This is a genomic window from Oscillospiraceae bacterium, from assembly GCA_022483045.1.
Classification (GTDB): Bacteria; Bacillota; Clostridia; order Oscillospirales; family Acutalibacteraceae; genus Caproicibacterium.
On sequence record JAKVOA010000001.1, the window covers coordinates 1,397,843 to 1,513,185 of the forward strand.

Genomic DNA, 115,343 nt, shown 5'->3' on the forward strand with positions numbered 1-115,343 from the left:
GCAGGCTGACCCGCGAATCAAATCCGTGGCGAGTCGCCTCGGGGCCGCTGTGCGCCGCAAAGTGTTTTGCACACGCTGCCGCTTTCAGATAAGGGCCGTCGCCCTGCAGACCGGTCACATAAGCGCAGCCCATGCGCGCTGTAAGGAACGGGTCTTCTCCGTAAGTTTCCTGTCCTCTGCCCCAACGCGGGTCACGAAAAATATTGATATTTGGTGACCAAAAAGTCAGCCCTTTATAGATACCCCGGTCACCGGCAGCAGACTGAAAATTGTATTTTGCTCTGCCCTCATCTGCCGCAGCGGCAGCCATACCGAAAACAGCCGAGTCGTCAAAGGTCGCCGCCATAGCGACTGCCTGCGGAAAAACTGTAGCAGTACCCGCGCGTGCCACTCCATGCAGCGCTTCATTCCACCAGTTACAGGCCGGTATGTGCAGGCGCTCAACAGCGGGGGCGTCATACCGAAGCTGAGAGGCGGCTTCCTGCAGGGTCATCTGTGCAACAAGCTGATGCGCCTGTGTTTGAAATTCATTCCATCTGTCTTTGTAATTCATGATATACTCCTATTGGTATTTCTTGAATGGATTTTGCAGCCCTTTCAATAGCTCCTTTGGTCTTTTTCGGCAGTATACAAGACCCGCAAAAGGAATTAGCTGCCGACAAGTACAGCATCATCATACTCAGAAAATACACAAGAAACAACCGTAAAACATCAAATAAATAATATGTGGGCATAAAAAATCCGCACCAAAAGCTTAAAACAGCTTACAGTGCGGTTTTTTCTGGCTGGGCTGGCGGGATTCGGACCCACGCGTGACGGAGTCAAAGTCCGTTGCCTTACCACTTGGCTACAGCCCAACAAAATAAAATTTATAAAAATTACGGAGCGTGGAAAACTCCATGCCCCGTAATCTTTTTCTGTGGGGTGGAAGATGGGATTCGAACCCACGGTCTCCAGAGCCACAATCTGGCGCTTTAACCAGCTAAGCTACATCCACCATATGGCGCGCCAAAAGGGACTCGAACCCCTGGCCCACTGCTTAGAAGGCAGTTGCTCTATCCAGCTGAGCTATTGGCGCGTATCCCCTTTATGGAGCGAGTGATGGGAATCGAACCCACACTACCAGCTTGGAAGGCTGGAGTTCTACCATTGAACTACACTCGCAATTAGCAACGGTTAGTAGTATATCATGAGAAACCCTATTTGTCAAGGAAAAAGTCTAAAAATAGAAGTTTGCCCGCATACACCGTTATTGAACCGCCGTCTGTGCTTCTCTGCGCGGCAGTACCCGCCCCAAAAGCTGCTGCAACGTGCAGTCCTGCAGGCTGCAGGACTGCAAAATGGGAAAGCCAGGGGCTGAAACAGCTGCGCCGTTCTCGTCAAAGGCCAGCACGCAGTTGTCAGAAGAAATGACACCATCGATAAAGGCAACGTCTGAGTATAAATCAATACAGAAAAGCGGCTCATTCTGTGCCTGACGCCCGCGCAGCGTATAAACACGCGCCTGGCGGCGAGTTTCCTCTGAGCAGCTGTCAGACGCCGCCAAAAACAGGAACGGCGTTTTGACCGGCAGAATCTGTGCGGTCAGTTTTTCTTTATAATCTTCTGTTTGAAACGCATCGTCGTACATATACCAGGCAGAGAAAAAGCAGTCGCTGTTTCTCAGCTTCTTTGCTGTCTCTAAAAAGCGATCATCGCAGTGCAGACACAGCATTGTATTTTTTACATGCAGCAGTTCCTGAATCAGGCTGTCGTCCACCTGGGCATTTTCCACAAACAGCACAAATGCACAGTCCGGGTTTTTTTTCAGCAAAGGTGCAAGGTTCATCAGCGCGTAGTTACCTTCACAAAAAAACATATAGCTGAAAATGCCAAGTTTTTGGCCTTGTGCAACTGTGTTCTCCAGCATTTCCGGCGTGCATTTTCCCGCAGGAGACAAATGAAACAGCAGAGTCCACGGAATATGGTATCCGGCAGTCTGCTCAAGGGCACGCACTGTCTTTGCACCGACGGTCCAGCTGTTGTAAGCAAGGTTGATACCAAATGTTTTCAGCTGCTTTTGGTCTGCATTAACCACCAGGTCATGAATCCACTTATAATAGGAACTATTTTCGTTGTGCAGCATTTCACCGAAAATATCAAAAAAGTAGCGCTGGAATCTGCCCTTTGCAAAGTTGGTGCCCAAATCCACCAGCTGGCGCACGCTGCGCTTTGGGTCGCGCCCAATGTCCCGAAGTCCTTTATCTACAGCAGCGCTGATGAAGGCACGCATCATTGCATCCGATTTCACCTTGCCACCCACTCCCTTTTACGTATAACTATATGTTATTATAGTCATTTTTGTTTTTCACTAAATAGACAAAGCAATTTATCTGTCTAAAAAGCAGACGCTTTTGGGCAGATGTCGCATCTGTACCGCTAACCAGCTCTGCCGGAATTTTTCCGCTGATTTTATGAAAGAATATTTGTCAAATTATATTTTTTCTGCTATTCTAGTATTGTACTGTTTTTTAGACAGAATAGCAAGCTGTAAGTGAAAGCCGCCCCTCTTTTTGGCGGATAAAAAGGAGAACCGCTTTATGGAAAATTATTGTCTGCTGACTGACACTACCGCCGAGCTGACCCCGGCGCTAGCGCAGGAACTGGACGTGGAAGTAATCCCCATGCCGTTGGTTTTAGACGGAGTTTCCTATCAATTCACTACTTTTGATGACAAATTGAGTGTCTCTGATTTCTATAATCAACTGCGCGCGGGCAAATTTGCCCATACTTCCCAGATTAACGAAACAGTTTACCAGGAATTTTTCGAAAAATACCTGAAAAAGGGTATCGACGTACTCTATTTCTGCTTTTCTTCCGGCATGAGCAACACTTACCACATTGCCTGCCAGTGCATTGAAGAACTGAGAAAAAAATATCCAGAGCGGCGCATTGAATGCCTGGACACCCTGTGTGCCTCAGTCGGCGAAGGTCTGCTGGTCTTTAGTGCTGCCAAAATGCGGCTGGCCGGCTCTTCTTTGGACGAAGTGCTGCAGTGGGCCACAGACCACCGCGACAGCGTCTGCCACAGCTTTAAAGTGGACGAGCTGGAACATCTGCGCCGCGGCGGGCGTATTTCCAATACCACGGCTGTCATCGGTTCTGCGCTGCAGATTAAGCCGATATTGGTCGTAGACCACGAGGGCAAGCTGCAGGTAATTGCAAAAGTGCGCGGCCGCAAGCGTGCGCGCGACTACCTGATGAAAATCATTGAGCGCCACCTGCTGCACACTAAGGAAGCTGAAACTGTCTTTATCGGCCACGGCGACTGCCAGGAGGAAGCAGAATCTTTGGCGGAAGACCTGAAAGCAAATCTGCCAAGCATCAAGCGCATTATCATTGTGCCTTTAGGGCCGATTATCGGCGCACATGTGGGCCCCGGCATGATTGACCTCATTTTTTACGGCGACGACCGCATGTGCAGTTTAAAGTAAAAAACGGCTGTCCGTATTTATAAGTCTTGCCGTTTTTGAGAAAATAAATACCGGAATGCGCTATCAATATTCTTAATCTGAAATATCTTTACAGCATACGAACTATCTGCACGGACAAAATTGGCGCAGCAAAAATCAGGGCCGGCACTTAAATGGGTGCCGGCCCTGATTTTATGATAATTCTTTAATCCTCTTTAAAGCAAAGTGCACAGCGAAAGTTCGCCATCCTGCACGGTCAGGCTGACCCCGGCAAGACCGGTATCTGCTGTTTCAATCAGAATGCTCGCTAAACGGTCCTCTACTTTGCGGCGAATCAGGCTGCGCAAATCACGCGCACCGCTCTTGCCGCCGTAGGCATGCTCTGCAAGCCATTCTGTAGCGGCAGTATCAAAGGTAAAGGTAACGCCTTTTTCTTTCAGTGTGCCCACATACTCGTTGAGCATTAGTGCAGCGATCTTGCTGTAATCTTCCTTAGTCAGCTGATGGAATACAATAATCTCATCTACACGGCTCAAAAACTCAGGCCGCAGAAAATCAGAAAGCGCTTTCATAGCGCGCTCTTTGCTGACATCCGCTTCATTACGGTTAAAGCCCAAAGCAGACTCGTGAACGTTGCTGCCGGCGTTGCTGGTCATAATGATAATGGTATTTTCAAAGTTGACATTGCGACCCTGGGCATCGGTAATGTGCCCTTCGTCCAAAATTTGCAGCAGGATATTCATAACATCGGGATGCGCTTTTTCAATTTCATCAAACAGCAGCACACTGTAGGGCTGGCGGCGCACCTTTTCCGTCACCTGGCCAGCTTCATCATAACCGACATAGCCGGGCGGCGAACCGATAATGCGCGAAACGCTGTACTTTTCCATAAATTCGCTCATATCTAGGCGAATCAGCGTCTCTGGCTTATCAAACAGCTCTTTGGCAAGCACTTTTGCAAGTTCGGTCTTTCCGACACCGGTGGGCCCCACAAAAATGAAGGAAGCCGGACGGCGGCGGGGGCTTATCTGGACCCGGCTGCGGCGAATTGCCGCGGAAACAGCCGAAACTGCCTCGTCCTGGCCGATAATTTTCTGTTTTAACGTATCCTCAATATGAGAAAGCTTTTTCAGCTCGCTCTCCTGTACACGGCTGGCCGGAATTCCTGTCCACAGTTCAATAACGTGGGCAAGGTCGCCTTCCTCCACCGGCGCACCAAGCGCCTGCGGTTTAAGCTCCTCCACCCGCTGCTGTGCACGGGAAATATCTGTGCGCACACGCGCCAATTCCTCAAAATCTGTGTTTTCGCCTGCGGCGGTCATGTTTTCTTCCTTGACCTGCAGGTCTTTCAGCTGGCGGTTCAGACGGTCGTACTCCGACATAGACTTATTGCGCAACGCAGCGCAGGCACAGGCCTCGTCCAAAAGGTCAATCGCCTTATCGGGTAGGAAGCGGTCGTTGATATACCGCTCAGAAAGCACCACCGTACGGCGGGCAATCTGGTCAGAAACTCGCACACGGTGAAAGGTTTCATAGTATCCCTTAATACCGAGAATAATCTGCGTTGCATCCGCAATAGAGGGCTCTTCGATGGTAACCGGCTGAAAGCGGCGCTCCAGTGCGGCGTCTTTTTCAATATACTTGCGATACTCCGTAAAAGTAGTGGCACCAATTACCTGAATTTCGCCGCGGGAAAGGGCTGGCTTCATGATATTGGCAGCATTCATACTACCCTCGGCGTCACCAGTGCCCACCAAATTGTGTACCTCATCGATAAACAGAATGATATTGCCGGCCTCACGTACTTCCTGCAGCAGGCCCTTAATACGGCTCTCGAACTGGCCGCGGAACTGGGTGCCCGCAACCAGTGCGGTTAAATCCAGCAGCATAATTTCTTTGTCCTGCAGGCGCACCGGCACCTGCCCCTGGGCAATGCGCAAGGCAAGTCCCTCTGCCACGGCGGTCTTGCCCACGCCGGGCTCGCCGATCAGGCAGGGATTGTTTTTTGTGCGGCGGGAAAGGATCTGCACCACACGGCTGATTTCTTTGTCACGGCCGACAATACGGTCGATCTTTCCCTCTTTTGCGCGCGCGGTCAGGTTGGTGCAGTAGGTATCCAAATGGCGGCGCTTCTTTTTCTTTGGCTCCGGTTTGCTGCTGTTCGCGGCAGGCGCCTGGCCGCCCTGCGGAGCAGACTGGCTGCCGCCGCTGTTGGGGTCATAGATATTTTTCAGGAAATTGGCAGGGAACAGCGCAGCACCGCCAGGCTCAAAGCCATCGCTGTCGCCGTCATCTGCATCGTCACTGTTTTCCTCATTAGAGGCATCCATAAAAGCGTCCAGTTCATTTTCCATCGCTTCCATCTGGTCGCTGGTCAGTCCCATTTTATCCATCAAGTCATTGACCGGCTTAATGCCCAGTTCTCTGGCGCAGGTGAGACAGTATCCCTGCGGATTACTTCCATCAGCGGAAGACGACAGGAACACAACGGCAGGGCGCTTGTGACATCTGGAGCATAACATAGGCAAATCACTTCTCTTTTTCTGATTTTCAAAGTTAAAGTCAGGTTTTTTGTACTTTTCCTATTATAGCTTATAATCACAGCGGAAAGTTAAATAAATTATAAATTCGATGAAATACCCGAAATACGAAAGGCCCGGCAGAAACTCCGCCGGGAAAAATCATGCTTTATTTTTTACGGTCCATCATTTCTTTTACGTCCAGCTGATCCTCAGGGGCAGTGCTGTTCAGGATACGAAAAAACTCGCGGCCGTACATAATCAGCGCAAAGATCATCATACCCGCAGTAATCACCAGCAGCGCGACAATCAGCGGGAAAAAGGCTTTGTCCTGATTGATGATATCCACGACCAAAATAACTGCGAACGCAACGTAAAACATAACGGTTGCCACTTTGCCGTACCACTTGGCGGCACAGGGGCGCTTGGCGTTTTTCAGCAGCACGCCGCCCCCCACAAGCATAATGCCCTCTTTGATGACAAAAATGAGCAGCACCGGCAAAAGCACCGGGTGACGGATTGCCAAACTGATAGCCACAAGTCCCTGTATCACTTTATCTGAAATCGGGTCTAAAAGCTGACCAAGTTCCGTCTGCTGGTGAAAACGACGCGCGATGAAACCGTCCAGTGCATCGGTGAGGCCCGCAATCAGCAGTACAATAATTGCCGGCTTTATCTTGCCGTTCAGGTAATAGCACATAAACGGAATCACCAGGATAATGCGCAGAACCGTCAGTGTATTTGGCACATTGAAATTCTTGTTTTTACTTGGCATTCGCTTGAACATCCTCTCTCAGAATCTTCTCATAGAACGAATAAACCGGGTTACGCACTTTTTCGGGCAGTTTGTTAATAAAGCCCTGTATGCTCTTTTGGGCTTGAGCACCCCAGCCCGAAGACTGGGAAGACGCTGAAGCAGACGAGTTCTGCTTCAGCTGCAGCATTGCGGAGCTGCTGAAACTGGAAAGTTGTACTTTGTCGGGAAATTGCTCTGCCAGCAGCGGCAGTGAGAGGCGCAGCAGTGCGCACACCAGCATTACCAGCAGTACACCCTTTACTGCGCCCAGCACGCCGCCCAAAATATGGTTGAGCGCATGCAGGCCCGGCAAACGGCAGACTCTGTCCAGCAGGCGGCACAAAAGCCCCGCTGCCACCATAATTAGCACAAAAGCCAGTATGGTACACAAAATGTCCCGCATGGATTTGTCCTTTGCGGTCCCTGCCGGCAGTATACTGGAAATCCACTTGCCAAAGCGCGGCGAAAAAATGACCGCGACAATCAGCCCCACCAAACCCGCAACGGTAAGTACAGCGCCCTTGCCAGCGCCTTTTACGATACACACGATAAAAATAACCAGCAGAATAATATCTACAATCGTTCCTGCCATAGCTGCACCTCCTTTCATTTCCTTTAAGGAGTGTTTATTATACTACAATTCCCAATTTCCCGCAAGACAGCTCAGGTTTTCAGCTTTTCCAGCCGAATCTGTGATACTTCCAAAACATAGACTTGGTTTGTGTCACGCAGAGCCACCGCACGCGCATTGCTGCCCGCACTGCAGGAACCGCCAGCTTTTCCATCTGCAGTACTGTAGGCCGTAACCTTGCTGCCGCATAGTGCCGCCATAGTAGAACCAGAGCAGGTCACGCTGGTTGGCACGCCGCTCAGCTGTGCCGAAGCTTTTTGTTTGCCGCTGGTGTCAACGGAAAGCAGAGTTCCTTCTGTTGCATTGTGAAACTTGGAAATACCGAGGACCGCGCCGCTGCTCTGCAGGTTCCACGCAGAAAGCTCACCATCGCCGTAAGTACAGGCATTTGCTTTTTTGCCATCGGCTGTCAATGCCACTGCCTGGGTATCGCCCACGGCCAGCACGCCGCCGTTTTCTGTATAAGTAACATCTAAAAAGGCGGTGTCACTGTAGGTTGCAACCGGTTTTACCGCCTGGTTTGAATTGAAATCGAGTTCATAAATTGCGCCGGTCAGAGCCCCGCCGCTTGCACCTACCGCAGTCACAACTGCCCGGGTCCCGCTGCTGTTGAGTGCCACCGCTGTGGGAGCGTACTCGGAAAATGAGTAGGAAAAAGCGACTTGATTGTCCGGCAGATAAACTGTCAACTCGCCGCAGTAGCCGTCTTCCTGTGTCAGTAAAGCAAAGCGGCCATTTGTGCACACTGCGCCGCCCAGCAGTTTGTTGTCCGTAGAGGAAGAAACCAGGGTTTTTAGCTGATTCCCAAGCTGATAGCCTGTGCCGCCCAGATTATAGACCAGCACACGGTTTCCATTGACTTTTAAAACCGGCTCTGAAAAACTATGTTTGCGCGAAAAGAGCTGCTTTCCAGAAGTATTGTAGGCACGGGTAGCGGTATCACTGGTGTAAAAAATGTCTTTCCCGGAAGAAATGAAATTGCGCGTCTGCACATTTTCTGTATCAAAATGTACAGGGTAGCCGTCGCCGCCGCCAATACCCAGCATCTGTGTCTGCACCCATTCCGAGATATTCTCAGGCCGCAGGCTGTCGCGGTTGACCCACAGCGCCAGCACCACCGCGCAGACAAGCAGAATAGCAATAGCCGTATAAATACCGTGTGGCTTCTTCTTTTGTATTTTGCGTTTTTTCGCCGTACTGCCAAGCGGCGGCAGTTCGCCCGGCAGATATTCATGCTCATACCGGGTACGGTTTGCTTTTTTACGCATGCAGATCTGCCTCCTCATAATCGACGCGGTTTAAGTACAGGCCCTGCGGCGGCGCTGTAGGACCGGCTTTGCTGCGGTCGCGCGCGGCAAAGATACTGGGAATATCCTGCGGAGTAATTTTTCCCTGTGCCACATACAAAAGGGTGCCCGTCAAAATGCGCACCATATTATACAGGAAGCCGTCCGCCGCAACGAAGAAATATACAAAGTCACCCTCGCGCCGCACTTCTGCCTGCGTGATTGTACGGGTGAAACTGCCGATTTCACGTTTGTCCTGCGTACAGAAAGAGGTGAAATCGTGGCTGCCAAGGTACTGCTGGGCCGCCTGCTGCAGCAGGCTTTCATCCAGCGGATACCAGTAATGCAGCGCACGCCCGCGCAAAAACGGATTGCGCACCGGGGCGTTCCAAATCTTATAAACGTACTGCTTACCTTTACAGGAATAGCGCGCGTGAAACGCCGCTGGCACTTCACGGCAGCCGGTCACTGCCACATCTGCCGGCAGAAAATGATTGACTGCCTGTACCAGCCGCCCGCAGGGAATCTGCCGCTCCGTATGCAGCGATACGCAGAACATGTGCGCATGCACGCCGGCATCTGTGCGCGAGCAGCCCTTTAAATCCGGCGTTTCGTGCAGCACAGACGCGATCGCTTCCTGTAAAACCTGCTGTACCGTAACTGCATTCGGCTGAATCTGCCAGCCGTGATAGCCGGCGCCGTCAAAGCAGAGCGTAAAAAGAAGATTGCGCAAAGGGGGCTTCCTTTCTATCAAAATCTGTTTCCGTTTCAGCTGATTGAAGCCGGCACCATGACATTCAGTACAATGACCGCCGCCAGCAGCACCGCCCCAAAGGCCAGCGCCGCAAAGTCGGTTTTCTGCAGGTGCAGAATTTTCATTTTGGTCCTGCCCTCACCACCGTGGTAGCAACGGCACTCCATTGCCATAGCCAGGTCATAGGCGCGCCGGAAAGACGAAACAAACAGCGGAATTAAAACCGGAATCAGCGCCTTAATGCGCTGCATCAGCCCACCGGACTCCATATCGGCACCGCGCGCTTTTTGGGCCGACATGATACGGTCGGTTTCGTCCAGCAGAGTCGGCACAAAGCGCAGGGCAATCGTCATCATCATAGAAATCTCATGTACCTTGACATGCAGCACTTTCAGTGGCGACAAAAGGCGCTCAAGCGCATCTGTCAGCTCGGTCGGTGAGGTTGTAAATGTAAGAATCGAGCTAAACAGAATCAAACTGATAATGCGTACCGAAATAAAGACTGCATTCTTTATACCGTTTGCTGTAATCTGCATGAAGCCAAACTGTACCAGCACCGGCCCGGTACCGTAAAACAGGTTTAATACCGCCGTAAAAATGACAATAAATAAAATGCCTTTGATACTTTTAAAATAAAGCTTTACCGGCACACCGGAAACTGCCATCAGCGCAAACGTGGCCACAACCAAAAGCGCCAGACCGACAAAATTCTGCGCGACAAAAATATAGACAATAAAGGCAATGGTCAGAACGAGTTTTACGCGCGGGTCCAGCCGGTGAATCAGTGATTTGCCGGGGAAAAACTGGCCCAGGGTAACATCTCTGGTCATTGGGCCGCGCCCCCTTTCTGCACCAGCGGCAAAAGCTGCCGCACGGCTTCCTCCATGGTCAGGCAGGTCTTGACAGGGTAGCCGTCATTTTTTAAAATTGACATGATTTTTGTAATCTGCGGCACCTGCAGACCGATTTTCTCCAGCTCTGCATCGTGCGAAAAGACCTTCTGTGTCGTGTCGAGCATCTGCAGGTGAGAGGCATTCATTACCAGCACGCGGTCAGCCACGCGCGCCACATCCTCCATGCTGTGAGAAACCAGCATGACTGTATTGCCACGCTCTTTGTGATAGTCGACAATTTCGCTTAAAAGCACATCGCGCCCGGCAGGGTCCAGACCAGCGGTCGGTTCGTCCAAAATCAGCACATCCGGGTCCATGGCAATGACGCCCGCAATCGCAACCCGGCGTTTTTCTCCGCCGGAAAGCTCAAATGGGCTCTTTTCCAGCAGCTCGTCCCGCAGGCCAACAAACTGCGCCGCTTTGTGCGCGCGCTGTACGATTTCATCTTCTGTAAGGCCCATATTGCGCGGGCCGAATTCAATGTCTTTTAAAACTGTTTCTTCAAACAACTGGTCCTCCGGGTACTGAAAGACCATGCCTACCCGAAAGCGCACAGCGCGTATTTTTTTCGGCTCTGCCCAAATATCTTTACCCGAAAGCAGCACCCGGCCGCTGGTGGGGCGAATCAAGCCGTTCATCATCTGAATCAGCGTGCTTTTGCCAGAGCCGGTATGGCCGATAACGCCGATAAACTCGCCCTGGCCAATTTGAAAATTGACATTCTGTACTGCCTTTTTTTCAAAGGGCGTTCCCACGCTGTACGTGTAGCACAGATCCTGTGCCTCCAGCAAAGGTGTCATTGTGCTTCCCCCTTTCCGGCAAGCAGCGGCTCCAGTGCAGAAACGCACTCGTCAATGCTCAAAACGCATTCTGGCAGCGGGCAACCCGCCCCACGCAGGCGAAAGGCCAATTCTGTAGCCTGCGGAACATCAAGCTTATGGGTTTTCAGCAATTCCACCTGCGAAAAGACCTCTCGCGGGGTCCCCTGGGTCAGGATTCTGCCATTGTCCATTACAACGACTCGGCCCGCCTGCACAGCTTCATCCATATAATGGGTGATTAAAATAATGGTAATTCCCTTTTCTCGGTTCAGCTGCTTTATGGTACGCATAACCTCGGCGCGGCCGCGCGGGTCAAGCATGGCAGTCGGCTCGTCCAGTACAATGCAGGCGGTCCGCATGGCTAAAATGCCCGCAATGGCAACGCGCTGCTTTTGCCCGCCGGAAAGTTTGTAAGGTGCGCTGGTACGGTACTCATACATTTCTACAGTTTTTAGGGCCTCATCAACGCGGCGGCGGATTTCCAGAGGCTCTACGCCCAGGTTTTCCGGACCAAAAGCTACGTCTTCCTCTACAACGGAGGCAACCAGCTGGTTGTCGGGGTTTTGCTGCACCATGCCCACCTGGCGACGAATATCGAGGGTCTTGTCTTCGTCCGCCGTATCCATACCATCGACATACACTTTGCCGGCAGTGGGAATCAGCATTGCATTAAACATTTTAGCCATCGTAGATTTGCCGGAACCATTGTGCCCCAAAAGTGCCACAAACTCGCCGCGGTCAATCGAGAGGGTGATTCCGCTGAGCACGTCGTGCAGTGGTTTGTCCGGCTGCTCAGGGTCCGGCTCATCATAGGTAAAATGCAAATCTTCTGTTTTGATAAATTCCATGGCTGGCTCCTTCATGTGTCGCTCGGCCCAAAAGCCTGAGCGCACGTTTCCCCTAAGGGACGGAATAAAAATAGAATGAAACGAAATAGCCTAAAACTGTGCGATTGCCGTACTGCCGCAGGGCAGCGTAAAGCCCGTATCGCTGACGCGCAGGCCAATTTCATCTGCCTGCACGCTTCCGCCAAAGCGTGGCTGCAACATAACACCCAAAAGGTACTGCATCACTGCCGGGGAAAGCCCTGTTGTGTAGGAATTCAGCAGGAAAAACAGCGGTTTTTCACTAAGAATAGGAATGCACATACTGATAAGGCTGTAAAGCTGCTCTTCCAGCTTCCAAACCTCACCGCCCGGCCCGCGCCCATAAGAGGGCGGGTCCATAATAATGGCATCGTAGTGGTGGCCGCGGCGGTGCTCGCGCTGCACAAATTTGGTGCAGTCATCTACCAACCAGCGAACCGGCCGGTCTGCAAGGGAACTTGCCTGTGCATTTTCCTTTGCCCACTGCACCATGCCCTTGCTTGCATCTACATGGCAGACAGAGGCGCCTGCCTTTAGACAGGCCAGCGTCGCTGCACCGGTATAGCCGAAAAGATTTAAAACCTGAATAGGTCTGCCCGCGTGCTGTATCTGCTGCATAGCATAGTTCCAGTTGACCGCCTGCTCTGGGAAAAGGCCGGTGTGCTTAAAACCCATTGTCTTTAGCCGAAAGGTCATGCCAGACCAGTGAATTTCCCACTCCGGTGGCACTTGTTTGAGCATCTGCCAATGGCCACCGCCGGAAGAGGAACGGATATAGCGTGCATCCGCCTGTTTCCAGCGGGGATCTTTTCGCGGCGTATCCCAAATAATCTGCGGGTCCGGGCGAATCAGCAGCACGCTGCCCCAGCGCTCCAGCCGCTCGCCGCGGGAAGTATCCAAAAGTTCATAGTCCTGCCACTCTGCAGTGCGCATACGGTATCTCCCTCATTCTTCTTTAAAAGATTCTACAGAATTGATTTATGCCAGATGGTCGCGCAGGACATCGGCAACAGACTCTGCCAGTACACGAATCTGCTTTTTGTCCTGTCCCTCTACCATGACGCGCAAGAGCGGCTCTGTGCCAGAGGGACGCACAATAATGCGGCCATTACTGCCAAGCTCTGTGCGCACTTTGTCCACCGCGGCGGCAACCGCCTCGTCCTCTGTAAAGCGCTCTTTGCCCTCTGGCCCGACTTCCACATTGATCAGCACCTGTGGGAAGCGGCTCATCAGCGTTGCCAAAGAACTGAGCTTTGCCTGGCGGCGCTTGACAATCGCCAGCAGCTGCGCGGCAGTCAGTTCCCCATCGCCGGTCGTGGCATAGTCCAAAAAGATAACGTGGCCACTCTGCTCGCCGCCAAAGTTGTAGCCTTCCTGCTGCATTTTTTCCAGCACATAGCGGTCGCCGACCTTGGTGGCCTCAAAGTGCATGCCGTTTTCTTCACAGAAGCGGCTGAAGCCCATGTTGGTCATAATGGTGCCGACGGCGGTATTTTTCGCCAAACGTCCGCGAGACTTCATGTCTGCTGCACAAATGGCCATAACAAAGTCACCATCAACCAAGTTGCCCTTGTCATCCACAGCAAGGCAGCGGTCCGCGTCGCCGTCAAATGCCACGCCGGCGTCCAACCCAGCTTCGCGTACAAAAGCCATCAGGCTCTCCATGTGAGTAGAGCCGCAGTGATCATTGACATTGACGCCGTTCGGCTGGTCAGAAATCATGTGGCACTCCGCACCTAATTTGGTAAACAGCTTTTCCGCTGTGCGGGAAGCCGCACCGTTAGCGCAGTCAATGCCTATGCGCATGCCGCTGAGCGAAATCGGCACGGTTTCGGCAATATGATTAACATAATCTTCTACAGCGTTTGGGGCCGCGGTAACTGTACCGATATCGCCGCCCACCGGGGTAGGCACTTCGTCGGAATTAGAAAAGATAATCGACTCAATGCGATCCTCCAGTGCATCTGGCAGCTTGTAGCCGTCACCTGAAAAGATTTTAATACCATTAAACTGGCAGGGGTTATGGCTTGCGGTCAGCATAACTCCCGCGTCTGCTTTATACTGGCCAACCAAAAAGGCCACAGCCGGGGTCGGGATGACCCCCAGCTGCACAACGTCGGCCCCAACACTGCACAGGCCGGCGGTAATGGCTGCCTCCAGCATATCGGAAGAGATGCGGGTATCCTTGCCGATGAGAATGCGCGGGTGGCGGTTTTCGGAATCTGTCAGCACGGTTGCGGCCGCGCGGCCGATCTGCAGTGCCAATTCACAGGTAAGCTCGCTGTTTGCAATTCCGCGGACACCATCTGTACCAAAAAGTCTTCCCATTGCGTTTTACACTCCCGTTAAAAAAGTTTCATTATTTTCTGTATAAAGATTCTATTATATAATCGGAAAAGCTAATACAAGCGCTGCTGTTCCGGTGAATCCTTGCTTTCCGGCGGTTTCAGGCCCAAGTGCTGGTAAGCCGCCTTAGTGGCAACGCGCCCGCGTGGGGTGCGGGCCAAAAAGCCAATCTGCATTAAGTATGGCTCATAAACGTCCTCCAGAGTAACCGCCTCTTCGCCAATGGCAGCGGCAAGTGTGTCCAAGCCGACCGGCCCGCCATTGTAGTAGCGGATCATCGTGGTCAGCAGGCGGCGGTCGTTGGCGTCTAGCCCAAGTTCATCGACCTCCATGCGGTCAAGCCCCAGTTTGGCGGTATTGTAGTTGATAATACCGTCTTCTGTAGAGACCTGTGCAAAATCGCGCACACGCTTGAGCATTCGGTTGGCAATACGCGGTGTGCCACGGCTGCGGGACGCAATTTCCAAAGCGCCGTCGGCATCAATCGGTATATTTAAAATCTGTGCAGAGCGGGTAACAATCCGCGCAAGTTCCTGCGGTGTATACATTTCCAGCCGCAGCACCACGCCAAAGCGGTCCCGCAGCGGCGCGGAAAGCTGCCCCGCACGGGTGGTAGCGCCAACCAATGTGAATTTTGGCAGCGGCAGATGATAACTTGCCGCCATCTGTCCTTTGCCGGTAATAATGTCGATTGCAAAATCTTCCATAGCCGGGTACAGAATTTCCTCTACCGTGCGCGGCAGCCGGTGCACTTCATCGATAAATAGCACATCGCCGGGGTTCAGGTTTGTCAAGACGGCGGCAAGGTCGCCCGGGCGCTCAATGGCCGGGCCAGAGGTTACACGCAGATTGACCCCGAGTTCATTTGCAATAATGCCGGCAAGCGTGGTTTTGCCAAGGCCCGGCGGGCCATAAAGAAGCACATGATCCAGTGTTTCTTTGCGCTGGCGGGCCGCCTCGATAAATACTGCGAGGTTAGCTTTCACTTTTTCCTGCCCAATATAGTCTTTCAGGTGACGGGGGCGCAGCGGATTTTCTGTTTCTTCGTCTTCGGGTGCATATTCCGGTGCAACCATGCGGTTTTCCAGGTCAAAATCTTCCTCTTTGTACTCCAACTGCCTGCCTCCCTTTCCTATTTTATATTGCTGAAAATAATCTTATACAGAATGTTTTTTCAGCGCATGCTGCCAAAGCTTTTCAGCGCCTGCCGAATCAGTTCCTCTACTGGCAGGCTGCTGTCGAGCTTCGCGACCGCACCGGACGCTTCGCTGACAGAATAGCCCAGCACCGTCAGCGCATTGACTGCGGCCTCGGCATTGCCCGCAGCTGAGGGAACGCCCGTGCTCTGCAGAAAGCCCGGGTCCGCCGCCTGCATGGATTTAACTTTATCTTTCATTTCCAGTACAATGCGCTGGCCAAGCTTCGGTCCAACACCGCTGGCACGGGTAAAGGCTTTGCTGTCGCCGGTCGCGGCCGCGGCAGCTACCTGCTCGGGGGTCAGTACGGAAAGGATCGAAAGCCCCGCCTTTGGCCCGACGCCGCTGATATTGGTCAGCATCTTAAAGCAGTTCAGTTCTGCCTGGGTGGCAAAACCAAACAGCTCCAGTGCATCTTCGCGTACATTTAAATGCGTGTACAGCTTAGTCTCCTGCCCCAAAGGCGGCAGCACTTTTTGTGTATTCATCGTTGTGCGGCACAAAAAGCCCACGCCGCCGCACTCCACTACCGCGACATTCGGCTCTATATGTGTTAAAATACCTTTTAAGCTGTAAAACATTCCACTGCTCCTCTACTGGCGGAATTTTTCCAGAGTCCTGCGCCGCATGGCGCTGACGCTGGCCTGCCCGTGGGTAATGGCCATGGCAAGCGCATCGGCCGTGTCATCTGGCTTTGGAACCTCTTTCAGGCACAGCAGGCGCCGTGTCATCTCCATGACCTGCGGCTTTTTTGCCTTGCCGTACCCCGTGACCGCCTGCTTAATCTGCATAGGGGTATACTCATACACAGGACAGCCCGCCTGCTGACAAACAAGCAAGATCACGCCGCGCGCCTCTGCTACACCGATGCCAGTGGTTTTATTATTGGAAAAATAGAGCTTTTCAATCGCCGCGGCCTGCGGTTTCCACTTTGCCAAGACTGCGCCCAATTCCTCATAGATCTGCTGCAGACGCAGCCCAAATGGTGCACCCGCTGGTGTCATGACTGCACCGGAAGCCAAAGGGATATAGCGCCCTGCAGTGGTGCGTAGCACCCCCCAGCCAACAATGGCATAACCAGGGTCTATTCCCAGTACAATCACAGCAGATACCCCCTTCTTCTGCCAATTTCGCAGAATTCAGTTACATGCCATTATACCACATTTTAATGCAAAAGCAAAACCTAGAGACTGCAGAGAGGGCTTGGTGAGCTTCCGTTAAATTTTCTAAAATTCTTGCTAAAATTTCGCATTTCGTGTATACTTATACCAAGTTTGAAACAGGCTGGCCAACGTGGCCGCCATACGACTGCCGGGCTATCTTTTTGCGCCCGCTGCGAATGAACAGGAGGCTCCCTCAATGCTGGAAAAAGTTGACCTAAAAAAGACAATTTCAAAAGAAAACTATAAAAAGCAAATCAAGCCGCTGCAGGAATCCTTGGCAAGCCTTGACGGCCCCATGAAGGTTTCCGGCCTGCCGGTCATTATCTTATTCGAGGGCTGGGGCGGCGCCGGAAAGGGCAGTGTTATTTCCCGCCTGATTCTAAATTTTGACCCGCGCTGGTTCACCGTGGTAAACACACAGCCGCCCACCGACCTGGAGCGCCGCGAACCCACCATGTGGCGCCACTGGCTCACTCTGCCGGAAGCGGGGCAGATGTCGATTATGGACCGCTCCTGGTACCAGGAAGTCAGCATTCTGCGGCTGGAAGATGAGATTGACGACCTCACCAACCTGCGCCGTATGAACGAAATCAACAGCTTTGAGCGCGGGCTTACCGACAACGGCTACTTGATTATCAAATTCTTTCTGCATATTACACAGAAAGAACAAAAAGCGCGTCTTGAAAAATTGGACAGCGACAAAAATACCGAGTGGCGCGTAACTGCAAACGACTGGCGCCGCTGCCGGCAGTACGACAAATACTGCGATGTTTTTGACCAAATGCTGGAATATACCAACACTCCCTACGCGCCCTGGCACGTAATTTCCGGTATGAATGACGAGGTGCGTACGCTGGAAGTCTTCCGTACTGTCAACGATGCGGTACATACCGCCTTAAAGCTGCGGGAGGAAAAGGCCGCTGCTCCGCAGCTCGCTTCCAGTATTATTCAGCCTGGGCAGTACCATTTTGTACAGATGCCGCAGCTTTCAGAAATTGATCTTTCCAAATCACTGGAAAAAGAAAAGTATAAGAAACAGCTGAAAAAAGAGCAGGCTTGCCTTTCTGAGCTGCACAATAAAATCTACCGCAAAAAAATGCCCGTCATTATTGTGTACGAGGGCTGGGACGCAGCCGGCAAAGGCGGCAATATTAAACGCGTTTCCGAGGCACTGGACCCCCGCGGCTATGAAGTGGTGCCCATCGCCGCCCCAAGCCGCGAAGAAAAGAACCGCCATTATTTATGGCGCTTCTGGCGCAAGCTGCCCCGCGACGGCCACATTGCCATTTTTGACCGCTCCTGGTACGGCCGCGTCATGGTAGAACGCATTGAGGGCTTCTGCTCCGCAGAAGACTGGCAGCGCGCCTATCGCGAAATCAATGAGTTTGAGCGGCAACTGTACGACTGGGGAGCAGTCGTTATCAAATTCTGGCTGCAAATTGACGCGGACGAGCAGCTGCGGCGTTTTGAAGAGCGCAAGAATACCCCCTCTAAGCAATGGAAAATCACCGACGAGGATTGGCGAAACCGTGAAAAATGGCCGCAGTATGAAACCGCGGTCAATGAAATGATGCAGTATACTTCTACCGACTTTGCTCCATGGCACATTGTGGAATCGAACGATAAAAAGTATGCACGCATTAAAGCGCTGAAAATCATCAATCAGTCCATCGAAGATCGCCTGAACGGAAACAAAAAGCGTCAGCACTAAGCACTTTTTCTGCACAGAAGCCCCCTGCAATGACAAGTTGCAGAGGGCTTCCTTTTTTATGATGAGCATTTACGGCAAAGCTGTAAAAATGAATTTATATTTTCTGCCGGTTGTTTATGGTAATGTATTTTCTCAGCCGCCAAATGGAGGCGGAATACTTAAAAGTCACCGGCCGTCCGGGGGCGGCAGCTGCACAGAGCTGTGGGCACGCTCTGCTTTTTTCTGCTGCTGAATATTTGTGTACAGACGCACCGTAGAGGAAACCAACAGAACCCCCAGCGCAATGGCACCTGCAATACCGAACGTGTGCAGGCCCGTGCTCAAAAACATGCTGTTATTGCCGGAAACTGCATACTGCATGGTATTGTAAATGCCGCCGCCCGGCACCATCGGCAGCATAGAGACTAGCAAAAAGCCTGTAACCGGCGTTTTATTGAGCCGCGCCATCACTTCCGAGTATGCCGAAACCGCAACAGACGCCATCATGTACTGAAACAGATCGTGATGCAAAAAACCAAACAGCAGGTAGACACCCCAGCCGATTGCACCGCCCAGAGAAGCCCACACCATGCGCCAGCCTTTCAGATTTACGCACATGCAGTAGGCTACGCAGGCGACAAAGCTGTAAAAGCACGGAAAGAAGAACTGCATTTGTTATACCCCCCACAGTGCTTTGGAAAGGACCATAATAGCACCAACGCCCAGTGCAATAGCCATGGCAACCAACAGACTTTCTACAAAGCGCAGCATTCCCGAAAGGTAATCTGCCGAAAGAATATCACGCATAAAGCTGGTAATTGCAATACCGGGCACCAGATTCATTACGCTGCCGATAATCATGCGGTCTGCGCTGAGATTCGGAAAAAAGTGCGCCGCACCAAGGCAGATGACACCAATGCCTGCGCTCTCTAAAATTGTGGAGAAAAAAGAATTGGCACGGTATTTTACAAAAACGCTCTGCAGCCAGTAAACTAGCAGACCTGTCAGCGCACCCACTGCCGCATCTGCCGCAGTGCCGCCGAAAAACAGCGTAAAAGCAAAGGCAACGCCCGCAAAACCAACTGCCTGCAGGCTGCGCGGGCTGCCGGGAGCACGGTCGATTGCCATAACTTTTTGCTGTAGGTCATCCAGTGGCGGCGCACTGCGGCAGGCCCGCCGACACAAATCATTGATGCGGTCAATTTTGCCAAGGTCAATGCAGCGCCCCTCTACACGGCAGATGCGCGTGATGGGCACGCCGTCCGGCTGACAGATGCTGACATTGATGCAGGTCGTCAATGCAAAAATATGGCTTTCCTCAACCCCATAGGCAGCGAAAAGCCGGTGCATGGATTCCTCAGCACGGTAAATTTCCGCACCGTTTTTTACCAGCAGCCGGCCGATTTCCAAACATACAGAAACCAATTCGTTATAGTCCATTGCTCTATCCTCCGGCCAGTTTTACACGTGAAAGCGCCTGCTAAGCTCTTCGCTGACCTTTTTACCTCGAAAAATCAGCATGGCCGCAAGCATGACCGCGCTGACCCCAACACACAAAAGACTGGGCAGCGGTACCGTAATGCAGCCTGTCAAAAGCAGCACCAGCTGTACCACGCCCATTAGTGCATCGACCATTAAGTACACAATCAGGCTGCCTGCTGCCACATGAAACAGACGACATGTAAATACCAGAACCACCATGACACCCATACTGACAATCGGCAGCACATAGTTGATGCTCCACCCGCGCCAACCGGTAAAATAGTCCCATAAGACACAGAGAACCGCTATCAAAAAGACTTCCCACACCATGGTCTTTGGGATATTGCGCTCTTTATACAAAGCAAGGCCTAAAGTCATCCACATACACGCTACCCCGCCCAAGACAAACAGGCTCCACAGACCGCGGCTGCGAAACAAAAAATTCAGCAGCAAACACACAATGCACGCCGCCACACTGGAAAGTGCCAAGATAGACAACCACAGCCGATGTTCCCGGCGTACATTTGGCAGCTTTGGAAAGCCGCCCGGCTCCGCTTCTCCATGCAGCACTGCATTGCACAGCGGACAATGCTCCCGCTCACCGCGCACGCTGATTCCGCATTTTTCACAGTATTTCATACAGGTCACCTCTCCACAGCATCACTCGTCGCACAGATTTGTATCTATCTCCACCGGAATACCCTCTTTAATAAGGGAGCGAAAGAAACAGCGCTGTACATCTGTATTTGCAAAAGCAGAGGAAAAGCTCAGCGTAATTCTGTTTTCATAGGAAAGACTGCACATCTGCAGCTTTTCGGTACTGACAAATACCGCAAACTGACGGATATACGGCGCAAGTGCCGCCGGCATATGTACCACACCGACATTGGAAACCGCGCTGGTTTCTTTTTGGCTGGCAGAATAGTACCCCAGCCGCATGGCAAAATCCTTGCAGGAAAGCGGGGTAATCCGAGAAAACGGATTTTTGATAAGCCCAATATACTGATTGACACGATACTGCAGTTCTTCGGGGGAAAGGCCGCGCTGAAACTGCCGCTCCAATTCCTGCAGGATATCTTCCATGCTGCCGTTTCGTTTTGAAAAATTGTAGCTTACATCCATAACACTGAAAAAGTTGCGGGCCGAGGCCGAGCGAAAATGATTGCGCAGGTTGACCGGCACTGCCAATACAACCGGCTTTTTTGTTTCATTCACGCTCATCTGGCTGCGGATTGCCTGCATAATCAGCGCACACAAAACCATTGTCATGCTTGCACCGCAGCGGTGGCTGTATGCAAGCAAGTCATTTACCGGCGCTGTACCCACCACAACATTTAAACCCTCTGTCCGTTTGTTGCCGTGCAAATGCGCTGCACGGTGTACCGCCTCTGTTTTCGGCTTTTTCTGGCGGTTCGCATAGCGCTCAAAACTGTCGTCCATGCTTTGGGTCTCGCTTGCGTCATAATCCAGCTCTGGCAGAGAGCCCAGCTCTTTAGGATGCACAAGCTGCAAATAGCGAAAAATCAATACCCGCAAAAAATGCATAGAGCCGGTACCGTCTGAAATTGCATGGAAAACCTCTAAATTCACACGGCAGCCATAGTATGTTACATCAAACAGCAGGGTGTGCACATCGCGGTCGTACAAAACAGAGCATGGCGGCCGGCACTCTTCGTGCGCAGTGGGTCTCATATTTGTCTGCTCCAGATAATACCAAAACATGCCACGCTTCAGAATCGTCTGAAAGCCGGGAAAAAGCTCAATCGTCTGGTCGAGCGCCTGCTGCAGTGCCTGCGGCACGATTGGTTCTTTCAGCTCGCAAACAAAACGAAACACTTTGGGGTCCTTAGTGCTGCTGGTACAGGGAAAAATCTTCGCGGCGGTATCCAGCCGCGCCCACTGAAACTGCGGATGACTCAAGTTTTTCCCTCCCTCTCCCGTTTTACAACTTTTCTATAAAGCAAACTCTGCGCCAAAACACGCACAAGCTGGTCACTCTTTTTCTGTATCATCTAAGAAAGCATTGATATTTTGATAAGCTGCACGCACTGAGGCCGGCAGCCCCGGCAGAGAAAGAAACCCATGCAGGCAGTCTGGCAGGCGGCGAATGCGCACCCAGTTGCCGGCATTTTCTAGGCAGTGGCCATAGGCCTCCCCTTCGTCCCGCAGCGGGTCATATTGTGCCGACAGAAGCAGCGTTTTGGGCTGATGTGAAAAGTCTTTTGCTGTCAGTGGCGCAAAATAGGGATTGTGCAGGTCTTTGTCACTGCTTTTGTATAAATCAACATAATCTTCCACCCGCTGAGAGGTCAGCATATTGTCCCATCCGTTGGTACGAATAGAGGCATACGGCGAAGTTTTTGGGTCGTGGTCATAATTGGTGCTGGGGTACAAAAGGATCTGCCGTGCCGGCACTGTTTTGCCTCGGTCACGCAGAAGCAGCGACAGCGCCGCCGCCAAATTCCCCCCTGCCGAGTCGCCGATCAGTGTAATGCGGCCGGGGTCAACCCCAAACTTATCCGCATACAAAAAGACACTCTGCTCTGCCGCAAGGCAGTCTTTCAGCCCCGCCGGAAAAGGATGCTCCGGCGCCAAACGATAGTCAACGCTGACAACCCGGCAGCCGGTCTGCCGCGCCATAAGGATACAGACATCACTGTAAGAATCGATATCGCCCATGACCCAGCCGCCGCCGTGGATAAACAGCAGCAGGTCTTCCGGCCTTCTTTTTTCGCCGTCTGGCGTAAAAATGCGCACGGGCACCCGGTGGTCACCGCAGAAGATCTGGTTATCCCATGGTTTATATAAAGGTTTGAGCAGCTGCGGATGTGTCGCCCGTGAAAAGCTGCGGGCCAGTTTGTACCCTTTTTTAATATTGACTTTACTGGCATTCCTGGTCAGCGCTGTGATTGCAAAGCGCATGGGCTTAGAAATTGCCATAAGGCTGCCTCCTTTTGCAGGGGTAAGAATTTCCTATATTGACTTGCTTATATAAACACTATTACAGGTGATGTTTCAGCGGCTGGTCAGCCGGGCGGCTGCGCAAAGGTTTTGGCAGATATTTCATCAGATCACGGCGCACCTGACGGTGGGCCTCATCTTTCGGTGCGGGGACACCCTGCTTGGGTGTATGCTGCGGCTTTTTCGACAACGCCGCGCTAGCCGCGGCGACAGATTTAGGCAGTGGCGCCTTGTGGTTTGCTTTCGTCTGCTGCTTCGGCCTTGCCTGCTGTTTTGCTTTTGCCGGGCGCTGGCCGGTGTGCTTTTGCGCATGCTTTTGTGCAGCAGGCGCACCCTGCTTTTCCGTACGGCGTTTTCTGGCGTTTTGAGCAGCTTTGCGGCGCTCGTCCTGCTTTTGCTGGCGCTCTTCTTTTGTCATAGGCACCAGGTCCTGCATCGGATACGGGTGCTCTTTGATTTCTGGCACTGTCTGTTTAATCAGTTTTTCGATATGCACAAAATCCGCTTTTTCGTTAATGCTGCAAAAAGAAATAGCGGTGCCGCTCTGCCCAGCACGGGCAGTACGGCCGATACGGTGCACATACGTTTCGGGTACTTCGGGAATATCAAAATTGATGACATGGGAAATATCCGGAATATCAATACCGCGCGCAGCGATATCCGTTGCCACCAAAACGCGTATCTGCCGGCATTTGAATTTTGTAAGTGCCGCCTGGCGGGCATTCTGGCTTTTATTGCCGTGTATTGCGGCTGCAGCAACACCTGCGCGGGTCAAGTCGCGCACCACACGGTCTGCGCCGTGCTTCGTACGGGTAAATACCAATGCCGAAGAAATGCGCGGGTCTTTCAGTGCCCAAATAAGCAGGCGGCCTTTGTTGTTTTTATCGACATAGCATACTTTTTGGTCGACCGCCTCGGCCGTGGTCGCGGGGGGCGTTACGCTGACTTTCACCGGGTCCTGCAAAATGCTTCTGACCAAAGAGCGAATTTCATTCGGCAGGGTCGCGCTGAACATCAGATTCTGCCGCTTAGATGGCAGCTGTGCAATAACCCGGCGCACATCGTGAATAAAGCCCATATCGAGCATACGGTCCGCTTCATCCAGCACAAAAATCTCCAAATGAGACAGATCAATATAGCCTTGGCCGATCAGGTCATTTAAGCGGCCTGGTGTTGCAACCAAAATTTCCGCGCCGCGCTTCAGCTGCGCAACCTGGCTGTTTTGGCTGACACCGCCGTAAACGACGCAGCAGTTCAGCGGCAGTCCTTTTCCGTACATACGGAAATTATCGTAATTCTGAATGGCAAGTTCCCGGGTAGGGGTTAAAACCAGCGCCCGAATGGTTTTGGGGCTGGCCGGTTTTTGTGCAAGCATCTGCAAAATTGGCAGCGCAAAGGCCGCGGTCTTTCCGGTTCCGGTCTGGGCACAGCCAAATAAATCGCGCCCCTGCAGCACATAGGGAATGGCCTGCTGCTGAATCGGCGTCGGTTCTGTATAGCCGGCATGTTTTAAGTTCTTCTGAATAGCAGGAATCAGTTGCAATGATTGAAAATCCATATTACTCTCTTTTCATCAATAATAAAGCCGCCGAAAAAGCGACCGTGAAAGCTTCTGCGAAAAAGCAAAAAGAAACACCCTGTCTTTTTACAGTTTTCATATTAGTTGAATAGATTATACCATGCTTTTCTGTACAAGACAAACGGAATCTGACGCAAAAAGCGCCGCAGAAGCTTTTCTGCCCCTGCAGCGCCTATACAAAATTTCTTTTTCAGGACAAGGTCTCAATGCCCTGTGCGCTGACTCGCGCATGAATTAGCGGCACTGCGTCCGGTGCCTTTTCGCCAATGGTAAATGCACTGCGCAACAGGATTTCTGCCGCACGGCACTTTGCTTCATCTGCAGCGTACAGCTCAGCCACAGTTTCGCCGCGACAGATTTGGCTGCCGGTCTTTTTGTGTAGGAAAATACCTGCACTGTGATCGATGGACTCGCCTTTCTTTTCACGGCCGGCCCCAAGCTCGACAGCAGCAATGCCACATTTTTCGGTATCCATACGGGTAATCCAGCCATCTTTATCCGCCGTAACCGGATACGCCGCCCCCGCCTTTGGAAAACGGTCGGGATTTTCCAGTACCGAAATGTCGCCTCCCTGCGCCGCGGCCATTTCCTCAAATTTTGCAAAGCCCTCGCCGTTTTGCATTTGCCGCTGTGCCATCTGCCGGCATACGGAAAGTTCGCCCTTACCTGCAAGGAACAGCATATTTGCCGCCAGCTCACAACAGACTTTTGTCAGGTCATCGGGGCCTTTCCCGTGCAGGGTTTGACAGACTTCCTTGATTTCCAGCGCATTTCCGATGCACCGGCCCAGCGGGCGGTCCATATCCGTAATCAGCGCGACCGTCTTGCGACCAACGTGCTCGCCGATTTCGACCATAGCTTGTGCAAGTTTTACAGAATCAGCCTCTGTTTTCATGAAGGCCCCGCTGCCGGTCTTCACGTCAAGTAGGATACGGTCTGCACCTGCGGCAATTTTCTTACTCATTATACTTGAGGCAATCAGCGGAATTGAGCTGACCGTTGCGGTTACGTCCCGCAGGGCATACAGCTTTTTATCGGCGGGGACCAGATTACCAGTCTGTCCTACCACGCAGCAGCCAACTTTCTGCACAATTTCAAAGAAGCGCTTTTGGTCAATTTCGGTAGACAGGCCCGGAATAGACTCCAGTTTATCAATCGTACCACCGGTATGTCCCAAGCCGCGCCCGCTCATTTTTGCGACGCGCACGCCCAAAGAAGCAACGACCGGCGCGACAATCAGTGTTGTCTTGTCGCCTACGCCGCCGGTCGAGTGTTTATCCACTTTCACGCCGTCTATCGCCGACAAATCCACCATATCGCCGGAGTGTGCCATGGCAAGGGTCAGCTGTGCGGTCTCGTGTGCAGTCATGCCGCGCAGATAAATGGCCATTAAAAGCGCACTCGTCTGATAATCCGGTATTTCTCCTTTTACGCAGCCTGTAATAAAATACTGAATTTCTTCCTGCGTCAGCGTGCCGCCATCGCGCTTTTTGGCGATAATATCATACATGCGCATACAGAATTCCTCCCTGCTCAGCCGTGCGCTTCCTGCTTTTTCAGAATCTTTACGATTCGGCTGGTGCCCAAACGGCTGGCGCCCAGCTCGATGAATTTTTCTGCATCTGCAAGGGAAGCAATGCCGCCGGCCGCCTTAATACGCACCTGCGGGCCAACATGCTTTTTAAACAGCGCAACATCGGCAAAGGTAGCGCCACCTGTGGAGAAGCCGGTAGAAGTCTTGATAAAATCGGCACCGGATTCGGTGACAATTTCGCACATCTTGATTTTTTCCTCTTCGGTCAGCAGGCAGGTCTCCACGATTACTTTGAGAATATGGCTGCCGCAGGCTTCTTTCATGCTGCGAATTTCCGAAAGCACCTTGTCATACTGTTTGTCTTTTACCCAGCCAATATTGATAACCATATCGATTTCATCGGCACCGTTTGCCAAAGCATCTTTGGTTTCAAAAACCTTTGCCGCGGTGGTAGAGTATCCGTTTGGAAAACCGATGACCGTGCAGACCGCCATGCGGTTGCCAACATATTCCTTTGCCTTCTTTACAAAGCTTGCCGGAATACAAACGGAAGCCGTGTGGTAATGAATGGCGTCGTCGCAGATTTCCTGAATCTGCGCCCAAGTCGCATCTTGTTTGAGCAGGGTATGGTCAACCATGCTTAAAATTTTCTGTGTATCCATTTTTCTATTTCCTTTCTGCTTTTTTCATGAAAAGCAAAAACGGAGCGGCCGTAAGGGAAACCGCCCCGATTTTTATTTTTAGCGGGTGCCTTTTTCGTAGGGCATGCCGTCCGCTTTTGGTGCAACAGAGCGGCCGACAAACAAAATCAGTACGACAATGCTTAAAATGTACGGCAGCATTGCCAGCACCTCTGTGGGAATCGGCACATTTTTAAGGCCGAGAAACACAGAAAGCGCCTCTGCAAAGCCAAACAACAGGCAGGCACCATAAGCACCTTGCGGTGTCCATTTGCCGAAAATCACGGCAGCCAACGCAATAAAGCCGTGGCCGCTGATGGCAGTCGGGGTAAACTGCTGAATGACGGCCAGTGTCATAGACGCACCGCCCAAACCCGCCAACATACCGGAAATGATGACGCAGATGTAGCGCGTGCGGTCTACGCTGATGCCCATGGTATCAGCCGCCGCGGGGTGCTCACCGACAGAGCGGATGCGCAGCCCCCACTTGGTGCGGTACAGCACAAACCACATCACGAGCATGGCAATGAATGCCAAAACGACCGTGCTGTCTAGATTCAAGTTCTGTGCCACTGTGTTTTTCTGCGCACCGCCCAAAATCTTTGGCAGCTTGTGCGGCACCGGCTGGCTCATAGTCGCGCCGGAAAAACACAGGCGGCACAGGAACAGTGCCAGACCGGGACCAATCAAGTTCAGTGCAATGCCCGAGATTGTTTGGTCTGCTTTAAAGGTGACAGAAGCAACCGCGTGCAGCAGCGCAAAAGCACCGCCGGCAAGACCCGCCGCCAAAAAGCCAATCCAGGCATTTCCGCTAAAGTAGCCGACGGCTGCACCGACAAATGCGCCAATGGTCATCATGCCCTCAATACCCAGGTTGACAACGCCGGAGCGCTCAGAGATAACGCCCGCCAGCGCACCGAAAATTAACGGTGCAGAGTACATCAGGGTAATGCCTATCAGTAAAGAAATATTATTTAGCATGGCGCATCCCTCTCTTCTCCAGCTTTGTTGCCAGCGCCGGCACCACTTTGGTCAGAGCAACAAAGAACACGATCGTGCCGATCATGATATTAATAATTTCGCTGGGGGCACCGATATTCGCCTGAATCGACTGCCCACCATACAGCAGGCCGCCAAAGAGCAGGCCCGCAAAAATGCAGCCGATTGGGGAACTGCCGGCAATAAAGGCAACCGACAGGCCGTTAAATCCGTTGTTTTCAAAGGCGGACAAAATAGAAATGCGGTGTGGGTTGGTGCCGGTAATCGTCAGAGCCGCCGCCAAACCGGAAAGCGCGCCGGCAATCAGCATGGTCAGAATCACATTTTTGTTGACTGAAATGCCTGAAAATTCGGCCGCATCTCGGTTTAAACCCACCGCGCGCAGCTCATAGCCCTGTGAAGAGCGGTACAGCAGGAACCACACAAAAATGGCCGCGGCAATCGCCACCAAAAAGCCGAAATTTACATCAGTTTTCAGCAGGACTTCTTTGAGCAGTTTATTCCTGCTAAGGGCTGCAATGCCCGCATCGCTGGTTTTCCAGTTTGGCAGCAGCATGGTGTAACTGCTGGGATTAACCGGATAGGTCGCTGTGGTATTGGGCTGATGAAACGTGGAGGACTGCACCACAAGGTTGGAAAGGTACAGAGCAATCCAGTTAAACATAATACTAGTCAGCACTTCGTGTATACCGAATTTTGCTTTCAGCAGGCCGACAATGCCGCCCCACAGCGCACCGGCCGCCATGCCGACCACGATAACCAACGGGATTTCCAAAATCGGCGGAAAATTGCACAGGTAGCCAACCATATTGGCCGCCAAAGCACCGACAATATACTGTCCCTCAGAGCCGATGTTAAATAAGCCGACCTTGTAGGCAAAGGCCACGCTCAGGGCTGTTAAAATAAGGGGAGTTGCCTTGATGATAACATTGGATATGTATTTTGGTCTGCCGAAAATGCCGCTAAACAGCGCACCAAACGCCGCCCCCGGGTTGTACCCTGTTACCCCCAGTACGATTGCCGCAACCGCAAAGCCGCAGAGAATCGCGATAATTGTGGAGGTAATCGGTTTTTTCAGAATCTTTACCGTTTTATCCATTCTGTGTACCTCCCGCCATCAGCAAGCCGATCGTTTTCTCGCCCACTTCGCCCTGCTTAAAGGTACCGGCGATTTGTCCTTTATAAAGGACATCAATGGTGTCGGAAACGCTCATGATTTCGTCCAGTTCCAAAGATACCAGCAAAATGGCACGGCCACGGTCGCGCTCGCGAATCAGCGTTTTATGAACATACTCAATCGCGCCGACATCCAGCCCGCGGGTCGGCTGCACCGCAATGAGCAGGCTGGGCTCATTTGCCACCTCGCGTGCGATGATAACTTTTTGCTGGTTGCCGCCGGAAAGGCCGCGCGCCGGCTCCCCTGCACAGTTATCGGGGCGGATATCATAGTCTTTGATGAGTTGATTAGCAAAAGACTGAATCTCGCCGCGGTCGAGCATTCCTTTTTTACAAAAAGGCTCTTCGTGATACTTTTTCTCCAGTATCATGTTTTCCGCAACGGTAAAGTCCATAACCAGACCGCGGCGCTGGCGGTCCTCATGAATGGTAGCGATTTTGTGGTCCACGACATTGCGCGGGGAAGTATTCTGTATCTCTTCCCCATTCATCTTGATGGTGCCGCTTTCGGTTTTGCACAAATTCGTAACGGCATCGATCAGCTCTTTCTGGCCGTTGCCGTCAATGCCCGCTAACCCGACAATCTCGCCCGCGCGCACTTTCAGCGAAAGGTCTCGCACTGCCGGCACACCGCGGTCATCCTTGACGTTTAAGTGGTCGATTTCAAAAACGGTCTTGCCAGGCTTTGCAGGCGTTTTTTGCACTACCAGCTGCACCGTGTGGCCAACCATCTTGGAAGCAAGCTCTTCTTCACCTACATCTGCAACCGGAACCGTATCTACATACTTGCCGCGGCGGATAATGGTGCACATGCTGGAGCTCGCCTTAATCTCTTTCAGCTTATGGGTGATAATAATAATGGTCTTGCCGTCATCAATCAGGTTATGCAGAATATGAATCAGGTCATCAATTTCCTGCGGGGTAAGCACTGCCGTGGGTTCATCCAAAATCAGCAGGTCAGCGCCGCGGTAAAGCGCCTTTAAGATTTCAACGCGCTGCTGCATGCCAACGGAAATGTCCTGAATTTTGGCGTCCGGGTCCACTTCCAACCCATACTTTTTAACCAGTTCTTCCACTTGCCCGCGGGCTTTTTTCATATTCAGCACACCAAAGTGGCTGGTGGTTTCGTTGCCCAAAATAATGTTTTGCGTAACTGTGAAGTTGTCTACCAGCATGAAATGCTGATGCACCATGCCAATGCCGTGGGCGATTGCGACATTTGGGCTGGAGATATTTGCTTTTTTTCCGTTTAAGTAAATTTCCCCTTCATCTGCTTGGTACAGCCCATAAAGCACATTCATCAGTGTGCTTTTGCCTGCGCCGTTTTCACCCAGCAGGGAATGGATCGTACCTTTTTTTACATTTAGGTCTACATGGTCCAGTGCACAGAAGGTACCGAAAAATTTCGTTATGCCGTGCATCTGCACTGCATACTCGCTGCTGACCTCCATTTTGACTTACCTCCGCGTGGTATCGTAAAAATTCTGAAAAAAGCGGGGCGCCCGAAAAGGACGCCTCGCTCTTGAGGAACTCATCAGGAAGCTCCCCTACCCTGCAAGTCCTTTTACTTTACAGAGTCTTCTGGTACTTGGTAAATTCATCCTTAGTCGCCGGCGGCACGATCTTGCCGCTCTTAATGTCCGCTTCTACCTTCATAGCTGCATTGTAAGTGGCGTCGCCCATCAGCTTGTGCTCCGTAGGAATACCGACTGCATCTTCTGTCAAGCCGTAGGTATAGGTCTTTGCACCGATTTTTTCGCCGTTCATCGATTTTTTAGAGACATCCTCAACTGCAGAGTGCACCAGCTTCAGTGCAGAGGTCAGCACATTGCTCGGTGCAAGGTAAGCCTGGTCGCGGTCAACACCGATAGCGTACTTGCCGCTGTCTTTTGCTGCGCTGATGACACCAACACCGACACCGCCGGCTGCATGGAACACAATGTCGCAGCCACTGGAGTACATGCTGTTTGCGATTGCCTTGCCCTTGGAAGAATCCGAGAAGCTCTCTGCATACTGTGCATTGACTGTAATGGTCTTTTTCAGTTCTTTTGCAGCGTATGCGACACCGGCTTTGTAGCCATACTCAAACTGGTCAATGATGTTGCTGCTAATGCCGCCGACAAAACCGACTTTGCCAGTCTTTGTTGTTTTGCCCGCGATGTAGCCGACAATAAAGGAAGGCTCCTGTGCGCGGAACATCACGCCGGTTACGTTCTTCGGCATGGAAGAAGCATCGTAGCCATTGTCGACGATAGCATAGTTGATATCGGGGTTTGCCTTTGCAGCTGTGCCGATTGCCTTTGCCATGGCAAAGCCGACGCCCCAGATAAGCTTTGCATCGTCATCTGCAGCCTTGTCCAAGTTGGTTGCATAGTCGCTTTCCTGCTTGGATTCCATATAGTTGACATCCGCGCCGGTTGCTTTCTTCAGGTTCTGCAGTCCCTCCCAAGATGACTGGTTGAAAGACTGGTCGTTGACTCCGCCGGTATCGGTTACCATGCGGATTTTGTAGCCCTGGCCGCTGGCAGAAGCAGCACTGCCCGCTGCGCTGGTGCCAGAGGTGCTTCCGGAACTGCTTGCAGCACCGCCGCAGGCGGTCGCTGACACAGCGATTGCGCCGGCCAAAACGGCGGCCAGCAGTTTCTTCATCTTTTTCATTTCGATAATCCTCCTGTTTCTAAAAACAGATCCCTAAAATGATTCAAAATCCCATTCCCGCACACCGTGCAGGCGGCAGAGGACGCAGATTTCGTAGCAAAATAAAATACATACCGAAGGCTCAGCGCAGAATCTGATGCAGACGGGAAGTACCCGTGATTTTCTGCGGAACATCGAATGCGTCCAAAATAGTAGCGCCGATATCGGCAAAAGTCGGCAGAGTGCCAAGATTGGTGCCGGCTTTAACGCCCGGCCCGGCAATGACCCACGGCGTGTACTCACGGGAATGGTCCGTGCTGGGGGTGCTGGGGTCGCAGCCGTGATCTGCAGTAAACATCATCAAGTCCTCAGGACCAAGGTGCTCCAAAAGAGCAGGCAGAGCTTTATCTACTGTGGTCAGCGCGCGGGCATAGCCCTCTACATCATTGCGGTGTCCGTACAGCATATCAAAATCCACCAAATTAACAAAGCACAGGCCGTTAAAATCGCGCTCGGTCAACGCAATCGTCTTTTGAATACCCTCGTCGTTGCCCGTCGTGCGGGTAAACTCTGTGACGCCGCGCCCCGCGAAAATATCGTTGATTTTACCTACGGCAATCACATCTTTGCCGGATTCTGAAAGCTGGTCAAGCATGGTCACCGCGGTGGGCTGCAGCGAAAAGTCATGGCGGCGGGTTGTGCGCGTGTAATTGGGCCATGTGCCAACATACGGCCGTGCAATAACCCGGCCGACGCTGTTTTCCCCGGTGAGCAGTTCACGGGCAATTTGACAGTCTTTATACAGTTCCTCTACCGGAATGGTCTCTTCATGCGCTGCAATCTGAAACACGCTGTCGGCAGAAGTATAGACAATCAGCGCGCCTGTTTTCTGCTGCTCTCTGCCGTACTCCTTGATAACTTCCGTACCAGAATAGGGCTTGTTGCACAAGACCCCGCGGCCGGTGCGCCGGCTGAATTCCTGCAGCAGGTCCTGCGGAAAACCGTTGGGGTAAGTCGGCATTGGTGTTTTTGAGTTAATGCCGGCAATTTCCCAGTGGCCGGTAGTGGTGTCTTTTCCTTTGGAAACCTCTGTCATGCGCGCAAAAGCGCCCGCCGGATGCTCTACAGCTGGGCGGCAGGAAACACCATCTATATTGAAAAGGCCAAGTTCCTGCATATTCGGCATGGCAAAACATGGGCTGGAGGACGCTGCTGCCAGCGTATTGCTGCCCGCGTCGCCGTAATCTGCAGCGTCCGGCGCCTCGCCGATGCCTACGCTGTCAAGTACAATTAAAAAGATTCTCTTCAAAGCTGTATTGACGCCTCCCAAAAAATCTGCAGGAACCGCATCAAGCGAGCCTGCACAAAAATAGACGCTATCTAATTGTGTAAATATTAAATAACTACCGTCCATATTATAATACAATCTTTGTGATATTGCTATCCCAAATATGAAAAAAAGAACGTAAAAAGTCGCATTCCAGTTTATTTGGAAAAGAATGTGGTACATAGGAACATCTATATAAATAAATTACCAAAAATTTTTTTGTTTTATTCGTAAAACTCATTTTAAGGCGTTTTTTCTTCTTTTGTGCTGCTGTCCCGTTTTTGCTTTATTTCACTATCTCTTTAGCAAGCTTATTCGTTAAAGTGATGCATTGCAGTGTGATTTTATTTCGGTTTCTTGTGTATTGCACACAAATTTGCTCCGTACATTCTCTTGTTTCACGTGCGGTGCCATTCGTGTTTTTTCATTTCCCCTGTTGATTCTTGTGTAAAAACGCCGCCGCGCATTTCCATTTTTTCGGGTGCCGATACCTAAAGAGAAGCATGAGAAAATCGAGCAAAAGACAGCTTTTCTGCTCCCTGCGCAGGCAGGGAGCAGACTGCACAAGTGGTCAGACAACTTGCGGTACAAAAAAGCAGTATCAAAACAGGTGATTTTGACAGCAGGTAACGCGCAAAGTCCCCCTCTCTGATACCCTTTGCCGCATAAAGGCACTCATACATTTTTCATGAAGTGGAATTTTTATCCGCAAAAAAGCGGCGAAACCGTATGGAAAAATACGCTTCCGCTGCTTTTATTTTCTGCAGAATATACTGAATGATTATCTGACGTGTTGTTTTACATTCCTTTGGATTTATCGCTGCAGGCTTTCATAGCGTCCATGACACAGCCGCGCAGGCCCTTTTCCTCCAATACGCGCACAGCCGCTATGGTTGTGCCTGCCGGAGAGCAAACCATATCTTTCAGCTCGCCTGGGTGCTTGCCGGTTTCCAGTACCATTTTGGCGCTGCCAAGCACCGACTGCGCAGCAAAGGTATATGCCTGTTTGCGCGGCATGCCGTCGGCAACTGCCGCGTCCGCCATGGCCTCAATAAACAGAAAGACATACGCTGGGGAACTGCCGCTGACCGCGGTAACCGCATCCATCAAGTTTTCGGGAACGACTTCGGCTTTGCCAAAACTGCGCAGCACCCGCAGTGCACGCTCCAAAAGTGCAGGAGTTATTTCTTCGTTGGGGCACACCGCTGTAATCCCCTCGCCCACCATGGCCGGTGTATTTGGCATAGTGCGGATAATCGGCACCTGGCCGCCAAACTGCTCGCCAAGCCATGCAAGTGTTTTGCCCGGTGCAATGGTGATAATCAACTGGTTGGAAATGCTGCCGCGGATTTGGGCAATCACAGTTTCATAGAACTGCGGTTTTACCGCCAAGACCAAAACATCAGAGGCTTCTGCTACTGCCTGATTATTCTGTGTCGTGGAAATGCCGTACTGCGCTTTTGCCTTTTCCAGTGTTTCCGCTGTGCGGGCAGAGGCGGTAATCTCCACCGGTTTGCAAAGGCCGTTCTTTAAAATACCAGCAATCATGGCTTTTGCCATATTGCCACAGCCGATAAATCCAATTTTCATAACGGATGGCTCCTTTTCATTTTTTAATTCATGACTGTTTCTATTGTAAAAGGATTTTTGCAAAAGAGCAAGGCTTTCCTTGCAACAGATTCTCTTTCTGAATTTCCAGCTGATCTATGGTATAATAGAAATAAAAATCTGCGGGCCGCACAAAGAGGAGGGAAAAAGCGTTTGTATAAAATTTTGATTGTAGAGGACGACAGCATTATTGCCAGCGCGATCGCCAAGCATCTCGCCGCATGGGGACTGCAGGCCGTTTTGATTAAGGACTTTCAGCATGTAACCGAAACATTTGCCAAAGAGGACCCTCAGCTTGTTTTAATGGACATTACTCTTCCCTTTTTTAATGGCTACCATTGGTGCGAAGAGATCCGCCGCATTTCTAAAGTGCCGATTATCTTTCTCTCTTCAGCATCTGACAATATGAATATCGTCATGGCGATGAACATGGGCGGCGATGATTTTATAGCTAAGCCCTTTGATATCAATGTATTGACAGCAAAAATACAAGCGGTGCTGCGGCGCACCTATGACTTTGGCGCACCGGCAAATTTAATTGAACATGCGGGCGCTATTTTAAACCTCTCGGACGCGACCTTTTCTTTTTCGGACCAAAAGCTCTCGCTGAGCAAAAATGAGCTGAAAATTCTACAGGCACTGATGGAAAACAAGGGCCATGTCGTGCGGCGTGAGGACCTGATGACTCGCCTGTGGGAAACCGACAGCTATGTGGATGAAAACACCCTGACGGTCAACATCAACCGTCTGCGGCGCAAGTTGGAGGAACTGGGACTTTCCGATTTCATTGTGACAAAGAAAGGGCTCGGCTATATGGTGAAAGCATGAAACTCTTTTTTTCTTATCTGCAAATGCACCACAAGTCTCTTTTATTTATCGGCGCCTCTGCGCTTATTTTTCTAATGATTTTTTCGCTGTACGACCTGCCGTTTACAGCAGTGGGCTATGCGGCAGCGCTGTCTGTCTGCTGCGGGGCTGTGATTGGTCTGCTCGATTTTTTGAACTTTCGCAAAAAGCATTTCTGGCTGCAAAAGCTGCAGAAACAGATTATGTTTGGTCTGGATATTCTGCCGCAGCCGCGCACGCTGGTGGAAAAAGACTACCAGGAACTGCTGCAGGCCCTATTTTCCTATACGGCAGACCTGACCACAGAATATGACCGCAGCCACTGTGAAATGACCGATTACTATACCCTGTGGGCACACCAGATCAAGACCCCGATTGCGGCCATGCGCATTCTTTTGCAGTCTGACCAGGGACCAGACCACGACGCCCTGTGCGACTGCCTATTTCACATTGAAGAATACGTGAATATGGTGCTCTCTTATGTACGGCTGAATGAAAGCGGCAGTGACTTTGTGATAAAAATGTGTTCCTTAGACGCCATTGTGCGGGGAGTGATCCATAAATATGCGCCGCTGTTTATCCGCAAAAAAGTTGCTCTGCATTACCAGCCGATTTCCTGTACGGTGCTGACCGACGAAAAGTGGCTCTCTTTCGTGATTGAGCAAGTACTTTCTAATGCGCTGAAGTACACGCCCAGCGGCAGTGTTTCTATCTATCTAGAAGAACCGGAAACACTGGTGATTGCCGACACTGGCATCGGTATTGCGCCGGAAGACCTGCCGCGTATCGGACAAAAGGGCTTTACCGGCTACAATGGCCGTATGGATAAAAAATCGACCGGCATCGGGCTGTACCTGTGCCGCAGAATTTTGAAAAAGCTTTCGCACACTTTTTCCATTTCATCGGAAGCAGGCAAAGGCACCGCTGTAAGAATCGGTCTGCAGTACAGCAAAATCAAAATGGAATGACACGGTTTGTGCCCCAATCTTACACACCTGTAAGGTTGAGGCGCATTTTGTAAGCTGCTTCTATGGCAGCGCCGCGTTTCTTCCTCTATACTAGATTTATCAGCAAAACAGAGGAGGAACATGACAATGTCATTTCTTGAAGTAAGCAATCTAAAAAAAATATATACGACCCGCTTGGGCGGGACCCATGTGCAGGCGCTGAGCAACGTTACTTTTTCGGTAGAGCGCGGCGAATATGTCGCCATCATGGGCGAAAGCGGCAGCGGCAAAACGACGCTGCTGAACATTTTGGCCGCACTGGACACCCCTACCTCGGGGCAGGTCACGCTGGACGGAAAAAAACTTTCCGACTTAAAAGAAAAAGAGCTCTCGGCGTACCGCCGCAGAAATTTAGGCTTTGTTTTTCAGGACTTTAACCTGCTGGACAACTTTTCCCTGCAGGACAACATCTTTTTGCCCCTCGTCCTTTCCGGCGAAAGCTACCCGGAAATGAAAAAGCAACTGGACCCGATTGCACAGGAACTGGGCATTGCTGATATTATACAGAAATACCCTTATGAGGTTTCTGGCGGGCAAAAACAGCGCGCCGCTGTGGCGCGCGCCATCATCACCAAACCAAAGCTGCTGTTGGCCGATGAACCAACCGGTGCTTTGGACTCCCGCTCTGCCGATGCTCTAATGCAGATTTTCGGCAGGCTCAATGCCGCCGGCCAAACCATTGTGATGGTTACCCACAGTGTGCGGGCCGCCAGCAACGCACAGCGCGTTTTGTTTATCCGCGACGGCGAAGTCTTTCATCAGGTGTACCGCGGCAAACACAGCACTGAAGAAATGTTTGCCCTGATTTCCGACACCCTTACTTTAATTGCAACGGGCGGTGAAAAGGATGCGTAAAGGTTTTTACATGAAACTTGCTGCGCAAAATGTAAAACTAAACAGCAAATTTTATATTCCTTATCTCATTGCCAGTTCCATAACCGCCGCCATGTTTTACATTATGGGTTTTTTGGCCTTTAATCCTGGGTTGAAAGGCAACAGCATAAACACCGTTATGGCATTCGGTGTTTGGGTCATTGCCATCTTTTCAGTTATTATCCTGCTGTACATTAACAGCTTCTTAATGAAACGCCGCCAAAAAGAAATCGGCCTGTACAACGTGCTCGGCATGGAAAAGCGGCATATCGGCCGCATTTTCGGCTGGGAAACCGTTTACTCCTACCTCATCACCATGGTCTGCGGGCTGGGCGGCGGTATTTTGTTGAGCAAGCTGTTCCTGCTGCTGCTGTACCACATCTCTAATCTGCCCACCAAACTGCAGTTTGAGGTGAGCGGCAAAAGTGCAGGAAACACGCTGATTTTGTTTGCAGGCATTTTTCTGCTGATGCTGGTGCTTAACCAGGTCAAAGTGCACTTTAACAACCCGGTAGAGCTGCTGCGCGGCGGAAATGTGGGTGAAAAGGAGCCGAAAGCCAACTGGTTCCTCGCTATTCTGGGTGCAGTGCTGCTGGGTGCAGGGTACTACATCTCCCTGACTACAAAAAATCCGCTCAGCGCATTGGAGTATTTCTTTATCGCTGTTCTTTTGGTCATTGCAGGCACCTACCTTCTCTTTATCGCGGGTACTGTCGCCATTTTAAAGCTGCTGAAAAAAAACAAGAAATTCTACTATAAAACTAATCATTTTACAGCGGTTTCTGGTCTTTTATACCGCATGAAGCAAAACGCCACCGGCCTTGCCAGTATCTGCATTTTGGCTACCATGGTTATGGTGATGATGTCGGTCACAGTTTCTCTGCAGGCTGGCGAGCAGAATATCATCGATACCATGTACCCGCAGGATATCTGTGCAAATGTTTATAATGCAAAAAATACCACCGTAGGCAAATCTGTAAACGACCTAGTAGAAAAAGCCGTCAAAGAAGTCGGACGCACCGTGAAAAGTGCACATTACGGGCGCTACCTGCCGCTTACCACTACCCTGAAAAACGGAAATTATGTATTGGATTCCTCCAGTAATATCATGGCGGAAAACTCTGCTGTCTTTACCGTAATGACCGCGCAGGAATATCAAAACTCTACGGGGCAGAAACTTTCCCTCGCGGACGGCGAAGCTGCCTACTACTCCTTTTATGGTTCTTTACCCTCAAGCTTTCAGCTGCTTGGCCAAAAGCTGAAACTGACCACTCGGCTTTCGAGTGCCCCGGTAACTACGGGCAACCAATCCGCTTACCTTGTTAACTCTCATCTGCTGGTGGTAAAAGACGAAAAGGTACTTGCCGCCCTGATGCAGATGCAGATGGCTACTCAAAAAGATGGATACTCTACCTATACGTATTCTTATGCCTTTGATACAGACGGTACCGACACGCAGAAAATCGCCCTATCAAAAACGGTAAATCAGGCTTTGCGCAGCCTTTCAAACTCACAGAACGGGTCTGACAATGATTCTCATGCTTTTTCTGTCGTAGAAAGTCGGCAGTCATCGGCAAACGATATTCAGAATATAGTTGGCTCTCTCCTGTTCTTAGGCATGTTCCTCTCGCTTCTGTTTGTCATGGCCACGGTACTCATCATCTATTACAAGCAGATTTCAGAAGGCTACGACGACACAGAGCGGTTCAATATCATGCAGAAAGTGGGCATGAGCCGTGCAGAAGTACGCAAATCCATTCACAGCCAGGTGTTGTTGGTATTCTTCCTGCCGCTCATTGTCGCGTGCGTGCACATGCTGGTGGTATTCCCTTACCTGACAAAGCTGCTGAAACTTTTCCAGCTGACCAACGTTCCGCTGTTTGCAGCGTGCGCGGCAGGTACGGCAGCCGTCTTTGCGGCAGTGTATGTAGTTGTCTATGCCATTACTACTCGCACGTATTATCACATTGTTTCCCCTGCCAAATCATAAGATTACAAGAATTCCACAAGATAAATACGATAGCAAAGGGAAGGTCCCTGCTGCAAGTTTGCAGCAGGGACCTTCCCTTTTGTATTCAATGTTTTTCAGCTGTGCGGCGGCCTTCTGTTTTTTTGGTATTTTTTTGATAAAGCAAAAGCAGACCTTTCAGCATCAGCATATTGTCCAGATGTATTTTATGCTGGCACTGTGCCACAATAATCGGCGCAACGCCGCCTGTTGCCACGACACAGGCTTTCATGCCAATCTCGTCTTCAGCGCGGTCAATCAGGCCGTCAATCATAGCAGCATGGCCATACACTGCGCCGGAGCGCATACAATCCTTTGTGTTGTTGCCAATTAGCTTTGGTGGAGCCTCCAGGTCAATATGGGCAAGCTGGCTCGCATGGTTTGCAAGCGCATTCATGGAGATGACCGGCCCCGGAATAATCATGCCACCAATATAGTTTCCCTTTTTGTCAATGACCGAAAGTGTAGTGGCTGTGCCCATATCAAAAACCAAAATTGGCTTAGGGTACTTTGCACTGGCCGCCACAGCGTCCACCACCAAATCCGCGCCCAAAGTTGCTGGGTTTTCCATAAGGATATTGAGCCCGGTTTTTAGCCCTGAGCTGACGATCAACGCTGTTTTTCCAGTGACTAGGCATATTGCCTGCTGCAGCGGCAGCGAAAGCTGCGGCACAACCGAGGAAATAATGGCGCCCTCTATCGCGTGCCGGTCGATATTGTGCAGGGAAAACAGATTTCGTATCATCAGGGCATATTCATCACTGGTCTTTTTTGCATCCGTCGAAAGCCGGGCCGTAAAATAAGTGTTTTGGCTGTCTAAGCAGCCCAACACGATGTTTGTGTTGCCAACATCAACTGCTAAAATCATGCAGAAATCCGCCTTCCTTTTGGGAAACGGCGCACCTGCAGAATGCCTCTGCTGTGCGCCGCTCTGTTGCTTTTTCATTACATAAAAGAATTATAAAAAAGTGTTTTAGCCTTTTCCGTGCACGGGTGCTCGCCGGCCAAGCATCTCTGGCTGCGCAAACCGCAGCAGCACCTTGCCGATTGCAGAAACCAAAATGCCCGCCGCCACGGCCTCGATAACACCGTTAAAACTGACAACGCCCATGATGATGCCTGGCACTGCCTGCGGCGCAATTCCCTTTGCTGCCGCGTAAGCGTCGCAGAAGAAAAAGTAGATGAGACCCATGACAAACACTGTATTTGTCAGCGCACCAACTACGCCGCTGACTGCCAAAGACGCCACATGATGGTCGCGGCCCTTGAGCAGCTTTTCCATGCCTTGAAACACATAATAAGGGAAAATACCCACTAAAATGCGCGGCAAAAAGCAAATGAGCAGCGCAAGCGGTGTGCCATGCGTGGTGCCCGGCAGTGGAATAAACGGCGAAAAGGTAAACGATGTAAGCGCCGGCATCATGGTATTGTTAACTAAACTGGTCAGACCAAAGAGGGCGCCCAATGCCGCACCATACTGCGGCCCGAGCAGCACCGACCCCAAAATAACCGGGATGTGGATAATGGTCAATTTAATGAAAGGCAGCGGGATAAACCCCAGCGGGGTAAACCCCATAATCAGTGTAATGGCAGCAAACAGCGCCATTAAGACAAATTTGTAGTACTTCGCGTTCTTTTTCATTTTTATAACCCCCTGCTGCCGCTCTTATCCCCGATAAGATGCAGCGCATTATTTTAAACAGGTATCATTATAACAGAAAACTCACTAAAATCAAGCCCTTTTCTTCCTATTTGTCACAATATTTGTTACAAAAATCACAAGTAGGCAGTTGCATTTCTGTACCATCTTCTTGTATAATAACAAAAGTATTAGAAAACCTTTTAAATCATCAATTTTTAACCGGGAAAGAAGATTGTACAGAATGCTTTTACAGAATAAGACCATTCTGCTGGGCGTTACCGGCAGTATTGCCGCCTATAAAGCAGCCGCCCTTGCCAGCCGCCTGACACAGCAGGGCGCCGCTGTGCATACCCTGCTGACCAAAAACGGCGCTCAGTTTGTCGGGCCAGTCACCTTTGAGGGCGTCACCGGTCAAAAGTGTGTGGTAGATACCTTTGACCGCACCTTTCAGTACAGCGTAGAGCATATTGCGCTGGCAAAACAGGCCGACCTGGTTTTGATTGCGCCCGCCACAGCCAACGTCATTGCCAAGCTGGCAAACGGTCTTGCCGACGATATGCTGACAACAACCGTGCTGGCATGCCGTTGCCCGAAAATGATTGCCCCGGCCATGAACACCGGCATGTACGAAAACCCCGTCACGCAGGACAACCTGAAAAAGCTGCAGCACTATGGATGGAAAATCATTGCGCCCGCCTGCGGGCGGCTTGCCTGCGGCGACGTGGGCGCCGGTAAGTTTCCGGAGCCGGCCGACATTCTGCAGGACGTGCTGCAGGTGCTCGCCGAGGAAAAAGACATGGCCGGCCTGCATGTACTGGTAACCGCCGGTCCTACACAGGAAGCGCTGGACCCTGTGCGCTACCTGACTAATCACTCTACCGGAAAGATGGGCTATGAATTGGCGCGCAGCGCCGCCCGCCGCGGCGCCGATGTCACACTGGTGAGCGGCCCGACCTCCCTTGCGGCGCCAACAGGTGTCCGTTTGGTTCCAGTATGTTCTGCACAGGAAATGTTCAGCGCCGTGACGGCTGCCGCACCGCAGCAGGACCTGCTCGCCTTTGCCGCCGCAGTTGCGGATTACCGCCCTCAAAAAACAGCCACCGACAAAATCAAAAAAGGCACAGGCGTTCTTACCTCCCTGCCGCTGACCGCAACGCCGGATATTCTGCAGTATATTGGTGAGCATCGCCGCCCCGGTCAGCTTTTGTGCGGATTTTCCATGGAAACGCGTGATTTGGTGGAAAACTCCCGCAAAAAGCTTGTCAAAAAACACGCAGATATGATTGCCGCAAATAATTTAAAAGTAAAAGGCGCTGGTTTTGGCACCAGCACCAATGTAATGACGCTGATTACAACAGACCATACCGAAGAACTGCCGCTTTTAAGCAAATATGAAACCGCCGGCAGGATTTGGTCTACGCTGCTGCAAATGCGACGCACATAAATTCTGTATTTTCGTATACACTACTGTCATACCCAATATAAAAGAGGTGTATGACATGACAGAACTGCAATGCTCCGTAAAAGACTGTATGAACAACAGCCAAAGCTGCTGCTGCCGGCCGGATATTATGGTCAGCGGCAAATGCGCCTGCGGCTGCGAGCAGACCAGCTGCGCCGACTTCCGGAAAAAAGGCAGCGCCAGTGCACAGAACAGCTGTGGCTGCTCTCAGCCTGACCCGCAGATGCATGTCCGCTGTGAGGCGGAAAAGTGTATCTACAATGAGCAGGGCGACTGCACAGCAACCGATATCCAGGTGAGCAGCACAAGCCCGCAGACTTCCGGAAAATCCGAAACTGAGTGTGCGACCTTTAAAATGAAATAAGTTTCCGCATAAAAAGCTGCCCTGCCCTGTGCCGCCGCACAGGCAGGACAGCTTTTTTATTGTTTTTCACCCATGCACTTTTATGCATGCAGCTGCGAAAGGACTTCTCCTACTGATGCATGTACTACCAAATTGGCTGCGTCGTCTGCAGCAGTCTTGGATTTGTTAATCAGCACCAGACGATCGCCGCGATAGTAGCGAATCAATCCCGCAGCAGGATAGACAACCAGTGAAGTGCCGGCAACAATCAGCATATCTGCCTGCAAAATGGCCTGCACAGCACCCTCCACAACATCTTCGTTTAAAGATTCTTCATACAGCACTACATCGGGTTTGATAATGCCGCCGCAAGAACAGCGCGGGATACCGGTGCTGTTCTGTATGGTTTCCATCGGATAAAACTTGTGGCAGCGCTGGCAGTAATTACGCAGCACACTGCCATGCAGCTCATATACCTGTTTGCTGCCAGCTGCCTGATGCAGTCCGTCAATATTTTGGGTGACAATGGCAGTAAGCTTTCCGGTCTGCTCCAGCTCAGCCAGCTTTTTATGCGCGGCGTTTGGCTTTGCATTCGGATAAAGCATTTTATCTCGGTAAAAATTAAAGAATTCTTCGGTATGCTCTTCGTAAAAAGTATGACTCAGCATGGTTTCCGGCGGATAACGGTATTTTTGATGATACAGTCCGTCCGTACTGCGGAAATCTGGAATGCCGCTTTCCGTGGAAACGCCCGCTCCACCGAAAAAGACAACCCGGCTGCTTTGGTCCAGCAAATTCTGCAGTGCCTTGATCTGGTCCATTCCAATTCCCTTCTTTCAATTTTTTATATAGTACCGCTTTTTAGCGATTCAGGCAAGTAAAATGACGATTTCTGTCTCGCCATTTTCCATAATCTGCACCCCCTCCAGGAAGTCTTTGGAGATTTTTCCCGCAAAAAAGCTCTTTGCAGCGGCAGCCTGCGTATAGAAAAATCTACAATATTTTTTTAATTTCGTTGACAACAGGGCGTTTTTGAAATATAGTATGAAAAGTAATAAAAATCATACTTTTCATACTTATAAAACTAGTTGGAGGGATTTTGATGAAAGCAAGACCTCGTAAGGGCAAACTTGCCGCTACCGTAAAAGTTGGCGAAAAAGGACAAATTGTCATTCCCAAAGCAATGCGTGACTTGCTGCAGATTGAGCCGGGGGACACCCTGCTGGTGCTGGCCGACAAAAAGCGCGGCATGGCCATCAGTAATGACACCATTGTTTTCGATCGCTTTACAGACATTTTGAGCAATGACAAGGAGGCAAGTGATGAGTGAAACAGTCCTGCGTGTCACCGGCCTGTGCAAGCGTTACCCACACTTTTCGCTGGACCACGTTTCGTTTTCTCTTCCTGTCGGAAGTATCAGCGGCTTTATCGGCCGAAACGGCGCCGGAAAATCAACTACTCTGAAATCTCTGCTCAATCTGGTGCATCCCGAGGCAGGCAGTATTCAGTTCTTCGGAAAGGACTTTAGCGCCAACGAGCTGGAAATCAAGCAGCAAATCAGCTTTGTTTCCGGCGGCATCAGCTACTATCCCCGCAAAAAGCTGAAAACGATTACCGCGGTCAACCGCCGCTTTTACAAGAATTGGGACGAGGCGGCCTATCAGCACTGTCTGCAGGCGTTTTCTCTGCTAGAAGACAAAACACCTGCTGAACTTTCAGAAGGCATGAAAGTAAAATATGCGCTGACGCTGGCGCTTTCTCACCACGCGCAGCTGCTGATTCTGGACGAACCCACCAGCGGGCTGGACCCGGTTTCGCGTGAAGACCTACTTGAGCTGTTTTTACAGCTTGCGCGGCAGGAACATGTCACTATTTTGTTTTCGACTCATATTACTTCTGACCTAGACAAATGTGCCGACAACATTATTTACATACGAAACGGAAAAATTATAGAAAATGGCCCTATGGATACTTTTTTAAAGGCATATCAGCAAGTCACCACTTCCGAAAAACCAGCGGCAGGGGTTGTCATCGGTGCGCGCGAAAACCGCTCTGGCTGGACCGGCCTGATTCGGCGTGGCAGCGCAGTGCCGGCCGGCGCCACTGTATCGGACGCCGACCTGGAAGCAATTATGGTTCATCTGGAAAAGGAGAGCTGAATCTATGCGAAATTTACTCCGGAAAGAATGGAAACTTGCCATGCACCCCACTGCCATTCTTTTTCTGGTACTGTCCTTCTTGCTGCTCATTCCAAACTACCCGTATTATGTCACCTTCTTCTATACCTGCCTCGGCATTTTCTTTATCTGCCTGAGCGGGCGCGAGAATCAAGACCTGCTTTACACCATGCTGTTGCCTGTACGCAAGCGGGATATTGTGCGCAGCCGTATTCTGACAGCAGTTACCCTAGAGCTGCTGCAGGCCGTGATTGCAGTGCCAGCGGCGATTTTGCGCAACCGAATGCCTATGAACAACGAAGTCGGCATGGATGCCAATATCGCGCTGTTTGCTTTCTCCTTTATCCTGATGGGGCTGTTCAATCTCTTTTTCTTTACCCGCTACTACCGCACGCCGGACAAAATAGGCCGCCACTTTGCTTTAGCCAGTGGAGTGGTGTTTGTTTATATCACCGCCGCAGAAACGCTGACACATATTGTTCCCTTTTTCCGCGATGAGCTGGATACCAAAGACCCGCAGTTTCTGCCACAGAAGCTCCTAGTCCTGCTGATTGGCATCGTCGCCTATGCGTTGCTGACCTTTGCCGCCTGCCGCAAGTCGGAACGCTCTTTTGAAAAACTGGACCTCACAATTTGAAATGTAAATAAAGCAAGCCGCTGTGAACAAACAATTTTCTGTTCACAGCGGCTGTTTTGATATGTTTTCCTGTTTTGCTGCCTTTATAGGCAATCTTGTGAAGTTGTATAAAATTTAAATTTTTACAGAAAAAATAATTGACAAATATTCCTTCCTCCTGTATACTTAACGAAAAAGGTACAGTATGAAAAAGCAGAAGGGGTGACCGCCATGCTGGTAACCAGAGAAATGGACTATGCCGTACGCACTCTACGGGCACTTTTCCGCAGTGAACGGCTTTCTGCAAAACAAATTGCTGCCCGTGAGCACATGCAGCCCTCTATTACATACAAAACACTGCACAGGCTTACAAAAGCTGGGCTGGTAAAAAGCTACCGTGGCAGCGACGGCGGCTACAGCCTGTGTGACAGCAGTGAAAAGCTGACTTTGTACGATGTATTCCGCGCTCTACAGGAGGACTTATTCCTTACTCCCTGCCTGCAGCCGGGCGATACCTGTGAAAACAACACCAACGGCAGCTGCCGGGTTCACCGGGAGTATCAGCGCATTCAGCATCTGATAATAGAAGAACTGCAGCAAAAGCCCCTGCGGGAGCTGCTGCAGGAATGACGTTTCTGCAAACAATTCTGTATTTCTATCATTAAAACATAAAGGAGGCATTTTGATGTTTTATCAGACAACAGAAGCACAGGAGGGCCTGCGTGCAAAGGTGCGGGCTTTTGCCGAAAGCGAAATAAAGCCACAGGCTTTTCTGCTGGATAAAGACAACGTCTTTCCGCGTGAAAGCGTAAAGAAAATGGCGCAGCTGGGCCTGATGGGCCTGCCCTACGAGAGCAAATACGGCGGTGCCGGTTTAGATGTCATCAGTTACGCCATTGCAGTAGAGGAACTGTCGCGCGTAGACGGCGGCGCAGGGGTTATTCTTTCTGCGCACACCTCGCTTGGCACATGGCCGATTGCCGCTTTTGGCACAGAAGCACAAAAACAAAAATATCTGGTTCCCCTCTGCCGCGGCAAAAAACTGGGCGCTTTCGGCCTGACTGAGCAGAACGCCGGCAGCGACGCCGGCGGCACCGAAACCACCGCTGTGCTACAGGGTAATCTGTATTTGCTGAACGGCAGCAAAATTTTCATCACCAACGGCGGAGAAGCCGATACTTACGTTGTTTTTGCAGTGACGACCCCCGGCATTGGCGTGCGCGGAATTTCTGCTTTCATTGTCGAAAAGGGCTGGGAAGGCTTCACTTTCGGCGACCACTACGACAAAATGGGCATTCGCTCTTCCGCTACCTGTGAGCTGATTTTCAAGAACGTAAAAGTCCCGAAAGAAAACCTGCTGGGCGCCGAGGGACAGGGCTTTAAGATTGCCATGGAAACACTGGACGGCGGCCGCATCGGCATTGCTGCACAGGCTTTGGGGATCGCACAGGGCGCTTATGAGGCTGCTCTCGCGTACGCAAAACAGCGCGTGCAGTTTGGCAAACCCATCTGTCAGCAGCAATCTATTGCGTTTAAACTGGCAGATATGGCAACAAAGCTGCGCGCCGCGCGCCTTTTGGTTTACAGCGCTGCTGAGCGGAAACAAAACCACGCTTCTTACAGCATGGAAGCCGCCATGGCTAAACAGTACGCCTCTGACAGCGCCCTGGAAATCACCAATGACGCTCTACAGATTTTCGGCGGCAGCGGATACCTGAAAGGCATGGACGTCGAGCGCTTTTACCGCGACGCCAGAATCACCACAATTTATGAGGGCACCAACGAGATTCAGCGCGTGGTGATCGCGTCGCATCTTCTCGGAAAAGCCGCACGCGAAAAGAAACCGGCCGTAAAGCGCGCTGCCCCTGCAGTACCGGTGCCTGCACCAAAGCCCGCCGGAAAAGCCGGCCGCAAATGTATCCTCCTGGAGCAGGGAACCGCGCAGGAACGTGTAGACGCCCTTGCCGCATACTTAAAAACCGAAAACGACTTTTCTGTCGGTAATCCTTTAGATATGCCTATTTCTAAGGCTGACCGTGTCGTCAGCGCAGGCCGAGGCATTGGCGCAAAAGAAAACATGGCGCTGATTGAGGCCCTTGCAACAGCCGCCGGCGCAGCGGTCGGCTGCTCCCGCCCTGTAGCTGAAGCGATGAAGTACCTGCCTGTTGACCGCTTTGTTGGCATGTCTGGCCAAAAGTTCCACGGCAGCCTATACATCGCCTGCGGGATTTCCGGCGCCGGTCAACACCTGAAAGGCATTGAAAATGCGAAAACCGTGGTTGCTATTAACACAGACAGAGAGGCCAATATCTTTAATAACTGTGATTACGGAATTGTGGGCGACGTAAAAGAAATTCTGCCACTTTTGACCAAGGCCCTGGACACCGGCAAGCCCAAAGCAGAGGAGCCGCCGCTGGAAGCCGCAAAACCTGCTGCCATGCCTGCCCCGGTGCACCGCAGAATTTACGTCTGCAGTGGCTGCGGCTATGAATACGACCCACTAAAAGGTGACCCGGAACATGGGATTGCCCCCGGCACTGCTTTCAAAGATCTGCCTGCAGGCTGGACCTGCCCACTCTGTGGTGCTTCACCTGATGAGTTTATTGAAACGGAAATTTGAGTAAAATGAGCAAATAAAGGAGGCTTTTTCCATGTACTGCTACCGCAAAGTTACAGAAGATCTGTACTGGGTTGGCGCCAATGACCACCGCCTCTCTCTTTTTGAAAATATCCACCCGATTTATCACGGCGTCTCCTACAATTCTTACCTGCTGCTCGACGACCAGACCGTGCTGTTTGACACGGTAGACTGGGCCGTCGGCCGTCAGTTTATTGAAAACATCCAGGCCGTGCTGAACGGCCGGCCTTTGGATTACCTGGTTATCAACCACATGGAGCCGGACCACGCCGCCGCAATTGAAGAAATTCTGCTGCGCTGGCCAAAAGTGAAAATCCTTACGACACCAAAAGCAGTTATCTTTCTGCACCAATTTGGTTTTTCCATTGACAACTGCTGTGTAGAAGCCGTAAAAGAAGGCAGCACCCGCTGCTTTGGCAAACACACCGTTACATTTGTAAATGCACCCATGGTACACTGGCCGGAAGTGATGGTCACCTATGATGCGACAAACGGTGTTCTGTTCTCTGCCGATGCCTTTGGCTCCTTTGGTGCTTTGGACGGCAAACTTTTTGCCGATGAAGTCGACTTTCCGCATGAATGGCTGGATGAAGCCCGGCGCTACTACACAAATATCGTGGGGAAATACGGTCCGCAGGTACAGACTCTGCTGAAAAAAGCCAGTACCCTCGACATCAAGATGATCTGCCCGCTGCACGGCCCCGTCTGGCGAAAAGATATCGGTTGGTTTATAGACAAATATGTACATTGGAGCACTTATGAACCAGAACAAAAAGGAATTATGATTGTCTATGCCTCTATGTATGGCAATACAGAAGCCGCCGCACAAATCTTGGCTGCAAAGCTCGCAGAGCGCGGCATTACCAATACACGACTCTATGACGTTTCCAGTACCCATGTTTCGTATTTGATTTCGGATGTATTTAAATACAGTCATCTGGTACTGGCAAGTGTCACCTACAACCTCGGCATTTTTCCACCAATGCACAATTTCTTAATGGATATGAAAGCACTGAATGTGCAGAACCGCACCTGTGCAATCATTGAAAACGGCTCGTGGGCATGCCGCTCCGGCTGCCTGATGAAAGGTTGTCTGGCAGAGCTGAAAAACATGCGTCTGCTAGAAGAAGGAGTCAGCCTGGCGTCGTCTCTGCGAGAGCAGGACCTGCCCGATATGGACCTACTTGCTGACAGCCTCACGGCTTCAATCAAAGAAGAATAAACTGCCACAAAAGTCCGGCCCTCTCTGCAAAAGTACAGAGAGGGCCGGACTTTCTTTATTGCGGTATTTTATACAGTCAGTGGAATTCCAAGCTCTTTCATCTTATCGCGCAAGCCGAGAAAATCGGCAAAGGCGTCCGGCTTCTTGCGTGGGTCACGCAAAAGCGCCGCTGGGTGCAGCGTTGCCATCATCCAGATGCCGCCCTTTTCGACCCACTGGCCGTGCTGGCGGGTAATCTTAATTTTAGGGTCCATTATCCGCATAGCGGCAATACGCCCCAGACATACTATAATTTTCGGCCGCAAAAGGCGTGTCTGCTCCCGCAGCCAAGTGATACACTGCTCCTGCTCCTCTGGCAGCGGGTCACGGTTCTGTGGCGGGCGGCACTTGACAATATTTGCAATATAAATATTCGTATGCCGGTCCAGATCCACTGCGGCAAGCAGTTTATCCAGCAGCTGGCCGCTGCGCCCGACAAAAGGCTCCCCTTTCAGGTCCTCCTGCTCGCCGGGGCCTTCCCCGATAAACAGGACCTGTGCCTTTGGATTGCCGACCCCAAAGACCAGGTTGGTGCGTGTCTTTCCTAATCCGCAGCGCTCACAGCCGCGGCAGGCTTCTTCCAGCTGCGCCCAACTTTGATACATGCTCTTTTCCCCCTGCGGCGGCAAATTTCGTGCCGCCCCGATTGCGCCGAAAATGGCTGTATTCAGTATAGCGCAATCTACAGGACGTGTAAAGGCGCTCTGCCGACACACTGCTGCAAGCCTGTTATGCCTCTTGCCGATACCGAAAACGGCCTTCTCTTCAAAAGTGATCCCTGCTGTGCCATAAAGAAAGCCGCTGCACACCCTATGATGCGCAGCGGCCTTTATAAAAAGTTGTTAAAAATCCACAGGCAGGCCATAATAACAGGCCGTCAAAAGCTTTTCCATCTCTTTCTGGGTAGGCTTGCGCGGGTTAGAGCCGGTACAAGCATCGCTTAAAGCCAGTGCTGCCACATCGTGCAGCTTTTCCTGAAACTCTGCTTCCGGCACAATGCCGTTTTCGTAATCTTTCATCGCATGGGGAATATGCAGGAATTCATTATATTGGTCAATTTTATTACACAATGCTTTTACCAGACCGGCTTCGCTTCCAGTCAAGCCGACCGTGCGGGCAATTACCGCATAGCGCTCACGCGCCTGTGGTACTTTTGCATTGTAGGCAATCACCTTTGGCAGGTACATCGCATTGGCACAGCCGTGCACAATGTGCCCATTCTGATAAGCCGCGCCAGTTTTGTGTGCCATGGAGTGCACAATCCCCAGCAGTGCATTGGAAAACGCCATGCCCGCTAAGCACTGCGCATAATGCATTTGCTCACGGGCAGCCTTATCTCCCTGATAAGAAGTCGGCAGATACTCAAATACCATTTGAATTGCCTGCAGTGCCAGCGGGTCTGTAAAGGGTGAGTGCAGTGCAGAAACATAGGCCTCTACCGCGTGGGTCAGTGCATCCATACCTGTATGCGCGGTCAATTTTGGCGGCATGGTCTCTGCTAAGGCCGGGTCAATGACCGCGGCATCCGGCGTAATATTAAAATCTGCCAGCGGGTATTTAATACCCTTTTGGTAGTCGGTAATCACCGAAAAAGCAGTCACCTCGGTTGCTGTACCGGAAGTGGATGGAATCGCCAGAAAATGTGCTTTCTGCCGCAGCGCCGGAAAACTGAAAGGTTCTATCAGATCTTCAAATTTGGTTTCCGGGTACTCATAAAACACCCACATCGCCTTTGCAGCATCAATAGGCGAGCCGCCGCCCATCGCTACAATCCAGTCCGGCTCAAACTCCTGCATGGTTTTGGCGCCGCTTAAAACAGTCTCGACCGAAGGGTCCGGCTCAACGCCCTCAATCAGGCGCACCGCAAGGCCTGCTTCTTTTAAATTCTGTAAAACGCGGTCTAAAAAGCCAAAGCGCTTCATCGAGCCGCCGCCCACCACTACAGCCGCTTTTTTGCCGGAAAGTCTTTTTAGTTCGTCCAGCGCACCGGGGCCGTAATAAATATCCCTGGGAAGTGTAAAACGCATACCGAATGCCTCCTGTATACAGGTGCCCTGTGAAAAAGCACCGCTTTGTAAAAGTATCTGCAAAACTTCCCGAAATATGTGTACAGCAAAAACCAAAACCGCACAGGCGGTGTTTTGCCACAAAAAAGTGCCGCCCATACAGGCAGCACCTTAAATCTTTCTTTTTAATATTGAATGACCTATCAAATAAAGAACATGAAATTATCCTGGCTGCGGGCCGCCTCTTCCTGCAGATCAGCAAGCGTTAAAGAAGACAGTGCCTGCTCAACAGCCTGCTGCAAACGGTCGTAGACCAGCGACAGCGCCGCCTCAGCGTCCTGTGCATCGGCACCAAGGGTTTTGCCAGGCCGCTCAAACAAAGCGCCATCCGTTGCCTGCAAAATATCCAGTATACGAATCTTGACAGGCGCACAAATCAGGCGGTACCCGCCCTGTGCCCCCTGTGTCGAACTCACCAGCTGTGCGCGCTTTAGCAGAGAAAATACCTGCTCTAGATAAATGCGCGAAATGCCCAAGTCCTCTGAAAGACGGGTAACATTAACTACCGTATCTGCGCCGGCCTGTGCCATGCGCAGCAGTGCAGCGACTGCATACCGGCCCTTTGCTGAAATGCGCATTAAACTTCCTCCATCTATACCATACCAATTTACTATACTTACAAGTATATCATATACGAGTTGTCGGTATTTGTCAACTTTTAATGTACTTCCCTTTCACTGCTGCAGACTCTTTTTCTGCAGATGCACAGCATACTAATAACCATAATGCCCGGAAAAACGGCGGCAGCCAAAAGGCCCCGGCGCAGGCCAAGGTTCTCTGCACCAAAAAGCCCGGTTATCCACGGCCCTAGCGTACAGCCAATGTCGCCGCATACCGCTAAAATGCCAAACATAGAGGTTCCGCCGCGCGGGAAAGAATGGGCCGCCAGCGAATACGTGCCCGGCCACATCAGCGCAATGGAAAGGCCGCACAGCGCACACCCCAGAAGCGACAGCAGCGGCACCTGGGCGAGCGCCGTCACCAAATAGCAGGCAATGCACAAAAAGCTGCAGCCCAAAAGCACTTTGTCTAAATTCCATCTGTCCCCGAAAAGGCCATATAGCAGCCTGCCGCCGCCCTCCAGCGCGGCAAACAGACAGGGCCCCAGCAGGTCGCCGATCACTTTTGGGACCCCCAAGCCCCGCTCTGCGAAAAGGGAGGACCATTGGCTCATGGAAAGTTCCGCTGCACCGGCACACAGAATCAGCAGCATACAGACTAGGAACAGCCGGGAATGCAGCAGGCTGTGTATCGGCGTTTTCTTTTCCGCCGGCAGGGGCGGGCAAAGCGGTACCTGCAGAAAGCGCACCAGGTTTATCGCCGGTATCACTGCCCACAAAACCGGCAGAAAAAACCAGCGCGAGCTACCCAGCAGATGCAGCGCCAGGGTGGTGCCGGCAATGACAGCTACCTGCCCCCAGCAGTAAAACGAATGCAGCAGACTCATAGAGGACGACTTGTGCTCACCGGGCAGCGAATCCAAAATCGGGCTGACCAGGTCTTCAATCAGGCCGCTGCCCATTCCGCAGCAGACCACCGAAATGGCAATGCCCGCAAAGGGCGGCATGACTTGCGGCAAAATACCCATCAGCACCAAGCCGCCCGCCGCCAGGAAATGGGAGCCGGCCAAGCAGCGGCGGGTTCCGATACGGTCGACGAAAAATACGGAAAAAATATCCATGCAGAGCTGTGTACCAAAATTCAGTACAATCAGCTGGCTCAGCTGCCAAAAAGTCAGACGATAACTGTCTTGAAATACGGTAAAAAGCAGCGGTGTAAGGCTGTTTACAATTCCCTGTGTTAAGTATCCCAGGTAACAGGCGCCTTTTGTCCGCCGCCAAGGGCTTTGCATAGGCTTACCTCCTCTCACTTAGCAGTATACCATAGTATTGCCTGCGGCTTCAAATTGTTACCAGAGAAAGAAGGCAGCCGGTATTTTTCGGCACACAAAAAGCGGTCGGCAGATGCCGGCCGCTTTTGTTCCCAACACTTTACAAATCTTTTGCAATGAGCTCTCGGGCCTCTGCGAGGGAACATCCCCTATCCCGCGCAATTCTGGCCAAGTCCTCATATTCTGCCTTCGAGTGCTGCACGCCCCAGCCCGACGCGGTTTTTATCCCCACCTGGCCATAAGCCGTAGAAACAGTGCGTGACGTACGGGAAAGCATGTACCTCCGGCAGCACGTTTCGCGTACGCCGAGCGTCGCCGTGTACCGAAACAAAAGGGACAGCATTTTCTCCCGCTGCCCAGGTTTGCACAGGCAGGTCAAAAGTACCGCTGGACGATTTTTTTTCATGCCAATCGGCGTGGTGAAAACATCCAGAGCACCGCCGACCAAAAGGCGCTCTTGCGCAAAGCCAAGCGCTTCTGGTGTCATATCGTCAAGATTACAGCGCAGCTCTACGATTTCTTCGCTGCTTTCCGCCGTTTCACCCAGCATTGCACGCACGCAGTTGGCTGCTGCAAAGTCTTTTCTGCCCATGCCGCAGCCGATTTTTAACACGCGCATGACGGGCATTCCGCAGAATTCAGATACGAAATACCGCAGCAGTGCCGCACCGGTCGGCGTACAAAGTTCCCCGCGCACACTGCCGCCATAAATCGGAATACCGCGCAGCAGATATGCAGTGGCCGGCGCAGGCACCGGCAAAATTCCATGCGCACAATGCACCTGTCCGCTGCCTACATGGACCGGTGACGCAACAATGCGCTCCGGCGCTAATGCATGCAGCAAAAGGCAAACGCCCGTAATATCCGCTACCGCGTCTAAACTGCCAACTTCGTGAAAATGAATCTGGCTGACCGGCCGGCCGTGCGCATGACTTTCCGCTTCGGCAAGCAGGTCATAGACGGCCAAAATATCTTTTTTGACCGCTTCGGGCAAATCAAACGTCCCCACCAATTTCTGTATGTCCTGCAGTCCCGTGTGGTGAGGATGATGGTGGTGTACATGCTCTTCTCCGCTGTGCTCATGCGCCGCAGAATCGGGCATATCTTCGCTTTCTTCCTCTTCGCCGTGCACAATCACCTGCACATGGGTTCCGGCAAGGCCACATTTTTCCATAGAAAAAGCCGAAACATGCACCTCAGGCAGGGGCAGGCTGTTCATTTTATCAAGGAATGCCTGTGGATTAGGCAGCAGTTCGAGCAGCGCCGCCGTCAGCATATCGCCTGCGGCACCCATGCTGCACTCCAAATACAGTGTCTTCATTTCTTTTCCCCCATGTGATTGATCATACTGGCGAGATACCCGGCACCAAAGCCGTTGTCAATATTGACAACGCTGACGCCGCTGGCACAGGAATTGAGCATGGAAAGCAGCGCTGACAGCCCACCCAAAGAAGCCCCGTAACCCACGCTGGTGGGCACAGCAATGACTGGGCAGTCGGCAAGGCCACCGATTACACTGGCCAGGGCGCCCTCCATACCGGCGACTGCTACGATAACATTGGCACTCATAATTTCATCTAAATGCGCCAAAAGGCGGTGCAGGCCGGCGACGCCGACATCGTACAGCCGGGTAACCTGGTTGCCGAGAATTTCAGCGGTCAAGGCTGCTTCCTCAGCGACCGGCATATCGCTGGTGCCGCCGGTCGCCACGACAACCGTGCCGTTTCCATCCGGCTGCGATATTTGGCCTAAAAAGCCGATACGGCTTGTCTTATCGTATTGCAGCGGCAGGTTTTTCTGCATTTCTACCGCTTTTTCAGCGGACAGGCGGGTAATCAGGACATTCTGCTGCCCTGCTTTCTGCATGGCAGCGGCTATTTTAATCATCTGTTCAGCCGTTTTCCCCGCTCCATATATAACCTCTGCTGCCCCCTGCCGCAGAGCGCGGTGGTGGTCCAGCTTTGCAAAGCCGAGGTCCTCAAACGGCTCCATTTTCAGCTGCAACATTGCCTGTTGCACACTGCAGCTGCCGTCCTGCACCTGCTGTAGAATCTGTTGGATTTTCTCTTTATCCATCTTTTTCACCTGCCCGCAAGGTCCAGAAGGACTACTGAAAACCACGGTCGCAGCCGTTTCAGAATTTCCGCCCGCTTTTCCACAGCGAGCGGCATCTGCTCCGGCAAAAACTGCAGCCGGGCCGCGTCGTCATACAGCCGCACACGAAAGTCGGTAAAGCCCAGCCGAAACAGTTCCTTTTCTGCACTCTCAACCTGCTGCAGCAGGTCACCGGTAATTTGGCGGCCCGCCGGAAAGCGGGTAGCAAGGCAAGCATAGGCTGGTTTGTTCCAGGTAAACAGCCCCGCTTCCCGCGAAAGGCAGCGGATTTCCGGTTTGGTCAAGCCGCACTCCCGCAGCGGCGAACGTACGCAAAGTTCTTTTAACGCCCGCATGCCGGGGCGGTCATTGACATCGTCAGAAGCATTGGTTCCATCCATCAGCAGCGTACAGCCATCACGATTTGCCTGCGCTCTCAGCGCCGAAAAAAGCTCTTTTTTACAAAAATAGCAGCGGTTTGCCGGATTGCTCACCACATCGGGGTTAGAGAGCAGGTCCAGCTGTAAAACGCTCAGCTCTGTGTGCAGCTGATCGGCCAGTTTTTGGGCGTCCTCCAGCTCAAACTGCGGCTGAAATGCCGTTTTTATGTAGTACGGGTATACCTGCGCGCCGGCATGTACCGCCGCATAGAAAAGGTATGAAGAATCCGTTCCGCCGGAAAAAGCAAGAGCTACTTTAGGATTCTCCCTAAAGAATTGCTGCAGCTTCCTGCTGCCAGTCTGTGTCATTTCCATAATTTATCCCTTGTATGTTTACATTATGATTGTGATTTCTTTTCGCTGCGGCGCAGAAATAGATCTGCAAAAACATTCTTCGGGTCTTTGACAACCAAGTACACGGTCCATGCAATCATGCCGCACAGAACAATGACCAGACCTAGAAGCGCATTGTCAGCTGTCATCTCTAAAAATGGCTGCCCTTCTTTTACACAGTAAAAGCCATCGACCGTCCACATAAGAGATGCGCCCCAGTACATCAGGGCCAGCACCTCCAGGTGCAGCTCCCTGCGGTTTGCCTTAAAGTACCAAACCAGTGTTGCAATGACCGCCGCAAAAGCGGTGATAACCAAACACATTACTTAGCCCCCAATACGTTCGCCTGTGCCTGCCGGGCTGTAAGCTCTTTTGTTTCGCGCTTTTCAAGGTAGCGGGAAACCAGCAGCATCACGCCCCACACAGCTGTTACTAAAAGGGCCATGGTGACGCCGACTGTCGCGATCTCCGTCAGCATCGGCTGTATATCCGCCGGGTTATTCATTGCAGTCAAAAACGGCGGCCAAGGCACCACTTCACCGTGCCAGATGTGCTCGATTGCCAGCAGAAACGCCCCGCCCCACAGCATTTTGCTCAGCCAGCCAAGCTTTCTGCTGAATGGAATTTTTGAAACCGATTCTGTGCTCTGCTCTGTGTCTGCCTGCTCCGTTTTTGCTGTCTGCGGCAGCAGGGTTGCGCGTCTTTCTTTTCTTTCAATATTTTTTTGTACAATTGAAACGACGATTGCTTCCGTCATAGATACCAGAAAACATGCCATAAGAAAAGCCTCCTAAAAATTGTGTAAAAAGTGTTTAAGGACAAAAAACGCCATATCCGTGTCTGCGGATATGGCAACCTTCATGGCTACATGCCTCTGTTTTAAAACCTTTGCTGCTGAAAATGACTTCATGTCATTCTTTGCTGATTCATTCAGCTGTTAATATGATACTATTATATTCCCTATCTGTCAATATTTTTTATATAGAATTTAAAAATGCAGGATTGTATTCCCTCTGCAGGCAGCAAGTGGCCGTACCGCTTTCACCCATATTGCCGCCTTGTATTCCGGCAAAATCCATGTTATTATTTTTTTACAAAATCTTGTCTTGCGCGGTATGGCTCTCTGCCCGAAAAGCAGCTGCCTGCCGCTAAAAGAGGTACTTATAAAAACATGACAAACCAAGAACGAATCGACCGGCTCAACCGGGAAAAGGACCTGCCTCTGCAGGAGTGGGCAGCGCTGCTCTCTTCCTTTTGTGCAGAAGACCAGGCGTATGCGCGCGGTCTCGCACAAAAAATTGCTATTGCAAAATTTGGCAAAGGCGTCTTTTTTCGGGGAATTATCGAATTTACCAACGTCTGCAAAAATGACTGTATCTATTGCGGTATCCGCCGCTCAAATAAAAAAGTGTCGCGCTACCGCCTGACAAAGGAAGAGATTCTGCAGTGCTGTGCGGCGGGCTATTCCTATGGCTACCGGACTTTTGTTCTGCAGGGCGGCGAAGACGGATATTGCTCCGATGAAGTAATGACCAGCCTTGTCAAAGCCATTCGCAGTACCTACCCGGACTGTGCAATTACACTCTCTCTTGGCGAACGCAGCCGTGAAAGCTACCAAAAACTATTTGATGCGGGCGCCGACCGCTATCTGCTGCGGCATGAAACCGCCGATAAAGCCCATTACAGCAGGCTGCACCCACCCGAAATGTCTTTTGACCACCGTATGCGCTGCCTGCAGCAGCTCAGGGAAATCGGCTACCAAACCGGTTGCGGCATGATGATTGGCTCACCCTATCAGACAGTGGAAAACCTAGCGGAAGATATGCGGTTCATTCGCTCCTTTTCGCCGCAGATGGTCGGCATGGGGCCCTTCATTCCGCATAAAGATACACCATTTCGCAATTTTCCGGCAGGCAGACTGGACCTTTGTCTGTTTCTCATCAGTCTCACCCGCATTATGCTGCCGGATGTGCTGCTGCCCGCCACTACGGCACTCGGCACAATTCACCCACAGGGACGCGAACTCGGCATTTTGGCAGGTGGTAACGTGATTATGCCTAACCTCTCACCTACGGAAGTGCGGAAAAAGTATTTACTGTACAACAACAAAATTTGCACAGATGAGGGCAGCGGCCAGTGCCGCTTCTGCTTGGACAGCCGGCTTTCCTCTATTGGTTACCGCGCAGTTATCTCCCGCGGTGACTATCAGCCGCCAGTCTCTGACAAATGATAATCAAAAGGAACAGGATTTGCCCCGTGCAGCTCACAGCGCCGGACAAATCCTGTTGTTTTTTGTTGTCTGGCAAGTATGCAGAGATGAGCAGTGCTCTGGTTGAAAAATAAAAAATCCGCATGAAACCTGCTTTTACAGGATTCATACGGTAAAAAATGGTGCGAGGGGAGGGACTTGAACCCTCATGAAATTGCTTTCACATGGACCTGAACCATGCGCGTCTGCCAATTCCGCCACTCTCGCATCTTTATAGCGCGCCTTTCGTACCGGCGACTCATATATGATAGCACAGGGGTTTTCCTTTGTCAACAATTTTTTTAAAAATATTGTCGTGAAAAACTTTTGCAAAAAATTGTAAAAAAGGCTTTACAAACACGACAGCACGTGGTATAGTATCTCTAGTATTTTAAAGCACGATTTGATTCACATGGTATTGTAAATCAACGTTCGTTTTTGATTTACGGTCCGTGTGTTTTTTTCTTTGCAGCAAAATACCATAAGCATATTGTTCAATTTTTTCAAGGAGGTACCTTACAATGGGTGCAAACACTGGTACAGTAAAATGGTTCAACGAAGCAAAGGGCTACGGTTTTATTTCTAACGATGATGGCAGCGGCGATGTATTCGTGCATTTCTCTGCTATTCTGGGTGAAGGCTTTAAAACCCTGACCGAGGGCCAGAAGGTTTCTTATGACATCGAGCCCGATCCGAAAAACAGCAGTAAGTCCCGCGCTGCCAACGTTCAGCCCCTGTAAGCTGACGATTTTCACGGCGGAAGGCGAAATGCTTTCCGCCGTTTTTTTGCGCCCATTTTTACGCTTTATAAAAATTTTTCCGCGTTTCTCTTCCTTTTTTTCTAAAAACCCGCTATACTGAAAGCTGAAAATACTGCGCGGGTAACGACACCCGGCAGCAGTTTGGGAGGTTGCCGCGATGGTTGGTTCTATTTTAGGGGATATTGCCGGTTCCCGCTTTGAATTCAGCAGGCCCTCCGGCTTTGACTGGCGCACCGAAAAGCTTTTTGCGCCTGAGTGCCGCTATACAGACGACAGCGTGATGACCATTGCCAGCAAGTATGCACTCTTGACCGACTGCAGCTTTTCCAGCGCCTACCGCATTTTCGGCAAGCGGTATCCACACGCCGGCTACGGCGCCATGTTTCAAGATTGGCTCACTTCTACGGCGCGCCGGCCATATCAAAGCTGTGGAAACGGCTCTGCCATGCGTGCCGGTGTAATCGGCGAGTATTACGATACCCTGGAAAAGACAGAAGCCAAAGCCGCAGAAAGCGCTGCATGCACACATAATCACCCAGAGGGCATTAAGGGCGCTAAGGCAGCCGCAGCTGGCGTGTTTTTAGCGCGCAAAGGCTTTCAGAAATCAGAGATACGCAGTATTGTACAAAGGCGCTACGGCTATAATCTGACCGTTCCGCTGGCATTGCGCAGGCCTTTTTGCCGCGTGAAACAGACCTGTCAGGCCACGCTGCCGCTCGCCTTCCTCTGCTTTTTAGAGAGCGAAGATTACGAAAGCTGTATCCGAAATGTTTTCAGCTGTCTGTGTGACACCGATACTGTCGGGTGTATTGCAGGCGGCTTTGCAGAAGCATACTATAAAGGAACCGGATTTGACGACGATGCTCTGCTGCGCCGCTACCTGATTAAGCCCGGCAGCTGTGGAAAAACAGATACCTTTTTGTATGACTGGGCTGTTGCCCTAAAAGATCCCTATACTGAAAGAAAGGGGGATGCTTCTCTTTGACCATTAAAACCTATCAGTCTCACGCTGTGCTGGAAGACCTGAAAAATGGCAAAGTCTACCGCGCACGAAAAAATCTGCGGTTTGACGTTGCTTATCAGGGACTCATCACGCTGTTTGGTCTGCATTGCGAAGCGCCGATATTCGGTTACCTTAGCAGACACAAAAGCTGTACAAACGGGAAAATCAGCAGCGGCGTTCTGCTTACCCTGCAGGTACCGGCCGACCAGGTTTGGCTGACCGAATACCGGGTATGGGCTGACTACATGTACTGTGTAACGCACTATACCCTGCCGCAGAACCGCTTTCAACTGATATCGAATGAAGAATTTACCCAGCGGCAGTTTGACAGTATGCTGATCAACTTAAAAGAACAGCGAAGCCCCTCTCAGTACCGCATGCCGCAGACCATTATGGAAAAGATTCGGCCGGAATGGCTAGTCAGCTATGAAGATTACAGTCTGCCCCCTGTGCGCCGTTTTCTGCAAAAAATTCTGCATCGATAAAAAGAGAAAAAGAATTCTTTATGGCAGGCATTGTTTGCCTGCCATTTTTATCTAATCATCCAGCGCAGCCCATCTTTATGGAAACAAACACCGCCGAAAGACAAGAAAGGATCCTATTCTATCTACTTAAAATGCTTTCTTCCCTGCAGTGGGCTTTATGGCATGCACAGGTTACCGAAACTTTGCTTTTATTGCCTGCGCAGGGTTTTCGGAATAGGACAAAGCAGGCTTTGAAATAAAAAGCTACTTTTCATTTTCTCTCTATACATAAAAGGACTTATATATGGAACAAAAAAGAGCACCCAAAACGTCAAAGACGCCGGGTGCTCTTTACATTTGGATTAAATTACTTTACCATGCTGGCAACTTCTGCTGCAAGGTCATCGTGGCGCTTTTCAAGGCCTTCACCTGTGACAAAGCGGACAAAACCAGTAGCGGAAATCTTGCCGCCAAGGGACTTAGCAACAGAATTGATATACTGGCTGACGGTTGTCTTGCTCTCTTTGACATACTCCTGATCAACCAGGCAGATTTCTTTGAGGGCTTTCTTAACCTTGCCAGTAACCATCTGCTCAATGACCTTTTCCGGTTTGCCAGAAGCAGCAGCCTGCTCTTTAGCAATGCTGGTTTCGCGCTCAATCACACTCTGCGGCACATGAGCATCGTCAAGGAACTCAGGGTTCATGGCAGCGATCTGCATACCAATATTTTTGCCCATTTCCTCAAACTCCGGCTTTGCGGCGATTTCATCTGTGGTATCAAAGTTTACCAACACACAAATCTTGCCGCCGGAATGAATATAGGAAGCGAGGTGGCCTTCGCTGCGCTGAAAACGGCGGACTTTAATGTTCTCGCCGATTGTCATAATCTTTTCTTTCAGAATATCGCCCACTGTTTCACTGCTGCCTGCAGCTGTGCAGTTTAACAGAGCATCCACATCTGCGGGGTTCTGCTGCAGAATGGTATCTTCACAGAGCGTAACAAACTCCTGAAAAGAAGCATTCTTTGCAACAAAGTCCGTTTCTGCATTCACTTCAATGGCAACGCCAACTTTGCCGTCATCGCTTGTTTTTGCAAAGGAAACACCCTCCGCTGCAATGCGGCCGGATTTCTTTGCCGCTGTAGCCAGGCCCTTTTCACGCAGAAAGTCTACTGCTTTATCCATGTCACCGTCGGAAGCAGTCAGTGCCTTTTTGCAGTCCATCATGCCGCAGCCGGTCTTATCGCGCAATTCTTTTACGTCTTTTGCTGTAAAAGCCATATTGATTCATCCTCCGATTGATTATTGAAACGCGCTGCAGAACAGCAATTACTTCTCTTCTGCTTTTGCGTTGTCCTTGCTCTCTGCGTCTTTATCCTGCTGGCCCTCGTGGCCCTCCAAAATAGCATTTGCCATGGTTGCAGAAATCAGACGGACTGCACGAATTGCATCATCGTTGCCCGGAATAACATAATCGATCTCATCCGGGTCACAGTTGGTGTCGACAATGGCAATAATCGGGATATGCAGCTTGCGGGCCTCGGTAACGGCGATATGCTCTTTGCGCGGGTCAACAATAAACAATGCACCCGGCAGCTTCTTCATATCTTTAATGCCGCCCATATACTTTTCCAGTTTGTCGATTTCGAGGGTCAGCTTTGCGACTTCCTTCTTTGGCAGAAGGTCAAAGGTCCCGTCCTCTTTCATCGCCTGCAGCTGATTTAAGCGGTCGATACGGTGGCGAATGGTGCGGAAGTTGGTGAGCATGCCGCCAAGCCAGCGGGCATTCACATAGTAAGCACCTGCGCGCTCGGCTTCTTCACGGATAGAGTCCTGTGCCTGCTTCTTTGTGCCGACAAACAGAACGCTCTTGCCCTCTGCGGAAAGCTCGCGGACAAAGTTATAGGCTTCCTCCAGCTTGCGTACGGTCTTCTGCAGGTCGATAATGTAGATACTGTTGCGCTCGGTAAAGATATAGGGCTTCATTTTCGGGTTCCAACGACGGGTCTGGTGACCAAAATGGACACCCGCTTCGAGTAGCTGTTTCATAGATACGACTGACATAATAAGTTCCTCCTTGGTTATTCCTCCGCTGTGCTTCCCGCGCGGGGTACCCTGACAAAAGGGCACCACCCCACACAAACAACAGCGTGCGAAATGATTGATTTCTGCATTTCTGCAGACGATAAATATTATATCAGAATTTTCCGGAAAATACAAGCAGAAAAGTACACCAAATACAGAAAAAATACGTTTTTTACCGGCATCCACCTTTTACCGGTGCCAGTAAAATCGGCTGCATTTGCTGTCCCTGCAGCGCCTGCTCCACAGCCTGCGGCAGCAGCGTAAAATCTGCCACAGCCGAGGAAGGCTTTTTTTCGTGGTCGTCCTGCCGGAACGGCGTGAAATACACGTGCTTTACATTGAGCAGACGGCCGATATTCTGCGCGGAAGCGGCCAGCGCATCATTGGTCGCAATCGTCAAAAGCACCGGACGGTGCACCCGCAGGTTCGACTTGACTGCCATGGTCACAGCTGTATCCGTTACACCGTTTGCAAGCTTCGCAAGGGTATTGCCGGTGCAGGGCGCCACAACAACAAGGTCTGCCATTTTTTTCGGGCCGATCGGTTCGGCACCCGGAATGCTGCAAATGGGAATACGGCCTGTAATGTCCTCTATCTGCCAAAGGAAATCCGTGGCCCGGCCAAAGCGGGTATCTGTTTTGGCCGCAGTTTCACTCATAATCGGTAAAATATCATACCCCATATCTTTTAAAATACGCATCTGCTCCAGTGCACGGCTGAACGTGCAGAAAGAGCCGCACATGGCAAAGCCTAAAACAGCTTTATCCACTCCCCTCACTCCTTCATCATTTGATAGACGGTCTGTTTAATAATTTCCCCTGCGGCACGCGGTGCTACCTTTGCCGGCAGTGAAAACGCATGCAGGGCACACAGGCCCAGCTTTTTCGCTGCCGCCATATCCACACCGCCCGGCGCAGAAGAAAGGTCGATCAGCAGCATACCGCGCGGATAGGCGGAAAGCACCCGCCGTGTAAAGACCTCTGCCGGTATGGTATTAAATAGAATATCATAACTGCCGCCGGACTCCAGCTGTGCAATCGGCAGCACCCGGCAGCCGGCAGCTTCAATCAGTGCGGCCGTTTCTGGGCGCCGGGCCGTAGCAGAAACTTCCGCACCCAATGCCCGCAAACGGGGCGCCAGCTGACTGCCGATACGCCCAAATCCCGCCACCAGGCACCTGCTGCCGCAGATGGTACCCGGGTACTCCCGCATTGCAAACTCCAAGGCACCCTCGGCAGTCACCGCTGCATTGCGCAGGACAAAGTCCTCTCGGGCATAATAATCCTGCATCTCTACTTCTTCCAGCTGTGGGCACGCAGCCAGCGCGCGCCCCAGCATACCGCCGTAAACGCAGTGCCCAGAAAGGGCCGCAGCAAATGCCTCATCCAGTGGTATGGGGTCATCGGCGTATTCTGCTTTCAGGTTTTTTCCATCAACAGTGACCGGCAGCGGCAGCAGCAGGGTGCCGCAGGCTGCCGCTGTCTTTCGCAAATCGGCCTTTTGTATGTCATCAGAAAACTCTGCGTTCTCAAAGCCACAGGCAACTACCGTAAAGCCATCCCCGGCTATGGACTCTGCCAGGGCAAGCTGACGCCGGTCGCCGCCCAGAATTCCAAAACTGCTGCGATCTATTCTCATAGCGGATTCCCTCCAGATTCATGTACCATACTATGGGAAACGGGGAAATGTTGTGCCCGCAGAGCATGATAAATCGGCTCTCTTTTTTGCAGGTATTGCTTGCAATCGGACCTGAAAATGGTTATGATTAGAAATGGTTTTTAAACTAGCCAAATACGAAGCTTTTTCCGTGACATATAAAAAGGAGTTGTTCCACTACATGAACGATATACTTTCAAAAGTAAAGAAAGTGCACTTTGTCGGCATTGGCGGCAGCGGCATGTGCCCACTGGCCGAAATTCTGATTCACCGCGGCTATGCAGTTTCCGGTTCGGACAATGCAGAATCCGATACTCTGCAGCGGATTAAGTCTTACGGCATACCGGTCTACATGGGCCAAAAAGCCGAGAATGTTGCTGGAAAAGAGCTAGTCGTCTACTCTGCTGCGATCAAGCTGGACAACCCCGAACTGGTCGCCGCCAAAGAACAGAACATCCCCTGCATCGAGCGCAGCGTGCTGCTAGGGCTTGTTACCAGCCGCTACCCCAAAAGCATCTGTGTTTCCGGTACGCACGGCAAAACAACAACCACTGGCCTCATCACTTCTGTTCTGCTGGACGCCGGCGCTGACCCCTCTGCTGTCATTGGCGGCAAGCTGCCCAAAATCGGCACCAATGGCCGCGCGGGTACTTCTGATAAAATTGTTGTCGAGTCCTGTGAATATGTAGACACCTTTCTGCAGCTGCACCCCTACCTTGCGGTTATTCTGAATATCGATGATGATCACTTGGATTACTTTAAAACTGTAGACAACATCATTCGTTCTTTCCGGCAGTTTGCAAAGCAGACCTCCGGTATTTTGGTTATAAACGGCGACGACGCCAACACCCGTAAAGCTGTAGAGGGTCTGACCCACGCCAAGATTGTCACATTTGGTGAAAGCGAAGGTTGCGACTACCGCGCGGTCAATATTCAGGACACCAAAGCTGCCCGCGAGCGTTTTGACGTACTGAAAAATGGAAAAAAAGTAAACGAGATTACGCTCTCGATCCCCGGCAAACACAACATTTACAATGCCATGGCTGCCTATGCAGTGTGCGACCTGATGGGCATTGACGCTGAGCAGCTGCAAAAGAGCCTGAAAGCTTTTACCGGCGTTCACCGTCGGTTTGAAATGCTCGGCACATACGAGGGCATTACGGTTGCCGATGACTTTGCCCACCACCCCACCGAACTGACCGCCACCCTTTCTGCCGCCATGCGCATGGGCTTTCACGAGGTCTGGGCCATCTTTCAGCCGCACACCTACAGCCGCACAGCGCTTCTGCTGGACGATTTCGCCAAAGCGCTGACAATTCCCGACCATGTCATTGTTTCGGAGATTTTGGCCGTTCGTGAAAAGAATACCTATAATATTTATGCGGAAGACTTAGTAAAGAAAGTACCGAATGCAGTTTACCGCAAAACTTTCCCGGAAATTGCTGACTACGTCATGGCACACGCAAAGCCCGGCGACCTGATTTTGACCATGGGCGGCGGCAACGTGTATCAGTGCGCCAACCTGATTGTCGACCGCTACAAGAAGCGTGAAGCTTCCGCGAAAGAATAAAATAAAAATTCGTATACAAAACGGCCGCCTGAAAGCAAAAACGCTCTCGGACGGCCGTTCCTTTATTTTTATAGCACACGCAAAGCCTGGCAACCTGATTTTGACCATGGGCGGCGGCAACGCGTATCAGTGCACCGACCTGATTGTCGACCGTTACAAAAGCGTGAAGCTTCTGCAAAAGAATAAAATACAAATTCGTATACAAAACGGCCGCCCGAAAGCAAAAACGCTCTCGGACGGCTGTTTCTTTATTTTTGTTATTAAGATTCCTATTTTTTTGCAGGTCTTTTCTTCTGCACTTAATAAACGACAGTAAGCGGGTTAATGACACCATATGCTTTATGCTCAGCGGCATCAATAAACTGAATTGCTTTCCCAGCGCCCAGTGCCACACAGGTATCGGCATCTTCCGCGACATGGACCGGCATTTTTACTTTGTCAGAAATGTACTGGCTGAGGCCATACAGCTGTGCCGAACCGCCGGTCATAACAATGCCATCCATATAAACATCGCCCAAAAGCTCCGGGGGCGTTTTTTCGAGCATTTCCTGCAATACGACCGCAATCTCCGCTGCAGGGTCAAGCATCGGCGCCACCAGCTCTTGGCTGCTGATGTCCCGCCATGCGGGCAGGCCGGTATCAGCATCACGGCCCTTAATACGGCAGGTCAGCGGCTCCGGCCGCTGCAGCACACCACCGATCGAAATTTTGCAACTTTCGGCCATGCGCTCGCCGATAATCAAGTCATACTTGTCGCGCACGTAACGAATAATGGCTTGGTCAAATGCAAAACCAGCAACCTTAATCGACCGCGCAATCGACAAACCACCCAATGAAATAACACCCATATCCGTTGCACCGGCACCCACATCGATAATCAGCGCGCCGTGCGGATTGGCAACATCAACGCCAGCACCAATCGCCGCGGCGACCGGCTCGTCGATGGAGTACAGCCGGCGCACACGCGCACTGATGATGGATTTATTGACCGCCAAACGCTCTACGCCGGTAATCTGGCAGGGCAGGCTTTCGACAACGCGCGGCATAACACGGGAGTGCAGAAAACGGCCGCTGCCCAGTTGCTGAAAGTAGTAGTCTACCAAATAGCTGGCCCACTGGAAATCAGAAATAACCCCTTTTACCAAAGGACGAATGACCTTTACCTTGTCGCTTGTACGACCAAGCATGGCAAAAGCCTCACTGCCCACTGCCCTGACTTCGTCTGTTTCTACATCCACCGCCACTACAGACGGCTCATTTACCACAATGCCTTTGCCGGCAACATAGATCTTAATCGCGTATGTACCAAGGTCGACTGCAATATCGATGCCAAGCACATGACCACATCCATTTCTATAAAATTATATCATATTTTCTTAATAAAGTAAAATAAGGTAAAAACTACAATTCCATTTCTGTACAGTTCATTATAATATAATCTGCCGCTTTTTTCAATGCTTATTCTTTCCTGCTTCGTTACTGGGCAGGGTCATCGCCGCTGCAGCACACAAGACCTCCGCTGCGCCGGCGGAAAAGAGCGCTGTTTGGCAGGCAGCTAGTGTCGCGCCGGTTGTCACAATGTCGTCTACCAGCAAAATACGCAGACCGCCAGCCTGCGGCAGGGCCGCAAAAACCCCTTGTACATTTTGGAAACGCTCTTTTTCGCTTAATTTGTGCTGTACGCGGTTGTGCTTTCGTTTGCACAGCAGCGACTGGTATGGCAGGCCCAACGCCTTTGCAGCCGCGCGAGCAATGCGTTCGCTTTGGTTATAGCCGCGGCGCAGGCGGTGTAGTTTCGTCATGGGAACCACTGTGACCACATCCGGCAAAAATGACTGCGAAAGCTCCGCCTGCAGACTTTGCGCTAGCTGCCGGCCCAAAAAGCCAGCAATCGGCGCTTCACCTTCAAATTTCATACGCAGAACAGCTTTCCGTGCCTTTCCCGTATACGGGTAGGCTGCAAAGCAGAGCAGACCTTCTCCGCCGGGCTGCGGTAGCTCCCGCCGTATGGCAGAGGGCTTTAGTTGTGCGCAAGTGGGGCAGGTCTGTTCCCCATGCCGGATAACCTGCCCGCAGAACGGACAGCGCGGTGGGAACAAAAGGTCCGCTGCAAAGGACCAGTCAGGCGCTCTCATTCGGGACCGCCTCGCCGGTCAAAAAATCACGCAGGCCAGAGTAACGGCGCATATGGCGGTCGTTTTCCACCATGGTGTGTACTGTACGCTGAGTGCCTACCAAAATCAGCAGTTTGCGGGCGCGGGTAATCGCTGTGTAAAATAAATTTCGGTAGTACAGCGGCCGCGGCCCCGGGTACATGGGCATAACCACTGCCGGGAATTCACTGCCCTGACTTTTGTGCACCGTCATGGCGTAGGCAAGCTCCAGCTCGGCGGCAGTCTCCAATTCATAGGTCACAGTGCGGCCGTCCATATCCACCGTCATCGTGGAAGCGCCCCGGTTTATCTGCTGAATCACGCCGATGTCCCCATTAAAAACGCCATCCCCCTCGGTGCCGTCCTCTTTTTCCCATGTCAGAGTATAGTTGTTTTTGGTCTGCATTACTTTGTCGCCTTCGCGAAACAGGCGGCCGTTTATCTTAATCTCCTGCTTGCCGGTGGCGTGCGGATTCAGAGCCTGCTGCAGCAGTTTGTTGAGTTCGACTGTCCCAAGCTCCCCTTTTCGGGTCGGAGTAAGCACCTGAATATCCGTAAGCGGCGAAAAATCGTATGTTGCGGGCAGGCGCACCGCGCACAGGTCCCGGATTGTCTGGGCAATCTGCCCCGGTTCTGTGCGCTGCAGGAAGAAAAAGTCATGGCTACAGTCATTGAGCACCGGCATCTGCCCCGCCAAAATGCGGTGGGCATTGGTGACAATCAGGCTTTGCATAGACTGTCTGAAAATGCGGTGCAGCTGCACCACTGGCAGCATGCCAGAAGCAATCAAGTCGCCTAGTACGTTGCCTGGGCCAACGCTCGGCAGCTGGTCGCAGTCACCCACAAGCACCAAACGGCAGCCCATGGGCAGTGCCCGAAGCAGTGCTTCAAACAAAGAAATATCCACCATGGAAAGTTCATCGACAATTAGTGCATCGCACTCCAGCGGTTTCTGCTCATTGCGGGCAAAAACCGGGCTGTCGGTTTCGTCCCACTCCACCTGGAGCAGGCGGTGCAGCGTTTTGGCTTCTTCACCGGTCAATTCGCTCATTCGCTTTGCCGCACGGCCGGTTGGCGCTGCCAAAAGTACCTTTTCGCCCTTTTTCTGCAAAATGCGGATAATTGCATTTAAAGTTGTGGTTTTGCCGGTGCCCGGGCCGCCGGTCAAAATGAGCATGCCGTGCGTCAGAGCCGTAAAGATTGCCTCTTTTTGTTCTTCTGCGTAAGAAATTCCAATTTTATTTTCAAATTCTTCGATTGCTTTTTCCGCGTCTGCAATCGGCTGGCTGGGATAATCCGTCATCATCTGCAGGCGCTCAGCGGAAAAAACTTCTGCCCGATAAAGGCGCGGCAGGTAGACCGCAGTGCGGTCACGAATGGTGCAGGTGATCACGCTGCCCTCCTGCATCATCTGCGTAAAGACCTCTTCCAGCAGCGCAGGCGGCTGCCCAAGCATTCTTGCGGAAGTCGTCAGCAGCTTGTCCTGCGGCAGGTAGGTGTGACCGTTGCTGATATTGTGCTGCAGGACATACAGAATGCCCGCACGCACCCGGCATGGGTCATCAGCCGGGTGTTCCAGAGAAGCTGCAATGCTGTCGGCGCGCTGAAAACCGAGCGCAACATCCGCTACACACAGGCAGTACGGGTCACTGCGCACCTGTGCAACCGAATCCGGCCCGTAAACGCGGTAGACGCGCACGGCCTCTTCTGGCAGGACACCAAATTCCTGCAGTCCCAGGATCACCTCACGGATTCCGAGCTTTTTCTGGTAGGTCTGCCCTATCTGCTCTGCCTTTCGTTTGGAGATTCCACTGATTTCGGCTAAGCGCAGCGGTTCCTTCTCCAAGATCTGCAGCGATTTGTCGCCAAAGGTGTCGACAATTCGTTTTGCCATTGCACGGCCAATTCCCTTTACCGCACCGGAAGAAAGGTACAGCAGAATCGCCTCTGCAGAAGATGGCGGCACACGCTCATAAATCTGTGCGCTGAACTGCCGCCCAAAAGTCGGGTGTTCCACCCATTTCCCGACAACATGCAGGTCGTCTCCTGCCTCTGCAGTAGGCAAAGCGCCAACCACAGTCGCCAGCTCTTCGCCGTTATTCAGTTCCAGCACCGTGTAGCCGTTGTTTTCATTGCGAAAGGTAATGCGCTCTACCGTGCCTGTCATTTCCAGCAGCGTCTGTGTTTCCATCGCTTTCTGCCTGCTCCTGTCTTTTTTATATCTTCCGTATTGTTTCAATTTATTTCAGTATACTGCAATGCCTCCATCTTTGCAAATGACGCCGCAGTGCAGTATGTGACCCCTGGCGTGCGGTAAAGATAAAGTGCACATATTTTTTTTGTCTGCTCATCCATGCCGTCATCGACTACCAGCAGCCGCTTTTGCGCAAAGCCCTCAGCTTCGCGCAGGCGGCTGCGTGCACAGCGCAACTCATACTCTGCATCTTCGCAGTGGCCGGTAAAATGCAGTACCAAAAGAAGCGTGCCGATTTTTTTGCCGGAGCGGTACAAAATGCGCATCAAAAGCTGCATTAGGCTGCACAACCCCGCCACTGCCAGCAAAACAAGAAGGACCTCTCCTGCACCCATAAAAAATCACCTCTTTACAGGGTATGCAAAGAGGTGACAGCTGCACACTGCTTTTTTACGCAGCAGCAAAATCTTTTAAGCTAATGCTTTTTTCAGCTCGTCAACGCGGTCCGTCTTTTCCCAAGTTACGCCAAGGTCTTCACGGCCCATCTGACCATAGCTGGCAAGCTGGCGGTAAATCGGGCGGCGCAGGTCAAGGGTGCGGATAATGGCGGCCGGGCGCAGATCAAATACCTTTTCCACGGCAGCAGCCAGCTGCTCATTGGTGTAGGAAGAAGTACCAAAAGTTTCAACCATAATAGAAACCGGGTGTGCAACGCCGATTGCATAGGCCAGCTGTACTTCGCAGCGCTTTGCAAGGCCGGCGGCAACAATGTTCTTCGCGACCCAGCGTGCTGCATAGGCAGCAGAGCGGTCAACCTTAGTCGGGTCTTTGCCCGAGAAAGCACCGCCGCCGTGACGGCCATATCCGCCGTAGGTGTCGACGATAATCTTGCGGCCGGTCAGGCCAGAGTCGCCCACCGGGCCGCCGATGACAAAGCGGCCGGTCGGGTTTACATAGTATTTTGTATTTTCATCCAGCCATTTTGCCGGAATCGTTGTCTTAATGACCTTTTCGATCATATCTTTGCGAATCTGCTCCAGTGTGACATCGGGGTTGTGCTGTGTGGAAAGGACAACTGCCTCTACACGCACCGGCGTATCGCCGTCATACTCGACTGTAACCTGGGTTTTTCCATCTGGACGCAGGTACGGAATGCTTCCGTCTTTGCGCACTGCAGCCAACTTTTTAGCCAGCTTGTGTGCCAAAGAAATTGCCAGCGGCATCTTTTCTTTTGTTTCATCACAGGCATAGCCAAACATCATGCCCTGGTCACCGGCGCCGATCAGGTCGTCCGCATCAGAAGCACCGTTTTTCACTTCGTAAGACTCGTTGACACCCATTGCAATATCCGGTGACTGCGCATCAATTGAAGTCAGCACACCGCAGGTGTTGCCATTAAAGCCAAACGCCGGGTTGTTGTAGCCAATCTCATTGACCACGCGGCGCACGACAGCCGGTATATCCGCATAGCAGGTGGTAGAGATTTCGCCCATCACATGGACAATGCCCGTGCATGCAGTAACTTCGCAGGCAACATGTGCATTGGGGTCTTTAGAAATAATATCGTCCAAGATAGCGTCGGCTATCTGGTCACAGACCTTGTCGGGATGCCCTTCTGTAACGGACTCTGATGTAAAGAGATGTTTTGCCATAGAAATGAACCTCCTGTGTAGATTCCAAATCAAGGTGAGCGGGCGGCCGCAAAAAAAGCGCTGTCCGGCAAAAAGCAGACAGCGCTATATATCTTTCGATACCTCATCTATCGGCTTCACCGCAGGAATTGGCACCTTGCACAGCCATAAAGCTGCACGGGTTGCCGGACATCATCGGGCCTGTTCCCTCCGTCACTCTTGATAAGGGTGATATTTAATTTTTTCTCTTTCTTACAAAGCACAGTATAGCATAATACCCAAAAGGGTGTAAATAAACAAAAATCGTTATCTGTCTAAAAAAGCGACAAATCCCTGTATTTACCTAAATAGAATACATGCTTTAGTGCTTGCGGCCGTGTAAAACAGGGCTTACGTACTTGTAAAGGGCAAAGGTAATGCCGCCGGTAAGTACCGCTTTAATCAGATTCAGCGGCGTTGTAGCCAGCAGAACAAAAGAAGTCATGCTGTGAATACTGGAATTTATTTTGGTGCCCATGGCGATAATTGCATCCAGCGGCATATGGAAAGCAGCCGCATAGACAGGCAGCAGCACAAAGGCGTTCATCAGGCCGCCCACAACTGTCATCAACAGAGCCCCGACAACCATGCCAACCAGCGCAGTTTTGCGGGTCTTGCGGTAGCGGTAAATGAGAGAAGCCGGCACTACCATGCCACAGCCGATGATAAAGTTTGCCAGTTCCCCGACACCGGCTGTCTGTGAACCGCCACTCAGCAGAATGTGCAGCACTTCTTTAATGCCCTCAATACACACCGCCGCGCCGGGACCCAGCGCAAAGCCGCCCAGCAAGACCGGCACTTCGCTGAAATCCAGTTTGTAAAATACCGGCAGAAACGGCAGCGGGAACTCAAAAGCCATAATGACAGCCGACAGAGCACTCAGAATGCCAATGACCGCGATGTTGCGCGTACTGGTGATTTTTGTCTTTTTCAGGGTTGTTGCTTGTGTTTGAGAAGCCATAATTTCTCCTTTTTGAGACATGGAATGGATTTAAAAAGCGCCCCAGTGCACAAAAAGGCACAGGGGCGCAGTTTCTTCCACATCTTCTACCATCCGGACTATACCGTCGGCTTCGGAATCTAACCGAAATCTGCGGTTGACGACCGCTCGCGGGCTTGCAGCCTAAAGCTGTATTACCGCCGGTGGGGAATCACACCCCGCCCCGAAGAATTATTCAATTCCTATATTAGTATATTCAGTTTTGCAAGGACTGTCAAGTCCAATCCTGATACTTTTTGGGAATGCTCTGATTTACCACTTTTTTAGCGTAGGCAGGCGTAAATTCACCGTTTGTGACCTCCCATGTACGGCTCTGTTTCGCCATGGAATCCGTAAAGTCTTTGAGCATTTCCACATGCACATTTTTACCGTCTGTTTCGTAGTACGTGACGGAGGGCTTGAATTTCATACCGGAAAATGAAACTTTGCCCTGGGCATTTTTCTGATAAGTAACCGTCAGCTGGCCGCCAACCAGGTTCTGCGCCTTGCGCTGAGTAGATATCAGGTTGCCGAAAGCATACATCACCGGGCACACCGCGCCGTCACTTTTGCGGGTCAGCGTAGTCAGCTGCTGCAGCACATGCGGGTGGTTACCAAAAATCACATCCGCGCCCCAATCGACCATATCCTGCCCCAGTGTCTTTTCGGTATCGGAAAGAGCATATTTATCCTCTGTACCCCAATGTACCGAAACGACAACGACATCTGCCATAGACTTTGCTTTGGTAATCAAACGCTTGATCTCGTCGCGCTGTTTGGTATAAACAATTTTCATGCTGCTGTCAGAGGGCAGGGTACTGCCGTTTGTCATCTCTACAAATCCAAGCCATGCTGTTTTAATACCGTTTTTCTTAACAATGCGGATATTGTCTAAATCTGCCTGGTTACGGTAGGCACCGACCACCTGAATTCCTTTTTTCGTGCTCCAGTAATTAAGGGTAGCCAAAAGGCCGGCCTGCTCCATATCCAGCATGTGGTTGTTTCCCTGGCTGATTACGTCAAATCCGGTATCCACCAACGCGTCGCCGACCTGTGTCGGCGAATTAAAGGAGGGATAACCGGAAAGCGGCCCGACCGAGGGTGCCAAAACTGTTTCCTGGTTGACAAAGGCAACGTCCGCTGCGGAAACATTGGCTTTAATCTCTTTGTAAACCGGCCGAAAGTCGTAGCCGCCGTTTTCTGTTGCACAAGATTTATATATAGAACTATGAATCAAATCGTCGCCGGTACCCAAAATGGTAATCTGCGATGATTTTGCTGCGGCTTTTGAAGGAACCGCAGAAGAGGAAATTTTTGCTGCCGAAGGTGTCCCCTGCTGCCCTGCGTAGCGAACAATCGTGGTGATTCCCACAGTAAGCAGGCTAATTACCAGCACCCCTGAAAGAACCATTAAAATGCGGTTTCGCACCATGCGCGCATGCCGTGTGCTCTTTTTTCGATAAAAACGGTCATTTTTCTGACGATTCATACACTTTCCCCACTTTCAAATTCTAGTATAACAGAAAGGGAAAAATAAGCAATAAAAAAGGTCCTGTCTCATAAAGAGACAGGACCTTGGAAATACAAATTACTCGATGATTTCGGAAACAACGCCGGAACCAACAGTATGGCCGCCCTCACGAATGGAGAAGCGCAGGCCTTCTTCAATAGCGATCGGAGCAATCAGTTCAACTGTCATCTCGACATGGTCGCCAGGCATACACATCTCAGTGCCCTCAGGCAGGGAGATAACACCGGTGACATCTGTTGTACGGAAGTAGAACTGCGGGCGATAGTTGTTGAAAAACGGTGTATGACGGCCGCCTTCATCCTTTGTTAGGACATAGACCTGGCCCTTAAACTTGGTGTGCGGATGAATAGTGCCGGGCTTTGCAATAACCTGGCCGCGCTCGATATCCTCGCGCTGAATGCCACGCAGCAAAGCACCGATGTTATCGCCAGCCTCTGCAAAGTCCAGAGTCTTGCGGAACATCTCCAGGCCGGTGATAACGCTCTTCTTGCGCTCGTCTGTCAGACCGATGATTTCAACTTCGTCGCCGATCTTAGCCATACCACGCTCTACACGGCCAGTAGCAACTGTGCCACGGCCGGTGATGGTGAAGACATCTTCGACAGGCATCAGGAACGGCTGATCAGACTTACGGTCAGGAGTCGGGATATAGTCATCGACAATGTTCATCAGGTCGATAATGCTCTTGTACTCAGGAGCATTGATGTCCTTGGAGTCAGACTCCAAAGCCTTCAGAGCAGAGCCGCGAACGATCGGAGTGGTGTCGCCCGGGAAGCCGTACTCGTTGAGCAGGTCACGAATTTCCATTTCAACAAGGTCAAGCAGCTCAGGGTCATCAACCTGGTCGCACTTGTTCATATAAACAACGATATAAGGCACACCAACCTGGCGGGCAAGCAGAATATGCTCACGGGTCTGAGGCATCGGGCCATCAGCAGCGGAAACAACCAGAATAGCACCATCCATCTGAGCAGCGCCGGTGATCATGTTCTTGACATAGTCAGCATGGCCGGGGCAGTCGACATGCGCATAGTGGCGCTTGTCGGTCTGATACTCGATATGAGCAGTGTTAATTGTAATGCCGCGCTCACGCTCTTCAGGAGCGGAGTCAATGCTGGCGTAATCCTTGAAGCTTGCGTCACCTTTCAGTGCGAGCACCTTGGTGATAGCAGCAGTCAGGGTCGTTTTGCCGTGGTCAACATGGCCAATCGTGCCAATGTTCACATGCGGCTTGGATCTGTCGAATTTTTCCTTAGCCATTGGAAGTATCCTCCTTTATTTTTCAGTCATATTTTTCCCATTGAATGCAAACTCATTTTAGCAAGAATGCCGGGAAAAATCAAGCAGTATTTACGGTTAGTCATCCTTTTTCGTACGGGCAGTCACGATTTTCTCAGAAATGTTCTTCGGCACTTCAGCATAGTGGTCAGGCTCCATAGTAAACTGGCCACGGCCCTGTGTTTTAGAACGCATATCTGTAGCATAGCCAAACATCTCAGACAGCGGAACCATTGCATGGATCTGCTGCGCGCCGTTTACGGCGTCCATGCCCTCGATCATGCCGCGGCGAGAATTCAAGTCGCCGATTACGTCGCCCATATACTCATCCGGCACTGTAACAGTAACCTTCATGATAGGCTCCATAATAACCGGATCTGCCTTGCGCATAGCATCCTTAAATGCCATGGAACCGGCAATCTTAAATGCCATTTCAGAGGAGTCGACCTCGTGATAAGAGCCGTCGTACAGCTCAACACGCACATCAACTACATTGTATCCGGCAACTACACCGGACTGCATTGCGCCCTGAATACCGGCATCAACAGCAGGGATATATTCCTTCGGGATAGAGCCGCCAACGGTGACATTCTCGAATTTGTATCCTTCGCCCGGGTTCGGGAAGACACGAATCTTAACATGGCCATACTGGCCTTTACCGCCGCTCTGACGGACATATTTGCAGTCGACATCTGCCGGCTTGCGAATTGTCTCTTTGCAAGCGACCTGCGGTTTACCAACATTTGCTTCAACATGGAACTCACGCATCAGGCGGTCAACAATGATCTCCAGATGAAGTTCGCCCATGCCGGCAATGATGGTCTGGCCCGTCTCTTCATCGGTATAAGCCTTAAAGGTCGGGTCTTCTTCAGCCAGCTTTGCAAGCGCAATGCTCATCTTTTCCTGGCCGGCTTTGGTCTTTGGCTCAATGGCAACACGGATAACCGGATCCGGGAAGTCCATGGATTCCAAAACGACCGGGTGCTTTTCATCGCACAGGGTATCACCAGTTGTGGTGTTCTTTACGCCGATTGCAGCGGCAATGTCGCCGGCATATACGGTTTCCAAATCCTGGCGGTGGTTTGCGTGCATCTGCAGAATACGGCCGATACGCTCGTCACAGTCCTTAGTGGAGTTGTAAACGGTATCGCCGGCATTCAGTTTACCGGAATACACACGGAAGTAGCACAGTTTGCCGACAAAGGGATCTGTCGCAATCTTAAATGCCAGTGCGGAGAAAGGCTCGTCATCAGACGGCTTGCGGTCCTCTTCTTCGTTTGTATTCGGGTTGGTGCCACGGATTGCAGGCACATCTGTCGGTGCCGGCATATAATCGATAATGGCATCCAGCAGTTTCTGCACGCCCTTGTTGCGGTAAGAAGTGCCGCAGGTAACCGGCACCAGTTTGTTGGCAATGGTTGCCTTGCGCAGAGTGGAAACGAGCTCATCGCGGGTCAGTTCTTCACCAGAGAGATATTTCTCCATCAGGGTATCGTCCTGCTCGGCAATTGCTTCGACCATCTCTGTACGGTACTTCTTGGCTTTTTCCAGCATATCAGCAGGGATGTCCTCTACACGCATATCGTTGCCCATATCATCATAATAGACATCAGCCTTCATGGTGACCAAGTCGATAATGCCGCGGAAAGTATCCTCAGCGCCGATTGGCAGCTGAATCGGGACCGGGTGGCAGTGCAGGCGGTCCTTCATCATATCAATGACATTATAGAAGTTTGCACCCATAATGTCCATTTTATTAACATAAGCCATACGCGGCACGCCAAACTGCTCTGCTTGACGCCAAACGGTCTCAGACTGAGGCTCTACGCCGCCTTTTGCACAAAAGACAGTGACGGAGCCATCCAGTACACGCAGAGAACGCTCGACTTCAACAGTAAAGTCAACGTGGCCGGGGGTATCAATAATATTGATACGGTAATCTTTGTTCTTTTCGGGGTCTCCAAAATATTCGCTGTGAGTCCAGAAACAGGTGGTAGCAGCGGAAGTAATGGTAATGCCGCGCTCCTGTTCCTCGGCCATCCAGTCCATTGTGGCCGCGCCATCATGCACCTCACCCATTTTATGGTTGATACCGGTGTAGTACAGGATACGCTCGGTCGTAGTCGTTTTACCGGCATCGATATGGGCCATAATACCGATATTACGGGTTTTTTCAAGTGGTACCTGCCTAGGCATGCTTTTCCTCCATTCGTTCAGCAAAAATTTGCTGCATTACCATCTGTAATGAGCAAATGCGCGGTTTGCTTCAGCCATCTTATGCGTTTCATCGCGCTTTTTGGCTGCGCCGCCGGCGCCGTTTACAGCATCCATAATTTCAGCTGCAAGGCGCTCCTTCATTGTACGCTCGGAACGCTGGCGGGAATATGTGGTAAGCCACCGCAGACCCAGGGTCTGGCGCCGCTCGGGGCGCACCTCCATTGGTACCTGGTAAGTTGCACCGCCAACACGGCGGGCCTTTACTTCCAGAGACGGCATGACATTTTCCATGGCAGCCTCGAAAACTTCCAGGGGTTCTTTGCCGGTCTTTTCCTTAATAATATCGAAAGCGCCATAAACGATCTTCTGGGCAACGCCCTTCTTACCGTCGATCATGATATTATTGACAAGACGTGTAACTAATTTAGAATTATACATTGGATCGGGCAGAACATCCCGCTTCGCAATATTACCTCTTCTTGGCACTTTACTTCCCTCCTTCACAATTAAAATGATATCATCGGTACTCGAAAATGAGAGCTTCCCGTCAGGCCAGCAAAAGGCGTTTATAAAAACGCCGCCAAACGGTCCTTTTACAGGGCCGGTGCAGCCGTAAGGTTTCTGTCAGTTTCAGACCTTTTCTTATTTGGCAGCTTTTCCTGCCTTCGGGCGCTTTGCGCCGTACTTGGAGCGGGCCTGCATGCGCTTTTCAACGCCCTGCGCGTCCAGTGTGCCGCGGATAATATGGTAACGGACACCAGGCAGATCCTTAACACGGCCGCCGCGGACCATGACGACAGAGTGCTCCTGCAGGTTGTGGCCGACACCAGGGATATAAGCGGTAACTTCCATTCCGTTGGAAAGACGCACACGGGCAATCTTCCGCAGAGCAGAGTTTGGCTTTTTCGGTGTAGCGGTCTTTACAGCGGTGCAGACACCGCGCTTCTGTGGGGAGTTCTGGTCAATAGCAACGCGCTTTTTGGCGTTCCAGCCTTTCAGCAGTGCCGGGGCTTTTGCTTTCCTCTCGGCGACTTCACGGCCGGTATGAACCAGTTGGTTAAATGTTGGCATAGTACACCTCCTAACTCAAGATTTATGAAAATTTATGCTATGCGGCAGTGCCGCGTAACAGCAAGGTTTAAACACACCGAATCCCACCCCGCAAAAAAGCATCGAGGTGGGAAAAGTATGCGGTTTTGGGTGGCGCATACGGACATGCCGCGGCATACCATCACAATTTGTTATTATACAGCTATACTGCTGTATTTGTCAAGTCTTCCTTTTTTTCGTCGAGACCGGTTTCTTCCAGCTGCACATTGGCGTAATGCTTCATGCCGGTGCCAGCAGGAATCAGTTTGCCGATAATGACATTTTCTTTCAGGCCCATCAGTGGATCGATCTTGCCCTTGATAGCAGCATCGGTCAGCACACGGGTTGTTTCCTGGAAGGAGGCAGCTGACAAGAAAGATTCCGTTGCCAAAGCAGCCTTGGTAATACCGAGCAGTGTCGGCTTGCAGGTCGCTTCGCGCAGGGTAGCTTCTCCTGCAGCAACACGGTCGCGGATTTCTTCATTTGCAGCATAGAATTCGGATTTTTCGACCATGCTGCTGGGCAGGAATGTTGTATCGCCGGCCTCATCGATACGCACTTTCTTCATCATCTGACGAACGATGACCTCGATATGCTTATCATTGATATCAACGCCCTGCATCCGGTAAACGCGCTGCACTTCTTCAATCAGGTAATCCTGCACTGCCTGCACGCCGCTGATATCCAGCACATCGTGCGGGTTGACAGAGCCTTCCGTAAGGCGGGTGCCTGCAGTAATTTCCTGGCCCTCCTGCACGGTAACACGGGAACCGAATGGAATCAGGTAGCTCTTAGACTGACCATTGTCATTTGTTACCACGACATGGCGGTTTTTCTTGATTTCTTCAAAAGAAACACGGCCGTCCAGTTCACTGAGGATTGCCAAATGCTTTGGTTTGCGTGCCTCAAACAGTTCTTCGACACGCGGAAGGCCCTGGGTAATATCCTCGGCGTTTGCAACACCGCCGGTATGGAAGGTACGCATGGTCAGCTGTGTGCCAGGCTCGCCGATGGATTGTGCTGCCACAATGCCGACCGCCTCGCCGACCGACACTTCTGTACCGGTTGCCAGGTTGAGTCCATAGCACTTCTTGCATACGCCGTGCTTAGAGCGGCAGGCCAGAATAGAGCGAATCCTAATGCGCTTAACGCCGCGGCCGACAATGATATCGGCATCTGCGTCTTTCATCAGCTTGTGCTTGCTGACAAGGACCTCGCCGGTCTTGTCATCCACAAAGTCATCGACCAGGTACCGGCCGACCAAGCGCTCGTGCAGGGATTCGATGACTTCCTTGCCCTCTTTAATATCATAAACTTCCAAGCCTTCGGTTGCGCCGCAGTCGTCCTCGCGGATAATTACATCCTGCGAAACATCGACCAAACGACGGGTCAGGTAACCAGAGTCAGCGGTACGCAGAGCGGTATCGGTCAAGCCCTTACGTGCACCACGGGAAGAAATGAAGTATTCCAAAATGTTCAGGCCTTCACGGTAGTTGGCACGGATAGGAACCTCAATGGTTTCACCAGAGGTATTTGCGATCAGACCACGCATACCGGCCAGCTGACGAATCTGGCTCATAGAACCACGGGCACCGGAATCCGCCATCATATAAATGGGGTTGTAGCGGTCCAGGTTTTTCTGCAGGGCATCCGATACATCATCGGTTGCCTTATTCCATGTGCTGATAACTGCCTCATGGCGCTCAGCATCAGAAAGAAAGCCGTTTTTGTACTGGTCGGAAATCAAATCAATGTGCTCATCGGTCTTCTGCAGAATCTCTTTCTTCTGCGGCGGAATAGTCGCATCAGAAACAGCAACGGTAATACCGGAAAGAGTAGAGTATTTATAGCCCTGTGCCTTAATGCAGTCCAGCACTTCACTGGTTTTAGCGGTGCCATGGGTCTTGATGCAGCGCTCAATGATATTACCCAGCTGCTTTTTGCCGACCAGAAAATCGACTTCAAATTTAAAGAGGTTATCTGGATTGCTGCGGTCAACAAAACCGAGGTCCTGCGGAATCGGCCGGTTAAAGATAATCTTGCCGACAGTGGTATCTACCAATGCTTCTTTCTGAACGCCATCTATCTGCAAATACCGGCGGACCTTAATTTTTGCGTGCAGTTCGATTGCTTTGGCATCATAAGCCATGATGGCTTCATCAATATCTTTAAAGACTTTGCCCTCGCCCTTTTCGCCGTCACGGTCAAGGGTCAGCCAGTAAGAACCCAGAATCATATCCTGTGTAGGTACTGTGACAGGCTTGCCATCAGAAGGCTTCAGCAGGTTGCCGGCAGCCAGCATTAAGAAGCGGGCCTCGGCCTGTGCCTCGCAGGAAAGCGGCAGATGCACGGCCATCTGGTCGCCATCAAAGTCGGCGTTGTAAGCGGTGCAGGCCAGCGGGTGCAGCTTCATTGCGCGGCCCTCGACCAACACCGGTTCAAAAGCCTGAATGCCCAGGCGATGCAGAGTTGGTGCACGGTTGAGCAGCACCGGGTGGTTTTTAATAACAATTTCCAGTGCATCCCAAACTTCCGGTTTTGCACGTTCTACTGCTTTACGGGCAGCCTTAATGTTGCTTTCCACGCCGGTTTCAACCAAGCGCTTCATCACAAAAGGCTTAAACAGTTCCAGTGCCATTTCTTTCGGCAGGCCGCACTGATACATTTTTAGTTCCGGACCAACAGCAATAACAGAACGGCCGGAGTAATCGACACGCTTGCCCAAAAGGTTCTGGCGGAAACGTCCCTGTTTGCCTTTGAGCAAATCGGAAAGGGACTTGAGCGGGCGGTTGTTCGGGCCGGTGACCGGGCGGCCGCGGCGGCCGTTATCGATCAGGGCATCGACTGCTTCCTGCAGCATGCGCTTTTCATTACGGACAATGATGTCCGGTGCATGCAGTTCCAAAAGACGGGCCAAACGGTTGTTTCGGTTAATTACGCGGCGGTAAAGATCATTCAGGTCAGAGGTCGCAAAGCGGCCGCCGTCCAACTGAACCATTGGGCGCAGATCTGGCGGAATAACCGGAATGACGTCCAAAATCATCCACTCGGGGCGGTTGCCAGACTGGCGGAACGCCTCGACTACTTCCAAACGCTTTAAAATGCGTACCCGCTTTTGGCCAGAGGCATTTTCCAGCTCGGTTTTCAGTTCATTCGATTCTTTATCCAAATCAATTTCTTCCAGCAGTTTTTTCACGGCTTCAGCGCCCATGCCTGCCTGGAAATCATCTTCATATTTTTCACGCAGATCACGGTACTCTTTTTCAGTGAGCAGCTGCTTTTTCTGCAGTTCACGCACATTGCCGGGATCTGTGACGATATAGCTTGCAAAATACAGGACTTTTTCCAGCATACGCGGAGAGATGTCCAGCATCAAGCCCATGCGGGAAGGAATACCCTTAAAATACCAAATATGAGAAACCGGGGCGGCCAGCTCGATATGGCCCATGCGTTCGCGGCGAACCTTTGCCCGCGTAACTTCAACGCCGCAGCGGTCGCAAATCTTGCCCTTGTAGCGAATGCGCTTGTATTTGCCGCAGTGGCACTCCCAGTCTTTTGTCGGCCCAAAAATCCGCTCACAGAAAAGGCCGTCGCGCTCTGGTTTTAGGGTGCGGTAGTTAATAGTTTCCGGTTTCTTGACCTCGCCGTGGGACCATTCACGGATTTTTTCAGGAGAAGCCAGGCCGATTTTAATTGATTCCAGTGTATTAAATTCCATGTAGCAAAATCCCCCTGTCAGTCTACCGAATCGGTGTTATCCTGTGAAGCATCGGGCTGGCCCTCATCAGCGTCGGCGTCTGTTTTCTGTGCGCCGTCTTCGTAGTTATCGGGGCCGTCATACAGGGCTTCGTCGGCTTCATCAACGGAGTAGCCATCCAGATTATCTGCAACATTTGGCTCATCAAAGTTGCTGTCATTGGGTGTGAAGCCAATATCATCGTCGTCGTCAAAGTTCTGGCGCAGGTCAATTTCCTGGTTGTCTTTATCCAGCACCTTCATGTCCAGTCCCAAGCTCTGCAGCTCTTTAATCAAGACCTTGAAGGACTCTGGGATGCCCGGCTTCGGGATATTCTGGCCCTTGACGATTGCTTCATAGGTCTTAACACGGCCCACAACATCGTCGGACTTGACTGTCAGAATCTCCTGCAGGGTATATGCAGCACCGTAAGCTTCCAGTGCCCAAACTTCCATTTCGCCAAAGCGCTGGCCGCCAAACTGTGCTTTGCCGCCCAAAGGCTGCTGTGTGACCAGAGAATACGGGCCGGTAGAGCGGGCATGCATCTTATCATCGACCAGATGATGCAGTTTGAGGTAATACATAATACCTACGGTAATCCGGTTATCAAAGTACTCGCCGGTGCGGCCGTCGCGCAGCTGGAACTTGCCGTCTTCGCTCATGCCGACTTTGCGGAACAGTCCGCGGATATCATCCTCATGGGCACCGTCAAAGACAGGTGTCATGACTTTCCAGCCCAATGCACGGGCCACCATACCCAGGTTGACTTCCAGCACCTGTCCGATATTCATACGGGAAGGTACACCCAGCGGGTTCAGCACAATATCCAGTGGGGTGCCGTCCGGCAGATAAGGCATATCCTCTACCGGCAGGATGCGGGAAACAACGCCCTTGTTACCGTGGCGGCCAGCCATTTTATCGCCGACAGAAATCTTACGTTTCTGTGCAATATAGCAGCGTACCACTTTGTTGACGCCGGGGCTCAGTTCGTCACGGCTGTTTTCGCGGGTAAAGACTTTGACATCTACCACAATGCCGTACTCGCCATGCGGCACACGCAGAGAAGTATCACGCACTTCACGCGCTTTTTCACCAAAGATTGCGCGCAGCAGGCGGTCCTCTGCAGTCAATTCAGTTTCGCCCTTCGGGGTAACCTTGCCGACCAAGATATCACCGGCATGCACTTCTGCGCCAACGCGGATAATGCCGTTGTCGTCCAAATCGCGCAACATTTCTTCGCTGACGTTTGGAATATCGCGGGTGATTTCCTCCGGCCCCAGCTTGGTATCACGGGCCTCGGTCTCATGCTCTTCAATATGAATAGAAGTAAACACATCGTCGCGCACAACTTTTTCACTGATTAAGACAGCATCTTCGTAGTTGTAACCTTCCCAAGTCATAAAGCCGATTAAGGCATTTTTGCCAAGGGAAATTTCGCCGTCTTTAGTAGCCGGGCCGTCAGCGATAACGTCACCGACATTGACGCGGTCGTTGCAGTCCACAACCGGGACCTGGTTAAAGCAGGTGCCGGAGTTGGAGCGCAAGAACTTGATAATCGGATAGACATCCGTTCCGCCCTCATCGGCATCTACGCGTACTTCGTCTGCGCTAACACTGCGCACAACGCCTGCGCGCTTGCACAGCACACAAGCGCCGGAGTCAACGCCTGCTTTGTACTCCATGCCGGTGCCGACAATCGGCGACTCGGTCTTAATCAGCGGCACAGCCTGCCGCTGCATGTTGGAGCCCATCAGTGCACGGTTGGTATCATCGTTTTCCAGAAACGGAATCATAGCCGTAGCAACGGAAACAACCATCCGCGGAGAAACGTCCATGTAGTCAACTTTTTCGCGCTCGACAACCACAAAGCGGTCACGGTGACGGCCGTTGACTTTAGAGTGCTGGAAATGGCCTTCTTCATCCAGTGGTTCGTTTGCCTGGGCAACGATATAATTATCTTCCACGTCGGCAGTCATGTAGACAACGTCGCGGGTAACCACGCCGGTCGCCTTATCGACCCGGCGGTAAGGCGCCTCAATAAAGCCGTACTTATTGATGCGCGCAAATGTTGCAAGATAAGAAATCAGGCCAATGTTTGGGCCTTCTGGGGTCTCGATTGGGCACATACGGCCGTAATGGCTGTAGTGCACATCACGTACCTCAAATCCGGCACGGTCACGGGACAGGCCGCCCGGTCCCAAAGCGGAAAGGCGGCGCTTATGCGTCAGCTCTGCCAAGGGGTTAGTCTGGTCCATAAACTGTGACAACGGAGAAGAACCGAAGAATTCCTTAATAGCCGCCACAACCGGGCGGATGTTGATCAGGGAATGTGGAGTTAAAGCTTCCAAGTCCTGCGACTGCAGCGTCATGCGCTCACGGATCACACGCTCCAAGCGGGAAAAACCGATACGCACCTGGTTTTGCAGCAGTTCGCCGACAGAGCGGATACGGCGGTTGCCCAAATGGTCAATGTCGTCCGTTGTGCCAAGGCCTTCCTGCAGGTTGCACATGTAGCTGATGGAAGCAAAAATATCATCAATGATAATATGCTTTGGCACTAATTCTTCTACATGGGTGCGCAGTTCTTCTTTCAGGGTTTCTTCATCCCCGCCGGCCTTTTCGATCAGTTCAGCCAAAACAGAGTAGCGCACGCGCTCCTGAATACCGCATTCTTTTTCTGCGTCAAAGCTGACATATTTTCCGATGTCAACCATACCATTGGAAATAACCTTTACTTCATGCTCGTTCACTGTTACATAAACAGCAGAAACACCGGCATCGTCCATCTGGCGGGCTGCTTCATGCGAAACCACCTGACCCGCTTCGCCCATTAATTCACCTGTAAAGGGGTTTGCCACTGGGCGGCTGAGAACCTGTCCGGTAATGCGGCCGGCAAGATTCAGCTTTTTGTTGTATTTATAGCGGCCGACACGGGAAAGATCATAACGGCGGGAGTCAAAGAACAGGCCGTTTAAGTGGGACTGTGCACTTTCCAGTGTAGGCGGTTCACTTGGGCGCAGTTTTTTGTAGACCTCAAACAGCGCCTCTTCTTCATTTTTGCACGGGTCTTTTTCCAGTGTTGCTTCCAAAAGCGCACTGTGTCCAAAATACTCGCGAATTTCCTCTTCTGTGCCGAGGCCCAATGAGCGGATAAAAATCGTCACCGGCAGTTTGCGGTTTTTATCGATTCGCACATAAAAAACATCATTTGCGTCATTCTCATACTCCAGCCAAGCGCCGCGGTTTGGAATGACGGTTGCGCTGTACAGCTCCTTACCGGTTTTGTCATACTCCATTTTATAGTAGACACCCGGGGAACGAACCAGCTGAGAAACAATGACACGCTCGGCGCCGTTGATGACAAAGGTGCCGCTTTCAGTCATGAGCGGGAAGTCACCCATGAAGACGTCTGATTCTTTAATCTCACCGGTTTCCTTATTCAGCAGGCGGGCTTTTACCCGCAGCGGAGCCGCATAGGTGGCGTCACGTTCCTTGCATTCCTTGACTGTATAGTTGGGATGCTCGACATCGAGTTGATAGTCAACAAAATCCAGAACCAAGTTGCCTGTGTAGTCGGTAATACCGGAGACATCTTTAAATACCTCCTGCAGGCCGTCATGCAGAAACCACTCGTATGAATTCTTTTGAATTTCAATCAGGTTTGGCATGGGCAAAACCTCATCGATTTTCGCAAAGCTCATACGTGTGTTTTTGCCTACCTTTACCGGTTTGACATTCACCATTGGCTCAATCACTCCAATCCTTAATTTAAGAGCCGCCTGTCCGCATACGTTCTTAAGCCACCATATCTGCAAGCGCCCCTTGCCTTTTTTGCTTTGCTGTGCTATGATAGGGAATAAGAAAAAGGGCGTACGTCTCTATGATGATGCAGTTTAATATTGTATTCCATTTTCGGCGGTTTGTCAAGGCTGTTCTTCCGGTTTGCCTTGGCCTTTTTCTTTTTTAGGGTAATTTTACCCTTTGGGGCTGTTTTTTCCTTTATACTTTACAATAAAAATACCGCATCCGGCAGGAAGTCGCTGCTGAACGCGGTATTTTTTATGTTTTATTTACCTGAATCTGAGGGCTGCAGTTTTCCCTGTGCAGAGGTGTGGGCCGGGCATTTGCGCGGCGCAAGCACATCTGCAAATGTATAAGAGCGCAGCTTATCACGCACCAGCACGGTCACTTCATTGTAGATTTCGTGAAAGCGGCAGCTGCTGGTGCCGCTGTGGTCACAGCTGTATGCCTCCTGCTGGCAGCGGCTGAACATATACGGCCCCTCCACTGCCTCGATAACCTCAAGCAGGGTAATCTGCTGCGGAGACTTTGCCAGTGCATAGCCGCCGTGTGCGCCTTTAAAAGAAACTACCAGTCCTGCGGCCACTAGTTTTCGCAAAATTTTCAGTGTAAAGCGCTGCGTAACCATTGTTTTTTCCGCTATGGTGCGCGCTTCTACGCGGCTGTCAGTACCCGCCAGCACCTCCATAATGCGCACGGCATAGTCCGTTTCCAGTGTGATAACCATTTATGCGCCCCTTAATCCAGAAAATCTTTCAGCTTTTTGCTGCGGCTTGGGTGGCGCAGTTTACGCAGAGCCTTTGCTTCGATCTGGCGGATACGTTCGCGGGTAACGTTAAACTCTTTGCCCACTTCCTCCAGTGTACGGGAGCGGCCGTCCTCCAGCCCAAAGCGCAGGCGCAGCACTTTTTCCTCACGGGGGGTCAGGGTATCCAGGACCTCATTGAGCTGCTCTTTGAGCAGCGTATGCGAAGCGGCATCCTGCGGAGCAGGCGCGTCATCATCCGGAATGAAGTCGCCCAGGTGGCTGTCCTCTTCTTCACCGATTGGCGTTTCCAAAGAAACCGGCTCCTGTGCAACGCGCAGAATCTCTCGCACTTTTTCCACCGGCATACTCAGCTCGGCACCGATCTCATCTGCAGAAGGCTCGTGCCCATTGGTATGCAGCAGCTGGCTGGAAACTTTCTTGACTTTATTGATGGTTTCCACCATATGCACCGGAATGCGGATTGTCCGCGCCTGGTCAGCAATAGCACGGGTAATGGCCTGGCGAATCCACCAGGTTGCATAAGTGGAGAATTTAAATCCTTTGGTATAATCGAATTTTTCCACAGCCTTGATAAGGCCCAGGTTGCCCTCCTGAATCAGATCCAGGAACTGCATGCCGCGGCCCAGGTAGCGCTTTGCAATGCTGACAACCAAGCGCAGGTTGGCCTCTGCCAAGCGCTTCTTTGCCTCTTCGTCTCCCTCTTTGATTCGCACGGCGAGGTCGATTTCTTCCTCAGGGGACAGCAGCGGCACCCGGCCAATTTCTTTCAGGTAAACCTTTACCGGGTCATCAATGGCGACGCCGTCGGTATTGACACCGGCGTCAAGTCCCTCGTCGCTGTCCTCTTTATTGTTGTTCAGCTGCAGTTCTTTTACAGAGTCGCCGTTGCTCAGGTCATCTATAATCTCGACACCCTGCTCTTCCAGCACATCATAAAACTTTTCGATCTGCTCCGGCTCAATGTCCAGCTCCCCGATTGCGTCAAGAATATCTTTGGTAGAAAGGGAGCCCTTTGCCTTGCCCTGCTCGACTAAGTCATGCAGAACTGTCTTTTTGTCCGGTGTAGCTGCTGCCATAGAACGACCTCCTATTTTTTCTCCGCACGCAGTTTCTCAAGATAGCGGCTGATGTCGCTCTCACTGTCGCTGCGCACGTTCTGCTTATCATTTTCCTCCAGAATGACACGGATATAAGAATCCACTTCCTGCCTGCCGGCGGGAATACCGTCATGTCTGGCACAGTACCCGGCCACCACCCCCATCTCGTCCTGAGAAAGGCTGTCTGCCAGGTCCGTAAGGCCTACTGCCTTGCCATCTTTCATTTTGCCCATGATTATGGTATATACACGGCGATTAAACGCCGTAATTAACTTTTCCGGCGGCAATTTTGCCGCAATATAGGCTGTATTCTCGGGATAATCCAGCATTGCACCCAAAAGCGCCTCTTCCGCGCGCGCTGCGCGCAGGTTCTGGCTCTTTTCCGGGTTGAGCTTATCCTGTGTGCCGGCTGTCTGCCGGCGGAACGCACGAAACTCTTTTTTCTGCCGGTAGTGCCGTTTCCTTTCGCGGATGGATTTTATCTGCTGCAGTAAAGAAAGCCGCTGTATGCCGGTTTCCTCCGCAAGGCGCCCAGCGTACACTTCGCGCTCTATGTCGCTGTCCAATTCTGCAAGCACCTCTGCCGCAGCATTCAAGTAGCGCACCTTTCCTTCTGGCGTCTGGGGATTCACTTCGCGCTTTACTTTCGCCAGGCGGTACTCCACGTCATTGCCGCAGCTGTCTAAAAGCTGCTGAAATCTGGCATGTCCGTTTTCGCCATGTGAGCGGATAAACTCATCCGGGTCTTTGCCGTCCGGCACCACCAGAATGCGTACGGCAAGCCCTGCCTGCCGCAGAAGCGGAATGCTGCGAGAAGCGGCTTTCTGCCCGGCGGCGTCCGCATCGTAAGAAGCAACCACATCTTTTGTATAATGTGCAATCAGGCGCGCCTGCTCAGGGGTAAGGGCTGTGCCAAGTCCCGCGACCGCGTTTTGAAATCCGGCCTGGTGCAACGCAATCACATCCATATAGCCTTCACACAAAATCAGGCAGTCTGCCGCGGCATCTTTTGCAAAGTTTAAGGCAAACAAATTCCTGCCCTTGCTGAAAATCGGCGTATCGCTGGTATTCAGATATTTAGGCTCCCCTTTTCCAAGGACACGGCCACCAAAGGCGACAACATTGCCACGCAGGTCAATAATCGGAAACATGACACGGTCATGAAAGCGGTCTACTGCATGGCCGTTCCGGCTGGAAAAGGCAACGTTTGCCTGAATCATCTCCTGCTCGCTGTAACCTTTACTGCGCAGAAAATCCACCAGTGCAAAGCGCGACGGCGGCGCAAAGCCAAGGCCAAAGTGTGTGATAGTCTTTGGAGTCAGCCCACGGTCGGTAAAGTAAGACAACCCCGTGGCCCCCTGTGGGGAAAGCAATACGTGGTGGTAAAAGCGGGCTGCTTCTCGATTCAGGGCATACAGGCGCATGCGCAGCTTTGCTAAGCCGCGGTCCTCATCGCTTTCCGGTACAGTCATGCCGGCGCGCTGCGCTAAAGAACGCACCGCTTCCATATAATCCAGATTATCAATTCTTTCTACAAAAGTTATGATGTCCCCACCGGCCCCGCAGCCAAAGCAGTAAAAAGAGCCGTTGTCGGGGTAGACCGTAAAGGAAGGCGTTTTTTCACTGTGAAATGGGCACAGGCCCACCAAAGTGCGCCCGCGGCGCTTCAAACTGACATAGCTGGAAACAACATCTTCGATACTGCTGCGTGCTTTCAATTCTTCTACAAATTCCTGCGGCAGCGGCAACAGACTCCCTCCTTTCCCGCAAAAGGCCTACATATGCCGCCAGGCGTGCGGCACATAAACTTCCTGGAACAGTTCGACCGCATAGGGGTCTGTCATGCCGGCAATATAATCGACCGCAGCGCGGCGGCGCCCCTCCTTCACGGCAATTTTCCGCATGTGCTCCGGCAGATGTTCTGGCATCAGTGCATAGTTGTAAAGCTTTTCGACAATCAGCGGTACTTTCTGCTCTTCGCTTTTGGCACAGGGGTTGACGTAAACCGACTGATACATAAAAGTGTGCAGTGCGGCAAATGCCTCCTGCACCTGCGGGTCCATACGCATCCAGCCATCGGCGCTGCAGCGCACAACCGACCGCACTAGGCAGTCAATGCGCTGACTTTTTGAGTGCCCCAGCACAGCGGTAATCTCTGCCGGCAGGTCACTTTCAGACAAAATACCCGCCCGCTCAGAGTCATCAATATCGTGATTGATAAATGCAATGTGATCCGCTATGCGCACAATGCGTCCCTCCGGCGTATTTGCCTGTGCCCCCCGTGTATGGCAGAGAATGCCGTTGCGCACTTCTTCCGTCAAGTTCAACCCACGGCCATCACGCTCAAGCCGCTCGACAATACGCACGCTCTGCTCATAGTGATGAAATGAAGTGCTGCCATCTTCCAGAGGGTAGACCTCACAGATATTGTTCAGCGCCCGCTCGCCCGCATGACCAAAGGGCGTATGTCCCAAGTCGTGGCCCAAAGAAACAGCCTCGGTCAGGTCTTCGTTCAGGCGCAGGCAGCGCGCAATCGTGCGTGCAATTTGGGCAACTTCCAGTGTATGGGTCAGACGTGTACGGTAATGGTCGCCCTCCGGTGAAAGGAATACCTGTGTTTTTCGCTTGAGCCTGCGAAAAGCCTTGCAGTGAATAATACGGTCGCGGTCACGCTGAAAAGCGGTGCGCAGGTCATCCTCTTCCTCTGGAAACTGCCGCCCGGCTGTGTCGCAGGCATGGGTTGCCAAGCTGGAAAGCGTCATCTGCTCTATTTCTTCCGTTCGTTCGCGAATATTCAAAACGGCAGCTCCCCCTTCCAGATTTTCTGTGGTAGTAAAAAATATGTACATAGAAGTATACGCAAAAAAAGCGGCTATCCCTGCAAAATTACGCAAAAGGGCCCGCTTTTTTTCAGAAAAAGCGCCGGCGCCCTGTCAATCTTTCAGTTTTGTATGAATCTGTACTGGAAAATAGGTTTCACCAAGCGTCTGCGGCAGCACGCTGCCGCCTGTAGCATCTGCCAGCTCAGCGGTCAGGGCAGGCAGTGCTGCCGCTTCCAGATGAAACGACACCTGCACCTGGTCGGTAAAGCCGGTGCTGTCGATGACTGCCCCGTGTGCCGGCAGCAATGCCGCCACCTTTCCGTACTGACTGTAAGTACAGAAAAGCTTTAACAGCAGGCAGGGCTTCATTTGCAGCAGTCCGGCAGCAGAAAGGGCCAGCGAAGCCGCATGCGAATAGGCACGCACCAAGCCGCCTGTGCCCAGCAGTACACCGCCAAAGTAGCGTGTAACCACCACGGCCGCATCGGTTACGCCGCTTTTCAGCAGAACATTTAAGACGGGCACACCCGCTGTGCCCTGCGGTTCTCCTGCGTCTGAGCAGTGCTGCTCCCCGCTGCGCAGGACAAAAGCGGGCACATTGTGTTTTGCATCCCAGTATTTCTTTTTTTGTGCCGCAAAAAAGCCCAGCGCCTCTTGCTTAGAACACACCGGCGCCGCACAGCCGAGAAAGCGGGATTTCTTTTCCGTAAATTCGTCGGTTCCCTGCACAGAAAGTGTCAGGTACGGTTCCACAGGTGCTTCCCCCTTTCGTTTTTCGCTGCTTTGCCAGAAAGAAAAAAGGCCGCCGCAGAGCAAAGCCCTTTTGGGACTCTGCTATGCAGCAGTCTTTGCATTCCAGAGAAAAGCGAATCACTTTGTCATGCCGTAACGCTTTTTGAACATATCGACACGGCCGCTGCTATCCACCAGTTTTTGTTTTCCGGTGAAGAACGGATGGCACTTTGAGCAAATTTCAACGCGGATGTTCTCTTTGGTAGAACGAGTCTTGATCACATTGCCACAGGCACATGTGATGGTTGTATCCTTATATTCGGGATGGATACCTTTCTTCATGAGTTGTCACCTCTTTCAGCAAAAGCTGCAGCATAACGGCCCTGCGCGCAAAAAAGGCGCAATTAGGCTCTAAACATTTACATTTTATCACAACCGCACACAAATTGCAAGCTTTTTCAGCAACTGCACAGGGAAAAAGCTTTACAGATATCAGCCGGTGGAATTCTGCCGGTCGAGATAGGTAACGTATTCCTCCAGGCACAGGCTCAGGCGCCGCATAGTTTGGGCATTGTGCGGGCCGACATAGCGAAAGTGGCTGGGGTCATCCTTTAAGCCGGTGCAGCCTTCTTTTGCATCGGTATAGCGGCGCACAAAGCCGTAATCCACACAGTGATTGAGCAGCCAGTGGTAGGCATCCGAATCCAGAAACGTTTGGTCCGAGGGAAACGTGACCGCCAGACCGGTCTGGTTTTCGCTGCAGCCGCCGGGCGGTACGAGTGCCGCGGCGTCGCTTTCCGCCACAGCACGGGTTTTGTTCTGCTTCTGCATTAAATCGGTAATTTCCTGCTGATAAAGGTTCTCCTGTGTTTTGGCATCTACATAGCCTTTGCTCAAAGTCAAAGTATAGCCGGCAGCTTTCGCGCCTGCAAGCATCTGCTTTAAGGCAGGCAGGATACGGCTATCTACCTGTATGTTTTCGTAAGTAACCAGCTGCGGGGACAGACTGTTGTCCGCTTTCTGGTCCTGTGAAACGACAGTAAGCGCCCAGCTGTTGTCCGGCTCGGAAAGCACCTCTGCGCTCTGTACAGAGGCAGCTGCGCCTGAAGCAGACGAGCCTGTCTTTGAGGCATTTCCCGGCTGATAGGCCCGCCACAGCAGCACACCAAGCAGTACCGCCAAAATAAGAATTGCCGCAAGCACAGCAATCATCCAGCGGTGCAGCCGCCGCACATCGGCTGCACTGTCGCGGTTGCTGCCCTCCGCAAGAATCGGTTCCTGGCGATGTTTACGCATATTTTTCTCCTTTGCCGCGGCAGACCGCGGCTTGCATTTTTCGTGTAAAATTCTGTCTATAATTCTCTTTCTTCTGCAAAATACGTTTCTTTATTTGCTTTTTTATTGTAAGCCTGCATATTGTGCAATGCAAGTTCTTTTACGAGCAGCTTTCGGCACATTTGTTTTTCTTAATTCTGCATTCGGAACATTGCATTCTTTTTGTAAATGCTGTAATATTAGCGTGGGCAAAATTGCGAAAGGTATTAGAAACCGGCTGTTCTTATGCTGAAGCAGGCCGGTATTTCGCATTTTGACTACCCAAATGTATATCAATGCTGTAGCTGTAAAAGAATGCTGTTTAGAATCGAGGTCACTATTTTATGCGTAAAACAAAGATTATCTGTACACTTGGACCCGCCACAGACGACGAAGGGGTACTGCGTCAGCTGATGCTTGCCGGCATGGATGTCGCGCGCATCAACTTTTCCCACGGAACCCATGAAGAACAGCTGGTGCGTATTAACGCTGTAAAGAAGCTGCGTGAAGAGCTGGACCTGCCGGTAGCGCTGCTGCTGGACACCAAAGGCCCTGAAATCCGCACCCGTGAATTTGAAAAGCCGGCTATTTTAACCGACGGCCAGGCGTATACGCTGACCACCCGCGACGTAATGGGCGATGACAAAATGTGCGCCGTTACTTTTAACAATCTGCCAAAAGAAGTATCTCACGGTACCCGAATTTTAATCGACGACGGCTTAATTGAGCTGCGCGTAGAAAAAACAAATGCCACTGATATTTTCTGTACGGTTATGAACGGCGGCCCTATCACCAAGCACAAAGGCATCAATATTCCGGGCAGCAACCTCTCCCTGCCGTTTTTAAGCGAGCAGGACAAGTCTGATATTGCCTTTGGTGTTGAGCAGGATTTCGATAGCATTGCGGCTTCCTTTACCCGCTCTGCAGAGGATATCCTGGACCTGCGCAGTGAGCTGGAGAAAAACGGCAACCACGACATGCAGATCATCAGCAAAATCGAGAGCACCGGCGGCGTACAGAACATTGATGAAATCATCCGTGTTTCTGACGGTGTCATGGTTGCCCGCGGCGATCTTGGTGTCGAAGTACCAATGGAAGAAGTTCCGGTACTGCAGAAAAAGATTATCAAGAAAGTGCACGCTGCCGGCAAAGTTGCCGTAACTGCTACCCAGATGCTCGACTCTATGATTCAGCATCCGCGCCCGACCCGTGCCGAAACCACTGATGTAGCCAACGCTGTATTTGACGGCACCAGCGCCATCATGCTTTCCGGCGAAACTGCCGCGGGCAAATACCCGGTAGAGGCTGTGCGCACTATGGCGCGCATTGCCGAACACACGGAAGAGAACATCGACTATATCAGCCGCTTCCGCAATACCGAATGGACCGAAAAAGAGGACGTAACTTCTGCTATTTCCCACGCGACCTGCACCACCGCGCACGACCTTGGTGCAGTAGCAATTATGACCGTAACCAAATCCGGCCATACAGCCCGCACCATTTCCAAATACCGCCCCGCCTGCCCCATTATCAGCGGCACCACCAGCCGTAAGGTCTGGTACCAAATGAACCTTTCCTGGGGCGTTATTCCGCTGATGGTAGAGGAAAAGGACAACACCGATGAACTTTTCGAGCATGTTGTCAATGTTGCACGTGACCACGGCTTGGTGAAAAACGGTGACCTGACTGTTATTACCGCCGGCGTGCCGCTGGGTGTTTCGGGCACAACCAACCTGCTGAAAGTACAGCTGGTTGGCGATGTGCTGGTGACCGGCGACGGCATTTCCCTGGGCAGTGTGTGCAGCAACCTGTGCGTCTGCAAAGACGCACAGGATCTTCGGCTTCACTTTCAGCCCAATGACATCATTGTCATCCCCAACACGGACAACTCCATGATGCAGTATATGCGCAAAGCCTCTGGCATTATCACAGAGGAAAAAGGTCTGAACTCTCACGCCGCCATTGTCGGCCTGTCACTCAACAAGCCGGTCATCGTGGGTGCCAGCAACGCAACCAAAATTCTGCGCAGCGGTGTGACGATTACGCTTGACTCCGACCGCGGAATCGTCTATGCCGGTGTCGCTGTAAATGAAAATGCCTGAGTAAAATCATTTTTACCAAACATTTTCTGTTTACCATAGAAAGACGGGCAGCAAATCTGCAAAAGTGCAGGTGTGCTGCCCGTCTTTATTTACATGAAAAGTTTTATATTCTGCTCTTTGTACAAAGAGCCGCCATGCGGCCGCTTTGAAATTCCGCGTATTCCGTTTTTCAGTATTGCAAACTGCAGGAAACCTTTTGCGGCAGCTGCTCTGTTTTATTCGGCGCTGTTTTATGTAGCAGCACCGTGAGAAACCTGCGCTGCAGCAGCGGGAATGGTAGAAACAGGGTGTCTTGGCTGAGAAACAAGGCCAAAACTGACAGAAAGGGCACGGTCGACTGCGGCCATGCCTGCTTCCCCCAGGCGGCCCATGTATTCACGCAGCCGGTGTTTATCCAGTGTGCGCACCTGCTCAAGCAGGACAATGCTGTCTCGCGAAAGACCTGTCGTAGCTGCCTGCAGATGAATGTGTGTAGGCAGCTCTGTTTTCCCACGCTGGCTGGTAATGGCCGCTGCAATAACCGTTGGGCTAAAGCGGTTTCCAATATCGTTTTGAATGATGAGCACCGGCCGCACACCGCCCTGTTCCGAGCCGACGACTGGGCTTAAGTCTGCATAAAAAATATCTCCACGTCTGACCTGCATGATTCTCACGCTCCGCATTTTATTTTCTGCAGATAGCATTGGCAAAAGTGGAAAGTTCTATACATTGAATGCTTCTCTTTTGCCCTGCTGAAAATATTGTATGCAGAAACGCGATTTTACGTTTCTGAAAAGACAGATTGGCCGCGCTCAATTTCCAAAAAAATCTGCGGCAGCTGATGCAGCAGATCCTGCGGCAGCATGGCCTGCTGTGATAAAGCAGCCGCACAGCGGTCGCCGGCAAGGCCATGCAGGTAGACAGAAGCCGCAGCGGCTGTGTACGGCTCGACTCCCTGTGCCAAAAAGGAACCGATCATACCAGCCAACAGGTCGCCGCTGCCGCCGCGGGCCATACCCGGATTTCCAGTCGTGTTTTGCAAAATGCGTCCATCCGGCGCGGCAACCAGGGTCCCAGCGCCTTTCAGCACCAAAATGACATGGTGCTTTTTTGAAAAAGATGCCGCCGCGCCCGCACGATCCGCCTGCACCTGCAGGACGGAGCAGCCCAGCAGCCGCGCCATTTCACCCGGGTGAGGCGTTAAAACAAGCGGTGCCTGCGCGGTATCCAGTACAGAAATGTCTTTTGCAATGCAGTTGAGCGCATCGGCATCCAGTACCAGCGGCACCCGGCAGTTTTGCAGAACGTTTTCCACCCGCTGCGGGTATTTTGTGGAAAGGCCGCAGCCCATCACACAGGCTGAAGCCTTTTTTAGAGAAGAAAATACAGGCGAAAAATCGTCTTGGTAAACAGTATAGACTGCCTCTGGCAGACGTGCAGCGACAATTGGGTAAATGGATGCAGGCACAGCCGCGTCAACCAAACCGGCCCCGCAGCGCAGCGCGGCGCCGGTACACAGCATAGCCGCCCCCGCCATGCCATAGCTGCCACAGATGCACAGCAGCCGGCCAAATGTACCTTTATTGCTGTCTTTGGGGCGCTTTTTGACCGCAGAAGCCGCCAATGCGGCGGAAATACTGTTCATTCTCTCGATTCCTTTCGTTCTCCGAGCACAACTGCAGCGGCTGCAGCGGCTGTATGGGTTACACTGACCTGAAACTGCCACCCGGCGGCAAGTTCTGCCGCCTTTCCGCTGAGGCAGAGCCGCGGTGCACCGGTTTTTGCACGCAGCAGTTCCACCTCGCACAGGGAAAAGCCGCGCAGGCCCGTGCCCATTGCTTTACCAAAAGCTTCTTTTGCACAAAAAGAGGCAGCTACGCTTTGTGCAGGAAACCCGCGCTTTTGCAGCTGGGCAAACTCCTGTTTTCCCAAAACGCGGCTGCAAAAGTGCGGGTTCTGCATAGAGCGCCGAATGCGCTCGATTTCACAGAGGTCAAGCCCCACGGTCATCATTTTTCTTTCTCCGGCGCCGGCAGAGCAGAGGTGTCTACTGTGCGCTTTAAGTTGAGCTTAATTGCCTGCAGAACCCGGTTGCTGGGGCTGAAGACAATCAAGATTTTCCCATAGCGGTCATAGCGGCCGGTCAAGTACCACTCGCCGTCAGTGCCCTTTGCAGTTTTGCCGACCTGAAAGGTATAGTCAAACTGCTTGCCCTCGAATTTTTCAGGGCTGTATTTTCCGATTTCTTCTGTATCATGCAAGTCAATCGAAAAAATAGATTTGCGCTTGCGGCGGTGGATAATCTTGTCACAGGTAAAGTCGCCGTTTGTCACACTGTACTCAAATTCCCAGTCAAAATTCGTAATGATATAGTACATGCCAACCAGCACGCCGGCAATGATAAAGACAAGGAAGTACATGAGTACGGAAACCATCATGGTCAGCATCAAAATGGCAATGGCACCAACCAGGGTAAGCAGCATAATGCCCGCTTCTTTACCGCCAAACTTTCGCTTAATAATCTGTTCGCAAAAAATATCCATCCTTACTCCTCCGGTCATACAGTAGTCTTTGCTTCTTTTGCATATTCTAGCATAGGCCGCAGGGAATTACAAACCATTTGGGCGCTTTCTCGCATTTTTTTGCCCGGGCTGCGGTTGCATTTTACAGGAACGCATGTTATAATAACGCAGATATCCATGATAAAACGCTGTGAAAAAGGAAGTAGCGGACCAAAGCCGCAGGATCAGAGAGGGTATGCCATTGGCTGAAAACATGCCTGCCTGCGCGTGTACCGTGAAGTTCCCTTTTGAGCGTCCCCGCTGAACCTGCGGCTTTTCCGCAAAATTAGGCGTGAACGGTTTTTGGCCCCGTTATCGGCCACAAAAGTATAATTTTAGGGTGGTACCGCGAAGTCAAAGCCTTCGCCCCTTTGTGGGGCGAAGGCTTTTTTGATTTCAAAAGAAAGGATGAGGACCTTCCATGATCAAAGAAGAACTGCAGGCAATCGGCAGCAAAGCGCTGCAGGAACTGCACAGTGCCGACAGCCAAAAGCTGCTCGATGAGCTGCGTGTACGCTATCTCGGCAAAAAAGGATCTCTGACCTCGATTTTAAAGAAAATGGGTAGTCTTTCTGCAGAAGAGCGCCCGGTTATCGGCAAACTGGCAAACGAAGTGCGCGCCAAAATTGAGGGTGCCGTCGCCGACCGCCGCAGTGAGCTTAAAGATCTGGAGCTGCAGCACCGCCTGCAGGCAGAGTCTCTCGATGTAACTATGCCCGGCAAATGCCGCCGGCTCGGCGCAAAGCACCCGATTTCGCTGACGCTGGAGGACTTGGAGGAAATCTTCCTCGGTATGGGCTTCAGTATTGCAGAGGGTCCAGAAGTCGAGTACGACTACTACAACTTTGAAGCACTGAATATTCCTAAAAACCATCCGGCCCGTGACGACCAGGATACTTTCTATATCAACGACAATATTCTGCTGCGCACCCAGACAAGCCCCGTACAGGTGCGCACAATGGAAAAGCAGAAGCCCCCTATCCGCATTATTGCACCGGGCCGCGTGTACCGCAGCGACGCGGTAGATGCCACCCACTCCCCGCTGTTCCATCAAGTAGAGGGTCTGGTTGTCGACAAGGGTATTACATTTGCCGACCTGAAAGGTACACTAGAAACCTTTATCAAGCGTCTTTACGGTGAAGACAGTGTTGTGCGTTTCCGCCCGCACCACTTCCCCTTTACAGAACCAAGCGCCGAAGTCGACGTACAGTGCTTCCACTGCCACGGCGAAGGCTGCCGCCTGTGCAAAGGCGAGGGCTGGATCGAAATTCTCGGCTGCGGCATGGTGCACCCGAAAGTGCTTTCAAACTGCGGCATTGACCCCGAGGAATACTCCGGCTTTGCTTTTGGCATCGGCTTGGAGCGCATTGCTATGCGCAAATACAACATTGACGACATGCGCCTTTTCTATGAAAACGATATCCGCTTCCTAGAGCAATTCTGAAGCGGCAGAGATACGGAATTTACCGGAAAGTGTGGGAGATAACAAACAATGAATCTTTCAATGCGTTGGCTTAAAGAATTTGTCGACCTGCCTAAAATGCCTTTGCGTCAGTTTACAGAATCCATTACGCTCAGCGGCAGCAAAGTGGAAAGCTGGGGCACAGAGGGCGAAGAAATCTCAAAGGTGGTTGTCGGCAAGGTACTGTCACTGGAGCGCCACCCCGACAGCGACCACCTGTGGATCACCAAAACAACCGTAAATGAAAAGGAAGAGCCGCTGCAGATTGTTACCGGCGCCCAAAACCTAAAAGTCGGCGACTACGTGCCGGTAGCCTTGCACGGCAGCGTGCTGCCCGGCGGCAAAAAAATCAAGCGCGGCAAGCTGCGCGGTGTGGCAAGCAACGGCATGCTCTGCGGCATTACCGAACTTGGCTTAACAACACATGACTTCCCCTCGACGATTGAAGACGGCATCATGGTGCTTACCGAAGCGGACGGCTGCAAGCTACAGCTCGGCATGGACATCCGTGAAGCACTGGGGTACAACGACACAACGGTCGCATTTGAAATCACCTCTAACCGGCCGGACTGCTTCTCCATTATCGGCCTCGCGCGTGAAGCAGCGGCTACTTTTGACCTGCCGCTGAAGCTGCACACACCTGTCGTAAAGGGCGGCGCAGGCGACTGCACCGGTCTGCTGGACGTAAAGATTGAGGCGCCGGACCTCTGTTCCATTTATACAAACCGTGTAGTAAAGAATGTGCGTGTAAAGCCCTCTCCGCTGTGGATGCGTGAGCGCCTGCGTGCCATGGGTGTGCGGCCTATCAACAACATTGTCGATATTACAAACTATGTCATGCTGGAATACGGCCAGCCGATGCACGCTTTTGACCTGAACAGCGTCGCTGACCATACCATTCGCATCCGCCGCGCAAAACCCGGCGAAAGCATTACAACTCTGGACGGTACTGTGCACCCCCTGACAGAAAAGCAGCTGGTCATTGCTGACAGCCAAAAGCCGGTGGCGATTGCCGGTGTAATGGGCGGCGAAAACAGCGAAATTACAGACAGTACTACAACAATCGTCTTTGAGTCCGCCTGTTTCAGTGGGGCCAGTGTACGCACCACTGCGCGCGACCAGGGTATGCGCACCGAAGCCAGCGGCCGCTTTGAAAAAGGCCTCGACCCCAACAACTGCATTCCGGCTATTAACCGCGCCTGCGAATTGGTGGAAATGCTGGACGCCGGCGACGTGATGGACGGTATTATTGCAGACGACCATTCCAGCAAAGAAAAGCACCGTATCCGCTTTGAGCCAGAGTGGACCAACCGTTTCCTTCATACCGATATTTCTGCTGAAGAAATGAAAACAATCCTGAAAAAACTGGAATGCGAATTTGACGGTGACGATATTCTGGTGCCCACTTTCCGCCCGGACCTTGTACACAAAGCGGATATTGCAGAAGAAATTGCCCGCTTCTATGGCTACAACAAAATTCAGAGCAAAAAGCTGCCCGGCGGTGCTGAAGGCGTTCTAACCGCAAAGCAGCACTTTACCCGCACCCTTGGCCGCACGATGCTCTCGCTCGGCGCAGATGAAATTATGACGTATTCCTTTATTTCTCCTAAGGAATACGATAAAATCAAGATGCCAAAGGATAGCCCGCTGCGCAATTCTGTTACAATCCGCAACCCACTTGGCGAAGATACCAGCATTATGCGCACCGTTGCGCTGCCCAGTATGCTGCTGGTCCTTTCCCGCAACTACAACAATCGCAACCCGCAGGCCTGCCTGTATGAACTCGCCAACATCTACCTGCCCACCGGCCCGGACACCCTGCCGGAAGAACGCCCGCAGCTGATTTGCGGTATGTACGGCGAAGATTTTGATTTCTATACAGCAAAGGGAATGCTGGAAGTCCTGCTGCAGAAGCTTGGCGTTTCCGACTGGGACATTACCGCCTGCAAAGATGCCTACAGCTACCACCCCGGCCGCTGTGCCCGCCTGACCGCCGGAGAAGACAGCCTGGGTGTTATTGGTGAGGTGCACCCGACCGTCACCGAAAATTACGGTATCGGCACGCGCGTCTATACTTTTACACTGGACATCGGTATCCTGCAGAAACACGCCGAAACCAACCGCACTTATCACCCGCTGCCAAAATTCCCGGCTGTCACACGTGACCTTGCTCTGGTCTGCGATGCAAAACTGCCGGTCGGCGACTTGGAAAAAGCAATTCGCCGCGGTGCAGGCAAGCTGCTCGAAAGCATTCATATCTTTGATGTTTACCGCGGTGAACAGATTGAGCACGGAAAAAAGAGCGTTGCTTTCAGCTTGGTGCTGCGCAGCCAAAATGAAACCCTTTCCGACGAGCAGGTAAATGCTGCCATGCACAAAGTGATGAAAGAGCTCGAAACAGCCGGAGCCGTGCTGCGGGAGTAATATGCGCATTTCTTCCCAAAATTTCGTGAAAATCTGCCGCTTTTCAAAAAGCTCTGCCCAAAATTTTACAAAAGTTCCCTTGCATTTTGTAACTGACTGATGTATGATATTCGTATATCAGGAGGTGATCGCATGCAGGATAAGACCATGACCTTTTCGATTGGCGGCAACCGGGAAGATGATATCAAAAAAATTATGACAACGGTATATCAGGCTTTACAGGAAAAGGGTTACAACCCGATCAGTCAGATTGTGGGCTACATCCTCTCAGAGGACCCAACGTACATTACGACCCATAATAATGCACGCAGCCTTATCCGCAAGGTCGACCGGGACGAACTGCTGCAGGTACTTGTAAAATCCTATCTGCAAGCCTGAGCCTGCTTTGCCGCCTGAAAAGGAGGACTCCTATTGAGCGAACAGAAGACAGAACCGCAGTTTCCCCTGTATAAGGGCAAGCCGCTGGTGCGCAGCGGCAATGTGCTGTACTACGGCAGCATGAAAGACCGCTATGTATGCCGGCTGGAAATTAAAAGCACAAAAAAAGTGAAAGATATGGAGGTCGCCGACAGGGTTTCTATTCAGCTGATGCTGACCGACCCGGCTGTGCGCTCTCGCAAACAAATTGTAAAGAACAGCGAAAAGTCTGGTCTGTACCTGGCGATGGATATTGCCGATGCGTGGCTTTCGCGTGCGCTGGCAAAATAAAGCGTTTTAAAAAAGCAGAAGTGGAAAGATTTTCTTTCCACTTCTGCTTTTTATTATGCTGTGTTTTCTTTATGACCGGCCGATATCGTGACGGTACTGTACACCGTCCCAATGGATTTTTGCAACAGCCGCATAGGCTTTGTTTAATGCCTCGTCTAACGAAACACCCGTGCAGGTAACGCCCAGCACACGGCCGCCGTTGGTGTAGAATTTTCCGTCTTTTTTCAGGGTGCCGGCGTGGTAAACGGTTGCGCCCTCTACCTGGCCATTTTGGTCCAGGCCGGAAATTTCCAGACCCTTTTCGTAGCTGCCCGGATACCCGCCGCTCGCCAAAATCACGCAGGCGCAGGCTTCGTCTTTCCACTGAATGTCAATTTGGTCCAGTGTACCGTTGATAGTTGCTTCAAAAATATCGACTAAGTCGGTCTTGAGCCGCGGCAGAACCACCTGCGCCTCGGGGTCACCAAAGCGAGAATTGTACTCAATCACTTTGGGGCCTTGAGGGGTCAGCATCAGGCCAAAATACAGGCAGCCCTTAAACGGGCGTCCTTCTGCATTCATCGCCTTGAGCGTCGGCAGGAAGATGGTTTTCATACATTCATCGGCCATAGCGGCCGTATAGGAAGGATTCGGGCTGATTGTGCCCATGCCGCCAGTGTTTTTTCCCTTGTTGCCATCTAATGCACGCTTGTGGTCTTTGCTGCTGACCATTGGCTTCAGCGTTTTGCCGTCTGTAAAGGCAAGCACGCTGACTTCCGGGCCGGTCAGAAACTCCTCAACAACCACTTTGTTGCCGGAAGCACCAAAGACTTTGTCTTCCATAATCGTCTTTACTGCATCCTCAGCCTCTGCAAAGTTCTGCGCTATGATGACTCCTTTGCCCAGAGCCAAACCATCAGCTTTAATGACTACAGGAAACTGATTCTGCTGCTTGATATAGGCAAGCGTTTTTTCCGGCGTATCAAAGACTTCATAGCCCGCTGTGGGAATTCCATACTTCTTCATCAAGTTTTTACTGAATACCTTGCTAGCCTCAATCTGCGCAGCCGCACGGCTTGGGCCAAAAGCAGGAATGCCTGCCTCTGTAAACGCATCTGCCATGCCCGCCGCCAGCGGGTCGTCCGGCGTAACGCATACCATGCCAATGCCGTTCTTTTTGGCAAAATCGACCATTCCTGCAATATTCATCGCCGCAATCGGTACATTTTCGGCATCGCAGCCAATACCGCCATTGCCCGGCGCACAGTATATTTTTTCCGCGCGGGGGCTTTCTTTCAGCTTGCGAATCACCGCATGCTCGCGGCCGCCGCCGCCAACTACCAGAATTTTCATGTTGTTTCTCTTCCTTTGCTTAGTGATGGAACAGGCGCATACCGGTAAACGCCATAACCATGCCGTATTTGTTGCAGGTGTCAATCACGTTGTCGTCGCGGATAGAGCCGCCCGGCTCTGCCACATAGCAGACACCGCTCTTGTGTGCACGCTCGATGTTGTCGCCAAAGGGGAAAAACGCATCGCTGCCCAGGGTGACGCCGGTCAGCTCTGCTATCCAGGCTTTTTTCTCGGCAGTGGTCAGCGGCTCCGGCTTTACTTTTAAGAACTGCTTCCAATTATCCGTTTCCAGCAGGTCTTCCCACTCATCAGAAATATAGTTGTCGATTGTGTTGTCGCGGTCCGGGCGGTGGATACCCTCCACAAACTGCAGAGCCAACACTTTCGGGTGCTGGCGCAGCCACCAGACGTCGGCCTTATTACCGGCAAGACGGGTACAGTGAATGCGGCTCTGCTGCCCGGCGCCCACACCGATTGTTTTGCCGTCTTTGACATAGCAGACCGAGTTGCTCTGGGTGTATTTCAGGGCAATTAAAGAAATCAGCATATCGCGCTTCGCGCTTTCGGGCAGGTCTTTCTTTTCTGTAATAATATTCTGTAACAAGTCGTTGTCAATTTTAAAATTGTTGCGGCGCTGCTCAAAGGTAACACCAAAAACGTCTTTCTGCTCAACTTCTGCCGGAACATACGCTGCATCCATTTTTACAATATTGTAAGTGCCGCGGCGCTTTTTCTTTAAAATCTCCAGTGCCTCATCGGTATAGCCGGGCGCTATGACGCCGTCGGAAACTTCACGCTTTAGCAGCAGCGCCGTCTCTTTGTCACAGACATCAGAAAGGGCTGCCCAGTCGCCGTAAGAGGACATCCTGTCCGCTCCGCGGGCAGCTGCATAGGCGCTGGCAAGCGGTGAAAGCTGCAGGTCATCTACAAAATAAATCTTTTTAAGGGTATCGGACAGTTCCGTTGCAACCGCGGCACCTGCCGGGCTGACGTGCTTAAAAGAAGCCGCACTGGGCAGGCCGGTTGCCTTTTTCAGCTCGCGCACCAGCTGCCAGGAATTCATGGCATCGAGCAGGTTGATATAGCCGGGGCGGCCATTGAGCACTGTAATGGGCAGCTCGCCCTGCCGCATAAAAACACGCGCGGGTTTCTGGTTTGGATTACAACCGTATTTCAGTTCCAGTTCTTTCAAAGTAAGCCCTCCTTAAACATTTTTATTGACGATTTTAGAAGTATGTCTGCCGGTCTTTAGGTCGATAAAGCAGGTGTACAAGGAAACCTTATTGTCGGCATTCAGGTTTTCCCACACAGTTTTTGTAAAGGAATCGAGGTCACCCGAAACGGTTACCAAAGTTGGATCGCCCTCAAAGCTAGGCAGCGGGCTGCCGTCCCCCAAATAGGTATGGATATAGCGTCCCTGTCCCGCTTTGGGATTTTCATACTCATAAAAATACCGAAGGGTTGTCTTGGGATCGCCGTTGTCGCTTTTCAAAATGGAAAGGTTAAAGTCGCCGTTTGGCTTGACAATTCCGCTGATACGCGGGGTGAAATTGGGGCTGTCTGGCTCAAAGGTACGGGTCAAAAGTGCATGGCGATAGCACTTCCCTTTGCCCATAAATTCATAAATAGTGTCGGTCTGATCGCCGTTGGTAACAATAGTCTTGTCCTCAAACTGGCGCACCGGCGCGTAAATAATCAGGGACGGGTCGGTCATTTTGCTCTCGTCAAAGGCCTTGGTCTGAATGCCATCTTCAGTAGGAACGAAAACACGGTTGCGGCTGTTTTCGCTGCGGCCCATAATAAAGTACGCAATCACTGCGCTTTGGCCATGTTCGCTGCGGCCCAAAAGAATACCGCGGCCGGGATAAGTGCAGGAAGAAAGTTCCTTTGCAAGTTCTGTCGGTTTCATTCAGCTGCCTCCTTAATCGTTACAATTCCATCTTTCACCTGCAGCCGGCCGGCACAGAAAAGCGACGCCGCTTTAGGCAAAAGCTTCCACTCGGCCTGCTCCATCACCCTGCGCTGCAGGATTTCGGGGGTATCGCCCGGCTGTACCGCGACTGCTTTCTGTAAAATAATCGGTCCGCCGTCACACACTTCATTGACAAAGTGAACCGTAGCACCGGTCACCTTGACGCCGCGCGCCAAAGCTGCTTCGTGTACATGCAGTCCGTAAAAGCCCTCACCGCAAAAAGAGGGAAGCAGTGCCGGGTGGATATTGATAATCTGATTGTGGTAGGCGCGAATGACCCGCTCACTGATAATGGTCATAAAGCCCGCCAAAATAACCAGCCCGGTGTGATTTTCATTCAAAGCCTGCAGCAGGGCATCATCGTAGCCGTCCTGCTCAGCAAAAGCTTTGCGGCGCAGAACCTTGGTTTGGATACCGGCCTTTTGTGCACGCTGCAGTGCAAACGCCTTGGGCGTACTGGAAATAACCAGCGTAATGCGGCCATTCGGTATTTCTCCGCGGCCCTGTGCATCAATGAGTGCCTGCAGGTTGGTGCCGCCGCCGGAAACCAAAACAGCAATATTCAGCATAAAATTACGCCGTCCTCCCCGGCAACGACCTCGCCAATGACAGACGCAGTCTCGCCGGCCGCCTGCAACACCGAAACGGCCTTGTTGGCATCCTCTTTTGCAACTGCACAGCACATGCCAATGCCCATATTAAAGGTATTGTACATGTCATGGTCAGAAATACGCCCCTCTTTTTGAATCAACGAAAAGATTGCAGGCTTTTTGAAAGAGGCCAGCTCAATTTTTGCAGTCAAGCCCGGTTTCAGCATACGCGGAATATTTTCATAAAAGCCGCCGCCAGTCACATGCGAAACTGCCTTGACTTCTACTTCCTGCATCAGCTTCTGCATAGGCTTTACATAAATGCGGGTCGGGGTCAAAAGCGTTTCACCCAATGTTTTGCCGAGTTCCGGCACATAGCGCTTGACCGAGGCTTCATCTGAAATGCCCAACACTTTGCGCACCAATGAAAAGCCGTTAGAATGTACGCCGCTGGAAGCAAGGCCGATTAAAGCATCACCGGCATGCACTTTGCTGCCGTCAATGATCTGTCGCTTGTCGACAATGCCCACAGAAAAGCCGGCCAGGTCGTATTCGTCTTCCGGCATCAGGCCAGGGTGCTCAGCTGTTTCGCCGCCAACCAGTGCACTGCCGGCCTGTACGCACCCCTCTGCAATGCCGCTGACAATCGCGGCAATTTTCTGCGGAAAATTACGCCCGGTCGCGATATAGTCCAGGAAAAGCAGCGGCTTTGCGCCGCAGCAGATGACATCATTTACACACATGGCAACGCAGTCAATACCGACGGTGTCATGTGTGTCCATCAAAAAGGCAACTTTCAGCTTAGTGCCCACGCCGTCTGTGCCGCTGACCAGCACAGGCTCTTTCATACCGGTCAAATCCGGCTGAAACAGGCCGCCAAAGCCGCCAATACCGGAAACCACACCGGGGGTATTGGTGCGGGAAATGTACTGCTTCATCAGTTCTACAGATTGATAGCCGGCGGTCACATCTACGCCGGCCTTTCTGTAGCTGTCGCTGTAGCTTTTTTGATTCATTTGTCCCTCCATTTTTCAAGGCAGGCATTTCTTTTTCAGAAACACCGCCAGATAAAAAGCGGTTTACAGATCTTTCAGTTTTTCTTGAATTGCGGCATCCTTTTTGGCGACGCCCGCTGTCATATCTTTTCTCGCCTGTACTAGTTTTGCAGCCAAAGCATCATCGGAAAGGGCCAGCATCTCTGCCGCTAAGATTGCCGCATTTGCCGCGCCGTCGATTGCGACTGTGGCAACCGGAATACCGCTTGGCATCTGTACTGTGGCAAGCAGAGCCTCCATACCGCCAAGGTTAGAGGACTTCATAGGAATACCAATTACCGGCAGAGTCGTATTTGCTGCCAGAAAACCCGCCAGATGTGCTGCCATGCCGGCCGCTGCAATGATGACGCCAAAACCAGCGTCTTTTGCGCCGCGTGCAAAAGAGACGGCGGCCTCTGGGGTACGGTGGGCGCTGATGACATGCGCCTCAAACGGAATACCCAATTCTTTAAGTTTTGTTACTGCCTTGCTGACTGTCGGAAAATCGCTGTCGCTGCCCATAATGACCGCTACTTTTTTTGCTGCCATGATAATCAATCACTCCTGTATCAATTTAATAATAGAAAAGAAAATAGACTGTGCCTGTTACAGGTACAGCCTATTTTTAAAGATACAGGTAGAGCCGAAAAGATGATTCATCTTATTCCGCCCCCCAACCTGTAGGATATCTCTATTGTAGGGGAAAATACGAATAATTGCAAGGTTTGACACGCTTTTTCGCAAAAAATCTTACGAAGCAGCAGTCTTTGGCGGCTTTCTTTTAGCTTTTGCCGTACGGCAAACCCCAGCGGAGGTAAAATCGGCCGCTTCATTTTTATCTTTGGCTGTTTCCTGTACGCTTCACGGTAAGGGAAACTTTTGGGGGGCAGGGAAAGCTGGCAAACTTAATCTTTGAGTTTCCAAATCAAGTCATTCCATGTAAGCTCTTTACGCAGCTCTGGAATCTTGGTTTCTCTGCCGATATGGATAAACTCGATATCCATGATTTCTGCAAAGTCGCGCAGATCTTCTGCAGTAAGGCCATAGCTCAATACCGAATGGTGTGCGCCGCCCGCATAAATCCAGGCTTCTGCAGAAGTTTCAAGGTTGGGCAGCGGCTTCCACAAAACAGCGGCAACCGGCAGTTTTGGCATGGGCTGGGTCTGTGTCTGGCACTCGACATCGTTGACAATCATGCGGAAGCGGTCGCCCATATCAATGATTGTGGCAAGCACAGCCGGGCCGTCCTTTGCACGGAAAGTCACTCTTGCGGGATCTTCCCGGTCGCCGATACCCAGCGGAAATACCTGAATCTTTGGGCGGTCTGCAGCCACGGTCGGGCAAACTTCCAGCATGTGAGAGCCCATATTCATTGCACAGTCGTGGTCGAAATTATAGGTGTAGTCTTCCATAAAGGCAGTGCCGGTGTTTTTGTCGGCGGTCATCGCCGTCATAATGCGGTCAAGGGCAGCTGTTTTCCAGTCACCCTCTGCACCAAAGCCATAGCCCTGGCGCATTAGGTCCTGTGCAGCAAGGCCGGGAAGCTGTCGCAGCTGCTGCAGGTCCTGGAAATTGGTATGGAAAGCGCTGAAGCCGCCGCGGTCCATAAACTTTTTGAGGGCAACCTCTTCGCGCGCCTGGTAGCGCACAGATTCTGTATTGTCCGTATCCATATCATAGTATGTCTGATATTCCTGCATCTGCTGATCGATTTCCTGGTCTGTGACGGCCTCGACCTCGCGGATGATGTCTTCTACGCCGTACTGGTCAACCCGCCAGCCGAACTTGATGGCGGCCTCGACCTTATCGCCCTCGGTCACGGCAACGTCGCGCATATTGTCGCCGACACGCAACACACGCAGGCGGCGGCTCTCAAAGGCACCGACTGCCGCGCGCATCCAGCCACCCACTCGCTCACGGAACTTGGGGTCTTTCCACCAGCCGGAAATCACCTTTTGCTGCTTGCGCATGCGGGCAAGGATGAAGCCGTGCTCACGGTCGCCGTGCGCCGACTGATTCAGATTCATGAAGTCCATATCGATAGAGTCCCACGGAATGTCGCGGTTGTACTGCGTATTGATATGGAGCAGTGGTTTCTGCAGTGCCTGGAAACCGTGGATCCACATTTTAGAGGGAGAAAACGTGTGCATCCAGGTGATAACACCGGCGCAGTCTTTGTCGTTGTTGGCCTCCATCATTGCGTCATAGATCTCTTCGGCGTTGCGTACAACCGGGTGAAACACAATGGTGCACGGAATAGCCGAGTCGCCGGTGAGTTCTTCACTCATGCGTTTTGCGTGCTCATCGACCGTGCACAGCACTTCTTCTCCGTAAAGATCCTGGCTGCCTACTACAAACAGGAATTTATATTTTTTTAATGATGCCATACTCTGATTCCTTTCCAATCAACTGGTTCCTCGCTTTAGTGTTTTGCCTGACCGTAATAGGCATTGCTGCCGTGTTTTCTGAGAAAGTGTTTGTCAAGCAGGGTCTGCTGCATGGGCTTTGCAGGCTCAGATGCAATTTTTTCTGTATGCCATGCCATCATTGCAACTTCTTCTAGTACTTTCGCGTGGTACACAGCCTCTGCCGGGTCTTTGCCCCAGGTGAACGGACCATGAGAATGCACCAGAACTGCCGGCACATCCGCAGGATTTTTTCCTTTGAATGTTTCTACAATGACTTTTCCCGTTTCTTTTTCGTACTCTCCGCGAATTTCCTCATCGGTCATCAGGCGGGTGCATGGCACCGGTCCGTAAAAATAATCTGCTTGTGTAGTGCCATACGCGGGAATATCGCGCCCGGCCTGTGCCCAAATGGTGGCCCAGCGGGAATGCGTATGCACAATGCCGCCGATATCCGGGAAATTCCGGTAAAGCTCCAAGTGAGTCGGTGTATCGGAAGAGGGGTTGAGCTTGCCCTCTACTTTATTGCCATTGAGGTCCATAACAACCATGTCCTCTGGTTTCAGTTCTTCATAGGGCACACCGGAAGGCTTTATAACAAACAGCCCTTTGTCGCGGTCCAAGCCAGAGACGTTTCCCCAGGTAAAGACGACCAAGCCGAGCTTTGGGAGGTCAAGGTTGGCTTTCCAAACCTGTTCTTTTAGTTTTTCAAGCATTTGCGTTCTCCTTTTATGCCATATTCTTTTCGTCTTCGCGCAGGGCTTCTGCGCGAATGTCTTTCAGCCGCTTCATCACGTCATTTGTTCCGCGGCCAAAGTAATCGTGCAAGGTACTGTACTCTGCAAAAAGCTTGTTATAGACTGCGCAGTTTTCCGGAATCGGCTGATAAATTTTGTCTTTGATACGACCCATTGCACGGGCAGCATCGTAAATAGAATCATAGCCGCCCTTTTCGGTGCCCGCCGCAACAGAAGCAAAGATAGCAGAACCAAGTGCCGGCCCCTGTTTGGAAGCGGCAATCTTAATCGGCATGCCAATGACATCTGCATAAATCTGCATGGTCATCGGGTCTTTCTGAGAAATGCCGCCGGAAGCAAAGAACTCATTGACCGGAACACCGTGTTTCCGGTAATTTTCAATAATCATGCGCGTGCCATAGGCGGTCGCCTCAATCAGTGCACGGTAAATTTCCCACGGCTTTGTCTGCAGTGTCATACCAAGCATCATACCTGTCAAGTCAACATTGACCAGGATACTGCGGTTGCCATTCCACCAATCCAAAGCCACCAGGCCGCTTTCACCGGGCTTTTCCGCAGAAGCTTTCGCGGCAAGGTACTGGTGAATCTCTTTGCCCTCTTTTTCTGCTTCCTCATAACAGGACTTCGGCAGGCAGTTGTCAATGAACCATGCAAAATGGTCGCCAACACAGGACTGGCCCGCTTCATAGCCAAAGTAGCCTGGCATAACGCCGTCTTCTACGACGCCGCACATACCGGGAACCTGGCGCTCTTCTTCGCCCATCATAATATGGCAAGTGGAAGTTCCCATAATGGCAAGCATCTTGCCGGGGCCGTCAATGCCAACCGCTGGCACACAGACATGTGCATCTACATTGCCAACAGAGACAGCCGTACCCGGGCGCAGGCCTGTCAGCCTTGCTGCCTTTTCGGTAATGACCCCCGCGCGGCGGCCAAGCGGTGTGATATCCCGCGAAAGCTTGTCGTCGACTACGTGGCGCAGCCGCGGGTCAAGCGCAGCAAAGAAATCCTCTGACGGATAGCCGGTTTTCTTATTCCATATTTCCTTGTAGCCCGCTGTGCAGGAGTTGCGCACTTCTTTGCCACACAGCTGCCATACAATCCAGTCAGCTGCTTCAATAAAGCGGTCCATACGGTTATAAATTTCCGGATCCTCGTCGAGAATCTGCCAAATCTTAGGGACTGTCCATTCAGAAGAAATTTTGCCGCCGTAATTTTTAAGCCACGGCTCATTTCTCTCTTCGGCAATTTTGTTGAGCTGGTTTGCTTTGTCCTGTGCTGCGTGGTGCTTCCACAGTTTCACGTACGCATGCGGACGGTTTTTGTACTCTGGAAGAAAGCTGAGCGGTGTGCCGTCCTTTAAAACAGGCAGGACCGTGCAGGCTGTAAAGTCCGTGCCAATGCCAATGATGTCATCTGGGGAAACTCCTGCCTTTTTTATAGCCTCAGGTACCGCGTGACTCAGCACGTCCAAATAATCCTGTGCATCCTCCAGTGCCCAGTCGGGTTCCAAAGGTGTTCCATCTGGCAGGGCGGTATCCATGACCGCGTGCGGATATTCATAGACCGCCGAGGCAATCTCTTTTCCGGTTTTCGCATCCGCCACCAGTGCCCGCCCGGAAAGCGTTCCGTAGTCCACACCAACTACATATTTGCTCATCGCACATCCTCTTTTCTATTTTTCATGTTTTGATACGGTACCGTAACTGCACCGTTGTTTTTCTTGTTTCACTTTAGCATTATCTATACAAAAAGTCAACATATTTTTTGCCTGTTTCTATACAATTAATGAACAAATATAAGTATCATGTTTTGTATATTTTATAAGTTCACCGTTTATTCTCTATATTTTCTATACTAAATGCTGAACATATTTGTAAATTCGTAAATATCATGTAGACAAATTTTCAGAATTGTTGTATAGTAATTTTATTCTAATAAAAAAGCAGACAATTATACTCATCAACCTGAAAATAAAGAGGAAACGGGCATGACCAAAAAATATACAGATATCGCCGCCGACCTGCGCAGCAGAATCAAAGGCGGCGCTTACAGCGAAACTCGAAAGCTGCCGACAGAGCACGCCTTGGCAGAGCAGTACGGCGCCAACCGGCAGACCATCCGCCACGCGCTGGCTGTCCTGACAGAAGAGGGCTTAATCGAAACAAAGCAGGGCAGCGGCTCTTATCTTTCCGCACCGCTGCCGGAGCAGGGCCACAGCATTGCGATACTGGCGTCTTACATCAACGACTACATTTTCCCGGCAATTCTGCAGGACGCACAGCGTGTCTTTTCAGAAAGCGGCTATGCAACCCTGCTGTACTGCACCGGCAACGAAGTCAGCCGTGAACGCGACATTCTGCTGCATATTCTCGACAATCCCGTCTGCGGCATCTTGGCAGAGGGCACAAAGACCGCGCTGCCAAACCCAAACCTCGATTTGTACCAACGCATTCATTCACTTGGCATTCCCATTGTATTTCTGCACGGCGCCTACCCACAGATTAAAGACAGTATCTGCATCTCTGACGATGACTTTGGGGGCGGCTACCTGCTGACAAAGTATCTGCTGCAGAAAGGGCACAAAAATATCGCCGGCATTTTTAAAAGCGACGATATTCAGGGGCTCAATCGATACAACGGCTATCTTTCTGCTTTTCGAGACAGAGGCCTGCCCCTGCCGGACTCTAACATCCTTTGGTTTTCTACCAAAGACAAAAGCCGCCTTCTGAAAGACCACGACCTGTCAGTAATCGGGCCCTTTGTCAATGCTATACTGCACCGGTGCACCGCCGTAGTCTGTTACAATGATGAAATTGCCTTTTCCTTAATCTCCCTTCTGCAGAAACAGAAAATAAAAATTCCACAGGAAATGGCCGTTGTCAGCTTTGATGACAGCTACTACAGCGAACTCTCCCCTGTGCGTATCACTTCTTTGGCACACGGCACCCACCATATCGGCAGGCTGGCCGCCAAGGCTCTGATTGACACCATGAAAGGAACCCCGGCAAAGTCCCTCGCGGTTTCCTGGAAACTGATTGAAAAAGAAAGCTGCTAAAAGCAGCACTCCTGCACAGCAAAAGGCCGCTCCTGAAACTTCTCAGGGGCGGCCTTTTTGTTGGTTTTCGTGCAAAAGCAGCTGCGTCGCAGCAGCATTTGGTTTTTGCTTTTAGTCTACTGTCAACTCTATGACACTGCAGCGGGGCATGCTAAAGGAAAGTGTATCCCCGTTCACCTGAATCTCTGAGAAATCAGCCGGCTGCACCGCATCGGGTTCTTCAAATGTGTTGTGCCGGTGCATCTCACCCGAAAGGATTCTGGCCTTGACATGCTGGAACGGCTTAGAGAGAATTCTGCACTTGATTTCATCTGCATTTGTGCAGGAAACATTGGCCGCCGTAATGTGCAGCGTGCCCTTTCCATCTTCAGAAGCGGAAACGCTGATTTGCGGGACCTTGTCCTTTTCACTGCCCACGCTGTCTGCCTGTACAAAAGAGCCCACCAAAGTGGCATTTTGATGTGCCTGATACAAATCGAAAACATGATAAGTAGGTGTCAAAATTATCTGACTGCCCTTGGTCAGCAGAACTGCCTGCAGTACATTGACCATCTGCGCAATATTTGCCATAACCACACGGTCGCTGTGCTGATTGAAAATATTGAGCGTGACAGCGGCAACCAGTGCATCGCGCATTGTGTTCTGCTGATAAAGGAACCCTGGATTGGTCCCCGGCTCCACATCAAACCATGTGCCCCACTCATCAACCACCAGACCGACACGGTGCTCCGGGTCGTAGCGGTTCATGATTTCCGTATGGTTGCGGATTAAATCTTCCATATGCAGGGCTTTTTGAATCGTTTCGTAGTACTCGGCTTCATCAAAGAGCAGAGCAGAGCCTTTGTGCTCCCACTCCCCGGGAATGGTGTAGTAGTGAAGAGAAATGGCGTCTAAAAATGGCGCTGCACTCTTCATAACTTTGTCCATCCAGTTATAGTCGTCTACATTCGGGCCGCAGGCAATGCGAAACAGCTTATTGCTGCCGAAATCATGTGCAAAAGCGGTGTATCTGCGGTAAAGGTCCGCATAGTACTCAGGGCGCATGTGGCCGCCATTGCCCCAGTTTTCATTGCCGAAGCAGAAGTATCGCACACCCCAGGGGTCGGTGCGGCCGTTCTTTTTGCGCAGCTCAGTCATAGGGGAAATGCCGTCAAAATTCAGGTATTCCACCCACTCGCTCAGCTCCTGTACCGTGCCGGAACCAACGTTGCCGTTGATATACGGTTCGCACCCAACTTCATCGCAGAAATCGAGAAACTCATGCGTGCCGAAAGAGTTGTCCTCAGTCACGCCTCCCCAGTTGGTATTTACCATTTTGCGCCGGGTTTCTTTGGGGCCTATGCCGTCTTTCCAGTGATATTCTTCCGCGAAGCAGCCACCGGGCCAGCGCAGAACCGGCACATGGATTTTCCGCAGGGCGTCAATCACATCTCTGCGCACACCGTTTACATTCGGAATTTTAGACTGCGGCCCGACATACAGGCCGTCATAAATGCAGTGTCCCAAGTGCTCAGAAAACTGCCCGTAAATGTTTTTGTTGATTTTTGATTTTCGGTCTGCAGTGTTAATTACAAGAGTACTCATTACTTTTGTTTCCTTTCGACAGCGGCCTCCTCTTCTTTTGCAGGAGGAACCGTATCATAAATCACATGAAGCTTAATATCCTGATTGTAGTTGCCAAAACCGTGGCCAAAC

The 115,343-nt window shown here is 51.5% G+C and carries 106 protein-coding genes, 5 tRNA genes and 2 riboswitches (2 of these 113 running past the window's edge); of the genes, 26 read left to right on the top strand and 85 right to left on the bottom strand.

Translation table 11 applies throughout. The annotated features are described in order from the left end of the window. The 6 genes from LKE53_06720 to LKE53_06745 form a co-directional block, all read right to left on the bottom strand. Positions 1–553, bottom strand: the start of a protein-coding gene (locus tag LKE53_06720; GenBank protein ID MCH3972436.1) for a glycoside hydrolase family 3 C-terminal domain-containing protein. The gene continues 1,568 nt to the left of window position 1, outside the view; 553 of the gene's 2,121 nt are visible here — the first part of the coding sequence; the start codon lies at positions 551–553; the stop codon falls past the left edge of the window. Between the two features lie 229 nt (positions 554–782). Beyond that, positions 783–857 (bottom strand) — tRNA-Gln (locus LKE53_06725). A 63-nt stretch (positions 858–920) separates the two neighbouring features. Next, positions 921–997, bottom strand: a tRNA-His gene (locus LKE53_06730). Between the two features lie 4 nt (positions 998–1,001). Continuing rightward, positions 1,002–1,078 (bottom strand) — tRNA-Arg (locus LKE53_06735). 12 nt (positions 1,079–1,090) lie between these two features. Continuing rightward, positions 1,091–1,164: transfer RNA gene (locus tag LKE53_06740), tRNA-Gly, on the bottom strand. An 85-nt stretch (positions 1,165–1,249) separates the two neighbouring features. Next, entirely contained in the window at positions 1,250–2,290 is a 1,041-nt protein-coding gene (locus tag LKE53_06745) for a hypothetical protein (protein ID MCH3972437.1), read from the bottom strand. 289 nt (positions 2,291–2,579) lie between these two features. On the opposite strand from LKE53_06745, the gene LKE53_06750 reads away from it, so the two are divergent. Continuing rightward, positions 2,580–3,473, top strand: a complete 894-nt coding sequence (locus LKE53_06750) for a DegV family protein (GenBank protein ID MCH3972438.1) — start codon at positions 2,580–2,582, stop codon at positions 3,471–3,473. A gap of 194 nt (positions 3,474–3,667) precedes the next feature. Here LKE53_06750 and LKE53_06755 read toward each other — a convergent pair whose 3' ends face one another. The 13 genes from LKE53_06755 to ruvC form a co-directional block, all read right to left on the bottom strand. Next, positions 3,668–5,974, bottom strand: a complete 2,307-nt coding sequence (locus LKE53_06755; protein MCH3972439.1) for an ATP-dependent Clp protease ATP-binding subunit — start codon at positions 5,972–5,974, stop codon at positions 3,668–3,670. A gap of 166 nt (positions 5,975–6,140) precedes the next feature. After that, on the bottom strand, positions 6,141–6,746 hold the full coding sequence (locus tag LKE53_06760) for a CDP-alcohol phosphatidyltransferase family protein (protein ID MCH3972440.1): 606 nt from the start codon (positions 6,744–6,746) through the stop codon (positions 6,141–6,143). Next, entirely contained in the window at positions 6,736–7,359 is a 624-nt protein-coding gene (locus tag LKE53_06765) for a CvpA family protein (GenBank protein MCH3972441.1), read from the bottom strand. Before LKE53_06765 ends, LKE53_06760 begins: the two co-directional genes overlap by 11 nt. A gap of 71 nt (positions 7,360–7,430) precedes the next feature. After that, the gene (locus tag LKE53_06770) at positions 7,431–8,666 is read right to left on the bottom strand and encodes a DUF5711 family protein (GenBank protein ID MCH3972442.1); all 1,236 of its coding nucleotides are present in this window, start codon (positions 8,664–8,666) and stop codon (positions 7,431–7,433) included. Beyond that, positions 8,659–9,417 (bottom strand): tRNA pseudouridine(38-40) synthase TruA, encoded by a 759-nt coding sequence (gene truA / locus LKE53_06775; protein ID MCH3972443.1) that lies wholly within the window; start codon positions 9,415–9,417, stop codon positions 8,659–8,661. Before truA ends, LKE53_06770 begins: the two co-directional genes overlap by 8 nt. 35 nt (positions 9,418–9,452) lie before the next feature. After that, positions 9,453–10,268: an energy-coupling factor transporter transmembrane protein EcfT gene (locus LKE53_06780; GenBank protein MCH3972444.1), complete on the bottom strand. Its 816-nt coding sequence runs from the start codon at positions 10,266–10,268 to the stop codon at positions 9,453–9,455. Continuing rightward, positions 10,265–11,131 carry an energy-coupling factor transporter ATPase gene (locus LKE53_06785; protein MCH3972445.1) on the bottom strand — a complete coding sequence of 289 codons (867 nt, stop codon included), beginning with the start codon at positions 11,129–11,131 and terminating at the stop codon, positions 10,265–10,267. Before LKE53_06785 ends, LKE53_06780 begins: the two co-directional genes overlap by 4 nt. Further along, positions 11,128–12,000, bottom strand: coding sequence for an energy-coupling factor transporter ATPase (locus LKE53_06790; protein ID MCH3972446.1), 873 nt, complete (start codon positions 11,998–12,000; stop codon positions 11,128–11,130). Before LKE53_06790 ends, LKE53_06785 begins: the two co-directional genes overlap by 4 nt. Before the next feature lie 90 nt (positions 12,001–12,090). Continuing rightward, positions 12,091–12,951, bottom strand: a complete 861-nt coding sequence (locus LKE53_06795) for a class I SAM-dependent methyltransferase (GenBank protein ID MCH3972447.1) — start codon at positions 12,949–12,951, stop codon at positions 12,091–12,093. A 45-nt stretch (positions 12,952–12,996) separates the two neighbouring features. Further along, a complete protein-coding gene (gene glmM, locus LKE53_06800; GenBank protein ID MCH3972448.1) occupies positions 12,997–14,346 on the bottom strand; it encodes a phosphoglucosamine mutase in 1,350 nt (449 codons plus the stop codon). 71 nt (positions 14,347–14,417) lie between these two features. Next, a complete protein-coding gene (gene ruvB, locus LKE53_06805) occupies positions 14,418–15,440 on the bottom strand; it encodes a Holliday junction branch migration DNA helicase RuvB (GenBank protein MCH3972449.1) in 1,023 nt (340 codons plus the stop codon). A 98-nt stretch (positions 15,441–15,538) separates the two neighbouring features. Further along, complete coding sequence (gene ruvA / locus LKE53_06810; protein ID MCH3972450.1) at positions 15,539–16,141, bottom strand: Holliday junction branch migration protein RuvA; 603 nt, start codon at positions 16,139–16,141, stop codon at positions 15,539–15,541. A gap of 12 nt (positions 16,142–16,153) precedes the next feature. Beyond that, the gene (ruvC, locus tag LKE53_06815) at positions 16,154–16,663 is read right to left on the bottom strand and encodes a crossover junction endodeoxyribonuclease RuvC (protein MCH3972451.1); all 510 of its coding nucleotides are present in this window, start codon (positions 16,661–16,663) and stop codon (positions 16,154–16,156) included. Between the two features lie 256 nt (positions 16,664–16,919). On the opposite strand from ruvC, the gene pap reads away from it, so the two are divergent. After that, positions 16,920–18,434, top strand: a complete 1,515-nt coding sequence (gene pap, locus LKE53_06820) for a polyphosphate:AMP phosphotransferase (GenBank protein ID MCH3972452.1) — start codon at positions 16,920–16,922, stop codon at positions 18,432–18,434. 165 nt (positions 18,435–18,599) lie between these two features. Here pap and LKE53_06825 read toward each other — a convergent pair whose 3' ends face one another. From LKE53_06825 to proC, 14 genes are all read right to left on the bottom strand, one after another. After that, positions 18,600–19,085, bottom strand: a complete 486-nt coding sequence (locus LKE53_06825) for a threonine/serine exporter family protein (GenBank protein MCH3972453.1) — start codon at positions 19,083–19,085, stop codon at positions 18,600–18,602. Positions 19,086–19,088: 3 nt separating this feature from the next. Beyond that, the gene (locus LKE53_06830) at positions 19,089–19,853 is read right to left on the bottom strand and encodes a threonine/serine exporter family protein (protein MCH3972454.1); all 765 of its coding nucleotides are present in this window, start codon (positions 19,851–19,853) and stop codon (positions 19,089–19,091) included. Positions 19,854–19,874: 21 nt separating this feature from the next. After that, positions 19,875–20,534: a DUF6320 domain-containing protein gene (locus LKE53_06835; protein ID MCH3972455.1), complete on the bottom strand. Its 660-nt coding sequence runs from the start codon at positions 20,532–20,534 to the stop codon at positions 19,875–19,877. A 21-nt stretch (positions 20,535–20,555) separates the two neighbouring features. Then, positions 20,556–21,815, bottom strand: a complete 1,260-nt coding sequence (locus LKE53_06840) for a hypothetical protein (GenBank protein MCH3972456.1) — start codon at positions 21,813–21,815, stop codon at positions 20,556–20,558. Between the two features lie 72 nt (positions 21,816–21,887). Beyond that, positions 21,888–22,835 (bottom strand): alpha/beta hydrolase, encoded by a 948-nt coding sequence (locus LKE53_06845; GenBank protein MCH3972457.1) that lies wholly within the window; start codon positions 22,833–22,835, stop codon positions 21,888–21,890. 61 nt (positions 22,836–22,896) lie between these two features. Next, positions 22,897–24,414, bottom strand: coding sequence for a DEAD/DEAH box helicase (locus LKE53_06850; GenBank protein ID MCH3972458.1), 1,518 nt, complete (start codon positions 24,412–24,414; stop codon positions 22,897–22,899). 211 nt (positions 24,415–24,625) lie between these two features. Next, positions 24,626–25,951 carry a pyrimidine-nucleoside phosphorylase gene (locus LKE53_06855; protein ID MCH3972459.1) on the bottom strand — a complete coding sequence of 442 codons (1,326 nt, stop codon included), beginning with the start codon at positions 25,949–25,951 and terminating at the stop codon, positions 24,626–24,628. Between the two features lie 17 nt (positions 25,952–25,968). Beyond that, a complete protein-coding gene (gene deoC, locus LKE53_06860) occupies positions 25,969–26,631 on the bottom strand; it encodes a deoxyribose-phosphate aldolase (GenBank protein ID MCH3972460.1) in 663 nt (220 codons plus the stop codon). Positions 26,632–26,709: 78 nt separating this feature from the next. Continuing rightward, positions 26,710–27,630: an ABC transporter permease gene (locus tag LKE53_06865; GenBank protein ID MCH3972461.1), complete on the bottom strand. Its 921-nt coding sequence runs from the start codon at positions 27,628–27,630 to the stop codon at positions 26,710–26,712. Continuing rightward, positions 27,620–28,747, bottom strand: a complete 1,128-nt coding sequence (locus LKE53_06870; protein ID MCH3972462.1) for an ABC transporter permease — start codon at positions 28,745–28,747, stop codon at positions 27,620–27,622. The genes LKE53_06865 and LKE53_06870 overlap by 11 nt, the downstream gene beginning before the upstream one ends. Further along, positions 28,740–30,245 (bottom strand): ABC transporter ATP-binding protein, encoded by a 1,506-nt coding sequence (locus tag LKE53_06875; protein ID MCH3972463.1) that lies wholly within the window; start codon positions 30,243–30,245, stop codon positions 28,740–28,742. The genes LKE53_06870 and LKE53_06875 overlap by 8 nt, the downstream gene beginning before the upstream one ends. A gap of 148 nt (positions 30,246–30,393) precedes the next feature. Further along, a complete protein-coding gene (locus LKE53_06880) occupies positions 30,394–31,473 on the bottom strand; it encodes a BMP family ABC transporter substrate-binding protein (GenBank protein ID MCH3972464.1) in 1,080 nt (359 codons plus the stop codon). Between the two features lie 130 nt (positions 31,474–31,603). Further along, positions 31,604–32,770, bottom strand: coding sequence for a phosphopentomutase (locus tag LKE53_06885; GenBank protein ID MCH3972465.1), 1,167 nt, complete (start codon positions 32,768–32,770; stop codon positions 31,604–31,606). An 816-nt stretch (positions 32,771–33,586) separates the two neighbouring features. After that, positions 33,587–34,378 (bottom strand): pyrroline-5-carboxylate reductase, encoded by a 792-nt coding sequence (gene proC, locus LKE53_06890; protein MCH3972466.1) that lies wholly within the window; start codon positions 34,376–34,378, stop codon positions 33,587–33,589. A gap of 171 nt (positions 34,379–34,549) precedes the next feature. On the opposite strand from proC, the gene LKE53_06895 reads away from it, so the two are divergent. The 4 genes from LKE53_06895 to LKE53_06910 all read left to right on the top strand — a co-directional run bounded on the left by LKE53_06895 (position 34,550) and on the right by LKE53_06910 (position 39,112). Continuing rightward, positions 34,550–35,224: a response regulator transcription factor gene (locus tag LKE53_06895; protein ID MCH3972467.1), complete on the top strand. Its 675-nt coding sequence runs from the start codon at positions 34,550–34,552 to the stop codon at positions 35,222–35,224. Continuing rightward, positions 35,221–36,210: a sensor histidine kinase gene (locus LKE53_06900; GenBank protein MCH3972468.1), complete on the top strand. Its 990-nt coding sequence runs from the start codon at positions 35,221–35,223 to the stop codon at positions 36,208–36,210. Before LKE53_06895 ends, LKE53_06900 begins: the two co-directional genes overlap by 4 nt. A gap of 126 nt (positions 36,211–36,336) precedes the next feature. Then, positions 36,337–37,104 carry an ABC transporter ATP-binding protein gene (locus LKE53_06905; protein MCH3972469.1) on the top strand — a complete coding sequence of 256 codons (768 nt, stop codon included), beginning with the start codon at positions 36,337–36,339 and terminating at the stop codon, positions 37,102–37,104. After that, positions 37,097–39,112, top strand: coding sequence for an FtsX-like permease family protein (locus LKE53_06910; protein ID MCH3972470.1), 2,016 nt, complete (start codon positions 37,097–37,099; stop codon positions 39,110–39,112). Before LKE53_06905 ends, LKE53_06910 begins: the two co-directional genes overlap by 8 nt. Positions 39,113–39,197: 85 nt before the next feature. On the opposite strand, the gene LKE53_06915 is transcribed toward LKE53_06910, so the two are convergent. Then, a complete protein-coding gene (locus tag LKE53_06915) occupies positions 39,198–39,998 on the bottom strand; it encodes a type III pantothenate kinase (GenBank protein MCH3972471.1) in 801 nt (266 codons plus the stop codon). A 105-nt stretch (positions 39,999–40,103) separates the two neighbouring features. Beyond that, positions 40,104–40,772, bottom strand: a complete 669-nt coding sequence (locus LKE53_06920) for an ECF transporter S component (GenBank protein MCH3972472.1) — start codon at positions 40,770–40,772, stop codon at positions 40,104–40,106. Between the two features lie 241 nt (positions 40,773–41,013). Here LKE53_06920 and coaBC point away from each other — a divergent pair, with 241 nt between their 5' ends. Both coaBC and LKE53_06930 read left to right on the top strand, forming a co-directional pair. Next, a complete protein-coding gene (coaBC, locus tag LKE53_06925; protein MCH3972473.1) occupies positions 41,014–42,216 on the top strand; it encodes a bifunctional phosphopantothenoylcysteine decarboxylase/phosphopantothenate--cysteine ligase CoaBC in 1,203 nt (400 codons plus the stop codon). 55 nt (positions 42,217–42,271) lie between these two features. Then, entirely contained in the window at positions 42,272–42,598 is a 327-nt protein-coding gene (locus LKE53_06930) for a DUF1540 domain-containing protein (GenBank protein ID MCH3972474.1), read from the top strand. An 80-nt stretch (positions 42,599–42,678) separates the two neighbouring features. Here LKE53_06930 and LKE53_06935 read toward each other — a convergent pair whose 3' ends face one another. Further along, positions 42,679–43,398 carry an NAD-dependent protein deacylase gene (locus LKE53_06935; protein ID MCH3972475.1) on the bottom strand — a complete coding sequence of 240 codons (720 nt, stop codon included), beginning with the start codon at positions 43,396–43,398 and terminating at the stop codon, positions 42,679–42,681. Positions 43,399–43,679: 281 nt separating this feature from the next. Between LKE53_06935 and LKE53_06940 the strand changes: the two genes are divergently transcribed. The 6 genes from LKE53_06940 to LKE53_06965 all read left to right on the top strand — a co-directional run bounded on the left by LKE53_06940 (position 43,680) and on the right by LKE53_06965 (position 49,230). After that, positions 43,680–43,907, top strand: a complete 228-nt coding sequence (locus LKE53_06940) for an AbrB/MazE/SpoVT family DNA-binding domain-containing protein (protein ID MCH3972476.1) — start codon at positions 43,680–43,682, stop codon at positions 43,905–43,907. Next, a complete protein-coding gene (locus LKE53_06945) occupies positions 43,900–44,736 on the top strand; it encodes an ABC transporter ATP-binding protein (GenBank protein MCH3972477.1) in 837 nt (278 codons plus the stop codon). The genes LKE53_06940 and LKE53_06945 overlap by 8 nt, the downstream gene beginning before the upstream one ends. Positions 44,737–44,740: 4 nt before the next feature. Further along, the gene (locus tag LKE53_06950) at positions 44,741–45,391 is read left to right on the top strand and encodes an ABC-2 transporter permease (protein ID MCH3972478.1); all 651 of its coding nucleotides are present in this window, start codon (positions 44,741–44,743) and stop codon (positions 45,389–45,391) included. Positions 45,392–45,601: 210 nt separating this feature from the next. Continuing rightward, entirely contained in the window at positions 45,602–46,000 is a 399-nt protein-coding gene (locus LKE53_06955; protein ID MCH3972479.1) for an Rrf2 family transcriptional regulator, read from the top strand. Between the two features lie 55 nt (positions 46,001–46,055). After that, positions 46,056–47,990 carry an acyl-CoA dehydrogenase family protein gene (locus LKE53_06960; GenBank protein MCH3972480.1) on the top strand — a complete coding sequence of 645 codons (1,935 nt, stop codon included), beginning with the start codon at positions 46,056–46,058 and terminating at the stop codon, positions 47,988–47,990. A gap of 31 nt (positions 47,991–48,021) precedes the next feature. Next, complete coding sequence (locus LKE53_06965; GenBank protein MCH3972481.1) at positions 48,022–49,230, top strand: FprA family A-type flavoprotein; 1,209 nt, start codon at positions 48,022–48,024, stop codon at positions 49,228–49,230. A 68-nt stretch (positions 49,231–49,298) separates the two neighbouring features. Here the strand turns inward: LKE53_06965 and LKE53_06970 are convergent, their stop codons facing one another. The 9 genes from LKE53_06970 to LKE53_07010 all read right to left on the bottom strand — a co-directional run bounded on the left by LKE53_06970 (position 49,299) and on the right by LKE53_07010 (position 56,871). Beyond that, positions 49,299–49,874, bottom strand: coding sequence for a uracil-DNA glycosylase (locus LKE53_06970; GenBank protein MCH3972482.1), 576 nt, complete (start codon positions 49,872–49,874; stop codon positions 49,299–49,301). Positions 49,875–50,111: 237 nt separating this feature from the next. Then, complete coding sequence (locus LKE53_06975; protein MCH3972483.1) at positions 50,112–51,296, bottom strand: iron-containing alcohol dehydrogenase; 1,185 nt, start codon at positions 51,294–51,296, stop codon at positions 50,112–50,114. A 182-nt stretch (positions 51,297–51,478) separates the two neighbouring features. Next, positions 51,479–51,913: an Rrf2 family transcriptional regulator gene (locus tag LKE53_06980; protein ID MCH3972484.1), complete on the bottom strand. Its 435-nt coding sequence runs from the start codon at positions 51,911–51,913 to the stop codon at positions 51,479–51,481. A gap of 80 nt (positions 51,914–51,993) precedes the next feature. Continuing rightward, positions 51,994–53,187: an MFS transporter gene (locus LKE53_06985; GenBank protein ID MCH3972485.1), complete on the bottom strand. Its 1,194-nt coding sequence runs from the start codon at positions 53,185–53,187 to the stop codon at positions 51,994–51,996. A gap of 139 nt (positions 53,188–53,326) precedes the next feature. Then, positions 53,327–54,547: a nickel pincer cofactor biosynthesis protein LarC gene (gene larC / locus LKE53_06990; protein MCH3972486.1), complete on the bottom strand. Its 1,221-nt coding sequence runs from the start codon at positions 54,545–54,547 to the stop codon at positions 53,327–53,329. Continuing rightward, positions 54,544–55,302 (bottom strand): nickel pincer cofactor biosynthesis protein LarB, encoded by a 759-nt coding sequence (gene larB / locus LKE53_06995; GenBank protein MCH3972487.1) that lies wholly within the window; start codon positions 55,300–55,302, stop codon positions 54,544–54,546. The genes larC and larB overlap by 4 nt, the downstream gene beginning before the upstream one ends. Positions 55,303–55,307: 5 nt before the next feature. Next, positions 55,308–56,075 (bottom strand): ATP-dependent sacrificial sulfur transferase LarE, encoded by a 768-nt coding sequence (gene larE, locus LKE53_07000; protein ID MCH3972488.1) that lies wholly within the window; start codon positions 56,073–56,075, stop codon positions 55,308–55,310. A 23-nt stretch (positions 56,076–56,098) separates the two neighbouring features. Then, on the bottom strand, positions 56,099–56,416 hold the full coding sequence (locus tag LKE53_07005) for a hypothetical protein (protein ID MCH3972489.1): 318 nt from the start codon (positions 56,414–56,416) through the stop codon (positions 56,099–56,101). Continuing rightward, positions 56,416–56,871 carry a hypothetical protein gene (locus LKE53_07010; GenBank protein ID MCH3972490.1) on the bottom strand — a complete coding sequence of 152 codons (456 nt, stop codon included), beginning with the start codon at positions 56,869–56,871 and terminating at the stop codon, positions 56,416–56,418. The genes LKE53_07005 and LKE53_07010 overlap by 1 nt, the downstream gene beginning before the upstream one ends. A gap of 393 nt (positions 56,872–57,264) precedes the next feature. Between LKE53_07010 and hydE the strand changes: the two genes are divergently transcribed. Further along, on the top strand, positions 57,265–58,323 hold the full coding sequence (gene hydE / locus LKE53_07015; protein ID MCH3972491.1) for a [FeFe] hydrogenase H-cluster radical SAM maturase HydE: 1,059 nt from the start codon (positions 57,265–57,267) through the stop codon (positions 58,321–58,323). A 159-nt stretch (positions 58,324–58,482) separates the two neighbouring features. Here hydE and LKE53_07020 read toward each other — a convergent pair. Beyond that, positions 58,483–58,569, bottom strand: a tRNA-Leu gene (locus LKE53_07020). Between the two features lie 293 nt (positions 58,570–58,862). Here LKE53_07020 and LKE53_07025 point away from each other — a divergent pair. The 3 genes from LKE53_07025 to LKE53_07035 all read left to right on the top strand — a co-directional run bounded on the left by LKE53_07025 (position 58,863) and on the right by LKE53_07035 (position 60,590). Continuing rightward, a complete protein-coding gene (locus LKE53_07025; protein ID MCH3972492.1) occupies positions 58,863–59,081 on the top strand; it encodes a cold-shock protein in 219 nt (72 codons plus the stop codon). A gap of 178 nt (positions 59,082–59,259) precedes the next feature. After that, positions 59,260–60,087, top strand: a complete 828-nt coding sequence (locus LKE53_07030) for an ADP-ribosylglycohydrolase family protein (GenBank protein ID MCH3972493.1) — start codon at positions 59,260–59,262, stop codon at positions 60,085–60,087. Next, positions 60,084–60,590 (top strand): hypothetical protein, encoded by a 507-nt coding sequence (locus LKE53_07035; GenBank protein MCH3972494.1) that lies wholly within the window; start codon positions 60,084–60,086, stop codon positions 60,588–60,590. The genes LKE53_07030 and LKE53_07035 overlap by 4 nt, the downstream gene beginning before the upstream one ends. Before the next feature lie 346 nt (positions 60,591–60,936). Here LKE53_07035 and tsf read toward each other — a convergent pair whose 3' ends face one another. From tsf to LKE53_07055, 4 genes are all read right to left on the bottom strand, one after another. Further along, on the bottom strand, positions 60,937–61,851 hold the full coding sequence (gene tsf, locus LKE53_07040; GenBank protein MCH3972495.1) for a translation elongation factor Ts: 915 nt from the start codon (positions 61,849–61,851) through the stop codon (positions 60,937–60,939). Positions 61,852–61,899: 48 nt separating this feature from the next. Then, the gene (gene rpsB, locus LKE53_07045) at positions 61,900–62,634 is read right to left on the bottom strand and encodes a 30S ribosomal protein S2 (GenBank protein ID MCH3972496.1); all 735 of its coding nucleotides are present in this window, start codon (positions 62,632–62,634) and stop codon (positions 61,900–61,902) included. A 193-nt stretch (positions 62,635–62,827) separates the two neighbouring features. Then, positions 62,828–63,424, bottom strand: a complete 597-nt coding sequence (locus LKE53_07050; GenBank protein MCH3972497.1) for a dipicolinate synthase subunit B — start codon at positions 63,422–63,424, stop codon at positions 62,828–62,830. Positions 63,425–63,429: 5 nt separating this feature from the next. Beyond that, positions 63,430–64,293 carry a dipicolinate synthase gene (locus LKE53_07055; GenBank protein MCH3972498.1) on the bottom strand — a complete coding sequence of 288 codons (864 nt, stop codon included), beginning with the start codon at positions 64,291–64,293 and terminating at the stop codon, positions 63,430–63,432. A gap of 199 nt (positions 64,294–64,492) precedes the next feature. Here LKE53_07055 and murC point away from each other — a divergent pair, with 199 nt between their 5' ends. Together murC and LKE53_07065 are read left to right on the top strand one after the other, a co-directional pair. Further along, on the top strand, positions 64,493–65,881 hold the full coding sequence (gene murC / locus LKE53_07060) for a UDP-N-acetylmuramate--L-alanine ligase (GenBank protein ID MCH3972499.1): 1,389 nt from the start codon (positions 64,493–64,495) through the stop codon (positions 65,879–65,881). Then, positions 65,859–66,197, top strand: coding sequence for a hypothetical protein (locus tag LKE53_07065; protein MCH3972500.1), 339 nt, complete (start codon positions 65,859–65,861; stop codon positions 66,195–66,197). Before murC ends, LKE53_07065 begins: the two co-directional genes overlap by 23 nt. Here LKE53_07065 and LKE53_07070 read toward each other — a convergent pair. The 20 genes from LKE53_07070 to LKE53_07165 all read right to left on the bottom strand — a co-directional run bounded on the left by LKE53_07070 (position 66,181) and on the right by LKE53_07165 (position 93,245). Beyond that, the gene (locus LKE53_07070) at positions 66,181–67,218 is read right to left on the bottom strand and encodes a rod shape-determining protein (GenBank protein MCH3972501.1); all 1,038 of its coding nucleotides are present in this window, start codon (positions 67,216–67,218) and stop codon (positions 66,181–66,183) included. The genes LKE53_07065 and LKE53_07070 overlap by 17 nt on opposite strands. A gap of 114 nt (positions 67,219–67,332) precedes the next feature. Further along, a complete protein-coding gene (locus LKE53_07075; protein ID MCH3972502.1) occupies positions 67,333–68,016 on the bottom strand; it encodes a ComF family protein in 684 nt (227 codons plus the stop codon). Further along, on the bottom strand, positions 68,003–70,225 hold the full coding sequence (locus LKE53_07080; GenBank protein ID MCH3972503.1) for an ATP-dependent RecD-like DNA helicase: 2,223 nt from the start codon (positions 70,223–70,225) through the stop codon (positions 68,003–68,005). Before LKE53_07080 ends, LKE53_07075 begins: the two co-directional genes overlap by 14 nt. Positions 70,226–70,269: 44 nt before the next feature. Next, positions 70,270–70,623 (bottom strand): hypothetical protein, encoded by a 354-nt coding sequence (locus tag LKE53_07085; protein ID MCH3972504.1) that lies wholly within the window; start codon positions 70,621–70,623, stop codon positions 70,270–70,272. Positions 70,624–70,698: 75 nt separating this feature from the next. Beyond that, positions 70,699–71,880 carry a methionine adenosyltransferase gene (metK, locus tag LKE53_07090; GenBank protein MCH3972505.1) on the bottom strand — a complete coding sequence of 394 codons (1,182 nt, stop codon included), beginning with the start codon at positions 71,878–71,880 and terminating at the stop codon, positions 70,699–70,701. A 100-nt stretch (positions 71,881–71,980) separates the two neighbouring features. Next, positions 71,981–72,088: riboswitch (SAM riboswitch) on the bottom strand. A 132-nt stretch (positions 72,089–72,220) separates the two neighbouring features. Beyond that, the gene (locus LKE53_07095; GenBank protein ID MCH3972506.1) at positions 72,221–72,859 is read right to left on the bottom strand and encodes an ECF transporter S component; all 639 of its coding nucleotides are present in this window, start codon (positions 72,857–72,859) and stop codon (positions 72,221–72,223) included. Positions 72,860–72,936: 77 nt separating this feature from the next. Continuing rightward, positions 72,937–73,073, bottom strand: a riboswitch (FMN riboswitch). A gap of 39 nt (positions 73,074–73,112) precedes the next feature. Beyond that, positions 73,113–74,366 (bottom strand): CapA family protein, encoded by a 1,254-nt coding sequence (locus LKE53_07100; protein ID MCH3972507.1) that lies wholly within the window; start codon positions 74,364–74,366, stop codon positions 73,113–73,115. A 99-nt stretch (positions 74,367–74,465) separates the two neighbouring features. Then, positions 74,466–75,668, bottom strand: coding sequence for an elongation factor Tu (gene tuf / locus LKE53_07105; protein ID MCH3972508.1), 1,203 nt, complete (start codon positions 75,666–75,668; stop codon positions 74,466–74,468). Between the two features lie 96 nt (positions 75,669–75,764). Next, positions 75,765–77,882 (bottom strand): elongation factor G, encoded by a 2,118-nt coding sequence (fusA, locus tag LKE53_07110; GenBank protein ID MCH3972509.1) that lies wholly within the window; start codon positions 77,880–77,882, stop codon positions 75,765–75,767. 36 nt (positions 77,883–77,918) lie between these two features. Then, positions 77,919–78,389 carry a 30S ribosomal protein S7 gene (gene rpsG, locus LKE53_07115; GenBank protein MCH3972510.1) on the bottom strand — a complete coding sequence of 157 codons (471 nt, stop codon included), beginning with the start codon at positions 78,387–78,389 and terminating at the stop codon, positions 77,919–77,921. A gap of 156 nt (positions 78,390–78,545) precedes the next feature. Next, entirely contained in the window at positions 78,546–78,974 is a 429-nt protein-coding gene (gene rpsL, locus LKE53_07120; protein ID MCH3972511.1) for a 30S ribosomal protein S12, read from the bottom strand. 181 nt (positions 78,975–79,155) lie between these two features. After that, positions 79,156–82,710 carry a DNA-directed RNA polymerase subunit beta' gene (rpoC, locus tag LKE53_07125; protein MCH3972512.1) on the bottom strand — a complete coding sequence of 1,185 codons (3,555 nt, stop codon included), beginning with the start codon at positions 82,708–82,710 and terminating at the stop codon, positions 79,156–79,158. Between the two features lie 17 nt (positions 82,711–82,727). Further along, positions 82,728–86,471 (bottom strand): DNA-directed RNA polymerase subunit beta, encoded by a 3,744-nt coding sequence (rpoB, locus tag LKE53_07130; GenBank protein MCH3972513.1) that lies wholly within the window; start codon positions 86,469–86,471, stop codon positions 82,728–82,730. Between the two features lie 323 nt (positions 86,472–86,794). Further along, positions 86,795–87,256: an Rrf2 family transcriptional regulator gene (locus LKE53_07135; protein ID MCH3972514.1), complete on the bottom strand. Its 462-nt coding sequence runs from the start codon at positions 87,254–87,256 to the stop codon at positions 86,795–86,797. An 11-nt stretch (positions 87,257–87,267) separates the two neighbouring features. Then, positions 87,268–88,374 (bottom strand): RNA polymerase sigma factor RpoD, encoded by a 1,107-nt coding sequence (gene rpoD / locus LKE53_07140; GenBank protein MCH3972515.1) that lies wholly within the window; start codon positions 88,372–88,374, stop codon positions 87,268–87,270. 11 nt (positions 88,375–88,385) lie between these two features. Next, positions 88,386–90,143, bottom strand: a complete 1,758-nt coding sequence (gene dnaG / locus LKE53_07145; protein ID MCH3972516.1) for a DNA primase — start codon at positions 90,141–90,143, stop codon at positions 88,386–88,388. Positions 90,144–90,170: 27 nt separating this feature from the next. Beyond that, positions 90,171–91,193, bottom strand: a complete 1,023-nt coding sequence (locus LKE53_07150; protein MCH3972517.1) for a deoxyguanosinetriphosphate triphosphohydrolase — start codon at positions 91,191–91,193, stop codon at positions 90,171–90,173. Between the two features lie 135 nt (positions 91,194–91,328). Continuing rightward, positions 91,329–91,970 carry a YigZ family protein gene (locus tag LKE53_07155; GenBank protein MCH3972518.1) on the bottom strand — a complete coding sequence of 214 codons (642 nt, stop codon included), beginning with the start codon at positions 91,968–91,970 and terminating at the stop codon, positions 91,329–91,331. Between the two features lie 117 nt (positions 91,971–92,087). Further along, positions 92,088–92,291, bottom strand: coding sequence for a 50S ribosomal protein L31 (gene rpmE / locus LKE53_07160; protein MCH3972519.1), 204 nt, complete (start codon positions 92,289–92,291; stop codon positions 92,088–92,090). 150 nt (positions 92,292–92,441) lie between these two features. Next, positions 92,442–93,245: a M15 family metallopeptidase gene (locus LKE53_07165; GenBank protein MCH3972520.1), complete on the bottom strand. Its 804-nt coding sequence runs from the start codon at positions 93,243–93,245 to the stop codon at positions 92,442–92,444. A 362-nt stretch (positions 93,246–93,607) separates the two neighbouring features. Here LKE53_07165 and pyk point away from each other — a divergent pair, with 362 nt between their 5' ends. Continuing rightward, on the top strand, positions 93,608–95,365 hold the full coding sequence (pyk, locus tag LKE53_07170) for a pyruvate kinase (protein MCH3972521.1): 1,758 nt from the start codon (positions 93,608–93,610) through the stop codon (positions 95,363–95,365). Between the two features lie 230 nt (positions 95,366–95,595). On the opposite strand, the gene LKE53_07175 is transcribed toward pyk, so the two are convergent. The 4 genes from LKE53_07175 to LKE53_07190 all read right to left on the bottom strand — a co-directional run bounded on the left by LKE53_07175 (position 95,596) and on the right by LKE53_07190 (position 97,887). Then, entirely contained in the window at positions 95,596–96,009 is a 414-nt protein-coding gene (locus LKE53_07175) for a type II toxin-antitoxin system PemK/MazF family toxin (GenBank protein MCH3972522.1), read from the bottom strand. A 116-nt stretch (positions 96,010–96,125) separates the two neighbouring features. Next, on the bottom strand, positions 96,126–96,989 hold the full coding sequence (locus LKE53_07180; protein ID MCH3972523.1) for an NAD(P)H-hydrate dehydratase: 864 nt from the start codon (positions 96,987–96,989) through the stop codon (positions 96,126–96,128). Continuing rightward, entirely contained in the window at positions 96,986–97,357 is a 372-nt protein-coding gene (gene acpS, locus LKE53_07185; GenBank protein MCH3972524.1) for a holo-ACP synthase, read from the bottom strand. Before acpS ends, LKE53_07180 begins: the two co-directional genes overlap by 4 nt. Further along, positions 97,354–97,887 carry a hypothetical protein gene (locus tag LKE53_07190; GenBank protein MCH3972525.1) on the bottom strand — a complete coding sequence of 178 codons (534 nt, stop codon included), beginning with the start codon at positions 97,885–97,887 and terminating at the stop codon, positions 97,354–97,356. The genes acpS and LKE53_07190 overlap by 4 nt, the downstream gene beginning before the upstream one ends. A 442-nt stretch (positions 97,888–98,329) precedes the next feature. Between LKE53_07190 and pheS the strand changes: the two genes are divergently transcribed. From pheS to LKE53_07210, 4 genes are all read left to right on the top strand, one after another. After that, positions 98,330–99,349 (top strand): phenylalanine--tRNA ligase subunit alpha, encoded by a 1,020-nt coding sequence (gene pheS / locus LKE53_07195; protein ID MCH3972526.1) that lies wholly within the window; start codon positions 98,330–98,332, stop codon positions 99,347–99,349. A gap of 48 nt (positions 99,350–99,397) precedes the next feature. Then, positions 99,398–101,791 (top strand): phenylalanine--tRNA ligase subunit beta, encoded by a 2,394-nt coding sequence (gene pheT, locus LKE53_07200; GenBank protein ID MCH3972527.1) that lies wholly within the window; start codon positions 99,398–99,400, stop codon positions 101,789–101,791. Positions 101,792–101,923: 132 nt separating this feature from the next. Next, positions 101,924–102,169, top strand: a complete 246-nt coding sequence (locus tag LKE53_07205; protein MCH3972528.1) for an IreB family regulatory phosphoprotein — start codon at positions 101,924–101,926, stop codon at positions 102,167–102,169. Between the two features lie 33 nt (positions 102,170–102,202). Further along, entirely contained in the window at positions 102,203–102,499 is a 297-nt protein-coding gene (locus LKE53_07210) for a hypothetical protein (GenBank protein MCH3972529.1), read from the top strand. A gap of 69 nt (positions 102,500–102,568) precedes the next feature. Here LKE53_07210 and purD read toward each other — a convergent pair whose 3' ends face one another. The 9 genes from purD to araB all read right to left on the bottom strand — a co-directional run bounded on the left by purD (position 102,569) and on the right by araB (position 112,250). After that, a complete protein-coding gene (gene purD, locus LKE53_07215; GenBank protein MCH3972530.1) occupies positions 102,569–103,831 on the bottom strand; it encodes a phosphoribosylamine--glycine ligase in 1,263 nt (420 codons plus the stop codon). 19 nt (positions 103,832–103,850) lie between these two features. After that, positions 103,851–105,023 (bottom strand): phosphoribosylaminoimidazolecarboxamide formyltransferase, encoded by a 1,173-nt coding sequence (locus LKE53_07220; protein ID MCH3972531.1) that lies wholly within the window; start codon positions 105,021–105,023, stop codon positions 103,851–103,853. Between the two features lie 12 nt (positions 105,024–105,035). Further along, positions 105,036–105,740 carry an IMP cyclohydrolase gene (locus LKE53_07225; protein ID MCH3972532.1) on the bottom strand — a complete coding sequence of 235 codons (705 nt, stop codon included), beginning with the start codon at positions 105,738–105,740 and terminating at the stop codon, positions 105,036–105,038. Continuing rightward, on the bottom strand, positions 105,737–106,372 hold the full coding sequence (gene purN, locus LKE53_07230; protein ID MCH3972533.1) for a phosphoribosylglycinamide formyltransferase: 636 nt from the start codon (positions 106,370–106,372) through the stop codon (positions 105,737–105,739). The genes LKE53_07225 and purN overlap by 4 nt, the downstream gene beginning before the upstream one ends. Next, entirely contained in the window at positions 106,366–107,409 is a 1,044-nt protein-coding gene (purM, locus tag LKE53_07235) for a phosphoribosylformylglycinamidine cyclo-ligase (protein MCH3972534.1), read from the bottom strand. Before purM ends, purN begins: the two co-directional genes overlap by 7 nt. Positions 107,410–107,472: 63 nt before the next feature. Further along, on the bottom strand, positions 107,473–107,976 hold the full coding sequence (gene purE / locus LKE53_07240) for a 5-(carboxyamino)imidazole ribonucleotide mutase (GenBank protein MCH3972535.1): 504 nt from the start codon (positions 107,974–107,976) through the stop codon (positions 107,473–107,475). Between the two features lie 356 nt (positions 107,977–108,332). Beyond that, positions 108,333–109,814: an L-arabinose isomerase gene (gene araA / locus LKE53_07245; GenBank protein ID MCH3972536.1), complete on the bottom strand. Its 1,482-nt coding sequence runs from the start codon at positions 109,812–109,814 to the stop codon at positions 108,333–108,335. Between the two features lie 35 nt (positions 109,815–109,849). Beyond that, positions 109,850–110,548 (bottom strand): L-ribulose-5-phosphate 4-epimerase, encoded by a 699-nt coding sequence (gene araD, locus LKE53_07250; protein ID MCH3972537.1) that lies wholly within the window; start codon positions 110,546–110,548, stop codon positions 109,850–109,852. Between the two features lie 13 nt (positions 110,549–110,561). Then, the gene (araB, locus tag LKE53_07255) at positions 110,562–112,250 is read right to left on the bottom strand and encodes a ribulokinase (protein MCH3972538.1); all 1,689 of its coding nucleotides are present in this window, start codon (positions 112,248–112,250) and stop codon (positions 110,562–110,564) included. 330 nt (positions 112,251–112,580) lie between these two features. Between araB and LKE53_07260 the strand changes: the two genes are divergently transcribed. Next, complete coding sequence (locus tag LKE53_07260) at positions 112,581–113,648, top strand: GntR family transcriptional regulator (GenBank protein ID MCH3972539.1); 1,068 nt, start codon at positions 112,581–112,583, stop codon at positions 113,646–113,648. 111 nt (positions 113,649–113,759) lie between these two features. Here the strand turns inward: LKE53_07260 and LKE53_07265 are convergent, their stop codons facing one another. Then, entirely contained in the window at positions 113,760–115,232 is a 1,473-nt protein-coding gene (locus LKE53_07265) for an alpha-N-arabinofuranosidase (protein MCH3972540.1), read from the bottom strand. Continuing rightward, a protein-coding gene (locus LKE53_07270; protein MCH3972541.1) for a helix-turn-helix domain-containing protein crosses the window boundary here: on the bottom strand, positions 115,232–115,343 show its final stretch. The gene runs 848 nt beyond the window's last position; the window shows 112 of its 960 coding nt (coding positions 849–960); its start codon lies beyond the right edge, outside the window — the gene reads right to left on this strand; its stop codon occupies positions 115,232–115,234. The genes LKE53_07265 and LKE53_07270 overlap by 1 nt, the downstream gene beginning before the upstream one ends.

Excerpts from the sequence above, each read along its gene's own strand:
- LKE53_06750 (MCH3972438.1), top strand. The coding sequence starts at position 2,580 with ATGGAAAATTATTGTCTGCTGACTGACACTACCGCCGAGCTGACCCCG.
- LKE53_06755 (MCH3972439.1), bottom strand. The coding sequence starts at position 5,974 with ATGTTATGCTCCAGATGTCACAAGCGCCCTGCCGTTGTGTTCCTGTCG.
- LKE53_06760 (MCH3972440.1), bottom strand. The coding sequence starts at position 6,746 with ATGCCAAGTAAAAACAAGAATTTCAATGTGCCAAATACACTGACGGTT.
- LKE53_06765 (MCH3972441.1), bottom strand. The coding sequence starts at position 7,359 with ATGGCAGGAACGATTGTAGATATTATTCTGCTGGTTATTTTTATCGTG.
- LKE53_06770 (MCH3972442.1), bottom strand. The coding sequence starts at position 8,666 with ATGCGTAAAAAAGCAAACCGTACCCGGTATGAGCATGAATATCTGCCG.
- LKE53_06780 (MCH3972444.1), bottom strand. The coding sequence starts at position 10,268 with ATGACCAGAGATGTTACCCTGGGCCAGTTTTTCCCCGGCAAATCACTG.
- LKE53_06785 (MCH3972445.1), bottom strand. The coding sequence starts at position 11,131 with ATGACACCTTTGCTGGAGGCACAGGATCTGTGCTACACGTACAGCGTG.
- LKE53_06790 (MCH3972446.1), bottom strand. The coding sequence starts at position 12,000 with ATGGAATTTATCAAAACAGAAGATTTGCATTTTACCTATGATGAGCCG.
- LKE53_06795 (MCH3972447.1), bottom strand. The coding sequence starts at position 12,951 with ATGCGCACTGCAGAGTGGCAGGACTATGAACTTTTGGATACTTCCCGC.
- glmM (MCH3972448.1), bottom strand. The coding sequence starts at position 14,346 with ATGGGAAGACTTTTTGGTACAGATGGTGTCCGCGGAATTGCAAACAGC.
- ruvB (MCH3972449.1), bottom strand. The coding sequence starts at position 15,440 with ATGGTTGCACCGGAATATGCACCCGAAGACGAAGAAACAGAAAATCCG.
- ruvA (MCH3972450.1), bottom strand. The coding sequence starts at position 16,141 with ATGTTTTACAGCTTAAAAGGTATTTTAACACATATAGAGCCGAATGTC.
- pap (MCH3972452.1), top strand. The coding sequence starts at position 16,920 with ATGCTGGAAAAAGTTGACCTAAAAAAGACAATTTCAAAAGAAAACTAT.
- LKE53_06825 (MCH3972453.1), bottom strand. The coding sequence starts at position 19,085 with ATGCAGTTCTTCTTTCCGTGCTTTTACAGCTTTGTCGCCTGCGTAGCC.
- LKE53_06830 (MCH3972454.1), bottom strand. The coding sequence starts at position 19,853 with ATGGACTATAACGAATTGGTTTCTGTATGTTTGGAAATCGGCCGGCTG.
- LKE53_06835 (MCH3972455.1), bottom strand. The coding sequence starts at position 20,534 with ATGAAATACTGTGAAAAATGCGGAATCAGCGTGCGCGGTGAGCGGGAG.
- LKE53_06845 (MCH3972457.1), bottom strand. The coding sequence starts at position 22,835 with ATGGCAATTTCTAAGCCCATGCGCTTTGCAATCACAGCGCTGACCAGG.
- LKE53_06850 (MCH3972458.1), bottom strand. The coding sequence starts at position 24,414 with ATGGATTTTCAATCATTGCAACTGATTCCTGCTATTCAGAAGAACTTA.
- LKE53_06855 (MCH3972459.1), bottom strand. The coding sequence starts at position 25,951 with ATGCGCATGTATGATATTATCGCCAAAAAGCGCGATGGCGGCACGCTG.
- deoC (MCH3972460.1), bottom strand. The coding sequence starts at position 26,631 with ATGGATACACAGAAAATTTTAAGCATGGTTGACCATACCCTGCTCAAA.
- LKE53_06865 (MCH3972461.1), bottom strand. The coding sequence starts at position 27,630 with ATGCTAAATAATATTTCTTTACTGATAGGCATTACCCTGATGTACTCT.
- LKE53_06870 (MCH3972462.1), bottom strand. The coding sequence starts at position 28,747 with ATGGATAAAACGGTAAAGATTCTGAAAAAACCGATTACCTCCACAATT.
- LKE53_06875 (MCH3972463.1), bottom strand. The coding sequence starts at position 30,245 with ATGCACGGCATAACGAAATTTTTCGGTACCTTCTGTGCACTGGACCAT.
- LKE53_06880 (MCH3972464.1), bottom strand. The coding sequence starts at position 31,473 with ATGAAGAAACTGCTGGCCGCCGTTTTGGCCGGCGCAATCGCTGTGTCA.
- proC (MCH3972466.1), bottom strand. The coding sequence starts at position 34,378 with ATGAAAATTGGATTTATCGGCTGTGGCAATATGGCAAAAGCCATGATT.
- LKE53_06900 (MCH3972468.1), top strand. The coding sequence starts at position 35,221 with ATGAAACTCTTTTTTTCTTATCTGCAAATGCACCACAAGTCTCTTTTA.
- LKE53_06905 (MCH3972469.1), top strand. The coding sequence starts at position 36,337 with ATGTCATTTCTTGAAGTAAGCAATCTAAAAAAAATATATACGACCCGC.
- LKE53_06910 (MCH3972470.1), top strand. The coding sequence starts at position 37,097 with ATGCGTAAAGGTTTTTACATGAAACTTGCTGCGCAAAATGTAAAACTA.
- LKE53_06915 (MCH3972471.1), bottom strand. The coding sequence starts at position 39,998 with ATGATTTTAGCAGTTGATGTTGGCAACACAAACATCGTGTTGGGCTGC.
- LKE53_06920 (MCH3972472.1), bottom strand. The coding sequence starts at position 40,772 with ATGAAAAAGAACGCGAAGTACTACAAATTTGTCTTAATGGCGCTGTTT.
- coaBC (MCH3972473.1), top strand. The coding sequence starts at position 41,014 with ATGCTTTTACAGAATAAGACCATTCTGCTGGGCGTTACCGGCAGTATT.
- LKE53_06930 (MCH3972474.1), top strand. The coding sequence starts at position 42,272 with ATGACAGAACTGCAATGCTCCGTAAAAGACTGTATGAACAACAGCCAA.
- LKE53_06935 (MCH3972475.1), bottom strand. The coding sequence starts at position 43,398 with ATGGACCAGATCAAGGCACTGCAGAATTTGCTGGACCAAAGCAGCCGG.
- LKE53_06940 (MCH3972476.1), top strand. The coding sequence starts at position 43,680 with ATGAAAGCAAGACCTCGTAAGGGCAAACTTGCCGCTACCGTAAAAGTT.
- LKE53_06945 (MCH3972477.1), top strand. The coding sequence starts at position 43,900 with ATGAGTGAAACAGTCCTGCGTGTCACCGGCCTGTGCAAGCGTTACCCA.
- LKE53_06950 (MCH3972478.1), top strand. The coding sequence starts at position 44,741 with ATGCGAAATTTACTCCGGAAAGAATGGAAACTTGCCATGCACCCCACT.
- LKE53_06955 (MCH3972479.1), top strand. The coding sequence starts at position 45,602 with ATGCTGGTAACCAGAGAAATGGACTATGCCGTACGCACTCTACGGGCA.
- LKE53_06960 (MCH3972480.1), top strand. The coding sequence starts at position 46,056 with ATGTTTTATCAGACAACAGAAGCACAGGAGGGCCTGCGTGCAAAGGTG.
- LKE53_06965 (MCH3972481.1), top strand. The coding sequence starts at position 48,022 with ATGTACTGCTACCGCAAAGTTACAGAAGATCTGTACTGGGTTGGCGCC.
- LKE53_06970 (MCH3972482.1), bottom strand. The coding sequence starts at position 49,874 with ATGTATCAAAGTTGGGCGCAGCTGGAAGAAGCCTGCCGCGGCTGTGAG.
- LKE53_06975 (MCH3972483.1), bottom strand. The coding sequence starts at position 51,296 with ATGCGTTTTACACTTCCCAGGGATATTTATTACGGCCCCGGTGCGCTG.
- LKE53_06980 (MCH3972484.1), bottom strand. The coding sequence starts at position 51,913 with ATGCGCATTTCAGCAAAGGGCCGGTATGCAGTCGCTGCACTGCTGCGC.
- LKE53_06985 (MCH3972485.1), bottom strand. The coding sequence starts at position 53,187 with ATGCAAAGCCCTTGGCGGCGGACAAAAGGCGCCTGTTACCTGGGATAC.
- larC (MCH3972486.1), bottom strand. The coding sequence starts at position 54,547 with ATGAAGACACTGTATTTGGAGTGCAGCATGGGTGCCGCAGGCGATATG.
- larB (MCH3972487.1), bottom strand. The coding sequence starts at position 55,302 with ATGGATAAAGAGAAAATCCAACAGATTCTACAGCAGGTGCAGGACGGC.
- larE (MCH3972488.1), bottom strand. The coding sequence starts at position 56,075 with ATGGAAATGACACAGACTGGCAGCAGGAAGCTGCAGCAATTCTTTAGG.
- LKE53_07005 (MCH3972489.1), bottom strand. The coding sequence starts at position 56,416 with ATGTGTTTGGTTATCACCGCTTTTGCGGCGGTCATTGCAACACTGGTT.
- LKE53_07010 (MCH3972490.1), bottom strand. The coding sequence starts at position 56,871 with ATGGCATGTTTTCTGGTATCTATGACGGAAGCAATCGTCGTTTCAATT.
- hydE (MCH3972491.1), top strand. The coding sequence starts at position 57,265 with ATGACAAACCAAGAACGAATCGACCGGCTCAACCGGGAAAAGGACCTG.
- LKE53_07025 (MCH3972492.1), top strand. The coding sequence starts at position 58,863 with ATGGGTGCAAACACTGGTACAGTAAAATGGTTCAACGAAGCAAAGGGC.
- LKE53_07030 (MCH3972493.1), top strand. The coding sequence starts at position 59,260 with ATGGTTGGTTCTATTTTAGGGGATATTGCCGGTTCCCGCTTTGAATTC.
- tsf (MCH3972495.1), bottom strand. The coding sequence starts at position 61,851 with ATGGCTTTTACAGCAAAAGACGTAAAAGAATTGCGCGATAAGACCGGC.
- rpsB (MCH3972496.1), bottom strand. The coding sequence starts at position 62,634 with ATGTCAGTCGTATCTATGAAACAGCTACTCGAAGCGGGTGTCCATTTT.
- LKE53_07055 (MCH3972498.1), bottom strand. The coding sequence starts at position 64,293 with ATGAGAATAGATCGCAGCAGTTTTGGAATTCTGGGCGGCGACCGGCGT.
- murC (MCH3972499.1), top strand. The coding sequence starts at position 64,493 with ATGAACGATATACTTTCAAAAGTAAAGAAAGTGCACTTTGTCGGCATT.
- LKE53_07075 (MCH3972502.1), bottom strand. The coding sequence starts at position 68,016 with ATGAGAGCGCCTGACTGGTCCTTTGCAGCGGACCTTTTGTTCCCACCG.
- LKE53_07080 (MCH3972503.1), bottom strand. The coding sequence starts at position 70,225 with ATGGAAACACAGACGCTGCTGGAAATGACAGGCACGGTAGAGCGCATT.
- LKE53_07085 (MCH3972504.1), bottom strand. The coding sequence starts at position 70,623 with ATGGGTGCAGGAGAGGTCCTTCTTGTTTTGCTGGCAGTGGCGGGGTTG.
- metK (MCH3972505.1), bottom strand. The coding sequence starts at position 71,880 with ATGGCAAAACATCTCTTTACATCAGAGTCCGTTACAGAAGGGCATCCC.
- LKE53_07095 (MCH3972506.1), bottom strand. The coding sequence starts at position 72,859 with ATGGCTTCTCAAACACAAGCAACAACCCTGAAAAAGACAAAAATCACC.
- LKE53_07100 (MCH3972507.1), bottom strand. The coding sequence starts at position 74,366 with ATGAATCGTCAGAAAAATGACCGTTTTTATCGAAAAAAGAGCACACGG.
- tuf (MCH3972508.1), bottom strand. The coding sequence starts at position 75,668 with ATGGCTAAGGAAAAATTCGACAGATCCAAGCCGCATGTGAACATTGGC.
- fusA (MCH3972509.1), bottom strand. The coding sequence starts at position 77,882 with ATGCCTAGGCAGGTACCACTTGAAAAAACCCGTAATATCGGTATTATG.
- rpsL (MCH3972511.1), bottom strand. The coding sequence starts at position 78,974 with ATGCCAACATTTAACCAACTGGTTCATACCGGCCGTGAAGTCGCCGAG.
- rpoC (MCH3972512.1), bottom strand. The coding sequence starts at position 82,710 with ATGGAATTTAATACACTGGAATCAATTAAAATCGGCCTGGCTTCTCCT.
- rpoB (MCH3972513.1), bottom strand. The coding sequence starts at position 86,471 with ATGGTGAATGTCAAACCGGTAAAGGTAGGCAAAAACACACGTATGAGC.
- LKE53_07135 (MCH3972514.1), bottom strand. The coding sequence starts at position 87,256 with ATGGTTATCACACTGGAAACGGACTATGCCGTGCGCATTATGGAGGTG.
- rpoD (MCH3972515.1), bottom strand. The coding sequence starts at position 88,374 with ATGGCAGCAGCTACACCGGACAAAAAGACAGTTCTGCATGACTTAGTC.
- rpmE (MCH3972519.1), bottom strand. The coding sequence starts at position 92,291 with ATGAAGAAAGGTATCCATCCCGAATATAAGGATACAACCATCACATGT.
- LKE53_07165 (MCH3972520.1), bottom strand. The coding sequence starts at position 93,245 with ATGCGTAAACATCGCCAGGAACCGATTCTTGCGGAGGGCAGCAACCGC.
- pyk (MCH3972521.1), top strand. The coding sequence starts at position 93,608 with ATGCGTAAAACAAAGATTATCTGTACACTTGGACCCGCCACAGACGAC.
- LKE53_07175 (MCH3972522.1), bottom strand. The coding sequence starts at position 96,009 with ATGCAGGTCAGACGTGGAGATATTTTTTATGCAGACTTAAGCCCAGTC.
- LKE53_07180 (MCH3972523.1), bottom strand. The coding sequence starts at position 96,989 with ATGAACAGTATTTCCGCCGCATTGGCGGCTTCTGCGGTCAAAAAGCGC.
- acpS (MCH3972524.1), bottom strand. The coding sequence starts at position 97,357 with ATGATGACCGTGGGGCTTGACCTCTGTGAAATCGAGCGCATTCGGCGC.
- LKE53_07190 (MCH3972525.1), bottom strand. The coding sequence starts at position 97,887 with ATGGATATTTTTTGCGAACAGATTATTAAGCGAAAGTTTGGCGGTAAA.
- pheT (MCH3972527.1), top strand. The coding sequence starts at position 99,398 with ATGAATCTTTCAATGCGTTGGCTTAAAGAATTTGTCGACCTGCCTAAA.
- LKE53_07205 (MCH3972528.1), top strand. The coding sequence starts at position 101,924 with ATGCAGGATAAGACCATGACCTTTTCGATTGGCGGCAACCGGGAAGAT.
- purD (MCH3972530.1), bottom strand. The coding sequence starts at position 103,831 with ATGAAAATTCTGGTAGTTGGCGGCGGCGGCCGCGAGCATGCGGTGATT.
- LKE53_07225 (MCH3972532.1), bottom strand. The coding sequence starts at position 105,740 with ATGAAACCGACAGAACTTGCAAAGGAACTTTCTTCCTGCACTTATCCC.
- purN (MCH3972533.1), bottom strand. The coding sequence starts at position 106,372 with ATGCTGAATATTGCTGTTTTGGTTTCCGGCGGCGGCACCAACCTGCAG.
- purM (MCH3972534.1), bottom strand. The coding sequence starts at position 107,409 with ATGAATCAAAAAAGCTACAGCGACAGCTACAGAAAGGCCGGCGTAGAT.
- purE (MCH3972535.1), bottom strand. The coding sequence starts at position 107,976 with ATGGCAGCAAAAAAAGTAGCGGTCATTATGGGCAGCGACAGCGATTTT.
- araA (MCH3972536.1), bottom strand. The coding sequence starts at position 109,814 with ATGGCATCATTAAAAAAATATAAATTCCTGTTTGTAGTAGGCAGCCAG.
- araD (MCH3972537.1), bottom strand. The coding sequence starts at position 110,548 with ATGCTTGAAAAACTAAAAGAACAGGTTTGGAAAGCCAACCTTGACCTC.
- araB (MCH3972538.1), bottom strand. The coding sequence starts at position 112,250 with ATGAGCAAATATGTAGTTGGTGTGGACTACGGAACGCTTTCCGGGCGG.
- LKE53_07260 (MCH3972539.1), top strand. The coding sequence starts at position 112,581 with ATGACCAAAAAATATACAGATATCGCCGCCGACCTGCGCAGCAGAATC.
- LKE53_07265 (MCH3972540.1), bottom strand. The coding sequence starts at position 115,232 with ATGAGTACTCTTGTAATTAACACTGCAGACCGAAAATCAAAAATCAAC.